121 protein-coding genes, 1 tRNA gene, 1 pseudogene and 2 riboswitches (2 of these 125 cut by a window edge) are annotated in these 115,343 nt (G+C 43.4%); of the genes and pseudogenes, 98 read left to right on the top strand and 25 right to left on the bottom strand.

Translation table 11 applies throughout. The features are described 5' to 3' along the window. Positions 1-1,074, top strand: partial view of a rhomboid family intramembrane serine protease gene (locus CRO17_RS09120; protein ID WP_097041439.1) — the 3' portion only. The gene continues 468 nt to the left of window position 1, outside the view; the window shows 1,074 of its 1,542 coding nt (coding positions 469-1,542); its start codon lies beyond the left edge, outside the window; it ends in the stop codon at positions 1,072-1,074. Here the strand turns inward: CRO17_RS09120 and CRO17_RS09115 are convergent. Then, a complete protein-coding gene (locus CRO17_RS09115) occupies positions 1,068-1,895 on the bottom strand; it encodes a hypothetical protein (RefSeq protein WP_097041437.1) in 828 nt (275 codons plus the stop codon). The genes CRO17_RS09120 and CRO17_RS09115 overlap by 7 nt on opposite strands. 82 nt (positions 1,896-1,977) lie before the next feature. Here CRO17_RS09115 and CRO17_RS09110 point away from each other — a divergent pair, with 82 nt between their 5' ends. From CRO17_RS09110 to CRO17_RS09090, 5 genes are all read left to right on the top strand, one after another. Continuing rightward, entirely contained in the window at positions 1,978-3,012 is a 1,035-nt protein-coding gene (locus tag CRO17_RS09110; protein WP_097041996.1) for a M42 family metallopeptidase, read from the top strand. 142 nt (positions 3,013-3,154) lie between these two features. Next, positions 3,155-3,376 (top strand): YqgQ family protein, encoded by a 222-nt coding sequence (locus CRO17_RS09105; protein WP_097041435.1) that lies wholly within the window; start codon positions 3,155-3,157, stop codon positions 3,374-3,376. Then, complete coding sequence (locus CRO17_RS09100) at positions 3,369-4,352, top strand: ROK family glucokinase (protein WP_097041433.1); 984 nt, start codon at positions 3,369-3,371, stop codon at positions 4,350-4,352. Before CRO17_RS09105 ends, CRO17_RS09100 begins: the two co-directional genes overlap by 8 nt. Positions 4,353-4,434: 82 nt before the next feature. Continuing rightward, positions 4,435-6,366 carry an LTA synthase family protein gene (locus CRO17_RS09095; RefSeq protein WP_245864739.1) on the top strand — a complete coding sequence of 644 codons (1,932 nt, stop codon included), beginning with the start codon at positions 4,435-4,437 and terminating at the stop codon, positions 6,364-6,366. Positions 6,367-6,688: 322 nt separating this feature from the next. Continuing rightward, a complete protein-coding gene (locus CRO17_RS09090; protein WP_097041431.1) occupies positions 6,689-7,309 on the top strand; it encodes an MBL fold metallo-hydrolase in 621 nt (206 codons plus the stop codon). Between the two features lie 38 nt (positions 7,310-7,347). On the opposite strand, the gene CRO17_RS09085 is transcribed toward CRO17_RS09090, so the two are convergent. From CRO17_RS09085 to comGA, 8 genes are all read right to left on the bottom strand, one after another. Next, positions 7,348-7,418, bottom strand: a tRNA-Gln gene (locus CRO17_RS09085). A gap of 36 nt (positions 7,419-7,454) precedes the next feature. Continuing rightward, complete coding sequence (locus CRO17_RS09080) at positions 7,455-7,823, bottom strand: hypothetical protein (RefSeq protein ID WP_097041429.1); 369 nt, start codon at positions 7,821-7,823, stop codon at positions 7,455-7,457. Then, positions 7,798-8,208 (bottom strand): competence type IV pilus minor pilin ComGF, encoded by a 411-nt coding sequence (gene comGF / locus CRO17_RS09075; protein WP_179636932.1) that lies wholly within the window; start codon positions 8,206-8,208, stop codon positions 7,798-7,800. The genes CRO17_RS09080 and comGF overlap by 26 nt, the downstream gene beginning before the upstream one ends. Beyond that, on the bottom strand, positions 8,189-8,482 hold the full coding sequence (locus CRO17_RS09070) for a hypothetical protein (RefSeq protein WP_097041425.1): 294 nt from the start codon (positions 8,480-8,482) through the stop codon (positions 8,189-8,191). The genes comGF and CRO17_RS09070 overlap by 20 nt, the downstream gene beginning before the upstream one ends. Before the next feature lie 16 nt (positions 8,483-8,498). Next, on the bottom strand, positions 8,499-8,936 hold the full coding sequence (locus CRO17_RS09065) for a type II secretion system protein (protein ID WP_097041422.1): 438 nt from the start codon (positions 8,934-8,936) through the stop codon (positions 8,499-8,501). Then, the gene (comGC, locus tag CRO17_RS09060) at positions 8,920-9,231 is read right to left on the bottom strand and encodes a competence type IV pilus major pilin ComGC (protein WP_097041420.1); all 312 of its coding nucleotides are present in this window, start codon (positions 9,229-9,231) and stop codon (positions 8,920-8,922) included. Before comGC ends, CRO17_RS09065 begins: the two co-directional genes overlap by 17 nt. Before the next feature lie 15 nt (positions 9,232-9,246). Beyond that, complete coding sequence (locus CRO17_RS09055) at positions 9,247-10,311, bottom strand: type II secretion system F family protein (RefSeq protein ID WP_097041417.1); 1,065 nt, start codon at positions 10,309-10,311, stop codon at positions 9,247-9,249. Beyond that, positions 10,211-11,266, bottom strand: a complete 1,056-nt coding sequence (gene comGA, locus CRO17_RS09050) for a competence type IV pilus ATPase ComGA (protein WP_097041415.1) — start codon at positions 11,264-11,266, stop codon at positions 10,211-10,213. Before comGA ends, CRO17_RS09055 begins: the two co-directional genes overlap by 101 nt. Positions 11,267-11,457: 191 nt before the next feature. Here comGA and CRO17_RS09045 point away from each other — a divergent pair, with 191 nt between their 5' ends. Continuing rightward, a complete protein-coding gene (locus CRO17_RS09045; RefSeq protein WP_077308704.1) occupies positions 11,458-11,625 on the top strand; it encodes a YqzE family protein in 168 nt (55 codons plus the stop codon). An 18-nt stretch (positions 11,626-11,643) separates the two neighbouring features. Here the strand turns inward: CRO17_RS09045 and CRO17_RS09040 are convergent, their stop codons facing one another. Beyond that, positions 11,644-12,483 carry a YqhG family protein gene (locus tag CRO17_RS09040; protein ID WP_097041414.1) on the bottom strand — a complete coding sequence of 280 codons (840 nt, stop codon included), beginning with the start codon at positions 12,481-12,483 and terminating at the stop codon, positions 11,644-11,646. Next, entirely contained in the window at positions 12,476-14,131 is a 1,656-nt protein-coding gene (locus CRO17_RS09035) for a DEAD/DEAH box helicase (protein WP_097041412.1), read from the bottom strand. Before CRO17_RS09035 ends, CRO17_RS09040 begins: the two co-directional genes overlap by 8 nt. Before the next feature lie 198 nt (positions 14,132-14,329). Then, positions 14,330-14,418: riboswitch (glycine riboswitch) on the top strand. Between the two features lie 156 nt (positions 14,419-14,574). Between CRO17_RS09035 and gcvT the strand changes: the two genes are divergently transcribed. Genes gcvT through gcvPB form a run of 3 tightly spaced genes read left to right on the top strand, consistent with a single transcriptional unit; the run spans position 14,575 to position 18,494 of the window. After that, a complete protein-coding gene (gcvT, locus tag CRO17_RS09030; protein ID WP_097041410.1) occupies positions 14,575-15,675 on the top strand; it encodes a glycine cleavage system aminomethyltransferase GcvT in 1,101 nt (366 codons plus the stop codon). A gap of 13 nt (positions 15,676-15,688) precedes the next feature. After that, positions 15,689-17,041: an aminomethyl-transferring glycine dehydrogenase subunit GcvPA gene (gene gcvPA / locus CRO17_RS09025; protein ID WP_097041409.1), complete on the top strand. Its 1,353-nt coding sequence runs from the start codon at positions 15,689-15,691 to the stop codon at positions 17,039-17,041. Next, a complete protein-coding gene (gene gcvPB, locus CRO17_RS09020) occupies positions 17,031-18,494 on the top strand; it encodes an aminomethyl-transferring glycine dehydrogenase subunit GcvPB (protein ID WP_097041407.1) in 1,464 nt (487 codons plus the stop codon). Before gcvPA ends, gcvPB begins: the two co-directional genes overlap by 11 nt. Positions 18,495-18,530: 36 nt before the next feature. On the opposite strand, the gene CRO17_RS09015 is transcribed toward gcvPB, so the two are convergent. Further along, positions 18,531-18,917 carry a rhodanese-like domain-containing protein gene (locus CRO17_RS09015; protein ID WP_097041405.1) on the bottom strand — a complete coding sequence of 129 codons (387 nt, stop codon included), beginning with the start codon at positions 18,915-18,917 and terminating at the stop codon, positions 18,531-18,533. A gap of 193 nt (positions 18,918-19,110) precedes the next feature. Here CRO17_RS09015 and mntR point away from each other — a divergent pair, with 193 nt between their 5' ends. Then, positions 19,111-19,530 carry a transcriptional regulator MntR gene (gene mntR, locus CRO17_RS09010; protein WP_097041402.1) on the top strand — a complete coding sequence of 140 codons (420 nt, stop codon included), beginning with the start codon at positions 19,111-19,113 and terminating at the stop codon, positions 19,528-19,530. 88 nt (positions 19,531-19,618) lie between these two features. Beyond that, positions 19,619-20,506 carry a patatin-like phospholipase family protein gene (locus tag CRO17_RS09005; RefSeq protein WP_097041400.1) on the top strand — a complete coding sequence of 296 codons (888 nt, stop codon included), beginning with the start codon at positions 19,619-19,621 and terminating at the stop codon, positions 20,504-20,506. A 13-nt stretch (positions 20,507-20,519) separates the two neighbouring features. On the opposite strand, the gene CRO17_RS09000 is transcribed toward CRO17_RS09005, so the two are convergent. After that, positions 20,520-20,936, bottom strand: coding sequence for an SA1362 family protein (locus CRO17_RS09000; RefSeq protein ID WP_097041397.1), 417 nt, complete (start codon positions 20,934-20,936; stop codon positions 20,520-20,522). A 43-nt stretch (positions 20,937-20,979) separates the two neighbouring features. Then, positions 20,980-21,924 (bottom strand): DUF1385 domain-containing protein, encoded by a 945-nt coding sequence (locus tag CRO17_RS08995; protein WP_097041395.1) that lies wholly within the window; start codon positions 21,922-21,924, stop codon positions 20,980-20,982. Positions 21,925-22,038: 114 nt separating this feature from the next. Here CRO17_RS08995 and CRO17_RS08990 point away from each other — a divergent pair, with 114 nt between their 5' ends. The 32 genes from CRO17_RS08990 to CRO17_RS08835 all read left to right on the top strand — a co-directional run bounded on the left by CRO17_RS08990 (position 22,039) and on the right by CRO17_RS08835 (position 50,593). Continuing rightward, on the top strand, positions 22,039-22,518 hold the full coding sequence (locus tag CRO17_RS08990) for a YqhR family membrane protein (protein ID WP_097041393.1): 480 nt from the start codon (positions 22,039-22,041) through the stop codon (positions 22,516-22,518). 84 nt (positions 22,519-22,602) lie between these two features. Beyond that, on the top strand, positions 22,603-23,031 hold the full coding sequence (gene aroQ / locus CRO17_RS08985) for a type II 3-dehydroquinate dehydratase (protein WP_097041391.1): 429 nt from the start codon (positions 22,603-22,605) through the stop codon (positions 23,029-23,031). Positions 23,032-23,049: 18 nt separating this feature from the next. After that, positions 23,050-24,111, top strand: coding sequence for a M24 family metallopeptidase (locus CRO17_RS08980; protein WP_097041389.1), 1,062 nt, complete (start codon positions 23,050-23,052; stop codon positions 24,109-24,111). A 25-nt stretch (positions 24,112-24,136) separates the two neighbouring features. Further along, a complete protein-coding gene (gene efp, locus CRO17_RS08975) occupies positions 24,137-24,694 on the top strand; it encodes an elongation factor P (RefSeq protein ID WP_077308733.1) in 558 nt (185 codons plus the stop codon). Between the two features lie 116 nt (positions 24,695-24,810). Beyond that, a complete protein-coding gene (gene spoIIIAA, locus CRO17_RS08970) occupies positions 24,811-25,725 on the top strand; it encodes a stage III sporulation protein AA (RefSeq protein ID WP_097041386.1) in 915 nt (304 codons plus the stop codon). Continuing rightward, entirely contained in the window at positions 25,722-26,234 is a 513-nt protein-coding gene (gene spoIIIAB / locus CRO17_RS08965; RefSeq protein WP_097041384.1) for a stage III sporulation protein SpoIIIAB, read from the top strand. Before spoIIIAA ends, spoIIIAB begins: the two co-directional genes overlap by 4 nt. Before the next feature lie 22 nt (positions 26,235-26,256). Beyond that, complete coding sequence (gene spoIIIAC, locus CRO17_RS08960; RefSeq protein ID WP_038561221.1) at positions 26,257-26,463, top strand: stage III sporulation protein AC; 207 nt, start codon at positions 26,257-26,259, stop codon at positions 26,461-26,463. Positions 26,464-26,473: 10 nt separating this feature from the next. After that, the gene (gene spoIIIAD, locus CRO17_RS08955) at positions 26,474-26,866 is read left to right on the top strand and encodes a stage III sporulation protein AD (RefSeq protein WP_097041382.1); all 393 of its coding nucleotides are present in this window, start codon (positions 26,474-26,476) and stop codon (positions 26,864-26,866) included. Between the two features lie 13 nt (positions 26,867-26,879). Then, positions 26,880-28,055: a stage III sporulation protein AE gene (gene spoIIIAE / locus CRO17_RS08950; RefSeq protein ID WP_245864737.1), complete on the top strand. Its 1,176-nt coding sequence runs from the start codon at positions 26,880-26,882 to the stop codon at positions 28,053-28,055. A gap of 11 nt (positions 28,056-28,066) precedes the next feature. Continuing rightward, positions 28,067-28,687: a stage III sporulation protein AF gene (spoIIIAF, locus tag CRO17_RS08945; protein ID WP_097041380.1), complete on the top strand. Its 621-nt coding sequence runs from the start codon at positions 28,067-28,069 to the stop codon at positions 28,685-28,687. Continuing rightward, positions 28,684-29,325 (top strand): stage III sporulation protein AG, encoded by a 642-nt coding sequence (gene spoIIIAG / locus CRO17_RS08940; protein WP_097041378.1) that lies wholly within the window; start codon positions 28,684-28,686, stop codon positions 29,323-29,325. Before spoIIIAF ends, spoIIIAG begins: the two co-directional genes overlap by 4 nt. Before the next feature lie 12 nt (positions 29,326-29,337). Then, complete coding sequence (locus CRO17_RS08935) at positions 29,338-29,904, top strand: SpoIIIAH-like family protein (RefSeq protein ID WP_097041377.1); 567 nt, start codon at positions 29,338-29,340, stop codon at positions 29,902-29,904. Positions 29,905-30,121: 217 nt separating this feature from the next. Next, the gene (locus CRO17_RS08930; protein WP_097041375.1) at positions 30,122-31,825 is read left to right on the top strand and encodes an ABC transporter ATP-binding protein; all 1,704 of its coding nucleotides are present in this window, start codon (positions 30,122-30,124) and stop codon (positions 31,823-31,825) included. After that, positions 31,819-33,645 (top strand): ABC transporter ATP-binding protein, encoded by a 1,827-nt coding sequence (locus tag CRO17_RS08925; RefSeq protein ID WP_097041373.1) that lies wholly within the window; start codon positions 31,819-31,821, stop codon positions 33,643-33,645. The genes CRO17_RS08930 and CRO17_RS08925 overlap by 7 nt, the downstream gene beginning before the upstream one ends. 97 nt (positions 33,646-33,742) lie before the next feature. After that, a complete protein-coding gene (accB, locus tag CRO17_RS08920) occupies positions 33,743-34,222 on the top strand; it encodes an acetyl-CoA carboxylase biotin carboxyl carrier protein (protein ID WP_097041371.1) in 480 nt (159 codons plus the stop codon). A gap of 14 nt (positions 34,223-34,236) precedes the next feature. After that, positions 34,237-35,586, top strand: coding sequence for an acetyl-CoA carboxylase biotin carboxylase subunit (gene accC, locus CRO17_RS08915; RefSeq protein ID WP_097041370.1), 1,350 nt, complete (start codon positions 34,237-34,239; stop codon positions 35,584-35,586). A gap of 15 nt (positions 35,587-35,601) precedes the next feature. Beyond that, a complete protein-coding gene (locus CRO17_RS08910; RefSeq protein ID WP_425444414.1) occupies positions 35,602-36,000 on the top strand; it encodes an Asp23/Gls24 family envelope stress response protein in 399 nt (132 codons plus the stop codon). A 121-nt stretch (positions 36,001-36,121) separates the two neighbouring features. Next, complete coding sequence (gene nusB / locus CRO17_RS08905) at positions 36,122-36,505, top strand: transcription antitermination factor NusB (RefSeq protein WP_097041368.1); 384 nt, start codon at positions 36,122-36,124, stop codon at positions 36,503-36,505. Between the two features lie 16 nt (positions 36,506-36,521). Continuing rightward, entirely contained in the window at positions 36,522-37,382 is an 861-nt protein-coding gene (gene folD / locus CRO17_RS08900; RefSeq protein WP_097041367.1) for a bifunctional methylenetetrahydrofolate dehydrogenase/methenyltetrahydrofolate cyclohydrolase FolD, read from the top strand. Between the two features lie 11 nt (positions 37,383-37,393). After that, positions 37,394-38,740, top strand: coding sequence for an exodeoxyribonuclease VII large subunit (gene xseA, locus CRO17_RS08895; protein WP_097041365.1), 1,347 nt, complete (start codon positions 37,394-37,396; stop codon positions 38,738-38,740). Further along, the gene (locus CRO17_RS08890) at positions 38,733-38,966 is read left to right on the top strand and encodes an exodeoxyribonuclease VII small subunit (RefSeq protein WP_077308763.1); all 234 of its coding nucleotides are present in this window, start codon (positions 38,733-38,735) and stop codon (positions 38,964-38,966) included. The genes xseA and CRO17_RS08890 overlap by 8 nt, the downstream gene beginning before the upstream one ends. Then, positions 38,967-39,854 carry a polyprenyl synthetase family protein gene (locus tag CRO17_RS08885; protein WP_245864735.1) on the top strand — a complete coding sequence of 296 codons (888 nt, stop codon included), beginning with the start codon at positions 38,967-38,969 and terminating at the stop codon, positions 39,852-39,854. Between the two features lie 291 nt (positions 39,855-40,145). Then, complete coding sequence (dxs, locus tag CRO17_RS08880) at positions 40,146-42,041, top strand: 1-deoxy-D-xylulose-5-phosphate synthase (protein WP_097041985.1); 1,896 nt, start codon at positions 40,146-40,148, stop codon at positions 42,039-42,041. Between the two features lie 4 nt (positions 42,042-42,045). Continuing rightward, positions 42,046-42,906 (top strand): TlyA family RNA methyltransferase, encoded by an 861-nt coding sequence (locus tag CRO17_RS08875; protein WP_097041363.1) that lies wholly within the window; start codon positions 42,046-42,048, stop codon positions 42,904-42,906. Then, the gene (gene ahrC / locus CRO17_RS08870) at positions 42,899-43,348 is read left to right on the top strand and encodes a transcriptional regulator AhrC/ArgR (protein ID WP_097041361.1); all 450 of its coding nucleotides are present in this window, start codon (positions 42,899-42,901) and stop codon (positions 43,346-43,348) included. The genes CRO17_RS08875 and ahrC overlap by 8 nt, the downstream gene beginning before the upstream one ends. A 24-nt stretch (positions 43,349-43,372) precedes the next feature. After that, a complete protein-coding gene (gene recN, locus CRO17_RS08865; RefSeq protein WP_097041359.1) occupies positions 43,373-45,097 on the top strand; it encodes a DNA repair protein RecN in 1,725 nt (574 codons plus the stop codon). A gap of 155 nt (positions 45,098-45,252) precedes the next feature. Next, positions 45,253-46,518: a SpoIVB peptidase gene (gene spoIVB / locus CRO17_RS08860; protein WP_097041357.1), complete on the top strand. Its 1,266-nt coding sequence runs from the start codon at positions 45,253-45,255 to the stop codon at positions 46,516-46,518. A gap of 241 nt (positions 46,519-46,759) precedes the next feature. Next, the gene (gene spo0A / locus CRO17_RS08855; protein ID WP_097041355.1) at positions 46,760-47,548 is read left to right on the top strand and encodes a sporulation transcription factor Spo0A; all 789 of its coding nucleotides are present in this window, start codon (positions 46,760-46,762) and stop codon (positions 47,546-47,548) included. Positions 47,549-47,687: 139 nt separating this feature from the next. Then, on the top strand, positions 47,688-48,659 hold the full coding sequence (locus CRO17_RS08850) for a tyrosine-type recombinase/integrase (protein WP_245864733.1): 972 nt from the start codon (positions 47,688-47,690) through the stop codon (positions 48,657-48,659). A 247-nt stretch (positions 48,660-48,906) separates the two neighbouring features. Continuing rightward, positions 48,907-49,404 carry a peptidoglycan-binding domain-containing protein gene (locus tag CRO17_RS08845; protein WP_097041353.1) on the top strand — a complete coding sequence of 166 codons (498 nt, stop codon included), beginning with the start codon at positions 48,907-48,909 and terminating at the stop codon, positions 49,402-49,404. A 115-nt stretch (positions 49,405-49,519) separates the two neighbouring features. After that, the gene (locus CRO17_RS08840) at positions 49,520-50,128 is read left to right on the top strand and encodes a hypothetical protein (RefSeq protein ID WP_097041352.1); all 609 of its coding nucleotides are present in this window, start codon (positions 49,520-49,522) and stop codon (positions 50,126-50,128) included. Positions 50,129-50,260: 132 nt separating this feature from the next. Further along, the gene (locus tag CRO17_RS08835; protein ID WP_097041350.1) at positions 50,261-50,593 is read left to right on the top strand and encodes a hypothetical protein; all 333 of its coding nucleotides are present in this window, start codon (positions 50,261-50,263) and stop codon (positions 50,591-50,593) included. 45 nt (positions 50,594-50,638) lie between these two features. On the opposite strand, the gene CRO17_RS08830 is transcribed toward CRO17_RS08835, so the two are convergent. After that, positions 50,639-51,310: a hypothetical protein gene (locus CRO17_RS08830; protein ID WP_097041348.1), complete on the bottom strand. Its 672-nt coding sequence runs from the start codon at positions 51,308-51,310 to the stop codon at positions 50,639-50,641. Positions 51,311-51,623: 313 nt separating this feature from the next. Between CRO17_RS08830 and CRO17_RS08825 the strand changes: the two genes are divergently transcribed. The 3 genes and pseudogenes from CRO17_RS08825 to CRO17_RS08815 all read left to right on the top strand — a co-directional run bounded on the left by CRO17_RS08825 (position 51,624) and on the right by CRO17_RS08815 (position 53,182). Continuing rightward, positions 51,624-51,902 (top strand): hypothetical protein, encoded by a 279-nt coding sequence (locus CRO17_RS08825; RefSeq protein WP_097041346.1) that lies wholly within the window; start codon positions 51,624-51,626, stop codon positions 51,900-51,902. A gap of 88 nt (positions 51,903-51,990) precedes the next feature. Continuing rightward, positions 51,991-52,086 (top strand): annotated as a pseudogene (locus CRO17_RS08820) (sporulation transcription factor Spo0A); the annotation flags it as partial. 499 nt (positions 52,087-52,585) lie between these two features. Next, a complete protein-coding gene (locus CRO17_RS08815) occupies positions 52,586-53,182 on the top strand; it encodes a hypothetical protein (RefSeq protein WP_097041344.1) in 597 nt (198 codons plus the stop codon). 199 nt (positions 53,183-53,381) lie between these two features. Here the strand turns inward: CRO17_RS08815 and CRO17_RS08810 are convergent, their stop codons facing one another. Continuing rightward, on the bottom strand, positions 53,382-54,017 hold the full coding sequence (locus CRO17_RS08810; RefSeq protein WP_097041979.1) for a DUF1349 domain-containing protein: 636 nt from the start codon (positions 54,015-54,017) through the stop codon (positions 53,382-53,384). Positions 54,018-54,301: 284 nt separating this feature from the next. Between CRO17_RS08810 and CRO17_RS08805 the strand changes: the two genes are divergently transcribed. The 17 genes from CRO17_RS08805 (at position 54,302) to CRO17_RS08725 (ending at position 76,595) form a co-directional block, all read left to right on the top strand. Continuing rightward, entirely contained in the window at positions 54,302-55,309 is a 1,008-nt protein-coding gene (locus CRO17_RS08805; protein ID WP_097041342.1) for an NAD(P)-dependent alcohol dehydrogenase, read from the top strand. Between the two features lie 289 nt (positions 55,310-55,598). Beyond that, positions 55,599-56,531 carry a DMT family transporter gene (locus CRO17_RS08800; protein ID WP_097041340.1) on the top strand — a complete coding sequence of 311 codons (933 nt, stop codon included), beginning with the start codon at positions 55,599-55,601 and terminating at the stop codon, positions 56,529-56,531. A gap of 293 nt (positions 56,532-56,824) precedes the next feature. Further along, positions 56,825-58,075 carry an MFS transporter gene (locus CRO17_RS08795; RefSeq protein WP_179636967.1) on the top strand — a complete coding sequence of 417 codons (1,251 nt, stop codon included), beginning with the start codon at positions 56,825-56,827 and terminating at the stop codon, positions 58,073-58,075. A 126-nt stretch (positions 58,076-58,201) separates the two neighbouring features. Continuing rightward, positions 58,202-60,268: a bifunctional aldolase/short-chain dehydrogenase gene (locus CRO17_RS08790; protein WP_097041336.1), complete on the top strand. Its 2,067-nt coding sequence runs from the start codon at positions 58,202-58,204 to the stop codon at positions 60,266-60,268. A 12-nt stretch (positions 60,269-60,280) separates the two neighbouring features. Then, positions 60,281-61,714 carry a rhamnulokinase gene (gene rhaB / locus CRO17_RS08785; RefSeq protein ID WP_097041334.1) on the top strand — a complete coding sequence of 478 codons (1,434 nt, stop codon included), beginning with the start codon at positions 60,281-60,283 and terminating at the stop codon, positions 61,712-61,714. Next, positions 61,698-62,012 (top strand): L-rhamnose mutarotase, encoded by a 315-nt coding sequence (gene rhaM, locus CRO17_RS08780; protein WP_097041332.1) that lies wholly within the window; start codon positions 61,698-61,700, stop codon positions 62,010-62,012. The genes rhaB and rhaM overlap by 17 nt, the downstream gene beginning before the upstream one ends. Positions 62,013-62,024: 12 nt before the next feature. Next, on the top strand, positions 62,025-63,278 hold the full coding sequence (gene rhaA, locus CRO17_RS08775) for an L-rhamnose isomerase (RefSeq protein WP_097041330.1): 1,254 nt from the start codon (positions 62,025-62,027) through the stop codon (positions 63,276-63,278). Positions 63,279-63,331: 53 nt separating this feature from the next. Continuing rightward, positions 63,332-64,093, top strand: a complete 762-nt coding sequence (locus tag CRO17_RS08770) for a DeoR/GlpR family DNA-binding transcription regulator (protein ID WP_097041327.1) — start codon at positions 63,332-63,334, stop codon at positions 64,091-64,093. A 45-nt stretch (positions 64,094-64,138) separates the two neighbouring features. Beyond that, complete coding sequence (locus CRO17_RS08765; protein ID WP_097041325.1) at positions 64,139-65,158, top strand: autoinducer 2 ABC transporter substrate-binding protein; 1,020 nt, start codon at positions 64,139-64,141, stop codon at positions 65,156-65,158. After that, complete coding sequence (locus tag CRO17_RS08760; RefSeq protein WP_179636929.1) at positions 65,148-66,917, top strand: cache domain-containing sensor histidine kinase; 1,770 nt, start codon at positions 65,148-65,150, stop codon at positions 66,915-66,917. Before CRO17_RS08765 ends, CRO17_RS08760 begins: the two co-directional genes overlap by 11 nt. After that, on the top strand, positions 66,917-68,446 hold the full coding sequence (locus CRO17_RS08755) for a response regulator transcription factor (RefSeq protein ID WP_097041321.1): 1,530 nt from the start codon (positions 66,917-66,919) through the stop codon (positions 68,444-68,446). The genes CRO17_RS08760 and CRO17_RS08755 overlap by 1 nt, the downstream gene beginning before the upstream one ends. A gap of 107 nt (positions 68,447-68,553) precedes the next feature. Next, positions 68,554-70,071 (top strand): sugar ABC transporter ATP-binding protein, encoded by a 1,518-nt coding sequence (locus tag CRO17_RS08750; RefSeq protein ID WP_245864730.1) that lies wholly within the window; start codon positions 68,554-68,556, stop codon positions 70,069-70,071. 14 nt (positions 70,072-70,085) lie between these two features. After that, positions 70,086-71,105, top strand: a complete 1,020-nt coding sequence (locus tag CRO17_RS08745) for an ABC transporter permease (protein ID WP_245864729.1) — start codon at positions 70,086-70,088, stop codon at positions 71,103-71,105. Continuing rightward, the gene (locus CRO17_RS08740) at positions 71,105-72,109 is read left to right on the top strand and encodes an ABC transporter permease (RefSeq protein WP_097041317.1); all 1,005 of its coding nucleotides are present in this window, start codon (positions 71,105-71,107) and stop codon (positions 72,107-72,109) included. The genes CRO17_RS08745 and CRO17_RS08740 overlap by 1 nt, the downstream gene beginning before the upstream one ends. A 44-nt stretch (positions 72,110-72,153) precedes the next feature. Next, positions 72,154-73,194, top strand: a complete 1,041-nt coding sequence (gene rhaS, locus CRO17_RS08735; protein WP_097041315.1) for a rhamnose ABC transporter substrate-binding protein — start codon at positions 72,154-72,156, stop codon at positions 73,192-73,194. A 315-nt stretch (positions 73,195-73,509) separates the two neighbouring features. Then, a riboswitch (SAM riboswitch) is annotated at positions 73,510-73,617 on the top strand. Between the two features lie 105 nt (positions 73,618-73,722). Further along, the gene (locus tag CRO17_RS08730) at positions 73,723-75,003 is read left to right on the top strand and encodes a Na+/H+ antiporter NhaC family protein (RefSeq protein ID WP_097041313.1); all 1,281 of its coding nucleotides are present in this window, start codon (positions 73,723-73,725) and stop codon (positions 75,001-75,003) included. A gap of 245 nt (positions 75,004-75,248) precedes the next feature. Continuing rightward, on the top strand, positions 75,249-76,595 hold the full coding sequence (locus CRO17_RS08725) for an aspartate kinase (RefSeq protein WP_097041311.1): 1,347 nt from the start codon (positions 75,249-75,251) through the stop codon (positions 76,593-76,595). 19 nt (positions 76,596-76,614) lie between these two features. Here CRO17_RS08725 and CRO17_RS08720 read toward each other — a convergent pair whose 3' ends face one another. Then, the gene (locus CRO17_RS08720; RefSeq protein WP_097041309.1) at positions 76,615-77,364 is read right to left on the bottom strand and encodes a 3'-5' exonuclease; all 750 of its coding nucleotides are present in this window, start codon (positions 77,362-77,364) and stop codon (positions 76,615-76,617) included. Next, complete coding sequence (locus CRO17_RS08715) at positions 77,361-79,274, bottom strand: DUF294 nucleotidyltransferase-like domain-containing protein (protein WP_097041307.1); 1,914 nt, start codon at positions 79,272-79,274, stop codon at positions 77,361-77,363. Before CRO17_RS08715 ends, CRO17_RS08720 begins: the two co-directional genes overlap by 4 nt. A gap of 100 nt (positions 79,275-79,374) precedes the next feature. Here CRO17_RS08715 and CRO17_RS08710 point away from each other — a divergent pair, with 100 nt between their 5' ends. The 11 genes from CRO17_RS08710 (at position 79,375) to CRO17_RS08660 (ending at position 91,390) form a co-directional block, all read left to right on the top strand. Beyond that, a complete protein-coding gene (locus tag CRO17_RS08710) occupies positions 79,375-81,393 on the top strand; it encodes a sigma 54-interacting transcriptional regulator (protein ID WP_097041305.1) in 2,019 nt (672 codons plus the stop codon). An 18-nt stretch (positions 81,394-81,411) separates the two neighbouring features. Continuing rightward, the gene (locus tag CRO17_RS08705; protein WP_097041303.1) at positions 81,412-82,314 is read left to right on the top strand and encodes a phosphate acyltransferase; all 903 of its coding nucleotides are present in this window, start codon (positions 81,412-81,414) and stop codon (positions 82,312-82,314) included. A gap of 11 nt (positions 82,315-82,325) precedes the next feature. Further along, positions 82,326-83,420 (top strand): Glu/Leu/Phe/Val family dehydrogenase, encoded by a 1,095-nt coding sequence (locus CRO17_RS08700; protein ID WP_097041300.1) that lies wholly within the window; start codon positions 82,326-82,328, stop codon positions 83,418-83,420. A gap of 18 nt (positions 83,421-83,438) precedes the next feature. Continuing rightward, positions 83,439-84,521, top strand: coding sequence for a butyrate kinase (buk, locus tag CRO17_RS08695; RefSeq protein ID WP_097041298.1), 1,083 nt, complete (start codon positions 83,439-83,441; stop codon positions 84,519-84,521). Positions 84,522-84,533: 12 nt separating this feature from the next. Next, entirely contained in the window at positions 84,534-85,955 is a 1,422-nt protein-coding gene (gene lpdA / locus CRO17_RS08690) for a dihydrolipoyl dehydrogenase (protein WP_097041296.1), read from the top strand. A 4-nt stretch (positions 85,956-85,959) separates the two neighbouring features. Beyond that, positions 85,960-86,973, top strand: a complete 1,014-nt coding sequence (locus CRO17_RS08685) for a thiamine pyrophosphate-dependent dehydrogenase E1 component subunit alpha (RefSeq protein WP_425444434.1) — start codon at positions 85,960-85,962, stop codon at positions 86,971-86,973. A 12-nt stretch (positions 86,974-86,985) separates the two neighbouring features. Next, positions 86,986-87,969: an alpha-ketoacid dehydrogenase subunit beta gene (locus CRO17_RS08680; RefSeq protein ID WP_097041292.1), complete on the top strand. Its 984-nt coding sequence runs from the start codon at positions 86,986-86,988 to the stop codon at positions 87,967-87,969. Positions 87,970-87,982: 13 nt separating this feature from the next. Beyond that, positions 87,983-89,257: a dihydrolipoamide acetyltransferase family protein gene (locus tag CRO17_RS08675; RefSeq protein WP_097041289.1), complete on the top strand. Its 1,275-nt coding sequence runs from the start codon at positions 87,983-87,985 to the stop codon at positions 89,255-89,257. 73 nt (positions 89,258-89,330) lie between these two features. Next, positions 89,331-89,765: a BrxA/BrxB family bacilliredoxin gene (locus tag CRO17_RS08670; protein WP_097041288.1), complete on the top strand. Its 435-nt coding sequence runs from the start codon at positions 89,331-89,333 to the stop codon at positions 89,763-89,765. A 69-nt stretch (positions 89,766-89,834) separates the two neighbouring features. Beyond that, on the top strand, positions 89,835-90,818 hold the full coding sequence (locus tag CRO17_RS08665; protein WP_097041286.1) for an aromatic acid exporter family protein: 984 nt from the start codon (positions 89,835-89,837) through the stop codon (positions 90,816-90,818). Positions 90,819-90,850: 32 nt separating this feature from the next. Then, positions 90,851-91,390 (top strand): L,D-transpeptidase, encoded by a 540-nt coding sequence (locus CRO17_RS08660; protein ID WP_097041284.1) that lies wholly within the window; start codon positions 90,851-90,853, stop codon positions 91,388-91,390. Here CRO17_RS08660 and prli42 read toward each other — a convergent pair. Then, entirely contained in the window at positions 91,365-91,487 is a 123-nt protein-coding gene (gene prli42, locus CRO17_RS08655) for a stressosome-associated protein Prli42 (protein ID WP_097041281.1), read from the bottom strand. The two genes, CRO17_RS08660 and prli42, sit on opposite strands and share 26 nt — an antisense overlap. 94 nt (positions 91,488-91,581) lie before the next feature. On the opposite strand from prli42, the gene CRO17_RS08650 reads away from it, so the two are divergent. Then, the gene (locus CRO17_RS08650) at positions 91,582-92,709 is read left to right on the top strand and encodes a M20/M25/M40 family metallo-hydrolase (RefSeq protein ID WP_097041279.1); all 1,128 of its coding nucleotides are present in this window, start codon (positions 91,582-91,584) and stop codon (positions 92,707-92,709) included. An 83-nt stretch (positions 92,710-92,792) separates the two neighbouring features. Then, positions 92,793-94,025, top strand: a complete 1,233-nt coding sequence (locus tag CRO17_RS08645) for a DNA polymerase IV (protein ID WP_097041277.1) — start codon at positions 92,793-92,795, stop codon at positions 94,023-94,025. Between the two features lie 202 nt (positions 94,026-94,227). Here the strand turns inward: CRO17_RS08645 and CRO17_RS08640 are convergent, their stop codons facing one another. From CRO17_RS08640 to CRO17_RS08620, 5 genes are all read right to left on the bottom strand, one after another. Then, positions 94,228-94,800 (bottom strand): DUF2812 domain-containing protein, encoded by a 573-nt coding sequence (locus tag CRO17_RS08640; protein WP_097041275.1) that lies wholly within the window; start codon positions 94,798-94,800, stop codon positions 94,228-94,230. Further along, positions 94,787-95,104: a PadR family transcriptional regulator gene (locus CRO17_RS08635; RefSeq protein WP_097041273.1), complete on the bottom strand. Its 318-nt coding sequence runs from the start codon at positions 95,102-95,104 to the stop codon at positions 94,787-94,789. Before CRO17_RS08635 ends, CRO17_RS08640 begins: the two co-directional genes overlap by 14 nt. Before the next feature lie 450 nt (positions 95,105-95,554). Then, entirely contained in the window at positions 95,555-96,478 is a 924-nt protein-coding gene (rnz, locus tag CRO17_RS08630) for a ribonuclease Z (RefSeq protein WP_097041271.1), read from the bottom strand. A gap of 19 nt (positions 96,479-96,497) precedes the next feature. Beyond that, entirely contained in the window at positions 96,498-97,520 is a 1,023-nt protein-coding gene (gene namA, locus CRO17_RS08625; protein ID WP_097041269.1) for an NADPH dehydrogenase NamA, read from the bottom strand. A 22-nt stretch (positions 97,521-97,542) separates the two neighbouring features. Then, positions 97,543-98,280, bottom strand: coding sequence for a glycerophosphodiester phosphodiesterase (locus CRO17_RS08620; protein WP_097041267.1), 738 nt, complete (start codon positions 98,278-98,280; stop codon positions 97,543-97,545). An 80-nt stretch (positions 98,281-98,360) separates the two neighbouring features. Between CRO17_RS08620 and CRO17_RS08615 the strand changes: the two genes are divergently transcribed. The 3 genes from CRO17_RS08615 to CRO17_RS08605 are packed head-to-tail and all read left to right on the top strand — an operon-like array spanning position 98,361 to position 101,191. Beyond that, positions 98,361-99,980, top strand: coding sequence for a M20/M25/M40 family metallo-hydrolase (locus CRO17_RS08615; RefSeq protein WP_097041265.1), 1,620 nt, complete (start codon positions 98,361-98,363; stop codon positions 99,978-99,980). A 39-nt stretch (positions 99,981-100,019) separates the two neighbouring features. Next, entirely contained in the window at positions 100,020-100,808 is a 789-nt protein-coding gene (locus tag CRO17_RS08610; RefSeq protein WP_097041263.1) for an SDR family NAD(P)-dependent oxidoreductase, read from the top strand. A gap of 14 nt (positions 100,809-100,822) precedes the next feature. Continuing rightward, positions 100,823-101,191 (top strand): iron-sulfur cluster biosynthesis family protein, encoded by a 369-nt coding sequence (locus tag CRO17_RS08605; protein ID WP_097041261.1) that lies wholly within the window; start codon positions 100,823-100,825, stop codon positions 101,189-101,191. 14 nt (positions 101,192-101,205) lie between these two features. On the opposite strand, the gene CRO17_RS08600 is transcribed toward CRO17_RS08605, so the two are convergent. Next, complete coding sequence (locus CRO17_RS08600) at positions 101,206-102,126, bottom strand: aldo/keto reductase (protein ID WP_097041258.1); 921 nt, start codon at positions 102,124-102,126, stop codon at positions 101,206-101,208. Between the two features lie 151 nt (positions 102,127-102,277). Here CRO17_RS08600 and CRO17_RS08595 point away from each other — a divergent pair, with 151 nt between their 5' ends. The 18 genes from CRO17_RS08595 to spoVAEA all read left to right on the top strand — a co-directional run. Then, positions 102,278-102,826 (top strand): NUDIX hydrolase, encoded by a 549-nt coding sequence (locus tag CRO17_RS08595; protein ID WP_097041256.1) that lies wholly within the window; start codon positions 102,278-102,280, stop codon positions 102,824-102,826. A gap of 67 nt (positions 102,827-102,893) precedes the next feature. Beyond that, positions 102,894-103,529: a stage II sporulation protein M gene (gene spoIIM / locus CRO17_RS08590; protein WP_097041253.1), complete on the top strand. Its 636-nt coding sequence runs from the start codon at positions 102,894-102,896 to the stop codon at positions 103,527-103,529. 107 nt (positions 103,530-103,636) lie between these two features. Beyond that, positions 103,637-104,128 (top strand): ferric iron uptake transcriptional regulator, encoded by a 492-nt coding sequence (gene fur, locus CRO17_RS08585; RefSeq protein ID WP_077308856.1) that lies wholly within the window; start codon positions 103,637-103,639, stop codon positions 104,126-104,128. Positions 104,129-104,289: 161 nt separating this feature from the next. After that, positions 104,290-104,502 carry a DUF4227 family protein gene (locus tag CRO17_RS08580; protein WP_097041252.1) on the top strand — a complete coding sequence of 71 codons (213 nt, stop codon included), beginning with the start codon at positions 104,290-104,292 and terminating at the stop codon, positions 104,500-104,502. 4 nt (positions 104,503-104,506) lie between these two features. Further along, positions 104,507-105,391: a site-specific tyrosine recombinase XerD gene (gene xerD / locus CRO17_RS08575; protein WP_097041250.1), complete on the top strand. Its 885-nt coding sequence runs from the start codon at positions 104,507-104,509 to the stop codon at positions 105,389-105,391. 25 nt (positions 105,392-105,416) lie between these two features. Then, positions 105,417-106,601 (top strand): phosphopentomutase, encoded by a 1,185-nt coding sequence (deoB, locus tag CRO17_RS08570; RefSeq protein WP_425444411.1) that lies wholly within the window; start codon positions 105,417-105,419, stop codon positions 106,599-106,601. A gap of 2 nt (positions 106,602-106,603) precedes the next feature. Beyond that, entirely contained in the window at positions 106,604-107,428 is an 825-nt protein-coding gene (locus CRO17_RS08565) for a purine-nucleoside phosphorylase (RefSeq protein WP_097041246.1), read from the top strand. Positions 107,429-107,443: 15 nt separating this feature from the next. Further along, complete coding sequence (locus CRO17_RS08560; RefSeq protein WP_097041244.1) at positions 107,444-108,745, top strand: pyrimidine-nucleoside phosphorylase; 1,302 nt, start codon at positions 107,444-107,446, stop codon at positions 108,743-108,745. A 108-nt stretch (positions 108,746-108,853) separates the two neighbouring features. Continuing rightward, positions 108,854-110,014 carry a D-alanyl-D-alanine carboxypeptidase family protein gene (locus CRO17_RS08555; protein ID WP_097041242.1) on the top strand — a complete coding sequence of 387 codons (1,161 nt, stop codon included), beginning with the start codon at positions 108,854-108,856 and terminating at the stop codon, positions 110,012-110,014. 99 nt (positions 110,015-110,113) lie between these two features. Further along, positions 110,114-110,470, top strand: coding sequence for an anti-sigma F factor antagonist (spoIIAA, locus tag CRO17_RS08550; RefSeq protein ID WP_077308870.1), 357 nt, complete (start codon positions 110,114-110,116; stop codon positions 110,468-110,470). A gap of 8 nt (positions 110,471-110,478) precedes the next feature. Beyond that, positions 110,479-110,910, top strand: a complete 432-nt coding sequence (spoIIAB, locus tag CRO17_RS08545) for an anti-sigma F factor (RefSeq protein WP_097041974.1) — start codon at positions 110,479-110,481, stop codon at positions 110,908-110,910. 9 nt (positions 110,911-110,919) lie between these two features. After that, the gene (gene sigF / locus CRO17_RS08540; RefSeq protein WP_097041240.1) at positions 110,920-111,675 is read left to right on the top strand and encodes an RNA polymerase sporulation sigma factor SigF; all 756 of its coding nucleotides are present in this window, start codon (positions 110,920-110,922) and stop codon (positions 111,673-111,675) included. Between the two features lie 370 nt (positions 111,676-112,045). Continuing rightward, positions 112,046-112,669 carry a stage V sporulation protein AA gene (locus tag CRO17_RS08535; RefSeq protein WP_097041238.1) on the top strand — a complete coding sequence of 208 codons (624 nt, stop codon included), beginning with the start codon at positions 112,046-112,048 and terminating at the stop codon, positions 112,667-112,669. Next, complete coding sequence (locus tag CRO17_RS08530) at positions 112,650-113,066, top strand: stage V sporulation protein AB (RefSeq protein ID WP_097041236.1); 417 nt, start codon at positions 112,650-112,652, stop codon at positions 113,064-113,066. The genes CRO17_RS08535 and CRO17_RS08530 overlap by 20 nt, the downstream gene beginning before the upstream one ends. A gap of 16 nt (positions 113,067-113,082) precedes the next feature. Next, on the top strand, positions 113,083-113,544 hold the full coding sequence (spoVAC, locus tag CRO17_RS08525) for a stage V sporulation protein AC (RefSeq protein ID WP_097041234.1): 462 nt from the start codon (positions 113,083-113,085) through the stop codon (positions 113,542-113,544). Positions 113,545-113,548: 4 nt separating this feature from the next. After that, entirely contained in the window at positions 113,549-114,559 is a 1,011-nt protein-coding gene (gene spoVAD, locus CRO17_RS08520; protein WP_097041232.1) for a stage V sporulation protein AD, read from the top strand. Between the two features lie 2 nt (positions 114,560-114,561). After that, on the top strand, positions 114,562-114,912 hold the full coding sequence (gene spoVAE, locus CRO17_RS08515; protein WP_097041230.1) for a stage V sporulation protein AE: 351 nt from the start codon (positions 114,562-114,564) through the stop codon (positions 114,910-114,912). 5 nt (positions 114,913-114,917) lie between these two features. Beyond that, positions 114,918-115,343 carry the 5' portion of a stage V sporulation protein SpoVABEA gene (gene spoVAEA, locus CRO17_RS08510; protein ID WP_245864727.1) on the top strand. It continues 138 nt past the right edge of the window, so the window shows 426 of its 564 coding nt (coding positions 1-426); the start codon lies at positions 114,918-114,920; its stop codon lies off the right edge, out of view.

Raw genomic sequence — 115,343 nt, 5'->3', positions numbered from 1 at the left:
GAAATGGAGAAAAGCAGGCTTCGGAGTTTGCTTGTACAGCAGCAGCAGGCAGACCAAGCTGTATTTCACCGCAAGAAGCCATTGCTTGTATACGTTTTTATCGGCATTAGTTTACTTCTGTTTCTTATAGAGGTGCTTCTTGGAGGCTCGACTAATTCTGCTGTACTCATTGATCTTGGAGCAAAATATAACCCGTTAATTTTAGCGGAGAATCAATGGTGGCGGATTATCACCTCGATGTTTTTGCATATCGGCGCTTTGCACTTGATGACGAATATGCTTTCTTTGTATTATCTGGGAACATTAACTGAGCAAGTATTCGGCCATCGGCGGTTCTTCTTCGTCTATTTGCTAGGCGGAATTATAGGCGGTTTAGCCAGTTTTGCTTTTTCTCAGAACTTAAGTGCAGGCGCATCCGGAGCTATTTTTGGTTTGTTCGGAGCATTGCTCTATTTTGGGACCGTCTATCCGAAGTTATTTTGGAGGACTATTGGAAACGGATTAATTGTCATATTGCTGATCAATCTAGTGATTAGCTTTGCTGCTAGTCATGTAATTGATGTTTATGCTCATTTAGGCGGGTTAATTGGCGGCTTTGCCAGTGCGATGCTGGTTGGTATGCCAGGTAAAAAGTCGTTAACAGCACGAGTCGGCGGGGCTTTATTAAGCCTTGTGTTAATAGCCGGCTTGCTTGTTTATGGTCTCCTGGGACCAGTCAATACAGCATTACATGAAGGTTTGAAAGCAGAAGCTGCCTACAAGCAAGATGATTATCAAATGGTCATACAGCACGCTACAGGTGCTTTGGATAAAGGAGGCAGTGATGCTGCCCGGCTGCCATTGTTTTATCGAGGTTTGGCTTATTCTCAAACTGGAGAATTAGAGAAAGCGATTCAGGATTATGACAGGCTTGTCCGTTTAACGCCAGAAGATCCTGCTGTTCATTATAATCTTGCCCGCATTCTCCAGATAAACGGGCAAGAAGAGGAGAGCTTGCGTCATGCGAAGCGTGCAGCAGAGCTTGATTCCAGCAACAAACAGTATCAGCAGCTCGTACAAGAGCTTTCTCAGTAATATTGCAGAAGCTCTGCGTGTTTACCGGTTTCGTCCTGGTAAATGACGCGTAAGTGCTTGCCATTTTTATCAAACAGGAGCAGTGGAATATACGTCTTCACTGTTCCTTTTTCTACTGCAGGACCGATTGGCACAAGATAGTTTCGGTAGAGCCCTTCCCAAAGTCTGCTGATGATCTCCTGCCTTTTTTTATCGTCTGAAAGTCCGTTTATGGCTGCTAAGTCAGCGGTCGGGAGTGCTGTGAGTGGCACCTCGATATAGTTAGCAGCTGGAATGGACAGCTGCTGTTTGGCCTCTGTCCATACGTACTGAAGGGTGCTGTTCGTTTGCGACTCTGCAAGATACTGCGCATTCGTTTCTGAATCGCTTTTGGGGAAGGAAAATAACTCAAACTTATTTGCTGTGTACGTACGAATACCAGTCATCTTTGATGTACTAGTAATATCGTTGTGATGAAGTTCCGCAAAGTGATAAGAGATAGCATCCAGCTGTTTGTTTGGATGCAGAGTATGGGTTGTCTGCTGCTGCAGTGCACGTGCTGGCTGCTGCCATTTGTTCAATACGCCGACTAATTCGCCATTCTCATACAAAAGACCAATATCCTGTCGTAAATACGCATCTTGATTGAGTGTACTTTGGATATGCCAACGGATACGCCGGAAGTCGATTTTTTTCAGAGAAGTGGCTGCATTTGTAAATGCTGCGGACGTATTCAGCGGGAAGTGCTGAATTACCGGCTGCGGCTGCTGAAGTCGTATAAAATAAAGTGAGCAGAGGACAAACGAGAAGAAAACACAACTACTAATAAGCCATTTACGCATTTTTGCTCGCCTCCTAAGTGGACAAACTGTAGCTTATTGATACTATGTAAGAGAGCGATATTTTATGAAAGTAGGGGATTTTATGCAGCATATTGATCGCATTGCAAGCACGTTAGAGAAATTAGTACATATACCTAGTCCATCCGGCTATACAGATCAGGCTATTGCATTTTGTAAAGATTTTGCCGATTCACTTCGTCTTACCTCCCGTGTCACAAATAAAGGCAGTTTGCTCATTACGGTTCCGGGAACAGACGAGTTGCAGCACCGCCTGTTAACGGCGCATGTGGATACACTAGGAGCGATGGTGAAAGAAATCAACGCAGACGGGACACTTTCGTTAGCAATGATTGGCGGTTTTCGCTGGAATAGCGTGGAAGGCGAATATTGCACCATACACAGTAAAAATAAAACTTACTCTGGCACCATTCTTATGCATCAGACATCTGTACATGTGTATCGGGATGCTGGGGAAGCCGAGCGGGATGAAAACAATATGGAAGTTCGCATCGACGAACAAACGGATACTGGGGAAGAGACAGAAGCACTTGGAATCCGTGTCGGCGATTTTGTATCCTTCGATCCGCGATTCAAACGCACGTCTGCCGGTTTTATTAAATCAAGGCACTTAGATGATAAAGCAAGTGTAGCTATTCTGCTGGAGCTGCTTCGTGAGTTAAAGGAAACGGAAACCCAGCTGCCGTATACGACGCATATCCTTATCTCCAATAATGAGGAAATCGGGTATGGCGGGAATTCCAGCATCCCAGCTGAAGTAGCAGAATACCTTGCAGTTGATATGGGAGCGATTGGTGATGGCCAGGCGACTACGGAATATGATGTATCCATCTGTGTCAAAGACTCTAGCGGACCCTATCATTTTGCTTTGAGAGAAAAGCTTGCTGAACTGGCTGAAACAAACAGCCTTTCCTACAAACTGGATATTTATCCATACTACGGTTCGGACGCATCGGCAGCAATACGAGCCGGCTACGATATCCGACACGGACTAGTGGGGCCGGGCATTGCTGCTTCTCATGCTTATGAAAGAACACATGAGCAAGCTTTAACAGCTACGTATAAGCTATTGAACGCTTATCTCAAGAGCAGCATGTAAACATTCTAAAGATGTGACCTGAAGTTTATAAACTTCAGGTCATTTTTTTTACAACAAAGCATAATGTTAAAAAGGTGTAAACGCAGTCTTAAAACATTTTCAATTTTAAGTGAAGGTTGTTATAATATGTTAGGTGATATAAATGAAAACGGTTTATGATGTCATGCAGCTTTTAAAGACATTCGGAATTTTTGTATATATAGGAGATCGTAATCTGGATTTGCTGATGATGCAGTCCGAACTGCGAGAGCTGTATACCAATAATCTGCTGTCCTTGGAAGAATATGGACAAGCGAATATGATTTTAACAAAAGAGATAAGTGCTTTATCGGATAGTCATGAAGGAGCGGGAAACAATGAGTAAGGAAGCAGAGCGTATTTTAGTCGGTGTTGATATCGGCGGAACAACAATCAAACTTGCTCTTATTAATGAGGCAAGCGATATCGTGGAAAAATGGGAAATTAAAACCGACAAGCAAGAACAAGGTTTACACATTCCAAAACAGATTTGGAAAACCGTTCAGTCCAAGCTGACTGAACTTGGAATTGATAAGGATCGTGTAAGAGGGATTGGTGTTGGAGCGCCAGGTTTTATTGTGCCGCGCAACGGTGTTATTGCAGAAGCGGTTAACGTAGGCTGGCGCAATTTTCCTCTTTCCGCTGAGCTGGGTGTTTTGTCAGGCTTGCCAGTTTACATTGATAACGATGCGAACTTAGCAGCACTTGGGGAAGTGTGGAAAGGTGCTGGCGCCATGAAAGGAGATATTATCGCCATTACGCTCGGTACGGGAGTAGGCGCTGGTATTATTTCGAATGGACATATTGTAAATGGCATTAATGGTACTGCTGGTGAAATAGGACACATTACAGTAGAAGAAAATGGAGCACCGTGCAATTGTGGGCGAAAAGGCTGTTTGGAGACAGTATCTTCTGCAACTGGCATCAGCCGCTTGGCGTTAGTGGCCGCGCAGGAACACCCTGAAAGCGAACTTGGAAAACGTCTGGCTGAGAACGGAGATGTATCTGCTAAAGACGTATTCGAGCTGGCTGCGGCTGAGGATGATAGTGCAAAAGCGGTTGTAAACAAAGCTACAACTGTTCTGGCAAAGGTTTTAGCAAGTGCCGCTATCCTTACGAACCCAGCTCGTATCATCATCGGGGGCGGCGTTTCAAGAGCGGGAGATGCTTTATTAGATCCTATTAAAGCGGCTTTTAAACAAGCTGCTTTACCTAGAACAACGTATGAATGTGAAATTGTACCGGCACAGCTTGGCAATGATGCGGGCGTTTACGGGGCCGCTTATCTTGTTAAACAACATCTGGATGAAATAGCGCAATAAAAAAGAGACGCATGCATGACAGCAGCGCAAGCTGCTGTCATTTGTTTACGCTCTGTTCTACTATGAGGAGGCTTTTAATTCTGTGAAACGATCTGCTGCACCATTATATATTTTGGCGACAGTTTTGTTTGGCTTAAAGACGTACATTGTTTATCGTTTCTTATTTAACATCAGTTTAGATAATGCTATGCAGGAATTTATTCTGTTCCTAAACCCGTTTGTCAGTGCGTTTTTTGCTTTTGGGCTTAGCGTATTGATTTCCCGGAAGTGGCAGATGCATTACATTCGATTCATCAGTTTAGCAGGCTCCATCATCTTGTACATCAACTTAATTTTTTACCGTCACTTTAGTGATTTCTTAACAGTGCCGGTCCTCATGCAAGGAAGTAATGCCGCAGATCTTGGCGGCAGTATACTGAATCTTATTTATCCACAAGATATTTTGCTGTTGCTTGATGTTGCTATCATCTGGTTCCTGAGCTTCCGTTATAAGGAAAAAATGACGGTTGACTACCTTAGAAGAAAGAAAATATCTACCATGGCAGCAATCGCTGCACTTATCGTCGTAAATGTAGGACTTGCCGAAGCAGAACGGCCGCAGCTGTTTACGCGCGGCTTTGACAGAGAATACCTTGTAAAAAACATTGGCGTATATAATTTCCATGCTTATGATGCAGTTATGCAATCCAAAACAGAAGCGCAGCGTGTTTTTGCTGATGGAAATGAGCTCCCGGAAATTCTTTCCTATGTAAATGAAGAAGTCGAAACGGAAAAGTCTGCAAAGTTCGGGCAAGCAGAAGGAAAAAATGTAATATTCATTTCCTTAGAATCCATGCAAAGCTTTTTGATTCACAACACGCTCAACGGCGAAGAAGTGACACCTTTCCTTAACAGTTTGACAAAAGACAAAGATACGTATTATTTCGAGAATTTCTATCACCAGACAGAACAAGGGAAAACATCTGACTCGGAGTTCTTGGTGGAGAATTCGATCTATCCGCTGCCTCGTGGGGCTGTATTTTTCACCCATGGCCAGAATGAATATAATGGCACACCAGAAATCCTGGGTCAGGAAGGCTACAAAACAGCGGTATTCCACTCTAATAATTCTAGTTTCTGGAACCGTGATGTTATGTACGACAGCTTAGGTTACGATAAATTTTATGACGAAAACAGCTATAACGTCATTTCAGAGGGTGAAGACAAAAATACCGTAGGCTGGGGACTGTTGGATAAGCCTTTCTTTGAGCAGTCCATTCCATACTTGCAGGAGATGGATAAGCCTTATTACTCAAAATTTATCACGTTAACAAATCACCATCCATTTGATTTGCCGGAAGAAGATGCGTCCATTGATCAATTTGATTCTAACTCCCAGACATTAAACAAGTATTTCCAAACAGCCAGGTATACAGACGAGGCTGTGGAACAATTTTTCGATCAGCTGAAAGAAGCTGGAGAGTATGAAGATTCCATTATCGTGATGATGGGCGATCATTATGGCATTAGTGAATACCATAATAAAGCCATGAGTCAGTACTTGGGCAAAGATATTACACCTTACCAGCAGGTGCAAAATCAGCGGGTGCCTTTCTTTATCCATATCCCTGGAGATAACAATGGGCAGGTCATGGAACAAGTAGCCGGACAAATTGATGTAAAGCCAACAATCCTCAGCTTGTTAGGAGTTGAAGCAGATCATGATATCCAGTTCGGAAATGATTTGTTCGCAGAAAATCGAAAAGATTACACTGCGCTGCGAAATGGCGACTTTATTAGTGAAGACTACGTGTACACTAATGATATGTGCTACGACAGACAAACTGGTGAACCAGCAGATGAACTAGAGGGGGAAGAAGCTGAGCTTTCTGGAGAAACTGGTGAACAGATAGAAAGTGTCTGTGAACCAATTCAGGAACAGGTGACAAAAGAGCTTAATTACTCTGATCGAATTATCTATGGAGATTTGCTGCGCTTTTATGACTTTGAAAAAGGAAAAGAGAAAACAAACTAAAAGGATCGCTGCCTCATGCAGCGGTCCTTTTAGTTTGTTGAAAGTGAACAGTGTAAAAAAATACAGCCGCTGACAATAAAGAAAAATGAATTGTTTAAAATGGTTTTTTTGCATTCTGCCTTTAAAATACAACACCTATATATGCAACAAAGATCAAGTTTTTTTGTTACTATCAGTTTCAGTTTCACTATGGGCAAATTTGCTGATTTCCTGCTATACTGATAGGGAAAAGCTTGGCAAATGCCATCACCAGCAGCAGACACATACTAACTTGTCGAGCCTTTTCAGAAGAAATCCAATTGGAAAGGAGCTGGCGAAGAATATGCAAATACATACATTAGGTCTGGGACCAATGGGGACGAATTGTTACATAGTAGAAGCAAAAAATGACTGCCTTATCGTTGATCCAGGTGGAGACAGCGTGAAATTAATCGAGTGGATTAAGCAAAAGGAACTGCGTCCGCAGGCAATTTTGCTGACACATGCTCACTTTGATCATATTGGTGCAGTGGATGATGTCCGAGATGTTTATCATATCCCGGTATATCTGCATGAGGAAGAAGCGGATTGGCTTGGGGATCCCGGTAAAAACGGATCGAAAATGTTTCCAGTTAAGCAAATTACGGCAAGAGACTGTGATGAAACATGGAAGCTTGGCGATATGCAGCTAGAGCATTTTCATTTTGAAGTTCGGCATACGCCCGGACATTCACCTGGCAGTATCTCTCTCGTATTCCATAAGGAAGGCTGTGCAATCGTGGGGGATGCATTATTCCAACGCGGGATAGGGCGTACCGATTTGTATCGCGGTGATTTACCTACACTAATGAGCAGCATTACAGAACAGCTTTTGACGCTGCCGGAAGATACTGTCGTCTACCCAGGTCATGGGCCGACAACAACAATAGGTGAAGAAAAAGCAAAGAATCCATTTTTGACATAAGAAAAGATCCTGCACATAACTCGTGCAGGATCTTTTTACTGGGCTAGCTGGATTCGAACCAACGATAACGAGACCAAAACCCGCTGCCTTACCACTTGGCTATAGCCCATCGGTACATCCATTATTGTGTACAGTGCTTGACGAATTATACATCAGCTGGATATATTTTTGTAAATTCCAGGGGTTCGGCATTTTTATCTGCTTGTACAACATACATGACGAGTATTTGCTGTTCACTTTTGTTGATGGTAATGGATGCAGTCACAGCTTGATTATTAATCATCCATTTTTCTTCATCTGAATCCAGCTGAGGGAGATAGTGCTGTTCAACGGTTTGTACTGCAATGGAGATGGCCTGCTCCAATCTGTATTGTTCAAATAGCAAGTCGGTTGATTTGACGTTGGTTTGGAGCAGCAAGCTGCCTGAAGTAAGCAGCAAAAGAAAGAACGCAGTAACAAATAGCAGAAATGGATGCAGAAACCCTCTTTCATTGAATAGAAAGTCGTTTTTCATATAATTCATCCTTGTTTGCTTTAATGGTTATGACAATAGTGTCGCCATACTGTATGACCTTCCAATCCTGTATACGATGCAAATATACTTCGTGTCCTTTGCCATTCACCTGCCTGCGAATCATATTTTTATATTTCTCGAATACGGCTGTTTGACCTTGCTGGTTTTGAACATATAATTTACCATCTGCTGCTTTTATGTTATTTCCTTTATAAATCTCCAGGGAGATAAAGTACAGGCCTTGCCTTATTGATACAGCTTCTGCGTTGGCTTCATGCTGTAAAGGAGTCAATAGGAGCGGAAGTGTGGAAACAATTAAAACAAGAATCCCTAAGCTAATCAATGCTTCTAACAACGTAAACCCTTTATCCTTCGAGATACCCATATAAGCATCGCCTCTCATTACGTCCTTTTGCTGTTATCTCCATACAACCTTTTTTTAAGCCATCATCGTTTGTAAAGCGGAAGGTAATAGTGAAATTATCTTCAATTACTTCATGATTGTTTGGATTGCTTCTTGCTAATTCATTTTGAAGCAAGCTGTAATAGTAGGAACGCTTCTCCTGTATATGCAGTTCTTTTTTATAATCCAACAGTAAAGGCAGCAGAAGGGTGCATAAAACGAAGAACATTGCGAACGCAATCAAACTCTCCAACATAAGGAAGCCTGCTTGGTTAAATTTCCTCATAATAGCCTCGCGCTTTCCCGAGCGGAAAAATAAGCAGTTCTGTTCCGTTTGGTGTATCAATAAAAAAACTTCCTGCTGAAAGTATGGAACCATATTTACTGAATGAAAAATTACCAGCGTGTGTATAGGTGCGAATTCGAATGCTATCAGGTATAGGATGTACCAGAATATTTTTCTCGTCCCGAGCAGAGTAGATTTCATATCTGTCTTTTTCCAAGTAAAGTTTAGCGGAGTGATCGAACTGGTTATATTGCTGTAGAAACAATAGATCTTGTTCAAACTGTTTTTTGAATTGCTTCGCTTCTGCCTCTTTAAGCAGATGTTGCTGGACACCTGCTCCAATTCCGATCAAAAGAGAAGCAAGTCCAAGGACAATGGTTAATTCAAGTAAACTGAATCCTCGTTCTTTAGGAACTTGGTACATCAATTAAAGAAACCTCACCGGCAGAGCTGATTGCGAGCTGACGCTTCCCGCCTTGACAAGTGCTTTCAGTCAAGTAACCGTCTTCGAGCTGTGCTATAGTTGTCGGTGCTGTGCCATGGTCAATCCGATATGTTTCAACTTGGCTTTCTGCTAATTTCACAAGAGCTTCACAGCCTTCTGATTGAACATGTTCATTTTTATCCGCTAAATTGGGTACAATCAGAATCATCAGCACAGAAATGACCAGCAGGACAATAAGCATTTCAATTAAAGTAAAACCTTTTTCATTTTTCATGGGTTTCCCTCGCTTTTATAATGTATGAACCATTTGAAACATCGGAAGCAGCAGTGACAAGTAAACAATAATAATACATAAAGCCATAATACAAAGCAGTGCAGGTTGGAGGAGCTGAAGGACAGTTTTCATTTTTTCTTCCATTTTAGAAGTCGTAATCTCGGCATACATAAGTAAATCTTTTGCTTGGGAATCAGCATCTTCTTCCGTGCGCAATATATTCTGAAGCTGTGCATCCAGAAGCGGATATGCAGAGAGGCATTCGGTTAGTGTATGACCGGAGGCGAGCTGATGAAGTAAGGAGCTGCAATATAATTGGAGAATATCATGATAATGCTGCTTACTAAGCAGCTGCAGACTTTCGTAAAAAGATAGACCTGCGGTGAGCAGGTTGCCTAGCTGAATAGCAAATTGAAAACTAGTTTGTGTGCGAAATATCCGGCTGACCAGAGGAAGCTTTTCCAAATACGGACGTTTCTTTGCAGCCGTCCAGTTTCTTCGGATGTACCTTTGAAATACGAAGAAACAAGCAGCAGCAATTGCGAGAAGAATACTTCCCATGAGCAGCATATTGACAAGACCGGAGAAGAAACGCAGAAGATCTGCTGACTCAGCAGAGTAAGTAAAGAGGTTAAGAAAAGAAGGGTAAACATATAGCTTTACAAATAACAGCAGCATAAAAATACTGAACAGTAAAAACAGCGGATAGCGGGTGACCTTCTTAAACTTGTTCAGCTGCTGCATTTGTTTCTGTAAGGTACCATAGCTTCTGGCAAGAGCTTCTTCCAGATTGCCATCGTGATGTGCAACGTAAAGATGAATGACAATGACTTCCGAGAAGCGGGCAAAAGAAAAAGCTTCATCCAGTCTCATCCCTTGCTGTAATCCAGATTGCAGCTTGTTGGTAACAGCTCGCCATTGCGGCTGCCAGTGGAGAAAATCCAGCGAACGGGCCATATCATATCCTCGTGTTCGAAGCCTATGGAGCTGCTTCAGAAACTGTATTTGCTGCTCCGTAGACAACAGCATGTCTGTTTTTCTGATTGTAATCCATTTCTTCTTTAACAAAACCGTATGCATAGGCTTTCCTCCTAAGTTCAGCAAAAGTCAGGAAAGACGACTTTGAATTGTGGAGCAGATGATGTATGTGATGGGCATTTGCAAGTTCCATAATAGCGGCACGAGATGGATACGGCTGCTGAATCGGAAGTAACTCCAGCGAGGCGACACCGATTAACGTGTGCTGGAGGTCTGCGATCGGAATCCCCATTTCCTGCAACCGGTGAATAGCGCCTGCTGCATTTCTGGCATGTAGGGTGCTGATGACGAGATGGCCGGTACGTGCTGTTTCAAAAGCAAAACTGGCGGTAGATTCATCTCTTATTTCTCCAATCATTAACACATCTGGGTCATGGCGAAGTGCTGCTTTCAAACCTGCTTGGTACGTAAGCCCGGCTTTTTCGTTCACTTGTACTTGCAATAAATTGTCCATTTTTTTCTCTATAGGGTCCTCTAACGTTATTGCTTGGCATGCTTTGCTGCGAAGCAGATCTTGGAGAATAGCATACATCATTGTTGTTTTACCGCTGCCAGTTGGGCCAGTAAACAAAATAATGCCTGTTTGCTCCGTTAACAGCTGCCGCAGTAACTGCAATTGAAATGGAAAAAGGAAAAGTTTTTCTAACATGGGGGCATCACTTTGGGGCAGAATGCGGATAGCTAAGCTTTCTAACTGTTTCAGCGGCAATGTCGATAACCGAAGGGAATAGTGCTGCTGTCCTTTATACGTAAATGGCATCGCTCCATCCTGAGGTTTTTGCATTTCTCCAATATCCATGCCGCTAATAAACTTATAATAAGCAATCAGTTTTCGGAATGATAACGTAGAGATGCGGTTTGCAAGAACTCTTTTTCCATGAATTCGCATGTAGACATTTGTTTCATTGGTATCTGGTGTGAAATGGATATCAGATGCATGCTGCTCAATTGCTTTTTCCAACAAGCTTTCTGCAATAACGGAAGGACTTTCCTGCATGTGCATTACCTCCTTTGAGCATACAATACCCGAAGAAAAATAGCTTGTCACCTTATGGAATGAACAGTTTCCATGGTTCTAGCACGGAGAAAATGTTGATTTTACTAACAAAACATGCAGTTTTACCATTCTGGTATAGAGAAGAACGAATTTGGTTACCATACAAGTAAAAGTAAGAAGGGGTATTGTTTATGTCTTCTAATGATTACTTCCGATTCGTTACCCAGGAGCTGGTGAAAAAAATGGATACACCAAAACCTGAAAAGAAGCTGAAAGAAAAGGAAAAACATCAGCTGCACGGAAAGTGGTTCGGTGTCTTGCCGTTCGCTTTTAAACTATTATTCCGCCGCAAAAAGTAAGAGGCCCGAACGCTATGTTCAGGCCTCTTTTTTTTGAAGCAGCTGCCGCGATGTTTTTTCTGATAAGTAAAAGATGCCGGCATTAATCGTTTCAATGTGGATAGAAGGTGTTAATCGGCGGTTCAAGGCAGCTAGCTCGTTATCGTATAAAGCTGCTCGTTCTTGCCGAAGCTCCTCATCCTGTTCTTCTTGGCTGTTTGGATCAAAAAAGTGGGCTAATAAGCTTTTTTCCTGTTCGAGTACGCTCGTCGTTTCTGTCACCCAGCCGGTATCAAGTGTATCCAAATACGCTAGCATGTAGCTGCTGATCCGCTGGTAGCCGCTAGGGTAGCGGATAACAGGGGATAGGCAGTAACAATGATCACTAATTTGCTGCTTGAAATCTAAATTAGTGAAGTTTTCCATTGCATTTGTCATGAATTGCCCGTTTAAGAGCTGCAAACCGACAGAGTGCGTTTCCGTTCGTTTGCGCTTACCGGAAAAATGCACACTCATGTTGCGGATCAGCCATGGATACAAAGCTGTCCTGGAATTGGTGTCTAGTTTCTCATAAAGTCGGGCCACTTGAGCAGATGAACGAATAAGACGAAATATTTGATGCAGACGCGGGCTGCCAAAATGAATATGCTCTGCTTTTTCTGCTGTCTGTTCTGGGTCCGTTAGCAGGGTGAGCTCCATTGGTTCGCCTTCTTGGCCGAGCTTCTTTTTATAACGCCAATAAAAGGGGCGATTCATCAATTCTTCATCCAGTGCAGGTGTAAGCTGAATGCGGAGCAGACCGTCGTTTTCCTCTAGCAGCTGACAGCCATTTGAGATAAAGAATTTGCGCAGGAATTGATGCAGTATGTGTCTATCCATGCATTTTACTCCTTTCGATCTGCTCACCAGTTTCGCTGATTACGGCAGTCAGATTATCGAGCTTCACTTTGATTTCGCCGTCTGACCTGGAATCAGCGAAAATACGTTTGATTTCTTTTTCCATATCCGGCACTTGCAGTTCGGCAAGAATGTGGTCTAGATTACCAATAACCCGTTCGAATAGATTGATCTTCTTATATAACAATTCAAGAATATGTGCCTCTAATGTATCTCGTACAGCAAAGTTATAGATTTGAACGTCGTTTTCCTGACCAAAACGGTGGATTCGACCAATTCGCTGTTCCAGCCGCATCGGATTCCATGGCAAATCGTAATTGATCATATTGCTGCAAAATTGCAAGTTGATTCCTTCGCCGCCAGCTTCAGTAGCAATTAATACTTGGGCATGCTTTTCGAATAATTCGCGCATCCAATCTTTTTTACCGGCTTTAAAACCGCCGCGGAACGGAACGGAAGAGATGTCATGCTGCTTCAACATCCATTGCAGATAAAACTGCGAGGCGCGATATTCGGTGAAGATAATAAACTTTTCCCCCGCTGGTGCTGCTTTAATGAGTTCAATCACTTTCAATGCCTTGCTGTGATGAGGCAGTTTTTCAATGGCTTGCATGAGCGGAAGATACACGTCGCTTGACTGCGGATTCTCCTCGACCATTTTCTTCATCGACAAATAGGCTGCTTCCCTGGAACTGCATAGCTCACGAAGCAAGGTAATTCTAGCGAATGTTGCAGCAGCGCTAGTAGAGTCTTGCATCGTATCGTAAACGTCTCTTTCTGCATCCTCAAAATCAATCCAAACGGTTTCTACTTTCCGTTTCGTCCACTGCAGCCCCGTGTCATCGCGACGGTTGCGGACCATCACTTTGCGAATCAGTTCTTTTAAATAATGATGCTGCTCTAAATCATTTCGATCGTCTCCATATGTATCTTTGAATTGTTTGTAACTGCCTAAGTAACCAGGCTTCAAAAGAGATACAAGGTTATAAATATCGCTAAGCTTATTTTGCACAGGAGTAGCGGTCAGAAGCAGGCAATATTTCTTTTTTAGCGATTGAATAAAGCTATAATTCTTTGTTCGGCTGTTCTTCAATTTATGCGCTTCATCAATCAGCACAAAATCATAATCTTGTTCCAGAATGATTTCCCTGTGCGGCGTACGTTTTGCTAAATCAATGGATGAGACGATTACATCATAATGTTCCCATACGTATTGCTTACGCTGTGAAGCAGCTGGAATATGGAATTTACTGTTCAGCTCATTTACCCACTGATTAACAAGTGATGCAGGTACGAGTAAAAGAACCTTCTTTACCAAACCGCGGATCATCAATTCTTTTAACACAAGTCCTGCTTCAATTGTTTTTCCGAGACCCACTTCGTCCGCCAATATTGCGCGTCCGTTCATCTCTTCTACAACACGCCGGCTTGCTTCCAGCTGATGGGGGTGAAAGGTCATATGCGGAAGATAACCAGGTGCGACTAAACCGGTAAACGTATCAATATTCGTTGCTTTAGCAGCTGTGTAAGCCATTTGGAAATGTTCCCATGACACTGTTTCTGCTTCTTGCTGTACAATATCATGCATCTTTTCGATGAACAATTGATCATCTTTTACATGCGCCTGCATAATGGTTTCATCTCCTTATTCTTCGGAGTTTCAGAGAAAAAGCTATAAAAAGATCGACACTTTTTAAAAATGTTATGTTATAATGATGCTGAAACCAAACATTATCCAATAATTTTATTAGAATGTTTGGATTTTGCTTTTTTAATAAGTTGATTGTCTGTTAGTATGCCCGCGTTTTCCTAATTTCATAAATCGCGAGTGAATGTTGGAGGAGAGACCGCGTTTATGCGGCGCCGAAGGAGCAAATATTGAGTGAATCTCTCAGGCAAAAGAACTCCAGCACGACGCAACTCTGGAGAGTGCTTCCGCGGAAGCCACCCAAGAAGCAATTATCGTCCTTCGACGACTAAGAAACTTTCTGGTAAATGGACAGAGCCCCTCAAGCAGTATTTGAGATGGGCTCTGTTTTTATGTTGCGAGGTACATAAGAGAGGAGAAGGATGATGAGTGAGTTGAAAAGAACACCAATTTATCCTGCCTATCAGGCAAACAGCAAGACAATTGATTTCGGCGGTTGGGATCTGCCTGTTCAGTTCAGCGGCATCCAAGAAGAGCACCATGCAGTTCGCAAAACAGCTGGCTTATTCGATGTATCTCATATGGGGGAGATTCTTGTTCATGGTCCGAAAAGCAAGGACTTCTTGCAGTATGTCTTGACGAATAATATCGAACTGCTCGTTCCAAATAAAGCACAATACAGTATTATGTGCTATGAAAATGGCGGTACGGTGGATGATCTGATTGTTTATATGCTGGAAGAAAATCGATATTTGTTAGTGGTGAATGCTTCCAACACAGAAAAGGATTTCCAATGGCTGCTTTCGCATAAACGTGATGGCGTGAAAATTGAAAACCTGTCAGAAGCTTATATGCAAGTAGCTTTACAAGGACCGCTTGCGGAGAAAATCCTGCAGCAGCTCACGGATGAGAAATTATCGGAAATTTCATTTTTCCGATTTGCTTATCCGGTTCAGCTCACTGGTGTCGAGGGAGAATTTCTAATTTCCCGTACCGGTTACACAGGCGAAGATGGCTTTGAAATTTATGGTCCGGCAGCTAGCGGCCAGGCTGTCTGGGAAACCATACTGGTTGCAGGAACTGCGTTTGGTCTCAATCCAGTAGGGTTAGGAGCAAGGGATACACTTCGCTTTGAAGCAAATTTACCTTTATATGGAAATGAACTGACAAAAGATATTTCGCCAATTGAAGCAGGTATCGGGTTTGCTGTGAAAACGAACATCGCTGCTGATTTTATTGGCAAAGCAGTCTTAAAAGAGCAAAAAGAGAACGGAACAGCTAGAAAGCTTGTTGGTATTGAGATGCTGGATAAGGGAATACCTCGCCATGGCTATCCGGTTTATTCTGGCGAGGAACAAATAGGTGCCGTAACAACAGGAACCAAGTCACCAACGCTGGATAAATCGATCGGATTAGCGCTATTGCGTACAGATGCAGCCAAGGAAGGTGACATCGTCGACGTGCAGATTAGAAAGAAACGGCTGCAAGCCAAGGTTGTCACACTACCATTCTATAAGCGGACATAGGGGGATATTAGCCATGGATTTCAGATACTTACCGATGACAGAGCAAGATAAGAAAGACATGCTGCAAACGATAGGTGTAAAGGATACCGAAGCGCTTTTCGCAGATATTCCAGATGCAGTACGGCTTAAGAAGCCGCTTCAGATTAAGGAACCAAGAAGTGAAGGCGAATTGAAAGCAGAACTTGCCGCACTGGCCAATCAAAATGTGACGATGAAAACACATGCATCCTTCTTAGGTGCAGGTGTGTATGACCACTATATTCCTTCCATCGTCGATCACGTAATTTCCCGATCTGAGTTTTACACAGCTTATACGCCGTATCAGCCAGAAATATCGCAAGGCGAACTTCAAGCTATCTTTGAGTTCCAAACGATGATTGCCGAACTGACGGGAATGGATGTGGCGAACAGCTCTATGTATGATGGCGGAACGGCGCTTGCAGAAGCTGCAACATTAAGTGCCGGTCATACCAAAAAGAAAAAGATTATTGTATCAGAAGCTGTCCACCCGGAATCGCGTCAGGTGATTGATTCCTATTGCAGAGGACAGCGATTGGAAGTAGTAACGATTCCGCATAAAGACGGTGTGACAGATTTAGAAGCACTGCAAGAAGCTATTGATGAAGAAACTGCGAGTGTCATCGTGCAGTATCCGAACTTCTTCGGCCAAGTAGAAGCACTAGCTGACATTCGTACAATCCTTCATACACAGCCGAAAGCAATGATGGTTGTTTCCAGCAATCCGCTAGCATTGGGCTTTTTGACACCACCAGGAAATTTCGGAGCTGATATCGTTGTGGGCGATACACAGGTGTTCGGTATACCAGCACAATTTGGCGGCCCGCATTGCGGCTATTTTGCCAGCTCATCCAAATTGATGCGAAAGCTGCCGGGACGACTGATCGGACAAACAAAGGATGAAGAAGGAAGGCGCGGTTTCGTCTTGACGCTGCAAGCACGTGAACAGCATATCCGTCGAGACAAGGCAACATCAAATATTTGCTCCAACCAAGCGCTGAATGCTTTGGCTTCTTCTGTGGCAATGAGCGCATTGGGGAAACAGGGCTTAGCTGAAATGGCTTACTTAAATGTACAAAAAGCGCAATACATGAAAAAACAGCTCGAAGCACACGGGCTGGAAGTTATGTTTCAACATAGCTTTTTTAACGAAATTGTTATCAAAGTAAATGGTGATATACAAGCTTTGCAAGATCATCTATTGGCACAAGGGTTTATCGGGGGATATCACTTGGGACGGACGGATGATCGATTAAAAAACCATATGCTGGTCGCTGTGACGGAGCAGCGTACGAAAGAACAGATTGACATATTCGTAAGAGAGGTGGCGGCTTTCCATGCAAAATAATACAGATTTCCCGTTGCTGTTCGAACTTTCTCAAACTGGCAGAACAGGATATAGCTTGCCGCCGCTTGATGTACCGGAAACGGACACAGCAGAAGCATTCGATTCGGCATATATCCGCACCGAGCCTGCAGCATTGCCTGAGCTGAGTGAATTGCAAATAATACGGCATTATACAGCATTATCACGAAGAAATTACGGTGTCGATTCTGGTTTCTACCCGCTTGGTTCTTGTACGATGAAGTACAACCCGAAAATTAACGAAGATATTATTCGGATGGACGGTTTCAGTCACATACATCCGTATCAAGATCCAAAAACGGCGCAAGGTGCGCTGGAAGTAATGTTTGATTTGCAGGAACAGCTGAAGGAAATTACCGGTATGCATGATGTGTCCCTGCAACCAGCAGCTGGTGCACATGGGGAATGGGCTGGCTTGATGATGATCCGAGCGCTTCATGAGAAGAACGGGGAGACCCAGAGGACGAAGGTAATTGTTCCGGATACCGCGCACGGTACGAATCCAGCTTCTGCTACTGTAGCAGGTTTCGAAGCTGTCACAGTAAAATCAAATGAACAGGGACTTGTAGACTTGGATGATTTAAGACGTCTGGTTGGAGAAGATACAGCTGCATTGATGCTGACAAATCCAAATACACTCGGACTGTTTGAGAAAGATATCTTGGAAATGGCTGAAATTGTACATGAAGCTGGCGGAAAACTTTATTATGACGGTGCCAACTTGAACGCCATCATGGGTTATACCCGCCCTGGCGATATGGGCTTTGATGTGGTGCATTTGAACTTGCATAAAACATTCACTGGACCACATGGAGGCGGCGGCCCAGGTTCCGGCCCAGTCGGTGTTTCTGAAGAGCTTGCCGCTTTCCTGCCAAAACCTGTTGTCCGCAAACTAGACGGAATCGTCATTCTTGATGAAGATCGTCCCGAATCAATCGGACGGGTGAAGCCGTATTACGGAAACTTTGGTATCAATGTACGGGCTTATACGTATATTCGTACGATGGGGCCAGAGGGGCTGAAGCGTGTGAGTGAATATGCGGTTTTGAACGCAAATTATATGATGCGCCGTCTTAGTGAAGTATTTGAATTGCCTTACACACAGCATTGTAAGCATGAGTTCGTGCTGTCAGGGCGCAAACAGAAAAAACTTGGTGTGCGTACACTCGACATTGCCAAACGATTGCTTGACTTCGGGTATCATCCGCCGACCATTTACTTCCCGCTGAATGTAGAAGAGGCATTGATGATTGAACCGACAGAAACAGAAGCTAAAGAAACACTAGACAGCTTTATAGATACGATGCTGGAAATTGCAAAAGACGCAGAAGAGAATCCAGAAATTGTCCAAGAAGCACCATATACAACGATTGTCAGCAGAATGGACGAAACAACAGCGGCTAGAAAGCCTATTCTGCGGTATATTCCAGAATAAAAAAAGAAGCTTTGCACTAGCGTGCAAAGCTTCTTTTTAGTCGCCTTTTCGTTTGATCTTACCGCCCCAGGCTTTGAATCCGCCTTTTAGCTGATTAAGATCTTGATATCCTTTTTTTCGCAGAAGCGCTGCAGTACGAACAGTACGGGTACCATTCTGGTCATACATGTAAACAGGCTTGTCCTTGCGAATCTCCGCTAAGCGATGACGAAGCTGTGTGAGCGGGATGTTCCGGGCACCGAGAATGTGTCCGCCGTCGAACTCTTTCGGCTCACGAACATCAATCAATTGTGCTTTCCGATAACCTGCTCTGAACTCTTCTTCTGTAAGAGTTTTCAAATGTCTCTTTTGAATAAAGTAGCGGATTACACTAAACGCGATGAATACGACCAGTGCAATGCCGATAACTAGTACTGCTTCCATGTCATTTCCCCCATCTGCTGATACTCCAACTTCCATTATAGCAAGCAGGCGCATAATTTCAAAGATTTTTTCATCACGCCGATGGAGAAGTAACTTTTTTGTTCGCGGTCAACATTGTTGGCTTGTTTGTCCAATGGAAAAGGTGTATCATGTAAAGATGTAGAATGGCAGTGGATTCGAATGGAGGAGTTTTATGCCTACCCCAAGTATGGAAGATTATATCGAGCAAATTTACATATTAATGGAACAAAAGGGATACGCCCGTGTGTCCGATATTGCGGAGAATTTACAAGTTCACCCATCCTCTGTTACGAAGATGGTCCAGAAGCTGGACAAGGATGAATACTTAAAATATGAGAAATACCGCGGTTTGATATTGACCGAAAAAGGAGAACAAGTCGGTAAACGGCTTGTGTACCGTCATAAACTGCTGGAGGACTTCCTGCGTATTATTGGCGTGGAAGAAAAAAATATTTACCAAGATGTTGAGGGAATCGAACATCATATGAGCTGGAATTCTATTGATCGCATCGGTAATTTGGTTCAATATTTCCAAGAAGATCAGGATCGAAAAGAAGCACTCATAAAAATTCAGCAGCAAACAAAGTCTTAAGCAAAGCCATCCATTAGGGATGGTTTTTTTGTTCTAATTAACCAGCTCCTTGATTACGTATAATAAAAAGTCATCTTGGAGTGTGCTTATGAAAATAGACGGTGTTTTCTCGGGCGGCGGCGTAAAGGCATTTGCTTTCATTGGAGCGGTGCAAGCGGTAGAAGAAGAGAACTATGTATTTGAGAACATTGCTGGCACATCTGCTGGTGCCATTGTTGCCGGTTTGCTGGCAGCAGGCTATAGCGGAAAGGAAATGGAACAGCTGCTGCAGGAAACGGATATCAGCAAGTTCACTGATCCAATTAATCTGACAAAGTATGTTCCTTTTGCCAATTGGCTGACGCTCTATTTTAAAATGGGGCTGTACAAAGGAAATGCATTGGAACGATGGCTTTATGAAGCATTAGCTAAAAAACAGATCTATACGTTTCACGATGTAAAGCCGAGGGCGTTAAAGGTCATTGCAGCGGATGTTACACTAGGGAGACTGATCGTATTTCCTGATGACCTAGCCGAAACATACGGGATTGATGGGGATAGTTTTCCGGTAGCGCGAGCGATACGTATGAGTGCCGGTATCCCGTACATTTTTATGCCTAGCAAGCTGCTGTATAAAAACAAAAAGCGCAGTTTGCTGCTTGATGGAGGACTGCTCAGTAACTTCCCGCTTTGGACGTTAGAAGGAGAGGAACGAATGCGCAGGCGGCCGATTCTTGGAATGAAACTGAGTGAATCAGTACAAAAGTACCCAATTCAGAAAGTGCATCAATCACTGGATTTGTTTTATGCGTTGTTCAGGACGATGAAGGTAGCGCATGATATGCGCCATATCAATCAGAACACTGCAAAAGATATTATTTTCATTCCAGTAGAAGGTGTGGGAATGGCAGACTTTGCAATCTCATCACTAGAAAAACAAAAATTAATAGCAGGGGGTCGGCAGAAAGCAGAACAATTTCTAAAACGCTGGCCATAAAAAAAGTCGGGCATCAGATGCTCGACTTTTTCCGTTTATGCTTATTGCCTTCAATAACACGCAGCTGCGGCGCACGAGAACGATCTTTAATGGAACGTTTCTTCCGGGCTGCAGATGCTTTCGTAATAGAAGCAGCTGATTTGGTTGTTTTTTTGGCAGGGGCGGCTTTCGGCTGCTTGTATTTCTGCTTTGATTGCTTCACTGCTTGCTTATATTTTTGCATATCGCTGCTGCTGCCGCCACCTGTAGAACGGCCGCGCAAGCGTGTAAGGATGAAATAGAGCAAGGCACCGAAAAGTACTGCACCTCCAACCCAAACGAGTACATTCTGGAAGAATGCAGCTGGATTTGTTACGAGCTGCATGCCGATTCCGATGACAGCAAAACCGACTAGTACAAAAACAATAATGGAAGACCCAGATTTACGCAACCCATTTTCCTCCTTTCCGTGTCTGACTGCCAACACGGTTTCGTTATCTTACTATCTTTATACCACTATTCATCTGTAAAGAATCATTTTCGAGCACTTTTTTAAAAGAAGCTAATGCAACTTCCACTTGATCATCTTTTGGTTCTTTTGTTGTAACCATCTGCAGCCAAAGACCTGGATAGCCAAGAAATCGCAGTACTGGTATACCGCGCACTTTGTTTGTCAGCTGCAGCACTTCAAATGAGAGTCCGATTACCAGTGGCAGCAGCAGAATACGGTTAACCATGCGCCACCATAATGGATCTGTCGCAACAAACATGTACACAATAACACCGACAATTACGGTAAACAGCATAAAGCTTGATCCGCATCGGTAGTGCAGGCGTGACTGTTTCTGTACATTCTCCACCGTTAGCGGAAGTCCGTTTTCGTAACAGTTGATTACCTTATGCTCTGCACCATGATATTGAAATACACGTTTTATCAAAGGTGTAAGCGATACGAGATACACGTATGCAAGCAGCAGGATAAGCTTTAATAACCCTTCTAAAGCAACCTGCTCAAACCGAGAAGGCAGCCACTTATCGAAAAAGTCAGCTACAAGCGCCGGTGTGAGCGTGAAAATTAATTTTCCAAAAATAAAGGAAAGCACGCCTACTGCTCCAATGCCAATAACCATTGCGAGCTTGGATTTCTTCTCTTCAGGTACAATTTTTTCATCGTCTGCCGGATCAACACCATAGCGTTCCGATGAGAAATTTAAATGCTTTGTGCCATTAGCGCTGGCATGGATTATTGCTGCGATGCCCCGTATAATCGGTATCTTTTTCCATTTGGTCCATTTCGAATTGTCTTTTCGTTCGACGGTTAGATAATCAATACTGTCGTCATTTCTGCGAACGGCTGTTACGAAGCTGTTTTTTCCCGCAAACATGACACCTTCGATGACGGCTTGCCCGCCATACGTATTGGTTTGTTCATCTGACATAATTTCACCAGCCTCGTTTTGATTTCCTTCTATTTTACTAAAAAAATACAGATAACACTAGGTGGCCTGATAAAAAACGCTCAACTTAGGCAAACTACCTACCGAGGTGAGATTATGCAGCAAAATCGAAAAGCAGCATCACGTTTTAATTTAAGCGATATGGTAACAGGGTTTATTGGCGGTGTGCTATGGTCAACAATAGCATGGCTGGCTTATTTCTTTCACTTTACCAATTTATCGGCAGCAGACTTTGTTTTGCGTTCGTGGATTTGGATGCCTTGGGCTGATTCGTGGGCAGGAGAGCTGATCGGTATTTTGCTTGTCGGAATTTTATCCGTACTAGTCGCTTTTCTTTATTACGTGTTCCTGAAAAAATCGCAAGGCATCATTCCTAGTATTCTTTTCGGTGTCGCACTTTGGGTTCTTGTCCAAATTGTACTTGCTCCAATCATCTATGGAGTGGAGAGCGCATTTCAAGCAGACCGAAATGCAAATATCACGACAATGTGCTTGTATTTGCTATATGCTGTATTTATCGGTTACAGCGTCAGCTATGAATACCAGCAAAGCCAAGCCTACCAGGACAAGACTTAAGCATTTCGAATTTTCAATCACAAAGCTATCTTCTTGTGTTACACTATGTGAAAGTTAAAATAATGTAACCAAAGGATGAAGAACGTGAATCGCTTAATGTTGATTAATGGACCAAATTTGAACTTGCTCGGCACAAGGGAGCCTGGCATCTATGGAAGTCATACACTTCAAGATGTAGTAGCTGAAGTAAAACATGTGACGGACGACTTTGGATATGACCTGGAAGATTATCAGTCCAATCACGAAGGCGCAATGGTTGATAAAATTCAAGAAGCTGGCCGTACGTGCAGCGGAATCATCTTAAATGCAGCTGCTTACACACATACGAGTATCGCTATTCGAGATGCGATTGCAAGCATTCCGGTACCAGTAATTGAAGTGCATATATCCAATATTCATACCCGCGAGGAGTTTCGTCACCATTCTATGCTGGCATCTGTATGCAAGGCACAAATCGTCGGTCTCGGCATTAAAGGCTATCGGTATGCAGCCTTAGCATTGCTGGAGAAATAAAGGGAGAGGAAGAAACAGATGGAGAAATTGGGGAAACTGCGAGCTTTAATGGAAAAGAAAAACGTAGATGCGCTCATCGTAACGAGTGCCCAGAACCGCCGATACATATCAGGCTTTACCGGAAGTGCTGGGCTGCTAGTCATTACAAAAGCAAAACAGCTGTTTATTACAGATTTCCGTTATATGGAGCAGGCAGCGGAACAGGCGCCGGATTTTGAACTTATTGAACACAAACAATCAATTGTGCAAGAAGCAGCTGACCAGCTGCAGCAAGCCGGCGTACAGCAAGTGGGCTTCGAACACGAAGACGTTACCTTCGCTTTATATCAGCAGTTCCAGCATGCAGTGAAAGCTGAACTGGTTCCGGCATCCGGATTAATTGAAGAATTACGCTTGATCAAGTCAGAATCAGAACTTGCTATTATGAAGACAGCAGCAGAAATTGCTGATGCCGCTTATACGCACATTCTAACCTTCGTCAAACCAGGGATGAAGGAAATTGACGTTTCCAATGAACTTGAGTTCTTTATGCGTAAGCAAGGTGCAACAGAGTCCAGTTTTGATACAATTGTTGCTTCCGGCTATCGCTCTGCGCTGCCGCATGGCGTGGCGTCCGGCAAAGAGATTCAAAAGGGTGAATTGGTAACACTGGATTATGGCGCTTTATATAATGGTTATTGCTCCGACATTACGCGAACTTTCGCTGTAGGCGAGATAAGTGAGAAATTACGCGAGATTTATGATATAGTACTAGAGGCGAATCTTCGAGGAGTAGCAGGCGTGAAACCGGGTATAACCGGTAAAGAAGCCGATGCGCTGACACGAGATTATATTACGGAGAAAGGCTATGGCCAATACTTCGGGCATTCTACTGGGCACGGTCTTGGGATGGATGTGCATGAATCGCCGGCGTTGTCCTTCCGTTCTGACACTGTATTAAAGCCGGGTATGGTCGTTACAGTTGAACCTGGTATATACATACCGGAAGTTGGCGGCTGCCGGATTGAGGATGATCTCGTGCTGACTGCAGATGGCAGCGAGCGTCTGACGTTCTCCACTAAAGATTTAATCACTTTGTAATTGCCGTTTTTGAAGGAGGAAAACAATGATTTCAGTAAACGATTTTCGTACGGGCCTTACTATCGAAGTAGATAACGGTCTTTGGCAGGTACTCGAATTCCAGCACGTAAAACCTGGTAAAGGTGCAGCTTTCGTACGTTCCAAATTGCGTAACTTGCGTAATGGTAACATTCAAGAAAAAACTTTCCGTGCCGGAGAGAAAGTATCTCGTGCTCATATCGAACATAAGAATATGCAGTATCTCTATTCTTCTGGAGATACACATACCTTCATGGATACAGAAACATTTGATCAGCTGGAGCTTCAAACAGCTCAAATCGAGTATGAATTGAAGTTCTTGAAAGAGAACATGGAGATCAGCGTCATGACATTCGGCGGCGAAACACTTGGTGTTGACCTTCCGAATAACGTAGAGTTGAAAGTTGTAGAAACAGAGCCAGGTATCAAAGGTGATACAGCAAGCGGCGGTACAAAACCAGCCATCGTTGAAACTGGTTTAAGTGTTCAAGTACCATTCTTCGTTAACGAAGGTGATGTACTGATTATTAACACATCTGACGGTAAATATGTATCTCGCGGATAATAGCGAGCAAGCCTCTTCCCACCCAAAGGAAGAGGCTTTTTTTGTGCATAAACAGCTATGCAGCACATACATTACAGTATGGGCAACTTGTCCAATCAAAGCTGAGGTGAGCAGCAATGAAAGAAATCCAGAAACTGTTTCGGCCGCCTATTCAATCCGTGCTGTCGGAAAGAATTGGGAGTCGCTGGGAAACGCTGCAAGAGATACGATGCCGAACTGGTCAGCAGCTTGAGTTATGCTTCGACGATAAGACCGAGTGGGTAGAAGCGCCGATTATGGATGCGGCAGATGCACGATATTTGCTGAACCAATTGAGCGACTTTTCTTTATATGCATTAGAAAATGAACTGCGAGAAGGGTACATCACCATTGCAGGCGGTCACCGAATTGGACTGAGCGGGCAAGTGAATACCGAAAGAGGTACGGTAAAGGCTTTAAAGCATATCTCTTCTTTTAATATTCGAATCGCCAAAGCGAAACCAGGGGCGGCCAGAACAATCATGCCAGCGCTTTACGATACAGCAGGCAATTGCCGTCATACCCTTCTCATCGGACCGCCGAAATCCGGTAAAACGACAATTCTTCGGGATATCGTGCGTTCATTATCCACCGGCTGGCAGCATTACCCTGCTTTGAAGACAGCTGTCGTAGATGAGCGCTCCGAAATAGGAGGCAGTATCAATGGCGTCCCGCAGCATGATTTAGGCAAAAGAACGGACATTATGGATGCTTGTCCGAAAGCAGTAGGGTTGATGATGCTTATTCGCTCCATGTCACCGGATGTTATTATAGCAGACGAAATTGGCAGTGAACGAGATGTACAAGCTTTACTGGAGGCGCTGAATGCTGGTGTGAAAATCGTCTGCAGTGTACATGGTGATAGCTTGGAAGCAATTCGAAGCCGGCCTTCGCTGCGGCCATTATTTGAGCAAGGAGTTTTCGAAAGAATCGTTATTTTAAAAAAAGATCGGACTCCTGGTGTCGTACAAGCAATTTTACGCACAGCAGAATTGGAAGGTGCAGGCAGATGAAAGTAATCGGTGCGCTATTAATATTAGTTGCTGCCACGTGGACTGGTTTTGAATTATCCAGGAAGCTGCAGCAGCGGCCAAAACAAATACGTCAGCTGGTTAGCAGTTTGCAAGTACTTGAAGCAGAAATACTTTATAGCCAGACGAGTATCATTGAAGCAAGCGATAAATTGTCCGGTCAGCTTCCGAACCCTATAGGAACTTTTTTTCGGCTGCTTGCTGACAATTTGCAGCTGCATCCCGCCAGGCTCTATGACTGCTGGGAAGAGACAACAGAAAGCTGGATCAATAACACGGCATTGAAACCTGCTGAAAAAGACATCTGGCTGCAATTCGGACAGACATTAGGGCAGCATGATTTTGAGCAGCAGCAAAAACATATCCAGCTGGCAAAAACACATTTGGAACGGGAGCTGCTTGAATCAGAGGAAGTGAACCAGCGTTATGGAAAGATGGTGCGAAATCTTGGCTTCCTGACAGGACTGCTGATTGTGCTGCTGCTTATCTGAACAAGAGGAGGATATGGCCGTTATGCTCGGAGAAGCAATGATTTTATTTCAAATAGCCGGTATTGGTATGATCGTTGCCATCATCCATACGGTGCTAAAGCAAATGGGGAAGGAAGAAATTGCGCAATTCACGACTCTGATGGGATTTATCCTGGTTCTGCTCATCGTATTAGGTAAATTATCAGAACTATTCCAGCAAATCAAGTCGGTGTTCTTATTCCAGGGATGAGGCGATCGGAATGGATATTATTATAGTCGTATCCATCGGCATTGTCGCAAGCTTGCTTGCGCTTATTGTCAAAGAACAAAATTCATCAATTGCTTTCTTTGTCGTCGTAGTTACGGGAATCATTATTTTCTTGTTCGTCCTGCAAAAGATTACCGGCATTCTGCTGTTAATTGAACAGCTGGGCGAACGGGCAAATGTGGAAGGTCTTTATATCAAAACAATATTAAAAATAATCGGCATTGCCTACATCACGGAATTCGGAGCACATTTAATACGAGATGCCGGATTGTCGGCGATTGCTGCCAAAATAGAGCTTGCCGGAAAAATTATTATTATTACGGTGGCCATACCGATTCTGACAGCAGTCATTGAGACGATCCTGCATTTTATGCCGGGCGGATAAGGAGCTGGATACGTTGAAACGCTGCTTGGTAGTCTTTTTCGTTATGCTGACCTTATTTTTTTTTCCGGCTTCCGTTGTTGCCCAAACGAATCAGCCGGAAGAGGAACAGGCTGCCATTACCGCATTTGAAAACCTTCCAACAGAGGAGCTGACTGGTTACTGGGAGATGCTGTCAGATAAGTATGGCGATTATATTCCGGAATTGGAAAAAGGGTCATTGCTCGAATTCATCCGGAACCAGGGAGACTTGTCCATTGAATCTTGGCTGAAAGGGCTTTTCGAATACCTTTTATATGAATTACTGCTCAATGGTAAACTGTTAGGCACTTTAATTCTGCTTTCTTTGTTCAGCAGTATCCTGCAAACCATACAAACAGCTTTTAATAAAGGATCTATCAGTAAGGTCGCGTATCTGATTGTGAGCATGGTCTTGCTGACGCTTTTACTGAATAGCTTCCGTTTATCGGTAAATTACGCCATGGAAGCAATCAATGGAATGAGCGACTTTATGCTTGCGCTTATCCCATTGCTGCTCGGATTAATGGCATCCTTTGGCAGCTTAACAGCTGTGGCCTTTTTTCATCCCATCATTGTTTTTCTCATCCACGCAAGCGGTCTGTTGATTGCCAAAGTCGTCATTCCGCTGTTCCTCATGAGCGCACTCTTACATCTAGTGAGTACCATTAACAAAGAATACCCAGTTACCCAGCTGGCTGATTTACTGAAGAACATTGCGCTTTGGCTGCTGGGCATCTTTTTCTCCGTCTTTCTTGGCGTCATCTCCGTGCAAGGAGCGGTAACAGCTGTTCAGGACGGCGTTGCCATGAAGACTGCTAAATTTGTGACAGGGAATTTTATTCCTGTCATTGGCCGGATGTTCACAGACGCAACAGATACGGTACTTAGTGCGTCGCTGCTTTTAAAGAATGCGATTGGCATCGTTGGTGTGTTGATAGTCTTGGCTATCGCATTATTTCCGGCTATTAAAATACTCGCCATTGCATTGATTTATAAGATTGCGGCCGCTTTGCTGCAGCCGCTCGGTGACGGGCCAATTATCAAATCAATGCAGGTGATGAGTAAATTTATTCTTTACATTTTCGCTTGCCTGCTCGTCGTTGCTTTTATGTTTTTCATCGCGATTGTCATCATCGTTGCTTCAAGCAATGTCACATTAATGCTGAGATAGGAGCTGGTCACTTGGAAGCTTTACAATCCTGGGTGATGCAGATCATCCTGTTCATCCTCCTTGCAATTGTGCTGGACATGATTATGCCAGATACCGATATACGAAAGTACACAAAGCTAGTAATGGGGCTTATTTTGCTCCTAATCTTCATGAAGCCTGTTTTCGCTATCTTCCAGGTGGATTCTACGAAGGCTGTGCAAGAGGCGATGTCTGGGTTTGCTGCATTAACAGAGGCGCCTTCCTTAGAAAATTCGATTGAAGAAAAGAAAAGTGAAATAGATTCTGCACAGCGTGCATATATTGAAGAACAGATGGCTGTCCAATTAAAGGACCAAGCAAATCAAACACTGCAAGAAAAATTCCAAATGCAAATTACAGACATCGCAGTTGCCTTTAAGGAGGGGGAGAATGAAGAAACGGCTGAAGCAATTGAATCTATCACAGTAACGGTGCAGGATTCCGGTCAGGAGATGCCAGAGGGGGACATTCGTGACGTCGTCATCGACAGTTCCAGCCCGATTGAGGATGACAAACAAACAGAGGATATGGAAAGACTGAAATCTTATTTATCTGAACTCTGGGAGCTTGAGAATCTGCCGCTTGAGGTCACCCAAAAAGGGGGGACAGGATGAAAAAACTACTAGACAAGCTATCTGATCAATGGAAACTGAAGGATTCCCAGAATAAGAAACCGACCAAACTTGGCTATCTCGTAATTGTTGCACTTCTTGGTGCATTGCTTCTGTTAGTTAGCGGATTATTCACCGAACAGAAGAGCCAGACTGGACCAGCAGCCCAGCAGCAAACACCAGCAGCACCAGCTGAGTCAGAAGAAACGTTTGCCAAGAAAGAAAAAAAATCTTCTGGTTCCGCATCTGACTTGGAGGCTGCTTACGAGCAAGATTTAGTCGGTTTACTGGAAAAAATAAAAGGGGTTTCCGAAGTGGAAGTGATGGTGAACTTGAACAGCACCCATAAGAAAGTGTACGAAAAGAATTTAATTATTGGTCAGCAGACTTCTGAAGAAACCGATCAGAATGGCGGAGAGCGTGTAGTTGAGGATGAAAATGAAGAGCAGCAAGTTGTCCTCGTCAGACAAGGAGACCAAGAGGTGCCGCTGCTCGTAGAAACAAGAAAACCTGAAGTAAGAGGTGTGCTTGTTGTCGCGAAAGGCGCTGAGCAATCGACTGTACAAGAATGGGTAATCGAGGCAGTATCGCGCGTGCTGGATGTACCAACACATCGAATTTCGGTAATGCCGAAAAATTAAGGGGGAATTGGGATGTTGAAAAAACAAACAGTGTGGCTATTGACAATGCTGAGTTTGCTAATCGTATTGAGTGTTTATTACATGACTTCACCAAACGGGGATGAGCTTGCTTTTATCAATGACAGTACAGAAGAAAATGGGACAAGCACCACTTCAGGTGATTCAGAGGAAAAACCTGATACAGGTGAAAAGAGCGAAGCAGATGTAACAACAGAGCCTGCCAATGTGGATGAACTATTTGCCAGCATCCGAATGGAAACAATGGATCAGCGAAGTGAAGCGAAAACCAGACTCGAAGAAATCGTAGCCAGCTCCTCTACTAGTACAGAAGAAAAGAATGAAGCAGTCAGCCAGATTGAGCTGATGGAACAATTCGCATCAAAAGAATCGATTTTGGAAGAGTCAATCATAGCTGAAAAAGGATTTGAGGAAGTTTTAGTTCGTGCACAAGAAGATCACGTGCAAATCACAGTAAAGGCTGACAAACTTTCCGCACAGGAAGCTAACAGCATCATGCAAATGGCTGCAGATGAATTTAACGGCGCGCAAGTGGACGTAAAGTATATCCCGCAAAAGTAAGCAGGAAAAGGCTGGGCTGAATTAGTTTCAGCTGCAGAAGACCCGAACGCTATGTGATTCTTTACTAGAATCTGCATAAGTTCGGGTTTTTTGGTTGTATTTCCGCCTTAGGAGCATATCTCACTCAAGAGTCTGTTTAGTACGATTTTGTTTAAAGTGGTGGTATGCTAGGCTATGAATAGCAGCAGGTTATACATAAGCAGGGAGAAGGAAAGCAGTGAAGACAGTTTTTAGTTATCTTAGACCTTATTGGCTTCTTATTAGTATATCGTTGTTCTTTATTCTCATCGAGCTGTCTGTTGAGCTCTTGCAGCCGTTTTTACTGCAATTGCTTATTGATGACGGGATTACTGCTGGAGATAATCAGCTTGTCATCGAGCTTGGTTTGGGGATGGTAGCAATAGCTATAATCGGCTTTGGAGCAGGCATTGTAAATATATTTCTGGCCGATCACCTGGGTCAAAGCTTTGGCAAAAACTTGCGCGATGAGATGTATAAAAAAGTGCAGCAAGCGGAGCTGCAGGAAACACAGCGCTTTGGTACAAGTACACTTTTGACGAGACTGACGAATGATGTTAATCAAATACAGCTGACACTGGTCATGTTCTTCCGATTTATGATCAGAGCTCCATTTCTGATTGTTGGCGGAACCATTATGGCTTTGGTTGTGAATGCTCGCATTGCGCTCATTTTACTGATTGCGATTCCAACTCTGCTCGTTTTTCTCCGCTTTATTATGAAAAAAAGTATTCGCTATTTTGGTATTGTCCAGCGAGGCGTAGACCAGGTCAATCACGTGATGCGTGAAAACTTAGCAGGGCTGCGGCTTATTCGGATTTTTGTACGGGAAGAGCATGAGCAAAAACGTTTTGAAGCTGCCAGTAATCAGCTGCGGCAGAACATGCTTCGGGCTTTTCGTTATACGCAGTTGTCCGTACCGCTGCTGACATTGGTCATGAATATAGCCATTCTTGCTATTTTATATATTGGCGGTATTCGCCAGCAGACAGATGTTGGGGATATTGTCGCTGTTGTGAACTATGCAACACGAATTACTGGTGCTCTAAGTGTCGTCGGGATGCTGATTACGTTTTATGCGAGAGCAAAGGCATCGACTTCCCGTATTAGTGAAGTTCTGACACTGCAGTCGCAAGAAGAAAACATTACTGAAAAGCCGCCTTTCCGCGGCGAAATAGCACTTGATCAAGTAACATACACGTACCCGAATGGGAAACAGCCGATTATCGATGATTTTACACTCCATATCTGTGCGGGTGAGCGTATTGCCATACTCGGAGAAACCGGCTCTGGAAAGTCGACACTTTTGCATTTGCTCATTGGGTTGTATGAACCAGATCAAGGTCAGGTACTGGCAGATGGAAAGCCGGTACGAAGTGAGGATATGAGAAGTCTGCGCCAGCAAATCGGCTTTGTATCACAGGATGTACAGCTCTTTTCCGGGACTATCCGGGAGAATATTACGTGGGGTATTGAAACTGCCAGCGATGAAGCAATTATTTCTGCTGCCAAAAATGCGCAGCTTTATGAAACGATTGAAAAACTGCCAGACAAGCTGGATACGAGGCTGGGTCAGAATGGCATCAATCTATCTGGCGGGCAGAAACAGCGATTGACAATTGCCAGAGCACTTGTCTTGCAGCCGTCGCTGTTGCTGCTGGATGACAGCACAAGTGCACTTGATCTGGAAACGGAGCGCAAATTACTCCAGTCACTAAAGCAGTATAATTGTACAACAGTGCTTGTCACGCAAAAACTAAGCACAGCGATGCAGTGTGACCGTATTTTGCTCGTGGAGGATGGCAAAAAGACCGCATTCGGAACAGCAGATGAATTGATGGAACAATCTGCGCTGTTTCGTGCAATTCATGCTTCTCAGCAGCAAAGGGAGGCGAAATCGTGAAAAATATTTTAGCTGCGTTTCGGTATAAACGACCAACTTATACCGAAAGTAAACAAAAACAAAGAGCGAAGGTAGAGAATCCAAAAGAAACGCTGTTTCGAATATGGCGTTATATGCTGATAGAAAAAAAGCTGCTTATTGCTACACTTTGTATGATTCTTTTGACCTCTGTGCTGACATTAGTTGGCCCGGTTATTCTTGGCCATATTATCGATCAGTTTGTCAGCGGAGATTATACGATTCGTTATCTTTTGCAGCAATTAGGGTGGCTGCTTGTCATTTACACAGCAGTGGCAGTGATGACTTTCCTGCAAGGTTATTGGATGATTACCATATCCCAGACAGCCGTTTTCTCAATCCGAAAAGATTTATTCATACATTTGCAGAAGCTGAAACTGGCTTTCTTTGATAAAAGGCAGCATGGCGAATTAATGAGTCGAATGACCAATGATGTTGATAATATATCCACAACACTCAATACCTCGATGGTGCAGATTGTGTCCAGTGTGATTACATTTGTTGGTATTCTATCCGTTATGCTCGTTCTCAGCCCGATTTTAACGATTGTGACATTATTAGTAGTGCCAATTATGTTTGTCGGAATCAGGTGGATTACAAACAGAACGCGGCACGCTTTCCGCGCGCAGCAGCAGGCAGTCAGCAGCGTGAATGGATTTGCGGAAGAAAGCTTATCCGGACAGGCAGTTATAAAGGCATATGCACAGGAACGGCAGATGATTGACAGTTTTAAGCAGAAAACCGAAAACCTCCAGCAGGCCGGTTTTTGGGCGCAGACATTTTCTGGCTTTATACCAAAATGGATGAACATGCTGAATAACATCAGCTTTGCCGTTATTGCCGGTATTGGTGCACTTCTGGTTGGATACGGCCAAGTGGGCATAACAGTTGGAACGATAGTCATTTTTCTGGAATATTCCAGACAGTTCACTCGTCCGTTAAATGAGCTTGCTAACCAATTCAATTCGCTGTTTTCAGCACTTGCTGGTGCGGAGCGCGTATTCGGTATCTTGGATGAGCAGGAAGAACATCAGGACATGTCGAAACAAACAATAACCAAGCTGCGAGGAAATATCAGCTTTGATCATGTTACATTTGCCTATGAAGGCGAACCGGCATTAGAAGATGTCAGTTTTACTATTCGACCAGGAGAAATGGCTGCTTTTGTCGGTCCCACTGGTTCCGGAAAAACGACAATTATGAATTTGATAGCAGGTTTCTATCAGCCGGATAACGGCCAAGTAATAATCGATGGAAAAGTGTTATCGACTATTGATTTAAACAGCTACCGTCATCATATTGGCGTGGTGCTGCAGCAGGATTTCTTGTTTAAGGGAACAATTATGGAAAATATCCGCTATGGCAAATTAGAAGCAACAGACGAAGAAGTAATCCAGGCTGCTGAGCAGGCAAATGCCCATCGATTTATCTCCCGGCTCCCGGATGGTTATCAAACACTGATAGGGCAGGATGGCGGCGGTCTCAGCCAAGGACAGCGTCAGCTGCTTTCCATTGCCAAAGCGCTGCTCAGAGACCCGGATATACTATTGCTGGACGAAGCGACATCCAGTATTGATACGATTACCGAGTTACGAATTCAGCAAGCGATGAGGACCTTGATGAAGGGACGGACAAGTATTGTTGTCGCCCATCGTCTTAATACAATTGAACAGGCTGATACAATTTTTGTACTCAAAGATGGTAAGATTAAAGAACGCGGAAATCACGCGCAGCTGCTGAAGGAAAAAGGTTTTTACGCTGCTCTCCAGAATCAAAAGAATCACCCTATTTCCTCCGGCTAAAAGCGTTAGGTGTTGCGCTTTTTTAGACGTTTGCGTAAAATATGTTAGTGATTAACTTGCAGACTTATCTGAAGGACTATTGTAAAGGAGTGCCAAAATGCTTAAATTAGAAGAACTAAAAGAACTTATTACGTTAATTGACCAATCTTCCATAGATGAATTCGATTATGAAACAGAAGGGGAAAAGGTCTCCCTTCGCAAACTGAAAGAAGAAGTTGTGCAGGTAACACAGCAAGCGCCGCAGCAAGTAATGAACGCGCCGCAGGCTCCAGCTGCGCCAGCACAGCAAGAGCAGCCAGCAGTACCAGCTCCGGCACCGGAAGCAGCAAAAAATTACGATTCCGAAATCACATCTTTGATGGTAGGAACATTCTACAGCAAACCAAATCCTGACTCTGAGGACTTTATTAAAGTCGGTGACCGAGTGGAAAAAGATACGGTTGTTTGTATCGTAGAAGCAATGAAACTATTCAATGAAATCACAGCGGATGTAACAGGTGAGATCGTTGAAGTACTAGTAGAGAATGGAGAGCTTGTTGAGTATGGACAACCTCTGTTCAGAGTGAAGGCTAACTAAGGGGTTGACTTGTTTTGATTAAGAAACTACTGATTGCTAACCGTGGAGAAATTGCTGTTCGAATCATTCGTGCCTGCAAGGAAATGGGCATTGAGACCGTGGCAATCTTCTCGGAGGCAGATAAAGAAGCATTACATGTACAGCTGGCGGATGAAGCATTTTGTGTAGGGCCAGCACCTAGTAAAGACAGTTACTTAAACTTTTCCAATATCATCAGCGTGGCGACATTGACTGGCGTAGATGCCATCCATCCCGGTTATGGCTTCTTAGCAGAGAATCCAGATTTCGCTGAGCTTTGTGCGGAATGTAATATTACATTCGTTGGTCCAAGTGCATATGCTATTAACAAGATGGGGACGAAAGACGTGGCGCGTGAAACAATGCGTGCGGCGGGCGTGCCGATTGTGCCAGGATCAAATGGTATAGTAGAAGATGCTGAAGAAGGCAAACAAGTTGCTGAAGAGATCGGCTATCCTGTTATCATTAAAGCAACAGCAGGCGGCGGCGGTAAAGGTATCCGCATTGCTCGTACTGAAGAAGAACTGGTAAAAGGGATAAGTGTTACACAGCAAGAAGCTGCTACAGCTTTTGGTAATCCTGGAGTCTACTTGGAGAAGTACATAGAAGATTTCCGCCATGTAGAGATTCAAGTGCTTGCTGATAACCACGGGAATGCGATTCATTTAGGTGAGCGTGACTGTACAATTCAGCGCCGTATGCAGAAGCTGATTGAAGAATCACCGTCTCCTGCAGTAACAGAAGATATTCGCGCGAAAATGGGGGAAGCTGCTGTGAAAGCTGCCCTTGCCGTGGATTACTCTGGAGCAGGTACGATTGAATTCATCTTTGATCGTAAAGAGCGTACATTCTACTTCATGGAAATGAATACACGTATACAAGTAGAGCACCCAGTTACAGAGCTTGTAACAGGAGTGGATTTGATCAAGGAACAAATTCATATTGCAAATAACGAACCACTTCGCTATGCGCAAGAAGATATTACGTTTGAGGGCTGGGCAATTGAATGCCGTATAAATGCAGAGAATCCTTTCAAGAATTTCATGCCTTCACCAGGTAAAATCGATCTTTATCTTGCACCAGGCGGTTTCGGCGTTCGTGTAGATGGTGCAGCGTATCCTGGATACTCTATCCCGCCATTCTATGACAGTATGGTAGCAAAACTGATTACTTACGGAAAAACAAGAGAAGAAGCCGTCGCGCGTATGAAACGTGCGTTAGGCGAGTTTGTGGTGGAAGGTGTACATACCACTATTCCATTCCACTCTCGTATGATGGAGCATCCTGTTTTCGTCGAGGGCGACTTCAACACGAATTTCCTTGAGAACTATACAATTATAGAATAATAAAACCTAAAGGATGTGAGATCTTTGCAAGAGCATTCCTTCGTATCAATCGGACATAAGGGTCAGCTCGGAAATGTCATGCTTTCACCTGCAGTTGTCGAGGTGATTGCAAGTATTGCGGCGAGTGAAGTGAAGGGTGTCAGTTCCATGCGCGGAGGATTTGCCACTGGTGTGGCAGAGAAGCTCGGCCGAAAGACACATGGCAAAGGAATTAAAGTTGAACTCACAGAACAAGGCGTGCTGATAGACGTCTATGTTGCCGTTAGTGCTGACAGCAAAATGCCGGAAGTCGCCAAAAAAATCCAGCAGCATATCCGACAAGCATTGGAGACAATGACATCGCTTGCGACGAAAGAGATCAACGTCCATATTGTAGGTATACAACTTGAACAAAAGGCGGACACTGTCGAATAGACTGAAATCGCTGGGAAAGACCTTAGCTGGCTATGCTTAGGTCTTTTCTTTTGTTCAAGGATAGATTTTAAGATATGTGTCATGTTATGATTTGATGAGATGAGTTAAAAGGAGATAGATTATGAAACGACGTATGGCACGTGAAACTGCCTTTCAAGTCCTTTTTCAAATGGACATGAATGATATTCAGCCGGATGAGGCAGTGGAAAATGTGATGGGAGAGCCGTTAAAGGATGCTTTCCTGACAAATTTAATTAATGGTGTAATGAAGCATCAAACAGAAATCGACACGAAAATCAGCGAACATTTGCAGAATTGGTCTTTCGATCGGCTTGCCAGTGTCGAAAAGACATCTTTGCGAATTGCGGTGTATGAGCTAATGCATCATGAAGATGTCCCGCAAGGTGTCGTCATTAATGAAGCAATCGAAGTTACGAATTTATTCGGCGATGAAAAGTCCGGAAAATTCGTTAATGGTGTATTATCCAGAATCATTAAAAGCTAAAGGGAGCGGATACATAATGACAGCAGAATTGATCTATGGAAAAGAACTTGCAGCAACGATTCGGAGAGAATTGAAACAAGACGCGGCAGCACTAAGAGAACAAGATATTCTGCCTCATTTAACCGTAGTTTTAGTTGGAGACGATCCTGCCTCCAGATCTTACGTAAGAGGAAAAGAGAAAGCATCAGCAGAGATCGGTATTAGTTCTGATTTAATTGAGCTGCCCAGCTCAACGACGCAGACGGAGCTATTGGATCTGATTCAGCGTTTAAATCTTGATGCGAAGGTGAATGGTATCCTTGTCCAGCTGCCGCTTCCTGCACATATTGACGAGCAAGCAGTTATTAACAGCATTGATCCTGAAAAAGATGTGGATGGTTTTCATCCTGCGAATGTTGGAAAGATGATGCTGGGAGAAGATACATACTATCCTTGTACGCCGTATGGTATCATACAGATGCTAAAATCGAAGGATGTCGAAATTGCCGGCAAAACAGCTGTCATCGTTGGGCGCAGCAATATTGTCGGCAAGCCAATTGGCCAGCTGCTGCTGAATGAACATGCAACTGTGATTCATACGCACTCTCGAACACCTGATCTTAGACATTTTACCAAGCAGGCAGACATTCTTATTGTCGCTGTCGGCCGTGAGCATATGATTAAAGCGGAAGATATCAGGGAAGGCGCTATCGTTATTGATGTAGGCGTTAACCGTAATGCAGCAGGAAAGCTGACAGGAGATGTCGACTTTGAAAATACCAAGGAAGTTGCTTCTATTATCACACCTGTTCCTGGCGGTGTAGGTCCTATGACGATTACTATGCTGATGCTTAATACAATTAAAGCGGCTAGACGCCAAGCAGCAGCAGTCGTATAAGGAGCCAAAGTATGAGTGACGACCGTTATTTGACCGTAACTGCGCTAACCCGCTATATGAAGCGGAAGCTGGAAACGGACAAGCATTTAAAGGACATTTGGCTGCGTGCTGAGATATCTAACTTTAAGCATCACAGTCGCGGGCATATGTATATGACTTTAAAAGACGATGGAGCTCGAATTCAGTCTGTTATGTTTGCTGGCCAAAATAAAGGACTTAAATTTACTCCAGAAAACGGTATGACCGTATTGATTCGTGCTGAGATAGGGCTGTATGAACCGCAAGGACAATATCAGCTGTATATTCAGCATATGGAACCTGATGGAGTAGGAGCATTGTATCAAGCATATGAGCAGCTGAAAGAAAAGCTTGATAAGGAAGGCTTGTTTTCTGCTGTACATAAAAAGCCGCTGCCAGCTTATCCGGAGCACATTGGGGTTATTACTTCTCCAACAGGTGCGGCGGTCCGAGATATTTTAACTACGATCAGACGGCGCTATCCGATAGTAAAAGTGACGGTGCTGCCAGTAGCTGTACAAGGGGAGCGTTCGGCGCCTTCTCTTGTACAAGCCCTATCTTACGCGGAAAACCATAACTTCGATGTTCTGATTATAGGCAGAGGCGGCGGTTCGATTGAAGAACTATGGAGCTTTAATGAAGAAAGCGTAGCACGTGCCATACATAAAGTCAGCATTCCAGTCATTTCAGCCGTAGGGCATGAGACAGATTTTACTATTAGTGATTTTGTCGCCGATGTTCGGGCAGCTACACCGACTGGTGCAGCTGAAATGGCAGTGCCGGCTCGTGAAGAGCTGCTGCATCGTTTAACGCAGCTGAGAAACAGAATGCAGTATGTTGTGCGGCAATCATACAGACAGGAAGCAAACAGGCTGGCTAAACTAAAGGCATCGTATGCTTTCCGTTATCCAGAACAAATGCTCAGACAGAAGGAAATCGAACTGGACAAGCTGTCTGATCGCTTAAGCAGATCTGGAATGGCAGCAGTAACTGCTGGGAAGCAGCGTTTTACCACTTTGGCAAATCGACTCAGTCTCGTTCATCCTGGCAGACAGGCTGAACGGTACAGACAGCAGCTGGATGCTCTTGAGCATCGACTGCGTCAAGCAATGGGAAAACAGCATGAGCGTAAACAGCAGAAGTTTGTTCATCAGCTAAATAAGCTTTCTTTACTAAATCCGCTTGAGACAATGAAACGCGGGTATAGTATTTCCTATAAGCAGGATACGATTTTAAAAAGTGTAGCGCAGGTTACGACAGGCGATGATGTGCAAATCCATCTTGCTGATGGCACGATAGATTGTATCGTCAAGGATGTAAAGGAGGATACAAATGGCTGAGGAGAAAAAACAGAGCTTTGAAGAAGCAATGGAACAACTGGAGGAAATTGTAGGCAAGCTGGAGCAGGGAGATGTGCCGCTTGAGCAAGCAATCGGTTTCTACCAGGAAGGCATGAAATTATCCAAAATTTGCGGTGATAAGCTAGAGCAAGTAGAAAAGCAGATGGTCGAAATTGTGAACAACAGCGGCGAAACGGAGCCTTTCACGGTACAGGAGGAAGAATAAGTGGTTGAATCGTTGCAGGATTACCTAACATCAGAACAGCAGCGTGTGAATAGCTATGTCCTGGAATTACTCGAAAAGGACGCTATGCTTCCGCCGTCGCTTTCGGAGTCTGTACTTTACAGCATGCGTGCTGGCGGCAAACGTCTGCGTCCGATTTTAATGCAGGCAGCATATGAATCTTTTGGCGGCCAAGGCGAAAAGGCGCTTCCTGTTGCTGCTGCTTTAGAAATGGTGCACACTTATTCGTTAATTCACGATGATTTGCCGGCAATGGATAATGATGATTACCGTCGCGGGCAGCCGACCAATCATAAAAAATTCGGTGAAGCGACAGCCATTCTTGCAGGTGATGCATTGCTTACAAGAAGTTTCTCTGTTATTGGTCAAGCAAAGGAATTGCAGCCTGAAGAGAAGGTTTACCTTATGACTTATTTGTCGGAAGCCGCTGGTTCTGCCGGCATGATTGCTGGTCAGTCACTTGACATGGAAGCAGAGGATAAAGAAAGCACATTGCAGGAATTAGAGCAAATACATAATCTGAAAACGGGAAAGTTATTAACATATGCGATTGTTGCCGGAGCTTATTGTGCTGGCGCTGGAGACGAAACATTGGAGCTAATGAAAAAGTTCGGCAAGTACATCGGCCTAATATTCCAAGTGCAAGATGATATTTTGGATGTGACAGGCGATGCTGCTGTTATCGGCAAGCCTGTCGGCAGTGATGAAGGAAACAACAAAAGCACTTATCCAAAATTGCTTGGACTGGATGGAGCGAAGACACAGATGAACAAATACGTTGAGCTTGCACATCAATGCCTGCTGGAAGCAAACATTGAGGCGTCCAGACTGCAGGAGCTGACTGTTTACCTCAGCAAAAGGACGAGCTGACTGTTATTGATTGTAAGCCACTAGCATACTGTGATATATTTCTACTAGGAATATAGGACAAAACTGATACGAACGAACATAGAAAACGCCGTTATCACACATGTGCTAGCGGCTTCTTTTTGATAAGCTCCCGTACGGCAAAAAGTGCAGAAATTGTCTGAAAATGAAGTAGGGAAGATAGAAACAGGGTATAGACCTACAGGAATGATTTCTTCATCCGGCGAGAGAAATGCACCTATTTATACTATGCTGTCAGGGCTGATCTGGCCGGTGACAAAAGGGGAAGGTAATATGGATTTAACAGCAATTAAAAATCCGGCGTTTTTAAAGGAAATGTCGAATGAAGAGCTTAAGGACCTTGCAGCTTCTATCCGGAAGTTCCTGATTGAAAAGCTGTCAATTACAGGAGGCCATCTCGGAGCGAACCTTGGGGTAGTGGAACTTACGCTCGCATTGCATAAAGCATACAACAGCCCGCAAGATAAATTTATTTGGGATGTAGGACATCAAGCATATATCCATAAGATTTTGACAGGCAGAACGGCTGACTTTGATACGCTTCGCCAATATAAAGGAATGTGCGGTTTTCCAAAACGAATTGAGAGCGAACACGATGTTTGGGAAACTGGTCACAGCTCCACTTCGCTTTCTGCTGCAATGGGAATGGCTGTCGCTCGAGACATGATGAACGAAAGTTATGAAGTGGTACCGGTTATTGGAGACGGCGCCTTGACAGGTGGTATGGCACTGGAAGCGTTAAACAATATCGGCGATGAGAAAAAGAATATCACCGTTATCTTAAACGACAATGAAATGTCGATTGCGAATAATGTTGGTGCGCTGCATCATGTACTTGGAAGAATGCGCAGTGCAGGTAAATATAATCGAGCAAAAGACGAAATGGAGACATTGCTGAAGCGCATTCCTGCGGTTGGAGGCAAACTCGCAACTGCAGCAGAACGAATGAAGGACAGCATGAAATACTTTATGGTTCCTGGCATGTTCTTTGAGGAACTCGGCTTTACTTATTTCGGACCGGTCGACGGGCATGATTTGCGCGACTTAGAAGAAACAATTAACTACGCAAAAAAAACGAACGGTCCGAAAATTATTCATGTTGTAACCCAAAAAGGAAAAGGGTACCAGCCAGCTGAATTGGACACAACTGACAATTGGCATGGTGTAGGTCCTTACAAAATTGAATCTGGCGAGAAAATAAAAAGCAGCGGCGCAGCTCCGGCGTGGAGTAAAATCATTAGCGATGCTGTATTGGAAAAAGCGCGAAAAGACAAGCGGATTGCCGTCATCACACCAGCAATGATCCTCGGATCGAAACTGGACAATTTTAAGCGTGAAATGCCGGAACGTTTATTTGATGTCGGAATTGCGGAGCAGCACGCCACAACGATGGCAGCTGGTATGGCTACTCAAGGAGTTAAACCTTTCCTTGCCATTTATTCCACCTTCCTGCAGCGGGCATATGACCAGCTGCTGCATGATATTGCCAGACAAAATCTTAATGTATTTGTTGGGATTGACAGAGCTGGCTTTGTAGGAGCAGATGGGGAAACGCATCAGGGTGTATATGATATTTCCTTCCTTCGCGCAATGCCGAACTTTACAATTATGATGCCGAAAGACGAAAATGAAGCGCAGCATATGGTGCATACCGCACTAAGTCATGAAGATGGACCGATTGCTTTGCGTTACCCTAGAGGCAATGGTCTTGGTGTCGAGATGGACGAAGAAACACATAGTTTGCCAATTGGAAGCTGGGAAGTGCTGCAAGAAGGAACAGATGCAGTTATTCTAACTTTCGGAACAACTATTCCGCTTGCACAGGAAGCGAGTGCATCACTAGCTGAAGATAATATCTCTGTACGTGTAGTGAATGCGCGGTTTATTAAACCGATGGACGTAGCTATGCTGCATGAGATTTTCGCATCTGGCTTACCAGTTTTAACGATTGAAGAAGCTGTCTTAAAAGGCGGATTCGGCAGCGGTGTCATGGAATTTGCAGAAGAAAACGGTTATAATACCGCTTCTGTGAGAAGAATGGGAGTACCGGACTATTTTGTAGAGCATGGCAGCGTGCCAGAGCAAATGGCGGAAATTGGTCTGACTAAAGAAGGCGTAACGGACAAAGTGCGTCAAATGATACGATTGAATGAACAGCAAAGGGCTTGAGTGAATGGCAAAAGTGAGATTGGATGTACTTCTCGTCGAGAGAGGACTTATTGAAACAAGAGAAAAAGCAAAACGAACGATTATGGCCGGACTCGTTTATTCCGGTCAAGTTCGTCTAGATAAACCTGGCGTGAAAGTGGACGATACGGCGGAGCTGACTGTTAAGGGCAAAGTTATTCCTTACGTTGGCCGAGGCGGACTGAAGCTTGAGAAAGCATTAGATTATTTCAGTATTAATGTGGAAGACCGGACTATGGTTGACATCGGATCTTCGACAGGCGGGTTTACTGATTGTGCTTTGCAGCGAGGTGCAAAGCGCAGTTATGCAATTGATGTCGGCTACAACCAGCTTGATTGGAAACTCCGAAATGATCCGCGAGTTGTGGTTATGGAACGGACGAACTTTCGTTATGTGACACCTGACATGCTGACTGAAGGGCTCCCGAATTTTGCTTCGATAGATGTATCATTTATTTCGTTGCGCTTAATTTTGCCTGCTTTAAAAGAAATTCTTGCTCCTGCAAGTGATATTGTTGCGCTAATCAAACCGCAATTTGAAGCAGGACGCGACCAAGTAGGCCGAAAAGGAATTGTACGGGATCGCAATGTTCATTTGGACGTATTGGAAGATACATTGAAATTCTGTGAATCGCTCGGATTCCAGTATAAAGATCTTACCTTTTCACCGATAACTGGAGGAGACGGGAATATCGAATTCCTTGCCCACTTGGCTTGGCATAATGAGGATGCTGCCAGTCATTATCCTGACTCACATGCAATCAAAGCAGTCGTCGATGATGCGCATCAGCAATTGTCCGCAAGAAAGGGCGCATCTGAAGAAACGATGGAGGAAGACAATGAGTAAAATTCAACGGCATATTAAAATTCGTGAATTAATTACAAATTATGATATTGAAACACAAGATGATCTAGTTGATCAATTAAAAGATTTAGGATTCAATGTAACGCAAGCTACCGTTTCTCGAGATATTAAAGAACTGCACCTCGTGAAGGTGCCAACATTTGAGGGAGCCTATAAATACAGTCTCCCAGCTGACAATCGCTTTAATCCGCTGGAGAAATTAAAACGCCTTATTATGGACGCGTTTGTCAGTATTGATACGACGAGTCATTTTATCGTGTTAAAAACGCTTCCTGGCAACGGTAACGCGCTTGCTGTATTATTGGATAATCTTGATTGGGAAGAGATTCTTGGCACAATCAGCGGCGATGATACAATTTTAATTATCTGTCGAACGGAAGATGATACGGAATTTGTAAAAGATAAACTGCTGGCTATGTTGTAATTGGAAGTGAAATGAGGGGATACAATGCTTACAGAGCTTTCCATTAAGGATTTTGCGATTATTGACCACATCCGAATCCATTTCAAGGAAGGACTTACGGTGCTGACTGGGGAAACAGGAGCAGGTAAGTCTATTGTCATTGATGCCGTTCAGCTGTTAAGCGGCGGCAGAGGTTCCGTTGAATTTATCCGTCATGGCCAGAAAAAAGCCGAACTCGAAGGTCTTTTTATTATTGATTCCGAAAACCATCCCATTTACGCTGTAGGCGCCCAATTCGGTGTCGACATTGACGATGGGATGATTGTGCTGGAAAGAACCATGACTGCGAGCGGAAAAAGTATTTGTCGTGTAAATGGCAAGCTTGTGACCTTGGCAATTTTGCGTGAGTTTGGAAAATCATTGATTGATATTCATACACAGCATGAAACGCAGTCACTGATGGACGCTGACAGACATATCGAATTGCTTGACTTATACAACGCTGAGGCAATTGGCAAGGCGAAGGAAGCATATTCGCTTCAATTCAAAGAACTTCAAAAATTGAAGAAACGTTTTAAAGAATGGAACACCAACGAACAGGAAATAGCACAGCGTCAAGACTTGCTTCAGTTTCAATACAATGAATTGAAGGAGGCTGCGCTTCAGCCTGGTGAAGATGATCAGCTGACCGAAGAGCGGACCAAGCTGATGAATTACGAACGCATTTATCAATCACTTCATGATGCATATAATGCGCTGTACGGTGAACAAAAGGGATTAGATTGGGTAGGACACGCTTTAGCAAGCTTAGAATCAGCAAGTGCCTATGATGAAGAGATTCAAAAGCATCATCAATCTGTGAGTGAGCAGTATTATATGCTCGAGGATTTAACTTTTCAGCTGAGCAGTCAGCTCGACAGTTTGTCTTACGATCCGGAGCGATTGAACGAGATTGAAATGCGATTGAATGAAATTAATCGATTGAAGAAGAAATACGGATCCTCTGTTGAAGAAATTTTAGAGTACGCATCTCGTATTGAAGAGGAAATTGATCAAATTCAAAATCGTGATTCCCATGTGCATCAGCTGGAGCATCAAATTACCGAGATGAGTGAGGATGCCTTGCTTGAAGCAAAACAGCTGCATGACTTACGCGTGCAAGCAGCTTCGCAATTAACAGAAGCAATTCATGAAGAGCTAAAGGATTTGTATCTCGAAAAAGCGCGTTTCCATGTAGATGTAAAGATGAAGTCGGGCTCTGCCGGTGATCCTGAGATTGACGGAAAGCCTGTTCAGTTGACAGCAGATGGTTTTGATTCGATTGTCTTTCATATATCCACCAACCCTGGTGAGCCTCTTAAAGAGCTGCACAAAGTCGCCTCAGGCGGAGAGTTATCACGAATCATGCTTGCATTAAAACGAATCTTCTCACGCCACCAAGGTGTAACAAGTGTTATTTTTGACGAAGTAGACACAGGTGTAAGCGGCAGGGTCGCACAAGCAATTGGGGAGAAGATATACGGCATTTCTGTTGGTTCTCAAGTGCTTTGTATTACACATTTGCCGCAAGTGGCTTCTATGGCTGATTCTCACTTGCTGATTGAAAAGCATGTAGAAAATAATAGTACGCATACATCTGTTACAGAACTCGTGCAGGATGCGGCTGTTGAGGAAATCAGCAGAATGATGACAGGAACGGTACTGACAGAAAAAACAAAAGAACATGCAAAAGAACTGATTACGCTAGCCGATCAGTTCAAACATTCCTAATCCTGCCCAAAAAGGGCAGGATTTTGCTTTTACATAGGAAAAGATAGCCGCTATTTCTCATGTTTTCTGGGTTTAAAAAGCGCTTGTGAAACTCAAACTAGAAGTACATATAAAGTATGAACTGCTGTGGGGTTGGACTTCTAGGAGATGAGAAAATGAAGAAAAAGATATCAGCTTTACGCATCGCCATTGGTCTCTGTCTGCTGGCAGTATTAGTGGTAGCACCGTTGACAGCGCCAGTACAGTCATTTTTGAGCATACCAAACACAATGACGTTGTTTTCAAATAACGATCCAGCTGATGCACTTCCTGCATTTGGGGATGGCCAAGCTGTTAAAGCAATCGATCAAGATGCTTTTCGCGGGCAATCAGCTGACAAGCAGGAACTAATTTACACGGTAGGAAGCATACCAATCAAAAAAGTCTCCGTTGATGTACTTCCCGACCTTCGCATTGTCCCAGGCGGCCATTCTGTTGGCGTAAAGCTTCACACATTAGGTGTTCTTGTTGTCGGACATCATCAAGTTCGTACACCTGATGCGACCGTATCGCCAGGAGAAGAAGCAGCTATTCACACGGGTGATGTACTGTTGGAGATTAATGATCAAGAAATACGAAAAATGGAAGAAGTTGCACCGCTGATTGAGCAAGCAGGAAAAGATGGTAAGTCTGTGCGTATCAAAGTCAAACGCGGCAGCGAAACCATGACAACAAAGTTGAGTCCAGCACTGGATGCAAAAGACAAGCAATATCGAATGGGTCTTTACATCCGAGATTCAGCAGCTGGTATCGGTACGATGACGTTTTATGATCCAGTATCGAAAAACTATGGAGCGTTAGGGCATGTCATTTCGGATATGGATACACAAAAGCCAATTGAAATTCATGATGGCACCATCGTCCGCTCGAATGTGACAAGTATTCAAAAAGGAAACAATGGTCAACCAGGCGAGAAGCTCGCCGAATTCAGCATGAATCGCAATCATATTGGAACCATCACGAAAAACAGTCCCTTTGGTATTTTTGGCAAATTAGAAAGCGATATGCGTCAAACGGAAGAAACAAAAGCATTGCCAATCGCACTAAGCGATGAAGTGAAGAAAGGGCCGGCAGTTATCCGGACTGTGTTAGAAGGAGAAAAGATTGAGGAATTTGATGTAGAAATTGTCAACAGTGTACCACAGGACCATCCAGCAACTAAAGGAATGATCATTAAAGTGACAGATAAAAGGCTGCTGGCTAAGACAGGCGGCATCGTTCAGGGAATGAGCGGAAGTCCGATCATTCAAGACGGTAAATTAATTGGCGCTGTAACACATGTATTTGTGAATGACTCCACCTCTGGTTATGGTGTGCACATCGAATGGATGCTGCAGGAAGCGGGCATCGATATTTACAAATCAGATAAAAAAGCTAGCTAAAAAAGACATTTCCTATTCGATAACGAATGGGAGTGTCTTTTTCTTTTTCAAGTCATACGTTATAATGAAAAGACAAGAAACATCTGTTCGGAGGATTCCGCGTCATATGCTGTCGAATGGCGGGCGAAATTTCATGCAATGGAAATAAAAGCGAGGTTTTTTTCAATTTGGCAGGAATTGACCTTGATATGTCGAAACTGTAACGTGGAATCATAAGGGATATTAAGGGAGGAAGCAGGTAATGGAAAAGATAAAAGCAGTTTTGGTCGATGACAATCGAGAACTTGTGCAGCTTATGGAGGAATACTTTGAAGACCAATCCGATATAGAGGTAATTGGTACAGCTTATAATGGAAAAGATTGTTTAGATATGCTGGAAGATCTCCAGCCGGATGTTGTCGTACTTGATATCATCATGCCGCATGTCGATGGTTTGGCAGTTCTTCGCACATTAAGAGAAAGAACGTCAGCTCCAATGCCGCATGTGATTATGCTGACAGCTTTCGGTCAAGAAGAAGTGACGAAAAAAGCAGTCGACCTTGGTGCTGCTTACTTCATACTTAAACCGTTCGACTTGGAAAACTTAGCAGCGCAAATTCGCCAAGTCAGCGGACATGGCAGCAGCTACGAATCCTCTAACCCAATTCGTGTTACAAGAGAGAAAAAACACAAAAAACCGAATTTGGAAGCAAGCATTACGAACATTATCCATGAAATCGGCGTTCCTGCTCATATTAAAGGCTATATGTATTTGCGTGAGGCAATCACGATGGTCTACAACGATATCGACCTGCTTGGATCCATTACGAAAGTGTTGTATCCGGATATCGCCAAAACATATAACACAACTGCTTCCCGTGTGGAAAGGGCAATTCGCCATGCAATTGAAGTAGCCTGGAACCGCGGTAACATGGATTCCATCTCCTCCCTTTTCGGATATACTGTCAGTGTTTCAAAAGCAAAACCGACTAACTCCGAATTTATCGCAATGGTAGCAGACCGTCTGCGGCTTGAACATCGCGCTTCCTAAGCCCGGTCTTATGCGATTATTTGAGTAATTTTCACACAGAAAAACCAACAAACTTGGTTAATGTAGCTATAAATTAATATTTGTATAAGTGTTTACGTCTCTATTTATTGGGTGACCAATTTAGGAGGCGTTTTTTGTTGTGGATATTTTTATGATTGAGTTAGACAGGTACATGATGGAGTGTACCAGCAGAGGTTTATCACAGACGACAATGAGAAGTTACGATCAAACACTTCGTTTATTTCAAAGATACTTGAGAGAAATATACGACGTGAGGGATCCAGCTAAGGTTAAGAAGGAACATGTAAGTGAGTATTTTACTTACGTTCGCTCAAGGGGGAAGTATGGGGCGTTATCAAATGACGATACAGCTAAAATTAATAAGCTTTATAAAAGAAATGATTACGGTATTAAAGTGAGTGAAACAACAATCGCCAATTATCAACGCAATATCAATGCTTTCTTCAATTACCTCTACACAAACAAAGTTATAAAGAAAAATCCATGTGTGGATGTAAAAAAGATAAAGCCAGTCAGGAAGATGAAGCGTTTAATTCCAGAGAATGAATTAAAGTTATTTTTCAGCTCTTTCGATGTATCAAAGTTTCATGAATTTAGGAATTGGATGATTGCGCGACTGATATTGGACACGGGTGCAAGAATAGGGGAGTTGTTGGAGACAACACCAACAGATGTAGATATAAGGAGTAATGCGTTACTACTTAGAAAGACAAAGAATGGCAAAGAACGAATTGTTTACTTTTCTCCTAAAACTGGTAGGAATTTTAGTTCGTGGTTAGAGTATAGGGATCGTTATACCGGCAGCCAATATAATTTCCCTTCAACAAGAGGAGCAAAGATGGACATTCGGAACATAGAGACTGCATTTCGGAAACATTCAAAAATAGTTGGTGTGGAAGTCCAAGCTCATCAGCTTAGAGATAACTTTGCAAAGTATTACTTACTTAATGGTGGGGATCTAGCAACTTTATCAAGAATTTTAGGTCATGCAAGTCCATTGGTTACTCAACAAATATACTTGGATTTTGACACACAAGAAGTTGGTCTTAAATATCAACAGCATTCACCAATCAACAAATTAAATATATAAGATAAAAAACAAAAGAAAAAGCCGAGCAAATGGGACGGTAATCCCTGCTCGACTGTGGCGTACTAGGCCATTAAGTTATGTACCTTTACTATAACCATTTTCAAAAAGTTGGCAAGTAGTAGGCTTATTTAAGTGCGCCCTTTTCTAAATAAAGGGAGAGACAATAAATGTTACAGGGAAGCCTTGAACAATTCCGATAGTATAGTCAATTCAACAGTCTGAAGGACCTTAATAACAATATGGAACAATGGTTATACTACATTTAGAAAGAAAAGCTACTCACATCTTCTCAGGTAATTGCAAATTAAAGCTTTATCTAAATGGTGTGCCAGAATCCTGGTATTTCAAACGCGCGCTATGCAAAATTGTGGCCAGTACGTGGGTTAATGATAAGGTGGGCATTAGTCGCAATCCAAGAAAAGCATCTGCTAAACCTAAAGCTACTGGTTCTGCAATTGTTCCTTATCCTGGACACTACATTAAAGTTGGTTCTAGAGGCAAAGATGTTCAGCGTGTGCAACGTGCTGTCGGTGTAAATCCAGATGGCATTTTTGGGAATAACACAAAGAAAGCTGTAATGGCGTATCAGAAGCGTCATGGACTTTGTGTAGATGGAATTGTAGGCAAGGAAACATGGAAGGATCAAAACATAAAAAGAATTGAAAGCTCTTGGAACGAGTTAAATGATATAAACCAACGCTTCTTTGAAGCATCTTATGAAGTTAACAAAATGAGAGCTTTGTAATTAATCTACCCCTATTCCAATTAAGGATTAGGGGTTCTTTTTTTGTTATAAAAGTAAATTATTGTCTTATTTACACGTAATGATATATAATCAGTATGAATTAGGGAGGTGTATCATGGGTAGTATATTTTCAATAGCACCGTTTCCAACAGAGAGAGTAAAGCTTAATAAGAAAAGCGGGGAAATAATTAAAGATATTGAAGCTCTCGTACAATCCAACGATATATTTATTGAAGATATCTCATTACCAATTGAAGAAGGGGATTCTTTAATTAGAGAATTAAAAAATGGACTAAAAGAAAGTTACATAGTAATTGACAGAGGCTTTGTTACAGACTCCTTTGATTTAGATGCTCATTATCAAGTTGAAGTAGAAAAAATTTCTTCTAGGGAAATACGACAACAAAATCAAGTCTCTAACAAAATAGTATACAATTTAAACGGCGCTAACAGCCGAGTAAATAATAACTCAACTGATAACTCATTGAATATTGTAAATAGCAGCCCTGATGAATTGTTTGATAAGTTAAGGGAACAAGTGAGTCAGCATATTGAAGACCCTGAAATAAAACGATCACTTCGTCAGCACATCAGCGAAATGGAAGCGAATCAAGATAGTCCTAACTTCACAGTTGCATACACAAAATTTATAAATAGTATTGCTAGCCACATGACTATATTCTCTCCGTTTATTCCAGCACTTACCCAAATGCTTTCTAACTGAAGAAAAATACCCCTTCTCATTAATTTGAGGAGGGGATTTTTTTCGTTACACGGTAAGTAATTTGAAATGTGTAAAAATGCCGATTGTCAAAGGTTGCTCCATCTTTTACCATAAAATAAAGGAGTGATATTATTGCATTTTACTCAAGTAAAATTTACCTTTCCAATGGTAGTCACTGTATTAGCGTTTTTCTTTTTTGTGTATCAGAGTTTTTGGTTTCCTTTTCTACTTGTTGTCGCAATGGTTGCTACAACTGGGTTAATGGATAAGATACATGGTGATAGCGGTAGATATAGAAAATTTGAAATATTATTTAGAGGTTCTTTATCTGTTGGAGTGGTGGTGGCATTATTGGATACATTCTTTTTTAATATTGTAGGTTCAAATATTATATATGCCATACTACTTGTAATATTAACTGCAAGAATAGTGCTTGAATATATTTTTTATAATTCGAAAAAGTAAAGAAAAGCGATAGCTATACAAGCTATCGCTTAATTATGATCTATGTTACTGAGGGAAAGTTCCTGTATATATAACGTGCGCAGGCACTATACCTGTAAATCTTAAATATACGCCTTTCCCTTTGTTTTGTGTTAATAATATTGTCGCACTACCACCAAGCACTAGAGCGGCTGAAGCAGCTACAGCTTTCAAAACTGCTGTTGGAATAGAGAACCATGGAGCCCAAATGCCAACTAAGGTAGCAGCTCCTCCACCGGCAGCAAGCGCCTGAGCCGTAGTTGAAGTAAGATTGTCATTTAAATAAACTTTATACCCCCACCAATGAGTTGTGATGGCATTTCTGCCTTTACTTGCTGCTACTTGGAATTTAGCATCAGTCTTTCCCTCGAAAGTGATGGTATTTCCCACGATTTGCATATTATTTTTCTCTTCTGTGGAAATTTGACTAAGTACATTATTTTTATCATTAACCTCATTTATTATTTTGTTGTACTTTTCTTCCCCGACTTTTTTCTTTAACTCTTTTTCGTTTGAAATTTCAAATTTACCGTTTATTACATCAATATAAGAATCTGCTAAATCAATAGTCTTTTGGTCAAGAACTGGTTCACTAGACTCCTTTGCACTTACAGAGTTGAGCAATGGTGTAAAAGCTCCAAATATTAGCAAACAAGACATAAATACAATGGACACCTTGGACTTAAGGGATAAATACAAAATAAACTCCTCCTTAAATTAATTCAGGTTTTAGAATAACCTGTAGGTGCTATCTTACAAGTTTGGTAGAGATTGTGAAATGGGTTTCCAGTAAAATGGTATTAATGACACCGACTAATTTTAAAAAGTATCTAATAATACCACTTACTGACTAGTAGTAAAGGTATAAAACTAGGAGTCTAGTTAAGATCCCCCTCCTCATAAGAGAAGGGGGATTTTTGGTTTCCTATAAATGGTATATAATTTAGAGTGAAAGAACCTGATTATATTACGCTAATGGTAGATAAGTAATTATTTTTAGTGAGGTGAGATTATGAATGAAACACCGACAGAACTGATCAATAGAATAGCTGCCAAAGTAAGAAGCTATCAACAAATGATTAATCCAATAACAGAAGCAGCAAATGCATTTCAAGAGTTAAAGAGTAGACTTGCGGCTCCTGCTGATGGTTTGAAAATTATAATTGAACAATTACCTGAATATATTAGAAATGCTGAAAAAGCTGAGGAGTTAACAATATCTCTTATTAAGGTTACAGCACAAAAAGGATGGACTCTTACTGGTATTATACCAGCCTCAGAGGGGCTATAAACTAGGGTGTACGTATCACCAACAAATTAACATTTAAAGCTACATGAAAATCTGTGAGAATCGCTTAATACCAACGCTTTGAACCGCCGGATATACTGTCAGTGTTTCAAAAGCAAAACCGACTAACTCCGAATTTATCACAATGGTAGCCGACCGTCTGCGGCTTGAACATCGCGCCAGTTGATACTGAATAAAAGTGATTCTTAAGCTTCACTTGCACAAATAAGCTGACAAGCGGTATCGGAAATAATAAATACTATTCGGAATCGTATGAGCGTCCTAATTTATCGGGTCTGTCCGGTAAGGAGGACGTTTTTTGTTTTGAGCATAAATTGATGGGAATCTGCATATGGCAGTAACCGGATTTTTTATTTATTCCAAAATAGAAAAGAATACGTCGGCCTTTCAGTACATTTTGGTAAGATAGTTAGTGAAAAGACTTATATAATTTTCAACACAACGTCAATGCGCTTTTCAATTATCTTAACTGGTAAAGAAATTTTGCGAAGGTATAGTCTGTAAATGAGAGGGGAAGCATTACACTTCTAAATTACAAATAAATGTATGCACATTTAAAAATGCACCACATTATATGTTTTTTGTATGATTATGCAAAGAACTTCTAAGCAGTGCGCGTTACAATTCTATGCAAAGTGTAAATTCCATAACAAGGAAGGGGAATTATGATGAACAAAGGCCTTAAGTGGTTAACATACATACTCGGTGGAATCATTGTAATTTTCCTGCTAATAGCTGGAGCTTTTAAAATTATTGCAATTCTTAATGAAAAAGAGCAAGAGGAAGCGGTCAGAAAGACACAAGAGTATCTAGCTAACAGCTATCCAGACTTGAATTATAAGATACAAAATATTTCATCGTCCACTGACTTTAAGCACTATGGGTATTTTGAATATGGCGTTACAGTGAAAAACATGAATTCTGATGAAATTTTCACAGTATTTTATGATGAAAAAATGAATCGGATGGAAGACTCAATCTCCTTGGAAAAACAAGAGAAACACGCAGAACGTGACATAACACCTAAAGTGGAAAAGTATATAAAGAAGCGTTTTGGAGATACAAGATATATTGATGTTAGTTACGACATAGCCGAAGGAAAACCAATGATTGTGATTACGTTTAATAACCATCATGAGGAAATAACGCAAACTGATTTTGATTTATTTATTGCGTATTTAAAAGGAACGATTGGACTCGAACACGCAAATGTAAATGTGTATTACTGGCATGGAGATTTATCCTTTGATTTAGAATTTTAACTTTTATATAGCTTACTGGATTTGATCAGTTAGAAGGGGCAGATTTGGCTTGTATGTACGATAATAGTTGAATCCTCTCGGACCGTATACGGCGAAAACATGCTTTATTAGCACAGCTTGTTCTTAATGGTTGGAGTGCTCGGCTCAAACAAATTATCTGCAGAAAACGAAAAAAGCTGCCCTTTGGCAGCACGTTGGATTATAAGTAAGCTTCATTTGGATCAGAAGAAAGTTCAGCTATCGTAAGAAAATCAAAGTGCACAGATTGGCCTTTGCCCTGCGGACTGCATGCAAACAATCCGGCTGAAATGCAAGCATCATCGGGAATGTCCAAATGAGCGATGCGCATTTGCATCCATTCCTCGCCATCCCAGGAAAAGTCGATATAACAATTCTGAGCAATTCTGGATATCCGGAAGTATAACTCGATATCTTTATCTTTTACATATTGTGTGGACCAATCTGAGTAGCCTTGATTTGTAACCACTGCGCCCAATTTGCTCAAGTTATATGTTATATATTCTAAAGAAGTTTTAACCCAGACGTCTTTTGAATAGCGAATCATTAATCCGGCATGGTCATACTTTGAATTTGGCAAGGCTTTCACCTTGGTAGTCATTCGAAAATTCTTATCTGTTTTCATATACAGAAAATGCCCATTGTCATTTTCAAAACCATAATGCGTTTTTTGCCAGAAATCAGTTTTGGGATCAGTTTTTAGAATTAATTGAGAAGTTTGTTTATCAATTAACCAATGATGAGGCTCAAAACGCCATTGCAGTAAGTTACTTAATTTTACATCTCCAAATCGTTCTTCTAACAGAACTTGTTTCATCACCTGAATCCCTCCGATTTCTGTAGATAAATCCAATTATACGTTTTCTTCCATACACCAAGAATAGGGATATATACTTCTTTTATGAGTTATCAGATACCATTCTAAATAATTCGATATAATATTAAAAAAGAACTGCAAGTAATAAGCTGCACCTAAGATTTCATGTAAGATTTTAGGGGCAACTTATGTTTTCGGGAAAGGAATAAAGCGAATATGCTTAGGATTATCGAATAAAGTTAGTGAGAAGCTTTAATAAGGCTACAATCCGATGAGGTGAAGAAATGAGAGCTGTTATTCAGACAAAATATGGCTTACCTGATGTACTGCAGCTTATGGATATTGAAAAGCCGGTTCCGGGGAATATAGAAGTACTAGTGAAAATACACGCCTCCTCGTTAAATCAAGGGAACCTTGTGTTATTAAAAGGTAAACCTTTCGCAGCTCGTTTTGCATTTGGATTATCTAAGCCAAAATACGCTGTTCCCGGTGGGGATTTTGCAGGTCGAATTGAAGCAATCGGGAAGGATGTTACTCAATTTAAAACAGGAGATGAGGTTTTTGGGGACTTATCGAGCAGTGGGTGGGGAGCTTTCTCAGAATATGCGGCTGTTCCTGAACATGCACTTGCTTTAAAGCCAGCTAATTTATCATATGAAGAAGCTGCTGCATTACCAATGGCTGGAGTGACAGCATTGCAAGCGTTACGTGATAAAGGCAACATAAAGCTGGGGCAAAAAGTATTGATATATGGTGCCTCGGGCGGTGTTGGAACTTTCTTCATTCAGCTTGCCAAGCATTATGGAGCAGAAGTAACAGCGGTTTGCAGTCAGAAACATAAACATAGCATAGAACAGCATGGAGCTGATTACATTATTGACTATCAAGGCGCAGATTTTTCACTGGCTCCGAGGCATTATGATGTCATTATTGGGGTGAATGGCTTTCAGCCTCTTTCTATATACAAACAGGCATTAAAATCAGGCGGAGTATTCGTTCATGTAGGTGGTTCCGGAGCTCAGTTATCACGTGTTTTGCTTTTTGGTCCATTAATTTCAAAGATGAGCAGCAAGAGATTCAGCAGCTTTTTACATAGACCAAAACAAGAAGATCTTGTTTTATTAAAAGAAATAGCTGAAGAAGGCGGCATAAAACCAGTAATTGTCCGCAATTTTATGCTTGAAGATATTCAAGAAGCTTTTCACTATTTCAATAAGGGGCATATCGGCGGGAAAGTAATTATACAAATCTCTGCATTGGATGAGAACGATTTACATGAAAGAACGCCGTAGCAGAAGCGATAACGAGACAAATAGCATACAAATTTAAAATAAGCCGACAAACGGTTTTTTTTCTGGCATAATAGTAAAAGGAAAGGTACTAACGCTTCTGTTTATCGATCGCCGATAAAGAGAGGCGTTTTTATCTTAAATGAAACTAGATACAGCAAGCAACAGGTAAAGAGTAACTGGCTAGAGAGGAAGATACATACGAAAGATATATGGTACAACGCACTATCGCCTCCGTAACTTTATCATTAAACAGGCAAAAAACGATAAAAATATTAGGGAGTTCTTGTTTATGATTGCTGCGTTATTAGGTGTACTGATTGGTTCAGGTTTGTCATTTCAAACAGCTGTAAATTCCCAGCTGCGAAAGTTTGTTATTTCCCCTTATTTAGCTTCTATGATTTCCTTTACAATAGGAGCTGTTTTCTTATTTGTTACTACATTGGTGTCCGGCGCACCGCTCGGAATTTCATGGGACCTTATTTCGAATCAGCCAATCTGGATTTGGCTGGGCGGGATGCTTGGTGTTATTTTTCTTACGGTTAACATTTTATTGTTTCCGAAGCTTGGCAGTGTTCAAACAGCAATTATGCCTATTCTCGGGCAAATCATTATGGGGATGCTGATTGATAACTTCGGATGGTTTTCTTCAATGAAAGTTCCATTTGGTGTTAATAGAGTCTTCGGGATTGCTTTATTGTTAGTCGGCGTCTTCCTGGCAATTGCCATTCAGGAAGTAAGATCACGCAAAGAAGTTAAGAGCAATCGTAACCTCATGCAATGGGTTTGGCGTCTTATCGGAGTGATTTCAGGTATGCTGGCGTCTACACAAGTAGCAATTAACGGCCAGCTTGGAGTAGTGTTAAATTCATCTGTTCAAGCAGCGTTTATATCCTTCTTTGTTGGAGCAGTAACGCTGATTATAGTAGTTGCTGTAAAGGAGCGCTCTTTTACAGGAGTAAAAGCGCCTATTAAACAAAAAGCACCCTGGATTGTATGGATCGGCGGGCTTATAGGTGCGGTATACGTTTTAGTTAACGTTTATTTAGTCGGACAAATAGGAACCGGCCAAACGGTTATCTTAGTTTTATTCGGTCAGATAGCCGGAAGCTTGCTGATTCAGCGTTTTGGTTTGATCAACTCGCCGAAAATGCGAATTGACTGGATTCAAATTGTTGGGTTGGTGCTGATTTTAGGTGGAGTTATTCTGATAAAATTATTTTAAGTAGGGCGAATTGTGTTCATTAGGGAAGTAAATATAAAGGCTTGCATTGTCATGCAGATGATGCAAGTCTTTTTTTGTTTATCATAATATAATTATGTTAACTGAAGTAACGCTTATTAAAACCGTCAAGATTTAAACAAAAGTAATTAAATACAAATCAACACAAATAAAATAAAATAGTGTATAATCCAAAACGTCAAGTAAAATGAAAGCGCTTTATGTATTATTAACGCAGAGGAGGATGAACATTGGCGGAAAAACAGGGGAGTTTAAAGGCTACCATCACGGTAGCGATGTCCAACTATCTGGAAGCAGGTTCAATTGTAGCAGGTGCTGGCGGTTTGACTTTGTGGATGGAGTATTTGAATTTAAATGATGCAAAGCTAGGTTTGCTTGGTGCATTAAGTGCTAATGGTTTTGGTTCAGCGATTGGTGCTTTTCTGGGCGGTATTTTAGTGGACAAGTTTGGCAGGAAGTTCATATATAAATATGATTTGCTTGTGTACATGCTAGGGATTCTGCTCATTACATTTTCATTTAATTTCCCAATGCTTCTAGTCGGGTATGTGGTTACCGGAATTGCTGTTGGAGCAGCTATTCCAGCTGCATGGACTTATATTGCGGAAGAAGCACCAAAAGGAGAAAGAGCCGCTCGCGTTGGCTGGGGGCAGCTGGCTTGGTCAATTGGACCGGCAATTACTTTATTTTTATCGGTAATGCTAGCGCCATTAGGTCTGCTTGGCAGCCGGATTATTTTTGCACAACTCTTTGTTGTCGCTTTAATTACATGGATATTGCAGCAGCAAATAGGTGAATCAAAAATTTGGACAGAAGAAAAAGCGAAAGAAAAAAGCCGCAAAGCTATTGGATCACAAGATGTATCATGGAAGCAATTATTTACGGTTAAAGCAAACCTGCAGGCAATTGTTCTGCTTGTTGGTATTTATGTTTTTTGGAATCTTGTAGCAGGTGTAATGGGTTATTTCATGCCGTATATTTACGAGACAGTGGGCGGTTTATCTGCATCACAGGCGAATTTACTGCAAGGCTTCCTCTGGACATTGACAGTTGCAGCTACTTACTTTGTCTTCATTAAACTTGGTGATCGTGTAAACCGGAAACTGCTCTACGGAATAGGTGCAGGTATGGGGATTGCTGCATGGCTAGTGCTTACTTTTGGCGGGATGGGAATGTTTGAGCTGTTTACATTCGTAGTCTTATGGGGGATTGCTGCAGGATTTGGTGCGCAGGCGTTTTATGGCTTATGGGCTGGTGAACTGTTTCATACGCGTTACCGGGCCAAAGCACAAGGATTTATTTTTGCTCTGGCGAGAGTGGCAGTTGGTTTGATTTCGCTAGTCGTTCCGCTGATGATTAGCTCCTTTGGTTTCCAGGCAGCTGGTATGGTTATGATTGGTTTCTTGCTGATTGCGGCTGTGGCAGGGTTGATCATGGCACCAGAGACGAGAGGAAAGTCATTAGAACAAATTCAAGAAGAACGATACGGAAGTATTCCTGTAAACAGAAAACAAGCAAAAAGTTAACAAAACAAAAATAAACAAATAAAAATAAAGAAAAACACACAAAAGCGCTTCTGCATCATGTATAATGAAATCAGTTATTGAAAGCGCTTTATAAATAGCGTACATTCAAGAAGAGGAGTGTTGGAATTGGTACAAAACAAATGGGATGACAAAGAAGCGAATCTGCAAGAAGGTTTAGGAGTACTAGTGTATCGGTCCAATTTAATCGGAAGTGACCGCTCGGTTTGTAACTGGGGCGGCGGCAACACATCTATGAAGACGACAGTAGAAGACTTCCGCGGACGGCCTGTAGAAGTCATGTATGTAAAAGGAAGCGGTTCTGATTTGGCGACGATGGGAGCGCATAATTTTACCGGTCTTCGTATGGAAGATATACGTCCGTTAATGGAAAGAGAAGCAATGCCGGATGAAGAAATGGTTGCTTATTTGACAAACTGTATGATTGACGCGAGTCATCCGCGTGCCTCCATCGAAACGCTGCTGCATGCTTTTCTTCCTTTCAAGCATGTTGATCATACGCACCCTGATAGCATTATCAGCATTTGCTGTGCAGATAACGGGCAAGACATTGCCAAAGAAATTTTCGGAGACCGATATGTCTGGGTTCCTTATATCCGTCCTGGATTTACACTATCTAAGATGATTGCAGAAGCAGTCGCGGCGAATCCGCAAGCAGAGTTAGTTCTTATGGAGAAGCATGGATTAGTCGTATGGGGAGACACGGCTAAGGAAAGTTATGACCGAACAATTGCGGTGATTAGCGAAGCAGAAGCATATATAAAAGAAAAACAATTTAATACTGCACCTTTCGGCGGCGAGAAAGTTGCTAGTCTGGATAAAGATGCTCGGAATGCGCTAATTACGAAGGTTATGCCAATCATCAGAGGGGCCGTTAGTGAAGAGAAGAAAATGATTTTAAGCTTTGATGATAGTGAAGATGTTTTGGAATTTGTAAATAGTGAACAAGCAGAGCAGCTAAGTCAGGTAGGTGCTGCATGTCCGGATCATCTCGTACATACGAAGCGCACGCCTTTATACGTCGCGTTTGATCCAGCATCTGACAGTGCGGAGGATTTACAGCAGAAAGTTCGAGCTGGTATTAAAGCTTTTGCGAAGGATTACAAGGATTATTTCCAGCGTAACGCTTCTGAAGGCGACGTTATGTTCGAACCAGTACCAAGAGTCGTCCTTATTCCAGGCGTAGGTATGGTTACAACTGGGAAGGACAAAAAAGCGGCGAATATTAGCTCGGCTTTGTATCATCGCGCTATTTCTGTGATGAAAGGAGCAACTGCACTAGGAGAATTTGTATCACTATCTGAATCGGAATCATTTTCCGTGGAATATTGGCCGCTGGAACTGTATAAGCTGTCTTTGGCTCCGCCTGAAGCTAGGTTCAGCCGTTCTGTTGTTCTCGTTACTGGCGGAGCAGGCGGTATTGGAAGCGAGACACTGCGTGTATTTCTGAAAGATGGTGCGCATGCTGTTGTAACCGATATCAACATGGAAGGCGCAGAAAGGATTGCGTCCGAGTTGAACGAGAAATATGGCGAAGGCCGTGCGGTTGCAGTCAAAATGGATGTAACATCTGAAGAAGCCATTGCAAAAGCGTTTGAGACTGCTGTTAGACAGTATGGCGGCGTTGATCATATTGTAAACAACGCAGGTTTGGCAACAAGCAGTCCTTTCGATGAAACAACATTAAAAGAATGGCAGCTTAATATGGACGTATTAGGTACAGGGTATTTCCTTGTCGCCCGTGAAGCCTTCCGACTAATGAAACAGCAGGGAATTGGCGGCAGCATGGTGTTTGTCGGTTCGAAAAACTCTGTCTACGCTGGCAAAAATGCAGCTGCTTACAGCTCCGTAAAAGCAATGGAAATGCACTTGGCTAGATGCATTGCGGCAGAGGGTGGCAGCTATGGTATCCGCGTGAACGGTGTCTTGCCTGATGCGGTGCTGCAAGGATCAGCAATATGGGGCTCAAAATGGCGGGAAGAACGCGCGGCAGCTTACAATATTTCACCAGATGAGCTGGAAGAGCATTACCGGAAACGAACAACATTAGGAGTGAACATATTTCCAAGAGATATTGCCGAATCAATTGCATTCTTCGCCTCAGACGCTGCCCTTAAAACAACAGGATGCATGATTACAGTAGACGGCGGCGTTCCGGCTGCCTTTACAAGATAAGGGGGATATCATATGCATATAGCGGTTGATATCGGAGCGTCAAGCGGTCGTCTTATTACTGGGGAACTGAAAGAAGGGAAGCTTGTTATACAGGAGATCCATCGTTTCGCTAATGGCTATCAAAAACAAGGAGAATTCAACTGCTGGGATATTGACCATTTGGAAGAACAAATCCTTCGCGGTTTGCAAATTGCGAAGCAGCAGGGGATTACTGCGTGTACACTTGGAATAGATACGTGGGCAGTTGATTATGCACTGCTTGGGAAGGATGGTGAGCGATTACGCAATGTGATTGCTTACCGCGATTCCCGGACAGATGGCGTAATGGAGCAAGTGTGGGAGACGATGCCGAAGAGTGACATCTATCGTAAAACAGGTATTCAGTTCCAGCCGTTCAATAGCCTATACCAATTTATTTCAGAAAAAGAGGAGGTTATCCGGCAAACGGAAACGGTCCTGCTTGTTCCAGACTATCTTAACTACCGGCTGACTGGAAAGAAAGTGATGGAAGCAACAAATGCTTCTACCATGCAGCTTCTGAATCCTGTGAGCCGTACATTTGATGAAGAGCTTCTAAATCTGGCAGGTGTTCATGCCAGTCAATTTGCGGAGCTGGTCGAACCAGGCACCGTGATCGGCAGCATTACAGAAAAGCTGCAGGATGCCTATGACTTGCCAGATTGTAGGGTTATTGCAGTAGGTTCACATGACACGGCATCTGCCATTGCCGGTGTGCCAGCAAGCGGTGAAAATTGGGCTTATTTGAGCAGTGGTACGTGGTCCCTGCTTGGGACAGAGCGCAGGCAGCCGATACTGAATGACAGCAGTCTGGAGTTGAATTTTACGAATGAGTGGGGAGTTGACCAAACATACCGCTATTTAAAAAATATTATTGGAATGTGGATCATCCAGGAGATTAGAAGTTTATATCCAGTAGATTATAATTACGCAGAAATGGTCGAAGAGGCGATGAAGGCCGATGTAAAGCGGCCGCCGGCTGTTCATTTGAATGATGTCCGTTTTTTGAAGCCGGATAATATGATTGAAGAATTACAGGATTATTGCCGGGAAACAGACCAGTACGTGCCGAAGACGATTGGAGAGCTGAGTTATACAGTCTTTCATAATTTGGCAGTCATCTACAGTGAAGCATTGATAGAATTGGAAAGGCTTACAGGTGAAGAACTGCAGACACTTCACATCGTAGGCGGCGGCGCACAAAATCAAATCCTAAATCAGCTGACTGCTGACTACAGCGGTTTACAAGTAATAGCAGGGCCTACAGAAGCAACTGCGCTTGGTAACCTGATTGTACAGATGATAGCAGCGGGTGAGCTTGCTTCCTTGGATGCCGGAAGACAGCTAATACGGTCGTCTTTCCCCTTGCGAACCTTTGTTCCGGCTGGTGCAGAGAAAGGAAGAACAGTTTATGATTCGAAAAGCTAGTGTTATGTACGTGTACCGCGATAAATTCGAGGAGTATAAAAAGCGTCACGACCAGCTTTGGCCGGAGATGAAGCAAGTGCTGAAAGAACATGGTGTCAGCAACTATGGTATCTTCCTGCACGAACCTACAGCAATGTTATTTGCTTACTTAGAAGTTGAATCAGAAGAATTACACGCGCATATCGCAGAAACAGAAATATGTCAGCGCTGGTGGGTGTATATGCAGGATATCATGCAGACAAATCCGGATCATAGTCCAGTTAGCGAATCGTTAACAGAAGTATTTCATTTAGCTTAAGGAGGATAAAAAATGACAGTAATCAAAGCGTATGAAATGGCGAAATCGATGTACGAGACACTAGGAGTGGACGTAGAAGCTGCATTGGAAAAATTGAAAACGATACCAATCAGTATTCACTGCTGGCAAGGTGATGACATTGGCGGGTTTGAGGTGCAGCAGAACGAACTATCAGGCGGCATTGATGTGACCGGTAATTATCCTGGAAAAGCAACAACACCAGAAGAGCTGCGTTCCGACTTGGAAATGGCGCTCCGTTTGATACCGGGGAAACACCGAATTAATTTGCACGCCATTTATGCCGAAACGGATGGTCAGCATGTTGAACGCAATGAAATAAAGCCCGAGCATTTCCGCAATTGGGTTGAATGGGCGAAGCAGCACAATCTTGGTCTCGACTTTAATCCAACTGTTTTTTCCCATTCAAAAGCAGCGGATGGACTGACACTCGCCCATCCTGACGAGGAAATTCGCCAATTCTGGATCGAACATTGCATTGCCTCCCGTAAAATTGGCGAGTACTTCGGCAAAGAGCTTGGCACACCGAGTTTAACGAATATTTGGATTCCGGATGGTTATAAAGACGTTCCGAGTGACCGATTAACGCCGCGAGAAAGACTGAAGCGTTCGCTTGATCAAGTATTCGCAGTAGAAATTGATGAAAAGTACAATATAGATGCTGTGGAAAGCAAGCTATTCGGATTAGGCTCTGAATCCTATGTTGTCGGTTCTCATGAATTTTATATGGGTTACGCTTTGACACGCGGCAAATATTTGCTTATGGACACAGGTCATTATCATCCGACAGAAATGGTATCAAATAAAATTAGCGGTATGCAAGTATTTACAGATAAGATTGCACTGCACGTCTCCCGTCCTGTGCGCTGGGACAGTGATCATGTGGTCACGTTTGATGACGAGCTAAAGGAAATCGCTAACGAGCTTGTCCGCAATGATGCATTAGATACAATTCGAATCGGTCTGGATTTCTTTGATGCCAGCATTAACCGAGTGGCGGCCTGGGTAATCGGTACTCGCAATATGCAAAAAGCGCTTCTTTATGCTTTATTAACTCCGCATGCAGAATTGAAAAACTATCAAGAAAAAGGACAGTTCACAGAAAGATTGATGTTAATGGAAGAATTGAAAAGTTATCCATTCGGTGCCATATGGGATTATTTCTGCCAGGAGATGCAAGTTCCGCGCGGCATGGCTTGGCTGCAGCATGTTCAAGAATATGAAAGAAGCGAATTGGCTCGCCGGTAACACAGAAGATTATGCTACACTATAATCAAAACGTGGCAAAGGCAGGAAAAGGTATGTTAGTTGCAGAAAGACAAAGGAAGATCGTGGATGTTGTAAATGAGCGGGCTAGTGTTCGAGTGTCCGAGTTAAGTGCGCTCTTTCATGTTACCGAAGAAACAATCCGGCGCGACTTGGAAAAATTGGAGAAGGAACAGCAGCTTCATCGGAGTCACGGCGGAGCAGTCCGGATCGAAGAAGGTGCATCTGAGATCGCGTATGAGGCTCGGGAAGTCATGCACATGGAAGCGAAACAGGCAATTGCAAAGGCTGCTGTTGCAGAAATTCACACTGGCGAACGGATTATTCTTGATGCTAGCACGACAGCGTGGTACATGGCCAAGGAATTGCCCAATATGCCGCTAACCATTATCACCAATAGTATTAAGGTTGCACTTGCCTGCAGTAGCAAGGACCAAATCCGTGTTATATCACTCGGCGGTCAGCTGCTGGCTAAATCGTTATCATTCGTCGGTCCGCTGGCGGAGAGATCATTGACGACATATTATGTCGATAAAACCTTCCTTTCTTGTAAAAGCGTACATGTAGAGCATGGTTTGAGTGACTCCAATGAACAACAAGCGATTATCAAGAAGCAAATGATCGACATAGCAGGTCAAACTATTTTGCTTGCTGATTCAAGTAAATTCGGTAAGCGCGCATTCGCAACCATCACCGAGCTAAATCGAATTCAGAAGGTATACACCGATACAGACATAGATACGGGTACAAAAACGTATTTGGAAAAACAGAATATAGAGTTCCAAGCTGTGAACTAAAAATCGACCCCGCAGGTATACTGCGGGGTTGCTAAGGATGGTTTTATGCGCAAGTTACTCATAATCTTGTTATTCTTGTTGATTTTTGTAAGCGCTTGCAATAAAAGTCATGTCCTTTATGTCCAAAATACAGCATCCTCCGACAAACAAATTGTAGCCAAAGAGCAGATTGATATTGCGATTGTCCCGAAAGTCATGGAAATACCGTACTTTCAAGCGGTACAAGAGGGGGTAGCAGAGGCAGCAAAACACACTGGAGCAACTGTACATTTTGAAGGTCCGACAACAGCAAATGCAGCACAGCAAGAGGAAATCATTCGTCGTTTTATCAGCCAAAAAGTGGACGTACTTGCTGTAAGTGTTATTGACCCTGACCGTCTGACGCCAGTTCTCAAAGAAGCTAAAAAGCAAGGAATAACTGTCCTGACATGGGATGCAGATGCGCACCCAGAAGCTAGAGACTATTTTATAAATATGGTAGATGCAGAAAGGCTAGGGCAGCACTTACTGGATAGTTTAGTAAGACAAATCGGCGAAAAGGGGACGTATGTTATCTTGTCTGGGTCTGCATCATCGTTGAATCAAGAAGAATGGCTGCATTGGATCAAGCAGCACAATCGAACATATTATCCGCGTTTAGTTCTTCGCGAAGTAGCTTATACAGATGACAGTTCCGTTACAGCTTATCAAGAAGCAAAACGAGTTACCACTGCATATCCAGAACTCAAAGGCATAATCGGTATTGCCTCGCTTGGTCCGCCAGCAGCGGCTTCTGTTTTGAAAGAAAAAGGATTAACAGAGACTATTGCTGTTGTAGGTTTGGCCTCACCTCGTGACATGAATACACATTTAAAGGAAGGAAATGTGCGTACTGTTACATTATGGAGCCCAAAAAGATTAGGGTACTTGACGGTTATGGTTGCAAAACTTTTACGTGATGGAACCGTTATAGATGATGGGATGCTGATTGATGGAGTCGGCAGAATACAAGTAAATGGAGATCAAATCATTATGGATGAGCCAATTGATTTTACGGTAGAAAATGTGGATCAATATGATTTCTAAGCGAAAATACCATCATCTGCCTTTGATGCATAAGCTGCTGTTCTCTTATACGTTACTGACAATCATCCCTGTTTCCCTGTTAGGATTCTTTATATATGCAGCCTACATGAATGCCGCAGAGGAACAAATAGGTGCACTAGTTCCACAAATGCTCGAACAGGCAAGTCAGCAAATCGACCGAAATGTGCAAGATGTCACCATGATGCCGGAAAGAATTTATCAGTCACAGCAGACGATTGAGATATTGCGGACGGATGCATTTCAATCACACGCTGAATCTATGCAGCAGCAATATGAGATGGAGCGCTACTTGTCCAATAGCTTCCTTCACTCCAGCTCTTCCGATTTACTCGGTGTATTTGTTTTTTCTAAAAATCGGATATTTGCCGCAACAACGGAGAACTATAGCGGTTTTTCTAAAACAGAAGCTGCCGTTTACGGACAAAGCCTGGAATTGGAAAAAGGAAGTATTCTCTTGCTTCCGCATGAGACGAACCTGGTATTCGACAGCGGTGCTGATTATCTATTAATCGGCGTACCGATTCAAGACCGTGACAATCAAACCTATCTTGGAACAATGTTTCTTGCGTTAGACGTTTCGTTTGTGGATCGTATTACAGCTTCGATGAAAGACCATCGTGCTGCTCGCATTATGCTTGCAGACAAGATGTCAGGAAGACTTGCTTATGACTCTAGCGGCAGAGACAAAGCATCAGTCAACCTTCGGGCATACCCGATTGAAAATGGCAGTTTCCTGCAAGATAGAAAGCTTATTGGCATTACACCAGTGATGCAGCAAACCTATGCCTTAATCTACGAAATACCGACCGAGATACTATTTGCTAAACAATACCAAACGCGTACGATATCTATCGTTTTATTTCTAGTATTTATTTGCTTCAGCCTTTTTTTCTATAGTATTGCTGCCTATAATGTCTCCCATCCGATCAAGCGCCTCATGCAAAATATGCGCAGCGCCCAGCAAGGTGAGTTTCAACATACATTGCCGGTAACAAAGCAGGATGAAGTCGGCAGGCTGACAGAGAGTTATAACATGATGATTGAAGAGATTCGCGATCTAATACAAAAAAATTATATGATTAAATTAAAACAGCAGGAAGCCGAATTATATGCCCTGCAGACACAAATCAACCCGCATTTTATTTTTAACACATTAGAAACAATCAACTATGCAGTAGAAGCAGGGGAGCAGGAGGAAGTGATGCGTATAATTACGACTCTCGGCAGAATGCTGCGCTATTCCTTAGATAATGGTGTTAAATTTGTATCGCTTGCTGAGGAAATAAGACATGTCGAAAATTTTCTCTCTGTTCAGCAATTTCGCTTTTTTGACAGACTTACGTGGTCGACAGATTATCCCGATGAAGCAGGGAGCTTGCAAGTACCAAAATTCATCCTTCAGCCTATTGTAGAAAATAGCATTAAGTATGGCCTTGAAGTCCAAACTGCCATTCATATTGGCATCAAGATTCAGCAAACCCAAGGCTTACTTGTACTGACAATTAAGGATGACGGACCAGGATTTGATCCAGCCGTAAGAGAAGCACTGGAGAGGGAGCTGGCATTAGAGCCTGGCATAACTTCCAAATCAGCTCATTATGGTTTAAGTAATGTTGCAAATAGAATTAAGATGCTGTATGGCGCTGACTATGGTGTGTCGCTGGAAAATAATCGTCAAGGAGCGACTGTATTGCTTTATTTGCCATCTCAGCAAATATCGCGTTTGGGGGGATCTTGATGGAGGATTTACGCGTAATCATTGTGGAAGACGAATACCGAATTCGTCAAGGACTGGAGCGTCTGATTACCAGCCATCCGCATTGTACGGTGAATGGGGTATATAGCAACGGACAAGAAGCGATAGATGGCTGGGAACGCACGAAGGCAGCGGATGTAGTCCTCACGGATATAAAAATGCCGGTGATGGATGGTTTAACATTGATCCAATCTCTCAAATCGGCAGGTTATACAGGTGATTATCTTGTATTGAGCGGATTTGATGACTTTGAATATGTCCAACAGGCATTGCGGAATAAAGTAAACGATTATTTGCTAAAACCGATCGATCGGAAGCAGCTGCAAAAGCGTCTGCTGGAATTGTATGAAAAGAAGCAAGAACAGCAGAAGCAGCTCATATCCGAAAAGCAGAAGCAGGAACAGCTGCATGTACTGCGAGCGATATCTGGGGAAAGCAGTCTCGCGGGTCAGCAGTGGACTGAGATGTTTCCGGAAGGTATGTATTTCACTTGTCAGCTATTTGTTCTGGACTTTTATCAGCAAAAATCCAAGCGTGATTTAGTCCGATTCCATCAGGAGCTGAGCAATGTTATTCGCTTGTTGGAAACGGAACTGTCTGCGCAATGGTCAGATCAAGATTTTTGGTGGTGGTGGGATCAGGAACGAAGCTTCGGGCTGCTTGTTCACACGGATAATGCAAATTCATCTGAACTATTTGAGGAGCTCGCAAAAACACTGTCACACCGCACGTTTTTCCAGTTGATTGCTTCTGCCGGTCAAGTGCTGCAGGATTTGGAGCTGCTGCCTTCTGCACTGGAAACAGAGCATATCGAGATGAAGCTGCGGCCCAAAATCGCAGAAATCGGAAGCACAGAAGCATACAGTCGAAGCGTGCAAGATGATTTGAGTACACTGCGCTTTGCTTTCAAGCAATTGTTATTTGAAAAGCTGGATAGTGCTTTGACAAGCTTGCAAAAAGAGCTCTCATCATTACAGCAGGTTGAACGGACTGCAGCACTGCTGCAGTCAACCGGCATTGAGATGCTGCATGATGTCAGCAGGCGTCTGCCAGTCACAGAGGTAAATAACATGCTGCAGCGATTAGGCAAGCACACCAGCCGATCACTTTCCGAGACAGAGTTGGTGCAGGCATTTGAAAACTGGACGAGAACGCTGGCCAATTTGTGCATACGGTCTCAAAAGCAGTCAGACCAAACGGCAGTGGAACGGGCTAAAGTATTCATACAGAATCACTTGCAGGATAGTATAACAATTGAACAAGTAGCTGGGCATGTGTATATGAATCCAACATATTTCTGTGCTTATTTTAAAAAACACACAAATGAAACGGTGCTGCACTATGTAACGAAGCAAAGACTGGAACTTGCGAAGCAGCTGTTAGAAGATACCGATGAGAAAGTGGCGGAGGTCTCAGAAGCGGTTGGCTATCAGGACCAGAAATACTTTACAAAGATTTTTAAGAAACATACTGGTTTTTCTCCCTCCGAATACAGGCGTACACGTCGTTAGCTAAAGCAGCAGAAGAATAGACACCATTTCAGAAAGACGTCCCCTTTTCGAAGCGGGACTTTTTTCATACTCTTTATGTAAGCGCTTTAATTATGGGGGGTGGACTTTTGCTAAATGAATTTGTCTTAGAATTGGAAGGCATAACCAAAGCATTTCCAGGTGTGAAGGCGCTGGATAATATGCAATTTCAGCTGAAAAAAGGAGAAATCCATGCGTTAATGGGGGAGAATGGCGCGGGTAAATCAACCTTCATCAAAATTATTACTGGCGTGCACGAGCCTACTGAAGGAGATATGTACCTTTTCGGTGAAAAGATAAGCTTCAAAAATCCAAATGATGCAGAAAAGATGGGCATTGCAGCAATCTATCAGCATGTTACCAGTTATCCGGATTTATCTGTCACCGAGAACATTTTTATGAATCATGAAATCAGGCATCCCACTTGGAAGACGCTGAATTGGAGGGAGATGCATAAACAGGCACGCGAACTTTTGTGCGAATTGGGCAGCAGCATCGACCCTAAAGCCCAAATGAATACATTGAGTGTTGCCCAGCAGCAAATTATCGAAATTGCGAAGGCGATCAGTACGAAAGCTAAAATTATCATAATGGATGAACCGACCGCAGCTTTAACTGCGAGAGAAAGTGAAGAGTTGTACCGCATTACCGAGAAATTACGTGATGAAGGAACGTCTATTATCTTTATCTCGCACCGCTTTGAAGATATGTACCGTCTGGCAAGCCGGGTAACTGTACTTCGGGACAGCAAAAATATTGGCACTTGGAATGTTGATGAAATTTCGAATGATAAATTGATTGTGGCGATGGTCGGAAGAGAGATTAATCAAATCTTTCCTGACAAGAAAATGTCGGCAGGAGACACTGTTTTGGAAGTGAAAAGCTTATCTAATCTGGGCGATTTTGAAGATATCAGCTTTTCGGTTAAAAGCGGCGAAATTCTCGGCATGACTGGACTAGTGGGCGCTGGGAGAACAGAGGTATGCCAGGCTATTTTCGGGATTACGCGCTTTGAGAAAGGTGAGATCTTGCTTGATGGCAGTCCAGTTAAAAGTCGCAGCCCGCAAGAAGCGATGCAGAATGGAATCGGATATCTGGCAGAAGACAGGCTGGAACAAGGCTTGGTAGTGAATTGGAGTATTGAGAAAAATATAACACTTGCCAATTTGTCTGAGTTGTCTTCGTACACTTGGCTGCATCGAGCGAAGGAAAAAGAGCAGGCGAAAACATTCGGAGAAAAGGTGCAGATTAAGGCAACGAGCATTTTTGACACCGTTCACTCTCTTTCTGGCGGTAATCAGCAGAAAGTGGCTGTTGCAAAGCTGCTGACAAAGGATTTGAAAGTAATCTTGCTGGATGAACCGACTAAAGGAGTGGATATCGGAGCGAAGGCAGCAATTTATGAGATTGTTCGGCAGCTGGCAGAAGCAGGCTATGCGGTCTTGTTTGTATCATCCGAAATGCCGGAAATCCTCGGTATGAGTGATCGGATTCTCGTTATGAAGGAAGGCAGGATTGCTGCTGAATTTGTAAATAGGGGAGTAACACAAGAGATGATCCTAGAAGCCGCCATGGGGGAAGAACCGGTGCAGAAGAAGAGCGGCTAAAGGAGGAGATATTAGTGGAAATCAAAGTAGCGCATACAGAAAATCCGAAAAAAAATATGCTCACGTTGTTTTATCAATTTCGTGAGTTAGGCTTGTTATTCTTTATTATCCTTTTGTGTATCGGCGTACAGATGCGAAATCCCTCTTTTTTAACGGGCGAAAATATTCTTGATTTGGCTACGAATACGTCAATCTTGGTAATCCTCTCTTTAGGAATGATGATTGTTCTTATTACAAGAGGAATTGACTTGTCAATAGGAGCGGTCATAGCGCTGTCAGGTATGCTGACGGCACAGCTGGTCGCAGCCAATCCGTCCATCAACCCGCTTCTATGTTTATTATTTGGGACGATAATCGGTTCTGTATGCGGTATCGTCATTGGCTTGCTGATTGCAAGGGTAGGTTTACTGCCGATTATAGCGACACTGGCATTGATGAATATATTCCGCGGTCTTACATTTTTGGTCAGTGACGGAGAATGGGTCAGTTCTTATCAAATGTCAAAAGGTTTCGTTGCATTAGCGGGAGGATCTTTCTTAGGAATAAATCATCTGATCTGGGTTGCGGTCTTTTTCTGTCTCGTATTCTTTTACTTTTTGAATTACACGCGCACCGGCCGCCAAATTTATGCTGTCGGCAGTAATCCGCAATCTGCAGCAGTGAGCGGTATTAAACAGAGTCGGATTTTGTTACTGGTTTATACAATTATGGGTGGATTATCAGGCTTATGCGGCGTTCTGTGGGTGTCTAAATTTGCCTCTGCTCAAGGTGATACGGCATCTGGATATGAATTGACGGTTATTGCTGCTTGTATACTTGGCGGTGTCAGTATTGCGGGCGGTTCCGGTAAGCTTGGGGGCGTTTTGTTAGGTGCCATCTTACTTGGAATTTTAAATAATGCACTGCCGCTTTTGAATGTATCACCATTCTGGCAAAACGGCATTCAAGGATTTATAATTTTGCTTGCCGTTATCGTAAATAGTATCGTAAAACGGCGTGTTGATCGTACACACTCGCTAAGGAGGGCAGGCTGATGGAACAAGAAAAACAAACCTATCAACCTCGTACGTTGGAAACACAGCTGCCGTTCTCCTGGAAACGCTTGTTTTTTCAATGGGAATGGATGCTTCTGCTCATTTTAGTAGCAGTTCTGCTGTTTGGCAGTTATGTGTCGCCATACTTTCTCAATTATCCGAGTTTGCGGGATGGAACGATGGTGTTCTTGGATAAAGCCATAATCGTTTTTCCGATGGCGATGATTATGATCATGCGGGATATCGATATTTCGGTAGGATCTACAGTAGCATTGTCTTCCGTGGTTATGGCGTCTCTATATACAACTGCCGGACTGCCAATGGAAGTAGCGATTGTTGCTTGTCTTGTCACGGGAGCTGTTTGCGGTTTAATCAATGGTCTGTTAATCGTTAAATTTAAAGAGCTGTCAGCCGTCATTGTTACACTCGGCACAATGATTCTTTACCGAGGAATTGCTTACATTATATTGGAAGATCAAGCTGCAGGAGGCTTTCCAGAATGGTTTGGCTTCTTCGGATGGGGGTATGTATTTGGCATCCCATTTCTGCTGATTGTTTTTGCAGCTTTGGCTATCGTCTTCGGAATTCTCATGCATCAGACAACTTTCGGCAGAAAGGTGTTTGCTATCGGTAACAATCCGACTGCAAGTCGATTCTCTGGTGTGCGAGTTGATCGTATAAAAGTAATTGTCTTTATGCTGGCAGGACTATTGGCTGCTATTACAGCTATTTTCCTAACTTCCAGAATGGGCAGTACAAGACCAAATATTGCCACAATGTATGAATTGGACATTATTGCCATGGCTGCACTGGGTGGTGTGAGCACCGCTGGCGGTAAAGGACGTATTCTCGGTGTTGTAATAGCTGTCTTTATTATCGGCTATCTGCAATACGGGCTTGGGTTAATCAATATGCCGAGCCAGCTGTTCTTAATCATTGTCGGCGCATTGCTCATACTGTCTGTTGCCATTCCAAAGTTAGGCAGCATGATAAAAAGAAAATGAGTACTCCAGCTTAGCTGATACAAATAGAAAAAGGGGAGAACATGATGAAGAAATTTACGAAATGGGTGGGATTGTTAGTATTAGTATGTATGCTGGCTGCTTGCAGCCAAGGAGCACCAGAATCCAACGGTGCATCTGGTAACACAGACGATGGGCCAAAGAAATATGCTTTTGTGTTTAAGAACACAGGAAATCCTTATGGAGAAAAGATGCAGGAAGGTTTTGAGAGCGCAGTGAAAGAATTGGGCGGTGAAGTGATTCTGAGATCGCCGGACCAGCCAACTGCAGAAGGCCAAATTCAAATTATTGAACAGTTAATCACACAAAAAGTAGATGTAATTGCAGTTGCCGGCAATGATCCGGATGCCCTTGAGCCTGCACTGAAAAAGGCGAGAGATCAAGGAATCAAAGTATTGTCTGTCGATTCAGCAGTCAATGCAGACAGCCGTGATATTCATGTGAACCAAGCCAACCCAGAACGAATCGGTCGCGTTCAAATTGAAGCAGTATCTGAAATGATCGGCGGAGAAGGTCAAATTGCAGTATTGAGTGCAACGAGTCAAGCGACGAATCAAAATGAGTGGATAGAATGGATGAAAAAGGAATTAGAAAAAGAGGAATACAAAAACATCGAACTTGTAAAGGTAGCTTATGGCGACGATTTACGTGATAAAAGTGTATCTGAAACAGAAGCACTGCTAAAGTCATATCCAGATTTGAAAGCGATTATTGCCCCAACCACAGTCGGTATTGCAGCAGCGGGTAAGGTTCTTACGGATAAAGGGTTAGAAGGAGAAGTGGCGCTGACAGGTCTAGGTCTTCCGAGTGAAATGGCAACATATATTGAAAGCGGCGTCAGTCCTTGGATGTACCTATGGAACCCAATTGATGTTGGTAAGGCTGCTGCCTATACAGCATATGAGTTAGGAGAGGGCAATATAAGCGGCGAACTTGAAGAAAAAGTTGATCTGCGCGACCTCGGAGAAGTAGAAGTGGTCGAAGATGGGGAAGGGGCGCAGATTATGTTAGGCGATCCGTTTAAGTTTGATAAAGAAAATATCGATGAGTGGAAAGACGTATATTGAGATTCTTCAAGCCGGGGTGCTTCATCCTCGGTTTTTTTGTTTTTACAGGCCGGTAAACGTAGAATATCCCATTATTGTGTGTATCCTACCTGCATTAGATTTTGGAATTGCTCATATGGGAATGTGAAACGCGTCGACAGAGTTTGCAGTATTACTACGAATGTAAAAGTACATTACCTCTATCTTAATTGCCCGTTCAGGATTATTTTTCCTAAGACATCTACAAATGCCATGTATATCCATTAAATTTCTGTTGATAAAGAAACTCAAATCATGTATCCTCTTATTTACTGCGACAAATAATTTAATATTTTTTTCTTATTAAGAGAGATGGAGGGACTGGCCCGATGAGATCTCGGCAGCGGAACTTATAACTAAGTTGCTGTGCCAAATCCAGCAAGCAAGAGCTTGTAAAAATAAGAGAAGTGTTTTATAGCTATAAGGCCTCTTCTTGTTATTTGAGAAGGGGTCTTTCTTTGTTTGCAAGTTGGAAAGTGACTTGTCGTATTTATTTTTGGAGGTGGAACAATGAAGAGAGGAAATCCATGGGCGCTCATCCCATTTCTTGTTTTTTTGATTTTATTTATTGGTTCAGGCATTATTATGGGTGATTTTTATGCATTTCCTGTTATCGTAGCTATTGCTATTGCAGGTGCTGTAGCATTGGCGATGAATCGAAAAGAAACATTTGCGCGAAAGGTTGATATTTTTTGTCAAGGCGCAGGTAATTTAAATGTCATGATGATGGTTGTAATTTTTCTTTTAGCTGGTGCATTTTCAGCAACTGCAAAAGGTATGGGAGCTGTGGACGCTACAGTTAACTTCGCACTATCGTTTGTGCCGCAAAACCTGCTTATTGTAGGTCTGTTCATCATTGCCTGCTTTATCTCACTGGCTATGGGTACATCAGTAGGCACGATTGCGGCGTTAGCGCCAATTGGTGTTGGGATAAGTGAACAAACCGAACTTTCTGTAGCTTTCGTCACAGCGGCAATAATTGGCGGAGCAATGTTTGGCGATAATTTATCCTTTATTTCAGATACCACTATCACCGCCGTCCGTTCGCAAGGTGTGAAAATGAAGGATAAATTTAAAGTGAATTTCTGGATTGTGCTGCCAGCAGCTATCGTAACCAGCATTGTTTTAGGGATAATGACCATAGGTGAAACAGCACAAGTTGACCATGTTAGTTATAATTGGATAAAAATTCTGCCTTACATTTCCGTAATTGTCTTTGCTTTAGCCGGAATGAATGTTTTCCTTGTGCTAGCATTAGGTATTGTTTTTTCTGGTGTTATTGGCTTGGTCGATGGCAGCTATCAAGTAATGACGCTTTTCCAAACGATAGGAGACGGAATCGCAGGTATGTATGAAATCGCCTTTCTCGCTATCTTAATAGCTGGAATGGTAGCAATTATTAAGCATAATGGCGGGATTGACTTTCTGCTTCACCTCTCCACACGAAAAATCAAGTCCCAAAAAGGTGCTGAATTTAGTGTGGCAGGGCTTGTGGGACTCACGAACTTATCGACGGCTAATAATACGATTTCAATTTTAATTGCCGGTCCGCTTGCAAAGAATATTTCTGATAAATATGGAATTGATCCGCGAAAAACTGCAAGTATCTTAGATATCTTTTCTTGTACCATTCAAGGGTTGATTCCATATGGTGCGCAATTACTGACCGCTGCTAGTATAGCTGGTATTTCGCCAGTAAGCATCTTGCAATATTCCTTCTACCCAATTCTTATTGGAATTTGCGGAAGCATTGCTATTCTTCTCGGATATCCGAGAAAGAAGAAAGACTAAAAGAGCGATAATAAGATGATAAAATAAAGAAGAAAGGACATTACCTTTTGTAGGATACAATGGTTGTAATGTCCTTCTTTCTTTCTCTAGATAAGTAAATCAACAAAGTCAATTAACCATAATAATATTATGTAAACTATCATCGTCACTTTTTTCTCAAAATTATGTCTTTCATCTAGTCAGCGGCTGAAAACCTGTGATACTATTTTATCTATGTATAGAAAAAGCGTAATGGAGAGAGAGATATGAAGGTAGCTAAATTTGGTGGTAGTTCAGTAGCAAGTGCGGATCAGCTCCGCAAAGTAGCACAAATTGTAAAAGAAGATACAGAACGGAAATTTATTGTCGTTTCTGCACCGGGGAAACGTGATAAGGCAGATACGAAGGTAACAGATTTGCTGATTGCAATCGGCGAGGCACATCGCAAAGGAGAAGACGTCAGCAAACAAGTGGAGAAAGTACTAGCGCGTTTTCGCTCCATCGTTAGTGACTTGGAGCTGGATAACATTCTAATTGAGCAAATAGCTGATCATTTAGAAGGAATACTAGCTGATACTATTCCTGTTTTGGATAAAATGGACGCTTTGAAAGCTACGGGAGAAGATTCGCTGGCGAAAGTATTCAGTGCTTATCTTAACAAGTTAGGCGTGAAAGCAGCTTATGTTAATCCGCAGGAAGCGGGTCTTCTTGTCAGAGAGGAACTAGGCGGCGCCCGTATACTTGATGAAAGCTTCGATCATTTGTACAAGCTTCGTGAACGTGAAGAGGTGCAAGTCATTCCAGGTTTCTTTGGCTATACAAAAGAAGGGAAACTGGCAACATTTCCGCGGGGCGGATCTGATATTACTGGTTCGATTGTAAGTGCAGGTGTAAAAGCTTCTTTATACGAAAATTTCACCGATGTAGATAGTGTGTACAGTGTGAACCCAAACATCGTGGATAATCCGAAAGAAATCCATACACTGACGTATCGGGAAATGCGGGAATTATCTTATGCTGGTTTTTCTGTGTTTCATGATGAAGCTTTAATTCCGGCGTTCCAGGCAAAGATTCCAGTGTGTGTGAAAAACACCAATAATCCGTCTGCGCCAGGTACGATGATAGTAGCGGAGAGGGAAGTGACGGGCAACCCGGTCATCGGTATTGCAAGTGATGCAGGTTTCCTGAGTATTTATATTAGCAAATACTTAATGAACCGGGAGCTCGGTTTTGGACGGAAGCTTCTGCAGATTCTCGAAGAAGAGAACATTTCCTTTGAACATGCGCCATCAGGAATTGATGACATGAGTGTTATTATTCGGGAGAGTCAGCTTCCTGCAGACAAAGAAGCGATTGTAGTACGCCGGCTGAAAGAGGAGCTCCAAGCAGATCATGTATCGATTGACCGAGATCTTTCCATGATTATGATTGTGGGAGAAGGAATGATTGAGTCTATCGGAGTATCCAGCACCGCTACAAAAGCATTCACAGACGCAAATGTGAATATCGAAATGATCAACCAAGGTTCCTCCGAAGTTTCCTTGATGTTCGGTGTTAAAACGACACAGCTTCATGATGCGGTGAAATCTTTATATCAAGCATTTTTCCAGTAATTAAAAATCAGGACAGCGCCTAAAGATGCGCTGTCCTGATTTTCTTTTTAATCTTGCTTAAGGGCAGCTGGAGGCTGGCATAATCACGGATGCCTCGGTCAGCTGCCATGTCCAGCAGATGAACGAACACGTTTGCTGTCATTTTCGCATCCCCCAGTGCGTGGTGCCGATCGAGCTGCGGAACCCCGAAGCGGCTGATTAAGCTGTCAAGACGGCACTGCCTTTTTTTGAAAAACATCCTCGCCATTATTTGTGAATCTAACGTATAGCAGGAGAGGGGAGGCAGTTTATACATTTTCAGCATCGTCTGGATAAACCGAATATCGAATGATGCTGGATGGGCAACGAGAATGGTATCTTTACTGTATGCCAAAAAACGTTCCATCACTTCGGTGAATGCGGGCGCGTTCTCTATTTCATCAGGATCCATTTTGGTTAATTTGATTATCTTCTTTGGTGTTTTCAGCATTGGTTTTGCAACTTCATAAAATGTCTTATCAGATAGTATGCGGTTTCCTTGTACTTGGACCGCTCCGATTGAGATAATCTCATGTCCGAAGTCGGGGAAGAAGCCAGTCGTTTCTAAATCAAAAACCGTAAATATCTGATCTTCGAATGGCACCTCCCGCAGCGAACGGGCTGGCCGGTAATTGGTAAGTGCTTCTTGCAGCCGTTCATATGCTGGTGCTTTCATCAGCGCTTTTCGCTTTATATACTGTGTCAATTTCCCATAAAGCATATAACGGAAAAGCTGAAAATCGATTATCATCCGTTCACCTTGTTTCTATTCTGTCTTAGTTCAAGGCCTTGCTGCATTCCTTTTGCAGCAGCAAGTGCATTTTTCAGTGTCTGTTTTTCGACTTTGTCCAGTTCTTTTACAGAAATTTGCGTTGTTAATGGTTCACCAGCATCCAATTGCTGCAGATTAAGCTTAAGACGGAAGAGCAGCAGTTCATGCAATGCTTGGATAGCCATTTCACTGTCACTTTTAGACATGTAGTTATTGTCTAGAAGAGAGCGAAGGCGCCGGACAGTATGGACGTTTTCAATACCATAGCCGACGGCGTAAATACGTACGGCATTAACAATTTGCATCATAGCTGACTGCTTTAGATTTAGGTGCTTTTCCTTTGAACTTGTAGAGATGCGGCCAAATGCTTGCAGCGGTACACGTATCTGCAGCGTGTCGCGAATCAGCATTGGCTGCAGTTTTGGTGCGTGCTGCATAGCATGTGTAAGTTTTTCCCGGAGCTTGTGAGCAAGATCAAAATCTCCATACACAGGGCGAAAATCAATAAAAATAGTAAAATCTCTTACTTCTTGTGCATCCAAATTCCGCAGCCATTGATCAATGGTATGAGACCATTGGGACAGGGAGTGGCGCCATTTCTTTTCCTTCGCCATAATGCCGCCGGTACAAAGCGGGAACCCGCAGGCATCGAGCTTAGTATTGATCTTTTCTGTCAATCTTTCGAAGTAGGTTTCTATTTCTTCTTTATAGTTCAATTCATCGTAGTCCGCAAGAATGATCCCGTTATCTTGGTCTGTACTGAATCCCTGTTCTTTCCTGCCTTCACTTCCCATTACGATAAAGCAGTAATTAATCTTTGGTCTGCCGTATCCCTCTTGTACCATTTCCCGTTCTGACAGTTCGATAATCTGCCTGTGCATTCGATCATTGTAGCTTGAGATCAATTCAACAATGTCGTAGCCATACATGCGCTCGTCGATCAGCTGCTGGATGAACAACTGAAATTGCCTGTTGTGCACCGGACTGAGACTAGCCAGTGTTTCAATTGAATCGGCATTGGCAATTCTGTAAGTGAGCTCAAAGTAAACGCTGTTCGATACACTTAGGAAAGAGGACTGGCGGATAAAACCGACCGCTCTGCTTCCGTGGAGCACAGGTATGACAGCCGCTGGGTGATGCTTAAGGAAGGAAAGGGCATCATAAATAAAATCATGCTCCTGCACAAAATAATAATCTTTGTTCATAATCTGTTCTGCTGGGGCGTCCAATCTGCCTTCCTTTAGAGCATCAAATATTTGCCGATATCCAATCATCCCTTCAATATCTTGTTTGTTCGCACTGACAGCTACGCCTTCCGTTTCTGCAGTTTGCAGCAGTTCGGCTGCTGCATAAACGGATTCGTCGGGATGAATGAAAGTAGGTCGCTCCATAAAACTGGATACGCGCTTCTTATAGAGGGCCGGTTCCGTTTGGTCAGATAGATCGCTTGTTTTATATTTTACTTCTTCATACAAGCTTTTCATCATCTGGCTGACTCGCTCGAGAATCGCCTGCGAAAACTGTGCATTTTGCTGCATGGCTTGCTGGAAGGAAGCCTTCGGGAAAACAATCGATTTTGCTTTTTCTGCCGCTTGAACAGCTATTTGCATGTCGCCATTTGCTACCAGCGTTAATAAACCGGCAAAATCTCCAGGATAGTCATAACGAACAGCAACTTGCTTGCCGTTGGCCTGGTAAATAATATCTTTTGCAACACCTGAGACAAAATAATGCACATGGGCATCTTCATCTTTCTCTTCGGCTGAAACAATGTACTCATTTTCTAAAAATTCCTCGATTTCTGCTTGCTCAAACAACGCATTGCGCTCTTTGTCTTGCAGCAGGGAGAAAGGCATTGTGTTTTCATATAATTCGGCTAATTGTGTCATCGTTAAGTCGCTCCTTGCATGTCAAAAATCTTATTATTGCTAATTTCTGCAGACTAGTATACCCTATAAGTGTGCAAAACTTTGCAGGATGTGATCAAAAATGAAAAATCTACTCATAATCGGTGCTGGCGATGAGGCCGTCTTATTTATTAAGCAGCTGCAGCAGATCAAGGGATTTCGCGTCGCTGGGATGCTAGTGAAAAGCCCAAGTGCCATCGTAAAATACCAAGCAGAACGACTGGATATCCCGCTTTGGAAAGAAGTGACCGCTGAATCATTAGAGCAGGTCGATTTTGTGCTGGAAATCTCAGGCGAATTGGCAGATTTTCTTGATCCTTCGCTCTGCAAGGCGGAGATTATATCCGGACAAAGTGCACAAATGATGCTTGCATTCGCATCACCAGAAGATACAGAGAAAACTTCTACATATAATAGTCAGCAGTTTCGCAGTAAAACGCTGGAATACTTGCATGAGGGGATCCTGTGCATCAATAGTCAGGATGAAATTATGTATATGAACGAAGCAGCAGAAATGCTGCTTGGCAGCCGCAAGCACACAGTAATCGGGAAACCCATAAATATCGTACTACCCGGTTCAAGGCTATCTGAAACCATTCGAAAAAGAGAACGCTTTACCGATGAACAACTAAAACTCCCGAATGGGGAAGGTGTCGTGTACACATGCGCGCCAATTGAGGATGACCAAGAACGTGTGACAGGTGCATTTGCAGTATTAAAAAAGACAATTGATATTGTAGCGCTGGCAGAAGAACTGACAGACGTTCGGGAAGTAAAATCGATGCTTGCAGCCATTATTGATTCATCACAGGAAGCCATCAGTGTTGTAGATGAAAACGGTATTGGCTTGATTGTTAATCCAGCTTACACGCGCCTGACTGGCTATGAAGCTGATCAGATAGTCGGGAAACCGGCGATAACGGATATTATGGAAGGAGAAAGCCTGCATATGCAGGTGCTGCGTACACGCAGACCGGCCACAGGAGCTCGTATGCGAGTCGGGAAGCATGGGAAGGAAATGATGGTCAATGCCGCTCCTATTATCGTTGATGGGAAGCTGCGCGGCAGTGTCGGTGTGCTGCATGATATATCCGAACTGCATGAACTCCAAGATGAGGTGCAGCGCGCCCGGAAGATAATCCGCAGTCTGGAAAATAAATATACGTTAAAAGATGTTATTGCAGACTCTGACACGATGCAAGTAACGCTTGAACAAGTGAAATTTGCAGTGCTTGCAGATGCGCCGTGTCTTTTACGCGGAGATGCGGGTGTCGGTAAAGGGATGTTTGCTGCGATTATTCATAATGAAAGTAAACGGCGTCATCATCCGTTTATCCGTGTTGATTGTGCCGCAAATGATGAGGAAACGTTAGAAAATCAATTGTTTGGCTCCGTTCGCCAGCAGCATGCTGGCGGTTTGATTGAAAGAAGTAATGGAGGCACCTTGTTTTTGGATGATGTAGACTTCTTGCCGCTTCGGTTGCAGGAGAAGCTTACAGACTTCATGACAACAGGCAAACTCCGGCTTCATGCCGGCAAGTCAAAGCAGATAGATGTGCGAGTTGTTGTCAGTGCGCGTCACCCGCTGGAACGGGCTGTTTTTGAGAATCGATTTCATGAGCCTTTATTTGAGAAACTAAAGCGAATTACAATTTATATCCCAGACTTGGCGGCGCGACTGGATGATTTTGAAGGGCTGCTATCCACAATTATCCACAAGCAACGGCAGCTGCTGCAAACATCGGTTCAATCCATTTCTGAATCGTCAATTGATGTATTGAAAGCAAAGAAGTGGTCCCATAATGTTAAAGAGCTGGAAACTGCTATCGCTCAGGTTATGACATTTATGGAGAAACATGAGCGTGTTATCCAGCCGAAGCATATACAGCTGCAAAGCGCCGATCCAGAACTGTCTGTATCAAATGGGACGCTGCAGGAGCAAGTAGAGCTCGTGGAAAAACAGTTGATTGAGGCTGCTTTGCAAGCCAATGATTACAATAAGAAAGCAGCAGCAGATCAGCTTGGTGTATCCATCCGTAACCTTTACTATAAAATGGATAAATATAATTTTGATAGAAGTGGCATGCAAGATTTTTCATAACGGGGAAGGAAGAATACGATGCATAAGTTTACCGCTCTTGAAAAAATGTCTGCTGCCAAGCAAGGGTTTACCATTGCCATTGCAGCCGCAGACGATCCGTCCATTGTGCAAGCTGTTAAAAAAGCAGCCGATCAGCAGATGGCTTCCTTTTTACTATTTGGCGATAGTGATCGGCTGAAGCAGTTCATGCAAGAAGAGCAGCTAGGAGAGGAAAGCATAACCTGCGTCCATGCAGAAACAGCAGACAGGGCGGCAGATATGGCGATTGAATCCTGGAAGGCAGGAAAAGCGGATTTGCTGATGAAAGGGATTGTTAGTACAGATGTACTGGCAGGCAAGCTTTTGAAAGACAAATCGATGCTAAAACCCGACCATCTTTTGTCGCAGCTGGCAATCTTCGACGTCCCATCTTATCATAAGCTCCTTTTTTTGACGGATGCGGGCATTAATATCGCTCCGTCGTTAGAGGTGAAAAAGAAGATTCTTGCAAATGCTGTGAATGTTTATACGCAAATGCTGCACCAAGAACCGAAAGTAGCAGCTCTCGCCGCAACCGAAAAAGTGAATCCGGCGATGCCTGCTACGACGGATGCTGCGCTGCTTCGTGTGATGCAGGAGCGGGGCCAGCTGGCTGCTTGTGAGCTTGATGGTCCGATTGCGCTGGACAGTGCGCTGTCAGCACAATCTGCTGCTATTAAGAAAATCGACTCACCCGTCGCGGGAGATGCAGATATTTTATTGGTTCCTGACATTGAAAGCGGCAATATGTTATATAAATCGTTTACCTATGCAGCAGGAGCCGTCAGTGCTTCGCTGCTCGTTGGTACTAAAGCGCCCGTCATTCTCACATCGCGTGCAGATGACAGTACAAGTAAATATTATGCAATATGCTTCGCCATTGCGGCGGCATCTGTTGCTTAGGAGGAAGAAAAATGAAAATTTTCGAGACGTTAGAACAATATGATTACGAACAGCTTGTCCTTTGCCAGGACAAAGAATCCGGCTTGAAAGCGATCATTGCTATTCACGATACAACACTGGGACCTGCACTAGGCGGTACTAGAATGTGGACATATGCGTCAGAAGAGGATGCCATTGTCGATGCGCTTCGTCTGGCAAAAGGGATGACATATAAAAATGCAGCGGCTGGTCTGAATCTGGGCGGCGGTAAAACCGTCATTATCGGAGATCCGAAAAAAGATAAAAACGAAGCGATGTTCCGTGCATTTGGACGTTACGTACAATCATTAAATGGCCGTTATATTACGGCAGAAGACGTAGGAACAACGGTAGAAGATATGGAACTTATCCATACAGAAACTGATTTTGTAACAGGAATCTCTGCAGAATCCGGTTCATCAGGAAATCCGTCTCCTGTCACAGCTTATGGTGTGTACAAAGGAATCAAAGCAAGTGCGAAGGAAGCATTCGGTGATGACAGCCTGGAAGGCAAGACGATTGCCGTACAAGGTATTGGGAACGTTGCTTATGCTTTATGTGAACACCTTCATGCAGAAGGTGCCAAACTGATCGTAACAGATATTAATAAGGAAGCTGTACAAAAAGCGGTCGAGGCATTCGGTGCTACAGCTGTCGATCCAGAGGATATTTACAGCGTTGACTGTGATATCTTCGCGCCTTGTGCACTTGGAGCAGTTATCAATGACGACACATTGCGTGTGCTGAAAGCAAAAGTAGTTGCTGGAGCAGCTAACAATCAGCTGAAAGAAGAACAGCACGGACAAATTCTATATGAACGCGGCATTGTTTATGCGCCAGACTATGTAATCAACTCAGGCGGTGTTATTAACGTTGAGGACGAACTGCATGGCTACAATCGCGAACGTGCGCTTCGTAAAGTAGAGACGATTTATGACAGCTTGCAGCGTGTGTTCGAAATTGCGAAACGTGACAACATCCCGACAAGTATTGCAGCAGATCGAATGGCAGAAGAGAGAATTGAAACAATGCGCCGATCCAGAAGCCAGTTTTTACGTAACGGCCACCATACATTAAGCAGAAGATAATATCAAGGGGGAAACCGCGTGCATACTGTTGAAAACCGTATTTTAGCGATAAATCCAGGTTCTACTTCCACTAAAATTGGTGTGTTTGATGATGAGCATAACATTTTTGAACGAGTAATCCGCCATGATTTGGAAGATATCGGCGGATACGAAAAAGTAATGGATCAATATCCTTTTCGGAAACAAATTATCTTGGATGCATTGGATTTTGAAGGCATCAATGTTTCCAAGCTAACTGCAGTCTGTGCACGCGGCGGACTGCTCAGACCGCTTGAAGGCGGAACGTATCAAGTAAATGAAGCGATGCTTGCGGACCTAAAGGCAGGTTATAATGGCGAGCATGCCTCGAACCTTGGCGGGCTGATTGCTTATGAGATTGCCAGCAGTCTCGGAATTCCAGCATTCATCACCGACCCTGTTGTTGTGGATGAATTGGATCCGCTGGCCCGCTTATCTGGTTTGCCGGGTGTGGAACGGAAGAGTATTTTTCATGCTTTGAACCATAAAGCGATTGCCCGCAAAGCTGCTGCAGCGAAAGAGAAGCCATACGAGGAAGCGAATATAATCGTTGTTCATCTCGGAGGCGGAATTACTGTCGGTGCTCATCGGCAAGGATTCGTAATTGATGTGAATAATGGATTGAATGGGGAAGGCCCGTACACACCGGAAAGAGCGGGAACCGTACCAGCTGGTGATTTAATTGAACTAGCATTAAGCGGTGAATACACGAAGGATCAGCTGATGCGTATGCTGACGACAAAAGGCGGATTCATGGGATATCTCGGAACAAATGACGGACGGCTTGTCGCCGACCGAATCAAAAAAGGCGACGAAAAGGCAAAATTTATTTTTGAAGGGATGGTTTATCAGACTGCCAAAGAAATCGGTGCGATGAGTGTCGTTCTGACGGGTGAGGTGGATGCGATTGCGGTCACCGGCGGACTGGCGCATGATGAACTGTTCATTTCCATGCTGAAAGACAGGGTAAGCTGGATAGCAGACGTGCTTGTTTATCCAGGTGAAAATGAGCTTCGTGCCCTGACAGAAGGTGCGCTCCGCGTAATGCGTAAAGAAGAAGCGGCGAAAGTTTATGCCGTATAGGAGGCAATAACAATGGTTAGAGAATACGACATTGTCATCTTAGGAGGCGGTACGGGCGGTTACGTGGCCGCCATCCGTGCTTCCCAGCTAGGATTGAAAACGGCAATTGTAGAAAAAGCAGAACTTGGCGGAACGTGTCTGCATCGCGGATGCATTCCATCGAAGGCATTGCTGCGTTCAGCAGAAGTTTACCGGCAAACAAAGGAAGCGGCAGCTTTCGGTATACATACAACAAATGTGCGCCTTGATTTTGAAGGTGTACAAAAGCGAAAAACGGCAATCATTGACCAGCTGCATCGCGGTGTGCAGCACTTAATGAAAAAAGGAAAGATTGATGTTTTTCAAGGATTTGGCCGTATTTTAGGACCATCCATCTTTTCTCCTACAGCGGGAACGATATCGGTTGAATTTGCCGACGGCAGTGAAAATGAAATTTTGCTGCCGAAGAACGTCATCGTAGCAACCGGTTCTACTCCGCGTTCACTTCCGGGAATCGAGTTTGATGAAAACAGAATTCTAAGTTCAGAGGGTGCTTTAGCGCTAACAGAGCTGCCGGAAACGATGACAATTATCGGCGGCGGAGTGATTGGGATTGAGTGGGCATCCATGCTCCATGACCTTGGTACAAAAGTAACTGTTCTTGAATACCGAAATCGCATTCTACCTACTGAGGATGAACAAATCAGTAAGGAAATGGAAAAACAGCTCAAAAAACGCGGCATCACCATCCATACAAATGTGAAAGTGGAGAGTGCTGCTGCAGATGACAGTCAAGTAACGGTAACAGCGCAGATGGATGGCGACAAACAAGTATTTGTTTCCGATAAGATTCTCCTGTCTGTCGGGCGTTCTGCTAATGCAGCAGATATTGGCTTGAAAAATACGGAGATCCAGCTCACCGAGCAAGGCTATATCGCGACAAATGCATACTATCAAACAAACGAATCACACATCTATGCAATTGGCGATGTAATCGGCGGCATGCAGCTTGCCCACGTTGCGTCCCGAGAAGGGATTGTGGCAGTTGAGCATATTGCAGGCGTGGAAACAGAAGCGCTGGACTACAGCACTGTGCCAGCTTGTGTATACAGCTACCCGGAGACAGCCAGTGTCGGAATGACAGAAGCTCAAGCCAAGGCAGAAGGCTATACGGTTAAATCAGGTAAGATGAGCTTTCAGGCGGTTGGAAAAGCGTTAGTTTACGGAGAAACAGAAGGATTCGTCAAAATAATTGCTGATGAAAAGACAAATGACTTACTAGGTGTTCATATGATTGGTCCGCATGTGACAGATATGATCTCTGAAGCAGCGCTTGCGAAGCTGCTTGACGCAACACCGTGGGAAATTGGACAATCCATCCACCCGCATCCGACCTTATCGGAAATTATCGGGGAAGCTGCTTTAGCGGTTGATGGAAAGCAAATACATGGCTGAGACAATGAAGAAAGGGGGAGCGGCGATGTCAGAATCAAGACATGCTTCTCTTGGAATATCAGATGAAAAAGTAATAGAAATGTACAGGTGGATGCTGTTGGCTAGAAGAGTGGATGAACGGATGTGGTTATTGAACCGCGCAGGTAAAATTCCGTTTGTAGTTTCTTGTCAAGGGCAAGAGGCAGCGCAGGTTGGCGCTGCGATGGCTTTGGATAAGGACATTGATTATTTGCTGCCATATTATCGTGATTTAGGCATGGTGCTTCCTTTCGGGATGACAGCGAAGGATTTAATGCTGTCTGCATACGCTAAAGCGGAAGATCCAAACTCTGGCGCAAGACAAATGCCGGGACACTTTGGCAAAAAGTCTTCCCGCATTGTTACGGGCTCTTCGCCTGTAACAACGCAAGTGCCGCATGCAGTCGGCTTCGCGCTTGCTGCTAAAATGGAGAAAAAACAGCTCGTCAGCTTTGTAACACTTGGGGAAGGTTCTTCTAACCAAGGTGATTTTCATGAAGGCTTGAACTTTGCTGGCGTTCATAACCTGCCAGTAATCACAATGGTACAAAACAATAAATATGCCATCAGCATACCGCAGGAAAAACAGCTCGGCTGTGTGAATGTATCTGACCGGGCGCAAGGCTATGGGATGCCTGGCTTCACAGTTGACGGAAATGATCCGCTGGCTGTGTATCAAACGGTAAAAGATGCACGTCAGCGTGCGCTGAATGGAGACGGTCCAACACTAATTGAAGCAGTATCTTACCGTTTAACGCCGCACTCCAGTGATGATGATGATATGACATACCGAGAAAAGCAAGAAGTCGAAGAAGCACGCAAAAAAGACGGCGTGCTGACATTCGCTGCGTATCTTCGTGAAGCAGGTGTGCTGACAGAAGAAACAGAAAAACAATTAGAAGAAGAAATCAAGCAAATCGTAGATGAAGCAACAGACTATGCTGAGCATGCTGAAGACCCGGAACCGGAATCCGCATTGCTTCATGTGTATGCCGATTAAGGAGGAAAAACAATGCCAGTAATGTCTTATATCCAAGCAATCACGCAAGCAATGCGCGAAGAGATGGAAGCAGATGAAAAAGTATTTGTATTAGGAGAAGATGTCGGAAAGCGAGGCGGCGTATTCCGTGCTACCGACGGATTATATGATCAATTCGGGGCAGAGCGCACCTTGGATGCACCACTGGCTGAATCAGCTATCGCTGGTGTAGCAATTGGCGCGGCAATGTACGGTTTGAAGCCTATTGCGGAAATGCAATTTGCTGATTTTATTATGCCGGCAGTAAACCAGATCGTCTCGGAAGCAGCTAAAATCCGCTACCGTTCCAATAACGACTGGACTTGCCCGGTAACCATTCGTGCGCCGTATGGCGGCGGTGTACACGGCGCGTTGTATCATTCTCAATCTGTAGAGGCGGTATTTGCCAACCAGCCAGGCTTGAAAATTGTTATGCCTTCTACACCTTATGATGCAAAAGGACTTCTAAAAGCAGCGATTCAAGATCCCGATCCGGTCTTATTCTTTGAGCATAAAAGAGCTTACCGCCTCATTAAAGGGGAAGTACCGGCAGAATCCTACACGCTGCCAATCGGAAAAGCTGATGTAAAACGAGAAGGTTCTGATATTACGGTCATCACCTACGGATTATGTGTTCATTTTGCGCTGCAGGCAGCCGAAAAACTGGCAGCTGAAGGTATTGAAGCACATATTCTTGATTTGCGGACTGTTTATCCACTTGATAAAGAAGCGATTATCGAGGCTGCTTCTAAAACAGGAAAAGTGCTGCTAATCACAGAGGATAATAAAGAAGGCTCCATTATCGGAGAAGTTGCAGCAATTATTGGGGAAAATTGCCTCTTCGACTTGGATGCACCAATACAGCGGCTGGCTGCACCAGACGTTCCTGCTATGCCATATGCGCCTAGTACGGAAAAATACTTTATGGTAAATCCCGCCAAAGTAGAAGCTAGCATGCGAGAACTAGCGGAATATTAAACGAGGTGTAATGATGACGATAGAAAAGATATTGATGCCAAAACTTGGCGAGAGTGTAACGGAAGGCACAATCAGCACATGGCTCGTCAAACCTGGTGACAAAGTGAGTAAATATGATGCCATTGCAGAAGTGATGACGGACAAGGTAAACGCGGAAATTCCCAGCTCTTATACAGGTGTCATCAAGGAATTAACAGTAGCAGAAGGTGACACAGTAGAAGTAGGCGCTCTCATTTGTTCCATTGAGACAGAGGATGCAGGAGAAGCACCGCAGCAGGAAACTGCTTCTGCTTCATCTGGCAGCGCTGCCCCTGCTGATGAGCCTGCGAAGCAAACAGCTGGAGAAACAGCGATGAAAGCACGGTATTCACCTGCTGTTATGCGACTCGCACAAGAGCATGACTTGGACCTTTCTGCTATAAACGGCAGCGGAAAAGGCGGCCGCATCACGAGGAAAGACGTGGAAGCAATTATTGCCTCCGGTGAAAAGCCCCAAGCGCAAACGAAATCACAGCCAGAAACGCAAACTGCTGCTCCAGCAGCTGCAGAACAGCAAGCAGCTCCAGCTCCAGCGAGGGAAGCAGCTGCTTCAGGTGCGGCGATTCCAGTTACAGGTGTCCGCAAAGCGATTGCTGCTAATATGGTTAAAGCTGCTACGGAAATACCGCATGCATGGATGATGGTAGAAGTTGACGTAACGGAATTGGTTACCTATCGTAACAAAGTTAAAGATGCATTCAAAGCAAAAGAAGGCTATTCGCTTACGTTTTTCTCCTTCTTCGTCAAAGCTGTAGCACAAGCGTTAAAAGAATTCCCGCAGCTGAATAGCTCTTGGGCAGGAGATAAAATTATTCAGCATGATGAAGTAAACATTTCTATCGCTGTTGCAAAAGAGCAGGAGCTGTTCGTACCAGTCATTCAATCAGCAGACGATTTGAGTGTAAAAGGGATAGCGAAACAGATTACTTCTCTTGCAGGAAAAGCACGAACTGGCAAGCTGACTGCAGCTGACATGCAGGGCGGTACATTTACGGTTAATAATACGGGCTCCTTTGGTTCTGTCCAGAGCATGGGTATTATTAATCATCCGCAAGCGGCAATTCTGCAAGTAGAGTCAATCGTAAAACGCCCGGTAATTATTAATGATATGTTTGCAGCGCGCGATATGGTGAATTTATGTTTGAGTCTTGATCACCGTGTGTTAGACGGACTCGTTTGCGGTCAATTTATGGCGAGGGTGAAAGAGATTCTCGAGAACATATCAGAATCGACAATGCCAGTCTATTAAGTGAGTCTTTAGAAATTGAAAGAAGCTAAAATTGCTGATACACTTGAACTAGTGTAAAAGGGGAGGAATAGCGATGGCTGATTTCAGAATGTTTATGAATGATATCGTAACAACAGCGAGAAAAGACCTGACAGATGCAGGCTATGTCGAATTGACGACACCGGAAGAAGTGGACAGTACCTTGAAGAAAGAAGGTACAACTCTCGTTATGATCAATAGTGTCTGCGGCTGTGCTGGCGGCATTGCTCGTCCTGCAGCAGCGCATAGTCTTCACTATGATAAACGGCCGGATCAGCTTGTGACTGTGTTTGCAGGTCAAGACAAAGATGCGACAGCAAAAGCGCGTGAATATTTCACAGGATTCCCGCCAAGCTCTCCATCCTTTGCTTTCATGAAAGACGGCGAAATCGTCACGATGATTGAGCGTCATGATATCGAAGGTCATGAACCGATGGAAGTTGTCAATAAACTGCAGTCATTGTTCGACGAGCACTGCAAAGAAGTATGAGCAGTAGTCCCCATCCTCAGGATGCGGGACTATTCTGCTTTTGATCATTTTTAAACGAGGAGCACCAATGTGAAAATAGGCTATCGTACAATTAAAACTGCGGTAGGAACACCCCTTGCGATTTGGATAGCAGAACTATTGCAGCTGGATAACAGTGTATCGGCGGGCATACTGACCATACTCTGCACACAAATCACAAGAAAGAAATCTTTCCTTGCCGCTTGGCATCGCATAGCGGCCTGTCTGCTGGCAATTGTGCTTTCCTTCCTGCTATTCGAGACAATCGGGTTCTATCCATTGAGTATTGGCATCTTGCTGCTTTTGTTTATTCCGATAACAGTTTCGCTGCGCGTTTCACCTGGTATTGTATCCAGTTCCGTTATTATTCTGCATTTATACAGTGCCGGTAATATTACTGTTGATTTGGTTATAAATGAACTTATTTTAATAGCAGTAGGAATCGGGATTGCGCTACTTGTAAACCTTTATATGCCAAGCTTAGAGGCGACCATCCGGCGAAAACAAATTGCTCTGGAACGTAATTTCGCGAAGATACTGAAAGAGATTGCAACGTATTTAAAAGAAGGAGACCAAGCGTGGTCTGGCGAAGAGATTGCCAAGACAGAGAAAATCCTCAAGGAAGCAAATCAGCTTGTAGGACGTGATGTTGAAAATCATGTACTGCGGTCGGAGCATCCATATTATGATTATTTTGAGATGCGTACAAACCAATTTGCCATTTTAAAACGGATTCTGCCGCTAGTCAGCCGGCTTCCAGAAACGTCTTATTCACAATGCGACCGATTAGCTCATTTTTATTTTGGGCTGGCAGACTCTGTTCATCCGGGCAATACAGCAGTTCTGTTTCTAGAGGAATTAGAATCGTTGCGACAATCTTTTGATAAAGATCCGCTTCCAAAATCAAGAGAAGAATTTGAGACAAGAGCACATCTTTTTCAGCTGCTGTATGAAATGGAAAATTATTTAAAATTAAAGCAAGCATTCAAAGAAAGCGATCTGCAACATAGAAATAGACAGATAGAGCAACAATAAAAGCATCATCACCTAGAAGGGATTGTGCTTTTATGCGTGCGCTTCTGCTGGCTTTTACTTGTGTATCAATCTTGTCTCCGTTATGGCCGTTTGGTGAAAATCCAATGCCAGGCAGGCCGCTTATCATTGTAAACAAGACGACGAACCAGCTTGCACTTGTAGACAATGGTGCGGTTGTGAAAATTTATCCAGTGGCTACTGGCAAAACAGCGGAGTCAACCCCAGAAGGATTATTCATGACTTTGTTCAAGACAAAATACCCTTCGTATACGAAAAAAGGGATAGCTGGCGGTGACGAAGACAATCCGCTCGGAAGCAGATGGATCGGTTTTAATGCAAAAGACACACAAGGCCGGACTTACGGTATTCATGGAACGAACAGGCCGGAGTCAATTGGAAGAAGTGTGTCGGCCGGCTGCATCCGGATGCAAAATAAAGATGTGGAAGAATTGTACGAACAAATACCCGTCGGCACAAAGGTACACATCGTTACAGATGGAAAATCATTTGAGGAGATTGGAAGAGAAGATGGAGCTATTTTGTCTCCTAGAAGACAAAATAGCTCATTGTGATTGCTAACGTGGAGATAAGCATCGTGAATATCATCAAGTAAACCATGAATTTCATGGCGATACTTTGCTTGGATCTTTTTTTCTTCTGATTAGCCATTGCTGTGAAGCCCCCTTATCTGTTTATGTACATTGTACAGGGAAGCGGGTAAGGGGACAAGGAGAAACCAATAGACAGATAGGAGTACATAATTATGATAAAAGTAAACGAAGATCGTTTAATTGAAACATTCTTAGAACTCGTTCAAGTGGATTCCGAAACGGGCGAAGAACAAGAGATCGCGAATGTCTTGAAAAAGAAATTCACGGATCTAGGTGTTCACGTTCAAGAAGATAATTCCATGGAGAAGACCGGTCACGGAGCTAACAATCTGATTTGCACATGGGAAGGTACAATGGAAGAAAAAGAAAACATCTACTTTACCTCTCACATGGACACCGTTGTTCCTGGCAAAGGAATTAAACCGCAGATCAAAGACGGCTATATTACGAGTGACGGTTCTACGATTTTAGGGGCGGATGACAAAGCTGGTCTTGCAGCAATTCTTGAAACAGTGCAAGTGTATAACGAACAAGAGCTGCCGCATGGCACTGTTCAATTTATTATTACAGCAGGTGAGGAGTCAGGTCTTGTCGGCAGCCGTGCGCTTGATTCATCATTGGTGAAGGCATCATTCGGTTACGCGATCGATAGTGACGGTTCGGTTGGAGATATTGTCGTGGCAGCACCAACGCAAGCGAAGCTGCTTGCAAAGATCCATGGTAAAACCGCGCATGCAGGAGTAGCGCCTGAAAAAGGCATTTCTGCAATCACATTGGCAGCCAAAGCAATCTCAAAAATGCCGCTCGGCCGCATTGATGAAGAAACGACAGCAAATATCGGCAGCTTTGCAGGCGGGAAGCAAACGAATATCGTATGCGATTATGTGGAAATTTTAGCAGAAGCCAGATCATTAGAAACGAGCAAGATGGAAGCACAGGTACAAAAAATGAAGCAAGCATTTGAACAAACAGCTGAAGAGTTTGGCGGCCGCGCAGATGTAGACGTCAAAATTATGTACCCAGGCTACAAGCAGCAAGCAGGTGACCGCGTTGTCGAAGTTGCGCGCAGTGCAGCCAAAACAATTGGCCGGGAAAGTAAGCTGACGCAAAGCGGCGGTGGAAGTGATGCCAATGTTATTGCTGGATTTGGCATTCCAACAGTAAACTTGTCTGTCGGTTACGAAGACATCCACACGACAAATGAACGGATACCAGTAACGGAGTTGGTTAAGACCGCAGAAATGGTTGCAGCAATCATTCAGGAAGTTGCCAACAGCTAATGAAGATAGGAGGCCCATGCCTCCTATTTATTTTGCAAACATGCTATAATAGAACGACAGTTCGCATCGAGAGGAGGAGCAGCATGCAGAGTAAAGGAAGGGCGATTTTCCATGTAGATATGAATAGCTTTTACGCTTCGGTTGAGATGGCTTTTGACCCATCGCTTCGCGGCAAGCCGTTAGCTATTTGCGGTAATCCAGCTGAACGGAAAGGCATTGTCGTTACAAGCAGTTACGAAGCAAGGAAAAAAGGCGTACGCACGACAATGCCGCTGTGGGAAGCTCGTCGCTTATGCCCAGATTTACTTGTCATGCGTCCAAATTTCGATCGCTATCGGAAAGCTTCCAGTGAAATGTTTAAACTCCTGCAAGAGGTAACACCAATTATACAGCCAGTTTCTATTGATGAAGGATATATGGATGTAACGGATTGTTCTCATTTGGGCTCCACGCTAGAGATTGCTCAAACGCTTCAGGAACGTATTTTGAAAGAATTGGATCTTCCTTGCAGCATAGGGATAGCGCCTAACAAGTTTTTGGCTAAGATGGCATCGGATATGAAGAAACCACTTGGCATTACTGTTTTAAGAAAAAGAGATATTTCTTCTATACTGTGGCCGCTTCCGATAGAGGAAATGTACGGAGTCGGAGCAAAGACAGCAGAGAAGATGCGGACACTTGGGATTCAGACAATTGGAGAATTAGCACATAAAGATAAATACCAATTAAAACGAATCTTCGGCGTGAACGGCGAACGGCTGGCCAATCGGGCAAATGGAATAGATGATAGACCAGTTGATCCCGAAGCTGTGCACAGTTTTAAAAGTATCGGCAGTTCCCAAACACTGCCGCATGATACAACAGATGATAAAGAGCTGGATAAACTGTTAAGCCAATTGAGCAAAAGTGTAGAAAAACGGATGCAACGTAAAGAAGCCATCGCAAAAGGTATACAGCTGATGATTCGTTATCATGACCGCAAGACCATTACTAGAAGCATGAAGCTGCAGCATTTTCTTGAGTCGGCAGATGAAGTATTCCAGCATGCCCAAACGCTCCTGCAGAAGCATTGGAACGGGGAGCCAATCCGGCTGCTCGGAGTCAGTGTTTTCGATGTGGCAGAGAAAAAGGAAGTCGGTAAACAGCTGGATCTGTTCACGTATGAAAAAGAAGCTGAAAAAGAGGGGTTATACAAAGCAATAGATGACTTAACCTCCAAATTCGGCAAAAATCCATTTCGCCGTGTGCAAGCTAGTACATCTGATGAGGTGCGTACAAGTTTTCAGAAGGATTTTTTGGATGATTATAAAAAGTAAAGTATCTTTTTTGTGAATTCATTGTGTTCTACATCTTGCTTTCGTTATTAAAAAATCCAAACAACGCTGCTATTAACCGCAGTATTATTTGGATTCTTATATAGCTAAAACACTTGTGTCCCCAGAGCGTCTCTTTTATTAATTACAAATACTGGGTCCGTGTAAACGCAATTTTAGAACGTACGCATTTTATTTTTCCATGTTATGCTTCTTTTAACATCCAGTAATTTCGATAGGCTTTATAGAAACTGATACTAGAGAAAGCACATATTATGAGGGGGAGGTTGCTTAAAAGCAGAAATGGAATTTCTAAAATAAACCCTATCCAAAATAAAGAACCACTTAAGCCTGAAAGACCTTCAGCAAAATAGAAACCTGTATCTTGGTAAATTAAATATGAAATAAATAGCAACATTACGCTAACAACAGCTGAAAAATACATCAATTTTCTATAATAATTACGTTTTGATTGGCGATCTGAGAAGATTACATTTTTGTTATCACCTTCTTTTTGCCAGTATCGAGTTCCACCAAGCCAGCAGGGGCTATTTATATAGCTCCAGCCAAAATCTTCATAAGTCTCTTTATAATGTTTAAATCTTTCCTTTGATAAATAATCTTGGTAATCCAATCGCAACACATAACTCTTATCGGTTTTTTCGAAAGTGTATATTCCTAATGCACTAATATTTGTACAACGGTATCCTTTCTGCAATTGGTCGTTTAGCCACTGCTCTTCTTTTTCAAAATCAAAAAATATATTAAACTTCTTCATTTGATTCACTTCCTTCGTAAAGTGATAGAATGTGCAATAACCTGGCTTGTTCCAGTTTTAAGATTGAACTTCCTTCTTCAGTTAACATATATACTTTTCTTCGGCCCGACTCTCCAACAGGTTCAATCCAACCATGCTTATTTAAGTTATCAATCGCACCGTATAATGTACCAGCTGCTAACTTAACAGCACCGTTACTTAACTTTTCAACCTTCTGCATGACAGCATAGCCATGGAGCGGTTCACGCAGAGCCAATAAGATGTAATGCATTGTTTCCGACAACGGTAACAATTTGTGTTTCATATGCTCACCCTTTATTCAGTTCGACTATATAGTTCAACTTAATAAAAAGATAATACAGTTCAACTGAATAGTCAATACTTTTTCAAATTTATCTAGAACGCCGATATTATCTACTTATGAAAGAAATAGCAGAAAAAGATTTGGCTTAAAATTATACTAAAAGCAGCAGTAATAGCCTGCGGACAGGTAGATTTATTAGTTATATATTAAGTTAGGGATATTATTGAGAAAATGGTGTTTTCCATTATTTTAATTGGAACGCCTGTTGAAAGTGGTTTGCTAGGGCTAAGAAAGAGGGCTTGGAGTTAAAAAGGAGATTTTAAAGCTTTTAACTGAATAGGTATATCAGCACATTGTCGGCGATTATCTACACAGTTTTTCAAAATAAAAACCCAAACTATGCCAGTCCATAAAAGACTTCGCTATAGCTTGGGTTATGTACTTGCCATATTATTTTTTCATCACTTCAAAAACGCTCATATCTTCGGCCAGTTCAGTTGCTGGGAAGATCGTTTGTGCTTGTTCTGCTAGGATTTCTGCTTCTTCTTTGTGGTAGCGGGCAGAGATGTGGGTCAGAACCAGTTTTTGTACGTTTGCTGCTTTTGCCAATGTGGCGGCTTGCAGGGCAGTGGAGTGGCCGTATGCTTTGGCCATTTCCGGTTCGTCTGCCGAGAAAGTCGCCTCATGCACAAGAATATCGGCATCTTGCAGCACTTCTTTTAACGTTGGTAAATAGGTTGTATCGCCGAGTATTGCCAGTTTGCGGCCAGGTTTATCAGGTCCGAGAAAGTCTGCTCGTCTGATTTGCTGCCCATCAGGCAATTCTGTTACTTCCTGGGTTTTGATTGACCGGTAAATTGGGCCTGGCGTGATACCCAATTCTCTAAGCTTATCTACTCGCAATTCTCCAAGTGTGTCTTTTTCTTTGACAATATAACCAAAGCAGGGGATTCCATGCGACAGCTCAATCGCATCTACTGTCCAGCCTTCGTCTTCAAAAATACGGCCGGGTTCAATTTCATGTATGATCAAGCTGTTCGCTGTGCTGCTTCCGCTTATATTCAATGACACTTCAATATATTCCTTAATGCCGCGAGGACCGTAGATTTCGAGCTGTAAGTCAGATTGCTGAAAAGAACGTGTCGATAATAAACCAGGCAATCCGTAAATATGGTCACCGTGAAGATGTGTGATGAATATCTTTTCTATTTTGCCAGCTTTCAGCGGGGAATACAGCATTTGATGCTGTGTAGCTTCCCCGCAGTCAAACATCCATACAGCTTGCCTTTCTTGCGGCATTGAAAGGCAAATGCTCGTTACATTGCGATCCTTTGAGGGGAGACCGGCACCGGTCCCGAGAAAATGTAATTCCATAGTAAAAAGCCTCCTGCTATTACCAGCCGCGCTTATAAGGGGCTGGTGCTTCCAAACTATAATGCAGCTGTTCTGCTGCTTCGAGCGGCCAATACGGATTACGCAGCATGGCCCGGGCAACAAAAACAAGATCCGCACGTCCATTCTGGAGAATTTCTTCGGCTAATGGACCGTTCGTGATCAAACCAACCGCTGCCGTGTCGACAAGCGCATGCTTGCGAATGCGTTCAGCATGAACCACTTGATAACCAGGATAAACAATGTCCGGACCCTGAGCGACAACGCCGCCAGTACTGCAATCAATTAAATCAACGCCTTGTCGTTTCATTTCAATGCTATAGTAAATGAAAGCATTCATATCATTGCCATCTTCGACGTATTCATCTGCCGATATACGGACAAACAAAGGGCCATCCCAAACTTGCCTTACAGCGTCGATTACTTCCCGAAGAAGACGATAACGGTTCTCACGGGCGCCTCCGTACATATCAATTCGCTTGTTCGTAAGCGGTGAGAGGAATTGATTGATCAAATAACCATGCGCAGCATGAATTTCAATCACATCAAATCCTGCTTCTTTCGCACGAAGCGCTGCTTGGCGGTACGCCTCGACTAATTCTTTTATTTTGTCTATCGTTAACGGAGTTGGTTCAGGTGATTCTCCGTCCCATGGGACATTGCTTGGCGCTGCAATTGGGTCGCTGGCTCTGGATTTCCTGCCTGCATGTCCTAGCTGAATACCGCTTTTGGCACCGTGTGCTTGAATGCGGCTGCTGATTGTGCGAAGACCTTCCACATGTTCATCAGACCAAATACCAAGATCGTTATTGGATATTCTTCCTTCTGGTGTAACGGCGGTTGATTCCACGAATACAAGGCCTGCTTGGCCGATTGCTCTGCTTTCATAGTGAGAGACATGGAAAGTTGTTGCTTTCCCATCTTCCTCTTCCACGGCATACATGCACATTGGAGATACAACAATACGGTTTTTTAACGTACAATTTCTGTAAGTAATAGGTTGAAATAATTTAGGTGTAGCCATTGTAGGACCTCCGTTAGTTTGATTAACTAGTTATATAGCTTTTACGCAAATCCAGTGCTCTGTCTGGTACGTCACTGATGATTGTATCGCATGCTGCTTCAAGCGCTTTTAAGATGTACACCGGCTGATTGACAGTGTATACCCGAATTGGGATATTCCGCTGCTGGCATTCAACAAGCAGCTTTTTATTCAGCAAGCGAAACTTTGGATGCATTGCTTTAGCACCGATTTCCTCCATAAGGGAGAACAACTGCTTTGGACGTTTCGACGTCAGAAATCCTGTATCAATAGCAGAATCAAGTACAGCCGTTCTGCGGATGCTGTCTGGATTAAAGCTGGAAATCGTTGTCCTGTCTGTCATGTGATGCTCCTGAAGTCGCTGGAGGACAATCTCCTCGATGCCTGGATAAGGAAACTTGTTTGTTTTCAGCTCTACATTTAAAAGCAGTGATGTTTGTTTGATCCAGGAAAGGAAATAATCAAGCGAAATAATGCTTTCGCCCGCGTAATCACGATGAAACCAACTGCCTGCATCTAACTGTTGTAATTGTTCGTATGTAAGATTGCGAACCAATCCGCGTTTGTTCGTCGTACGATTAATGCTTTCATCATGAATCAGTACAGGAACTTGGTCTTTCGTCAGTTGTACATCTGTTTCAATTCCGTCCGCCTGCATTCTTTCAGCCATTTGAAAAGCAGCCATTGTATTTTCCGGTGCATAGTTACTTGCACCGCGATGTGCAAATATTTTGGTAGACATGTTTTCACCCCGAACTTATACGTATAGTAGAATTGTGCGAGAAAAACCGGCAAAAGTCAATTTGAAAAGGAGTGCTAAGAATGAAACAGTGGCAAACGGTTGAAGAATTGGTCGCGTTACTGGCAGAACTGGTGGAAATCGAGAGCATTACAGGTTCGGCCGAGGAAATACGTTTCCCAGAACATGTGTACAGTTTATTAGAACAAAAGCCATACTTTCAGCAGCACCCTGATTATATAGCACTGCATCCTCTGCAAGACGGAAGACAGCTGCTCACTGCATTGGTAAAGAAAGCTGATAAAAAAGACACAATCATCCTTCTCAGTCATTTTGATGTAGTAGGAACAGAGGATTTCGGCACGTTTCAGCATTTGGCCTGCAAGGTAAGCGATTTGACAGCTGCTTATCAAAACGGGGATGTCAAGCTGCCGCAAGCGATCAAAACAGAAATACAGCATGGCGAATGGCTGTTTGGCCGTGGAACGATGGATATGAAAGCGGGATTAGCTGTTCATCTATCTATGATGGAACGGGCCATGGAAGGAGTTTTTGACGGTAATATTCTGTTATTGTCAGTTCCGGATGAGGAAGTAAACTCAGCGGGTATGCTGTGTGCTTTAGAAGTGCTGCAGCAGCTGCAGGAAAAGGAAGGGTTGCATTATAAGCTATGCTTGAACGGAGAGCCTGTTTTCAGTAAGTACCCTGGGGATACCGGCAACTATATGTACACTGGTTCCATTGGTAAAGTACTTCCCGGTTTTTTCTGCTACGGAAAAGAAACGCATGTAGGAGAGCCGTTTGGCGGGCTTAATGCTAATTTGATGATCAGCTATTTGTCGCAGGAACTTGAGCTGCAGGAAGCATTCATCGAAGAAGTGGACGGAGAGGTGACGCCTCCGCCAGTCAGTTTGATGCTGCGTGACTTAAAAGAAGCATATTCCGTTCAAACGCCTGTTTCCGCAGTAGCGATGTACAATGTTCTGTTCTTAGAGCAATCCATCCAAACGATCAATGATAAATTGAAGGTCGCTATGAATCAGGCAGCTAGCAGAATAGAAGCACATTACCAGGAAAAAGCGAAAGCGTCGGCTGCAAAGTCTCGTGCATTCCAGCCAATTGGCTTCCAAGTAAAAACGCTTCTATATGAAGAGCTTTATGACTATGCAGTTAACCGGTTTGGCAGAGCAGAAGTAGAAAGAAGGCAAAACTGGCTGGTAACGACAAGAAAAGAAGGAGACAGAGACTTCACGACAAAGCTTGTGAAAGAGTTAGTGAGTATGTGCCATGAGCTGGCACCTGTTATCGTTCTTTTTTACAGCCCGCCCTTTTATCCTGCGGTTTCTTCTAAGAAAGATCCGTATGTACAGAAGCTAGTTAAGGAGATTCAAACGGAAGCTAAAAAGCATTTCGCTGCAGATTTGACGGAAGTGCAGTTTTTCCCGGGTTTGTCTGATTCGAGTTTTATCGGCAAACCAACGTCACCGACTGCTATTCAAGACTTAATATCTAATATGCCGCTGCAGAAGAAAGGATTTACACTTCCAGCAGACTTGATGGAAGGGCTGCAGATGCCGGTTTTGCATTTAGGTCCCTATGGCAAGGATGCACATCAATGGACAGAGCGTCTGGAAATAACCTATAGTTTTGGCAAACTTCCTGATCTGATGGAACAGGCAATCCAGTACGCATTTCGTACATAACCAGGGGATTAGTTGGGTAAACAGAAAGAGGTACGTCACATGAAATTAGCTAAAAAGAATGTCTTAATTACCGGTGCATCCAGCGGCCTTGGCCGGGCGCTTGCGATGGAAGCAGCTGCAGCCGGGCACAAATTGGTGCTGGTCGCTCGGTCACTGGATAAACTGCAGCAGCTTGCTGCAGAGTTAGCGGAGCGTTTTAATACAGATGTTTCTGTCTACCGTGCAGATTTGAATGCATCAGCAGAGTGGCGTGCCGTGCTGGAAGAAATGCTGCAGCAAGAGCAGCGGATCGATGTGCTGATCAACAATGCTGGCGTTGGTTATTTTCGTTATTTTACCGAAACAGAACCTGGTCAGCTCGATACAACAATGCGTGTTAATGCGCTAGCTGGGATGGAAGCCGCTGCGGCTGTACTGCCAAGCATGTTAAAGCAGCAGAGCGGACATATTATGATGATCGGTTCAATGGCTGGTAAGGTGGCCACACCGAAAGCCGCTGTATACGCAGCTAGTAAGCATGCTGTTATTGGATTTAGCAACGGATTGCGCCAGGAGCTGAAACCTTATGGCATCTGCGTAACAACTGTTAACTTAGGGCCAATGGATACGAACTTTTTCGATACAGCTGACCCGAGCGGACGTTATCGTGAAGCAAGTTCCCGTTATATGCTGGCGCCTGAGCAAGTTGCACGGAAAGTCGTGGCAAGCATCGGCAAGCCAAAGCGTGAAATCAATCTGCCAGCCTGGATGGGCAGTGGCAGTAAACTATTCCAGCTCCTCCCCGGATTCATGGAGAAGCTGCTCGGCAGCCAGCTTAGTAAGAAATAAAGGAGGAATAGGTTATGAAATTAACCGTTACTGAAACAGCATTAGAAAAAATGAAAGCACTGCAGGATGAGACACATCGTTATCTGGTTTTATATTACGATACGGAAGGAATTGGCTGCAAAGTGAATGGCATTCCAACAGTGCGATTGGCGGAAGAACCACGCGCAAAGGATGTAGAGGTAGAAAGCGATGCTATCCCTGCTGTCATTGACGCGCACCAAGAAGTGTTTTTTGCAGATGAAGTGAAGCTGGACTTTAGCAATAATGTCTTTCGTTTATCCAGCAAAGAAGGCTATTTGAATGCCTTAATTCCGCAGACGCATTTGACACAAACAGATTATCGGGAGAAAAAAACGGAACCTAGCAGGGGAGATGCCTGCTAGGTTCCGGGTTTACGTTACCGATGATTGTCATAGGTTATCGGCTTGGTGATTTGCTGCAGCTGTGCATATAAGTCATCTGGCAGCCGATCAGTTGTTAAAGCGGCGTTTTGCTTCACTTGCTCCAAGGAGCTAGCGCCCATTACTGCACTTGCTAAAGCAGGGTGCTGCAAGATATAGCGAACTGCTAAATCCGTGACAGATGTTTGTTCGTTTTTCGCGAGCAGCCGCAGTTTTTCACTTGCCGCCAGCAACTCTTCGTAAGTGTAAGTCAAATGACCGTCGCTGCCTTTTTGCTTCACTTTTTCAGTCGTCTTGTCACTCAGCATGCCTTTTGCCACACTTCCGCGTGCAAACACGCTGATCTGGTTTTCGGCAAGCAAATCAAGTGTTTGTTCTTCTGGTCTGCGGTCTAATAAACTGTACTGCATCATAACGCTGACAATATTTGACCGCTTCACATACTCACGGATGACATTCGGGCGAATAGAAGAGATACCGTAATAACGGATCAGCCCTTCTTTTTTTAATGTTTCAAATGCATCAATCGTTTCGTCAATATTATCTTCCATTGTACCGCCGTGCAGCTGGTAGAGATCAAGATAATCTGTCTGCAGCCGCTGCAGGCTCGTTTTTATTTGCGAAATAATATAGTCTTTGCTGGCATCCCAATGCCATCCGTGTCCGTCTGCGTTCAACCGGTTGCCGACTTTACTTGCTAAAATGATGTTGTCCCGACGGCCTTTGAAGGCTTTTCCGACAATTTCTTCATTCCGGCCTTGATCATACAAATCAGCCGTATCAAAATAATTAATTCCAAGATCCTGTGCTTCATGAAGCAGTTTAATAGCTTGCTGTTCATCTGTACCGATGCTCATCGTTCCAAAAGAAATTTCAGAAACGTGAAGATCAGAAGTACCAACACGTCTTGTCCGCATATTATCCCACCTTCTTTTTTTATCCTGCAATTTCAGTGTAAAGGGAAAGGAGCTGTCGGACAACTTATGTGTCCTAATGAAGGAAGCAAAATGACATGTTTCATCCAATAGCTGTGTTAAGCTAGAGAAACGAAATAAAGGAGTGTACATAATGAAGAAATTTGAAGAAAAAACAATTGAAACAAAACCTGTATATGATGGAAAAGTAATTTCCTTGCGTGTGGACACGGTGAAGCTGCCGGATGGCAATACCTCAAAGCGCGAATTAATTAAACATCCAGGTGCTGTTGCAATTATACCGATAACAAAAGAAGGTAAAATTATCTTTGTTGAGCAGTACCGAAAAGCATTAGAAAAATCAATTGTCGAAATTCCTGCTGGAAAGCTTGAGCTCGGAGAAGCGCCGGAAGTGACAGCGGTTAGAGAACTGGAAGAAGAGACAGGCTATACAGCGAAACAGCTGAATAAGTTAGGGTCGTTTTATACCTCACCAGGATTTGCAGACGAATTGCTCCATTTATATGAAGCAGTTGAGCTTGAGCTTTTGACAGAGACCGTTGCAGGAGATGATGATGAATTCGTTGAGCTCATGGAGCTGACCCTTGAGGAAGCAGAGGCTTTAGTAAAGGAGGAGCGCATTCATGATGCGAAAACGATGTATGCACTGCTGTATCTTCGTTTGAAACACGCATCCAACTAATGGTTCTAGCAGACAAGCTTTCTTCATAGATTCTAGTAACTAGACTAGAATGTGGAGGAAGATATAAATGAAGCAGCGGGAATTTATTCTCTTGTCGCACGTCAGACAGCATGCGACAAGTTACTTGTTTATGCTTGTTTTATTTTTGATCGGAATTGTTTTTGGAGCAATCGTGGTCAACAGTATGAACTTTACGCAAAAAGAAGACCTGTTTTATTATTTGGAACGTTTCTTTTCACAGCTACAGCAAGGTCAAACGATGAGCAAGCAGGAGATTTTGCAATCCAGCTTTCTGTCACATGTGAAATTTTTGCTGTTTTTATATGTGCTAGGTCTCTCTATTATCGGTATTCCGATTATATGGATGCTTTTGTTTAGTAAAGGCTTGATGATGGGATTTAGTGTGGGTTTTCTAGTCAATCAGCTTGGCTGGAAAGGACTGATGCTTGCAGCAGCGGCAGTCGCTCCGCAAAACCTGATTGTTATTCCGCTGTACTTGGTTGCGGGTACAAGCGCCATGCTGTTTTCGGTGACGCTGCTGCGCAAGTTAATAGCTAATCGATCTCCATTATCATTGAGACGCTATTTTATTCAATACAGCGTCATTTTTCTCATCTTGCTAGGCAGTTCTTTTGCTGCTTCTATGCTGGAGACTTTTCTGTCGAATCCGCTCCTTTCCTTACTTGTGAACGAATTATTGTGAGCTGAGTGTTAAGAATTATTATAATCAACTATTTATAATAATTATAATTTGACACTTTTTTTGCTGTCGGTATATAATAAGTGTGGGATTACGAGGGAGGAATTCACTTGGAACACCGCATTGAACGCATAAAAAAGCAATTACATGCGCAGAGCTACAAGCTGACACCGCAGCGAGAAGCAACGGTACGTGTGCTGCTGGAGCGAGAAGAGGATCATTTAAGCGCTGAAGACGTCTACCTCCTCGTAAAGGAAAAAGCACCGGAAATCGGCTTGGCTACTGTTTACCGAACGCTGGAATTATTATCTGAACTGAAAATCGTTGATAAAATAAACTTTGGGGACGGTGTATCCCGTTATGACCTTCGCAAAGAGGGCGCCACGCACTTCCACCATCATCTTGTTTGTATGGAGTGCGGGTCTGTTGAGGAGATTGACGAAGATTTGCTGGAGGACGTTGAGAAAATTGTCCAAACCGACTGGGGATTCAAAGTAAAAGATCACCGTCTCACTTTCCATGGTATTTGCCGTGTCTGTCAGGCGGCCGAGAAGGAAGAAGATTTAGAAGCAGCTGCAGTTCAAGTAAACCGAACATCTTAAACATCGGAGGCCTTTCCTAGCAAATGGATAAGGCTTTCTTTCGTTTTACTAACTGATTTACAAAATGAGAGGAATAGGGTAACGTTAACCTTGTACGTATAATTTCCGCTTTCTTTGGCATAGTCTGTACAAAGACGATGTCAGGGAAAGGAGAAGTGTATATGAAGCGATTCATTTTTGATACAGGCAAGCTTCTGCTCGTATTTGTTGCATGCTCCGCATTTTTCTATTTTGGACTGCGTTTTATCCATAGTGAATATGAGAGCTATCATCGCTATGATCCCCCCGAGGGAAATGCGGTGAAAGTGGCGTCAATGGAGCAGGAGAATAGTTTAGTAGACAGAATGACGTTATTTTTCCGGTTAGGAGAGTAGCTATATGCAAGAAGCTTTGGATGATTTTATCCATTATCTGCAGATTGAGCGAGGTTTATCGGAAAATACATTGCAGTCCTACGCCCGTGATCTGCGTACTTATTCTAAGTATCTGCAGGCAAACGAGGTGCAGGAATGGGCATTTGTCACCCGGGCTAAACTGACCGCTTATCTTCGCTGGCTGCATGATAATGGGAAGTCGGCAGCGACGATTGCGAGAACATTATCCAGCATCAGACTCTTTCATCAGTTCTTGCTTCGGGAATATGGTCTGAAGGAAGATCCAAGTATACATATTGACACACCAAAAAAAGAACGCAAGCTTCCGAAGATACTATCTTCGGACGAAGTGGACCAGCTTTTGTCTTGCCCTGGAACAGACATATTAACCATTCGCAACCGCGCCATGCTGGAAACGCTGTATGCAACGGGCCTGCGCGTATCAGAACTTTTGGCTTTGGAACTTGATGATCTGCACTTGGAAATGGGCTTTGTCCGCTGTTTTGGGAAGGGATCAAAGGAACGGATAGTCCCGCTGGGGGATATGGCCAAGGCAAGATTGGAAGACTATTTGAATCGGTCGCGAAAAGTGCTGCTCAAGGCTAAATCGAGTGATATTTTATTTGTGAACCATCATGGTAATTCTTTGTCCCGCCAAGGTTTCTGGAAAGTATTAAAACAAATCGGCCGCGATGCTGGCATACAAAAAGAGATTACCCCACACACGCTGCGTCATTCTTTTGCAACGCATCTGCTGGAGAATGGGGCTGATTTGCGTGCTGTTCAAGAAATGCTCGGACATGCGGATATAAGCACGACGCAGATATACACACATGTGACAAAAACGAGACTGAAGGATATTTACAAAACCCACCATCCTCGGGCTTAAGCTATACATACAGGAGGCAATAACATTGGATTTTAAACGCGCATTTCTTATCGTAATGGATTCTGTCGGGATTGGAGAAGCGCCGGATGCAGAAGCTTTCGGTGATAAAGGAGCAGATACACTCGGTCATATTGCTTCTCATATGAACGGGCTGCAAATGCCGAATATGGCAGCTCTAGGTCTTGGCAATATTAGAGAAGTAGAAGGCATTAAAGCTGCCGACCAGCCAAAAGCGTATTATACAAAAATGCAGGAAGCATCAAATGGTAAAGATACCATGACAGGACACTGGGAAATCATGGGTCTTCGCATCGACCAGCCATTTCGTACATTCCCGGATGGATTTCCGGATGCTTTATTAAATGAATTGAAAGAACGTACCGGCCGCGGCATTATTGGCAACAAGCCAGCTTCTGGAACAGAAATTCTGGACGAACTTGGCGAGCAGCATATGGAAACTGGCGATATGATTGTTTATACATCTGCTGATTCTGTACTGCAGATTGCAGCGCACGAGGATATTATTCCGCTGAATGAACTGTATCGTATTTGCGAAATTGCCCGGGAGCTTACACTTGATGATCCTTATATGCTTGGCCGCATCATCGCACGTCCATTCGTTGGGAAGCCGGGTGCATTTGAGCGGACATCGAACCGCCATGATTATGCGCTGAAGCCTTTTGGCAGAACGACGATGAACAGTTTGCAAGATGCAAACTATGATGTGATTGCTTTAGGAAAAATCTCTGATATTTATGATGGAGAAGGCGTGACAAAGTCTGTCCGTACAAAGGATAATGACGACGGTATGACAAAGCTAGTGGAAAGCATGGACGAAGACTTTACTGGCATCAGCTTCCTCAACTTAGTTGACTTTGATGCGAAATACGGTCATCGCCGCGATCCAGAGGGCTACGGAAAAGCACTGGAAGATTTCGACAAACGCTTGCCGGAAGTACTAAACAAGCTGAAAGAAGATGATTTGCTGCTGATTACTGCTGATCACGGAAATGACCCGGTTCATCACGGCACAGACCATACAAGAGAGTACGTGCCTTTGATTGCTTACCATACGGGGGCAGCACAAGGGGAAGAACTTCCGCTTCGAAATACGTTCGCGGATATTGCGGCGACAATCGCAGAAAACTTTAACATTGACATGCCAGAACACGGAACAAGCTTTTTACAAGCGTTGAAAAAGGGGAAATAAACATGCAGACAGAAGCGATTAAACAAGCAGCCGATTATATAAAAAATAAATTAACTGCTGCACCGGAAGTAGGTCTCGTTCTTGGATCTGGGTTAGGTGTTCTTGCTGATGAAATTACCGATACAACTGTCGTTCCTTATGGTGAGATACCTGGATTCCCGGTTTCTACCGTAAGCGGACATAAGGGACAGCTCGTAATTGGTAAACTGGAAGGCCAGCATGTAATTGCGATGCAAGGTCGCTTCCATTTCTATGAAGGTTATCCGATGGAATTGGTCACGCTGCCAATTCGCGTGATGAAAGCGCTAGGTGTAGAAACGCTGATAGTGACGAACGCAGCTGGCGGTATCAATGAGAGCTTCGAGCCAGGCAACTTGATGTTAATTACGGACCATATTAACAATATGGGAACAAATCCCTTGATTGGACAGAACGACGAAGAACTCGGTGCACGATTCCCGGATATGTCTGCTGCTTACAGCAAAGAACTTCTAAAGCACGCCCGTGCAGTTGCTGAAGAAATTAATCTGGAAGTGCAAGAAGGCGTTTATGTGGGCAATACAGGTCCTTCTTATGAGACAGGTGCCGAAGTACGGATGCTCCGCACGTGGGGCGGAGACGCAGTCGGTATGTCGACAGTTCCGGAAGTGATCGTTGCCAGTCATGCTAAAATGGACGTTCTTGGCATTTCCTGTATTTCTAATATGGCAGCAGGCATTCTGGATCAGCCGCTGACACATGATGAAGTAATGGAAACAACAGGCCAGGTTCGTGAAGACTTCCTGCGATTCGTAAAACAAATCGTCAAACAGCTTCCAAATAAATAAAGCAGGTGATCGAGTATGAGAATGGTTGATTTAATTACAAAAAAACGCGATGGCGGCAAACTTTCGAAAGAAGAAGTTAGCTTCTTTGTCCAAGGCTACACGCGCGGAGATATCCCAGACTATCAGGCTTCTGCCTTTTTAATGACTGTGTATTTTAATGGGATGACAGAAGAAGAAACAGCTTGGCTTACAGAAGAAATGGCCAATTCTGGCGAGACTTTTGACTTGAGCAGCATCGCAGGTAAAAAGGTCGATAAACACAGCACAGGCGGCGTAGGAGATAAGATTACGTTGATTACAGGACCGCTTGTCGCATCTATTGGTATTCCGGTTGCAAAAATGTCAGGGCGCGGTCTGGGACATACTGGCGGAACTTTAGATAAGCTGGAGTCGTTTAAAGGCTTTTCCATCGACTTGAGCCGTGAGCAGTTCATGGGCTTAGTTAATGAAAACAAATTAGCTGTTGCTGGGCAGACAGGCAACTTGGCACCTGCTGACAAGAAGCTATACGCATTGCGCGACGTTACGGGAACTGTTAATACAATCCCGCTAATTGCAAGCTCGATTATGAGTAAAAAACTGGCTTCTGGTGCAGAAGCAATTGTTTTAGATGTTAAAACTGGTTCTGGGGCTTTCATGAAATCACTTGATGAGTCCCGCCAATTAGCAGAAACAATGGTCAAAATCGGCAATAACTTAGGCCGTCAAACAGTTGCCGTTATTACCGACATGAACCAGCCGCTCGGATTTGAAATTGGCAACAGTAATGAAGTCAAAGAAGCAATTCAAGTGCTAAGCGGAGAAAAGATCACCGATTTGCGTGAGATTTCCGTGGAGCTTGCGACACATATGGCGCTGCTTGCTGGTAAGTTTGCTACATACGAGGAAGCACGTGCTCATTTAGAAGCATGCTTAGATGATGGTACTGCGCTTGCAGCTTTCCGGACATTCATCGGTGCACAAGGCGGAGACACAGCACTTGTCGATAATCCAGAGCTCTTCCCGCAAGCAGATTATCATATTGAAGTGAAAGCGCCGGCTGCTGGATTTGTCCACAGCATCGACGCGGAAGGAATTGGTACAGCCGCAATGTATCTTGGAGCAGGACGTGCGACTAAAGATGACGACATTGATCATGCTGTTGGCATTACATTGATGAAAAAGCAAGGCGATGCCGTACAAGAAGGCGAGACAATAGCCGTTTTACATGCGCGTGATGCAGAAGCAGCAGATTCTCGCAACAAAGTGTTAGAGTCGTATACGATTAACGAAGAACATATAGAGAAAATGACGTTGATTTACGACGTAATTTCTTAATGCAAAAGCAGTCCTGTAAAGGGCTGCTTTTTTTGTATGCAAAAACAACTCATAAATCAATTCGTTTGGGAGATTCTAACTGTATTACCGTAAACGGAGGAACCCGATATGAAAAAAATGAGTCTAGTCAGTATGCTGCTAGCTTTTGTTATCAGTATTGCAGCGGTACCACCGCACGTTTTTGCTGAAAAGGAAAAAGAAGAAACGGTCAGATCATCCATTTTGATTGAGCGTGACACAGGTCAAGTGCTGTCAGGTGAAAATATGGAAAAAGAACTGCCGCCTGCTAGTATGACAAAAATTATGACGATGCTTTTGATCATGGAAGAAATCGAAGCTGGAAAGCTGCACTATGAAGACAAAGTTAGAGCAAGCGAATACGCAGCAAGTATGGGCGGATCGCAGATTTTCCTCGAAGCTGGAGAAGAGATGACTGTTAAAGACCTGCTTAAAGGAATAGCGGTTGCTTCCGGAAATGATGCAAGTGTGGCAATGGCAGAGAAGATTGCAGGCACAGAAGATGCATTTGTGAAAAAAATGAATGAAAAAGCAAGAGAGCTTGGGCTATCGCATACGAAGTTTCAAAATGCAACGGGGCTTCCAGCAACTGATCACTATTCAACAGCCAAAGATATGGCAATGATGGCCAGAGCACTGCTTGGTCACGAAGAAATTACAGAATTCACTGGTATCTACGAAGATTATCTGAGACAGGATTCAGAAGACCCATTTTGGCTTGTAAACACAAACAAGCTCGTGAAATTTTATCCGGGTGTAGATGGTCTGAAAACTGGTTTTACTAAAGAAGCGAAATATTGTTTGACAGCAACTGCTAAGAAAGATGGAATGCGAGTAATCGCCGTTGTTATGGGTGCCGAAACGCCGAAACAGCGTAATAACGAAGTATCACGCATGCTGGATTACGGATTCAATCAATATGCGGTCAAACAGCTTTACAAAGAGAACCAAGTTGTTGCGAAGCTGGATAAGCTGAAGGCAGCGCGACAAGATGTTCCGATTATGACGGAGGAACCTGTATCATTGCTGCAAAAGAAAGGCGAAGAGCTGGGTGAATTAGAAACAAAGATTATCTATAAAAATGACATATCGCTTCCGCTTAAAACAGGAGAACAAGTAGGTATCCTCGAAGTGCGTAGTGGAGACAAGCTAATCTCTTCTACACCGCTTGTGATGAAAGAGGATGTTCCGACAGCTAGTTATTGGCTGTTAATGAAGCGCAGTTTTGATGATATGGTGAAATTCCGCTGATTATAGCAGATTGACTAAAGTTTTTTCTATTTTTGTCATCCAAAAGGTTTTCGCCTTTTTCTGCAGAAATGTATAAGCAGGATAAAGGAGGAGAGATTTATGGGGTTGACAGTAGAATACGAATTGAAGGAAAACATCTTGCTAGCCCGTCTCAGCGGGGAGCTCGATCATCACACGGCGAGAGAATTAAAAGAAAGCTGGCAGCTTGCTCTGCAGCAGCCAGGTATTAAGCATATGGTATTGAATTTGGAATTTCTCTCGTTTATGGACAGCTCCGGTCTTGGTGTCATCCTTGGCAGGTATAAAGAACTGAAAGCAGAAGGAAGAGAAATGGTGGTCTGCAGTCTAACACCGGCTGTGGACAGGCTCTTCCAGCTGTCTGGTTTGTTCAAGATTATCAGATTTGAAGAAAATGAGCGCTTTGCGCTGGAAACATTTGGGGTGGTGCTATCGTGAATACAAATATGATGCGGTTTTCTTTCTCTAGCCAAAGCAGGAACGAAGCTTTCGCTCGTGTAACTGTCGCTTCCTTTGTCTCACAGCTTGATCCGACAATGGATGAGCTTACAGAGATCAAAACAGTCGTCTCCGAGGCTGTTACAAATGCGATTATACATGGGTATAATTCGGACCCTGATCAGATGATTACAATTATCTGTACATTGGAAGACGGAGACGTGGAATTGATTATTCGGGATGAAGGAGTAGGTATTTCAGATGTGGAACAGGCAATGGAGCCTTTGTATACATCAAAGCCGGACTTAGAGCGTTCTGGAATGGGCTTCACGATCATGGAAAACTTCATGGACAATGTGTATGTGTTTTCGGCAGAAGGCGAAGGCACAACAGTCACGATGAATAAGCAGTTCAATCGAAGCAAAGCCATGAGTCAGTAGGTGGGGAAGATGGATGTATATTTGAAACAGCAGAAGGCAAAGGAACAATTGACCGATAAGCAAGTAAAAACATACATCCAGTTAAGTCAGAATGGTGATAAAGAAGCACGTGATATCCTTGTCGAACGAAATGTAAGACTCGTCTGGTCCGTCGTTCAGCGGTTCATTAACCGCGGTTACGAGCCGGATGATTTATTTCAGATCGGCTGTATCGGGCTGATCAAATCGATTGATAAATTCGACTTGGCTTATGACGTCCGATTCTCTACCTATGCTGTACCGATGATTATTGGCGAGATTCAGCGGTTTATCCGAGATGACGGCAGCTTAAAAGTGAGCCGGTCTTTAAAAGAGACCGCTAATAAAGTACGCAAGAAAAAAGAAGAAATGACGAAGACACTCAATCGGGCGCCAACCATCCAGGAGATTGCTACAGAACTTGAGCTTTCCCCAGAAGAAATCGTCCATGCGGAAGAGGCTGCTAAACTGCCGCACTCCATACATGAGACAGTGTTTGAAAATGATGGCGACCCAATTACTTTGTTAGACCAGATTGCAGAACAAGACAATAACTGGTTCGATAAGCTTGCTCTTCAAGAAGCGATCCAATCGCTTGGCGAGCGGGAAAGACTGATTGTCTATTTGCGTTTCTATAAGGACCAAACCCAATCAGAAGTATCGGAACGGCTTGGGATTTCACAAGTCCAGGTCTCCCGTTTGGAAAAAAAACTATTGGCTGCCATCAAGGAGCAGCTGGAAAAGTGAGTAGGACAAGAACAATAAATGAAACTTTCTTCGAGTAGTCCCTTCCACAGCCTGTTTTTGGCAGAACACTTTTTCTGCGACTCGAAGCATCCCCTCAGGAAATCACGACAGCGAAGACTTTGATTCGTTCAGTAGTCGTTGAAAAGCAAGACAACTAAGAAGAAAATTGCTTTTTGTTTATGAGGAGTCTGTATCAGCCTGTTCTAGTGGATGTTTCTCATATGTAGATAAATACTTTTCTTCCAGCCTTAAAAAGCTCCTGCACAGATTGTGCAGAAGCTTTTTTTATTGCCTGCAATTACCAGCATGTTTCCTAAGTGCTTATACCATACTAAGTACAGAAACCCTTCTTCATAGGGGAGGTGCTTTTATGCCAGCAATCGTATACATCCGGTTTATCCGGAAAATAACCGCTGCTCCAGAAGCAGTAATCAAATTAAAGGATATTGCCCATATTGCCAATGCCGGTGACCAAAAAGAACGCATGCTGGATACGGTCATTTACCGGATAACGGAAAAGGACAGCAATATTGTAGTGCTCGACTCCTTTCTTGTATTTCAGCAGCTTATGCGGATTTTTCCAGAGCATGAATTGCAGCTGATTGGATCAGAACAGACGATTGTGCGTGTGCAGCGTTCCAAGAAAAGAACGGTGTGGCCGCTCGTTATTCTCATATGGCTGCTTCTTTTTATCGGTTCTGCTATGACAATCATGAATTTTCATTTTGACGTTGCAATGGAGCCCGTTCAGCAGAAGATTCATTTTTTGCTTACTGGAGAGAAACTTATCCATCCGCTATGGATGCAAATTCCTTACAGCATTGGCATTGGTGTGGGGATGATCCTCTTTTTCAATCATGTGTTCAAGAAAAGACTGAATGAGGAGCCAAGTCCGCTCGAAGTGGAAATGCACAAATACCAGCGTGAAATGGATGTTTACGTGGCATATCACGAAAACAGTTTGGAGAAACAAAATGTGGATCGCCATAGCTGAAACAATCATCGGGCTCAGTGCCGGGCTTGCAACTGGTGCGGGTTTTGTAGCGTTTCTAACTGTTCTCGGTATCATCCCCAGATTGATACAGCTGAGCAAAACGCATCGGTTTATTATTACGTATGAAGCTGGGGTTACGGCGGGCGCTTTCGCTGGTACCATTCTTTCCTTTCACTATTTCCACTTCCATGCGCCGCTCTTGCTAATCAGCTTTTGGGGGTTATTACACGGCATTTTTGTCGGAATGCTGGCTGCGGCACTAACAGAGGTGCTTAATGTATTCCCTATTTTGACTAGAAGAATCGGCTTGGATGGAAGTCTGATTTGGTTCTTCATGGCCATCGTGTTAGGCAAGATTACAGGATCGTTATTTCAATGGCTTTTATTTTCCTATTAATTTAAGAGGTGACAGTATGGATTCCAAATTCAAGAAAGAAAATTACAATAAAACAGCAAAATCGTATTATCCGAAGGTCCCGTTATTCCGCAATTGCTTAAAAGCATTCTTTGTCGGCGGCTTCATTTGTCTTATCGGCGAACTGCTGACAAGATTTTATATGCAAGTATTCGATATGACGCAGCAAGAAGCTGGGACGCCGACCGTTACGACGCTTATCCTACTATCCGCTTTATTGACAGGGATCGGTGTTTATGACCGTATTGCTCAGTTTGCTGGTGCTGGTACTGCTGTACCGGTTACGGGATTTGCCAATTCCATTACAAGTGCTGCCTTAGAATTTAAATCAGAAGGCTATGTATTGGGTATTGGAGGAAATATGTTCAAATTGGCTGGCAGCGTTATCGTATTCGGAGTTACTTCAGCATATATCGTCGGTATTATCCGCTATGTATTTAATCAGCTGATTGGAGGATGAGAAAATGGCAAAATTGGGAAGACAATCCTGGACGCTGAACAATGCTGTTTATATTGAGGAAACAGGTACAAGTGTTGGACCTAAGGAAGGAAATGGACCGCTTGGCAGCTCCTTTGACAAATCTTATGAAAATCTCTATTGCGGCGAAGACAACTGGGAAATGGCAGAACGTAAACTGTTGCAGGATTCCATCCAAGTGACATTAGATAAAGCAGGCTTAAAACCGCAACATATCGATATGTTCATTGCAGGAGATTTACTGAATCAAAATGTTAGTGCTAACTATACGGCTCGTGACATGGATATGTCTTATCTTGGTATGTTTGGCGCATGTTCGACCAGCATGGAAACCTTGGCAATTGCTTCACAGCTCGTCGATGCAGGAGCCGCAAACCGTATTCTGACTGCTGTCTCCAGTCATAACGCAACAGCAGAACGGCAATTCCGATTCCCGACAGAATATGGCAATCAAAAGCCTGAGACAGCGACGAGCACGGCAACTGGAGCAGGCTGTGCGCTAGTGAGCCGGGAAAAAAGCAAAATACGTATTGAAGGGGCGACCATCGGTAAAGTTGTTGACTTCGGCGCTACCAATGCGTTTGATCTTGGCAGTGCAATGGTGCCAGCTGCTCACGATACGATAAAGAGACATTTGAGCGATTTCGGCCGGACACCAGCAGATTATGACTTAATCGTAACTGGCGATTTGTCGAGTGTAGGTTCTCCGATACTTAAAGATATGCTGCGCAGTGATGGTATCGACATTGATGCCGTTCACAAAGACTGCGGCAATTTGCTTTACACAAGTGATCAAGGCATGCTGGCTGGCGGAAGCGGGACTGCATGTTCCGCTATTGTGACATATGGACACTTATTGGATGAGATGAAAAAAGGGACGTACAAGCGGATTTTAATTACTGCAACCGGAGCTTTAATGAGTCCGACCGTAATTCGTCAGAAAGAATCCATTCCAGCCATTGCGCACAGTGTGGTACTCGTCAGAGAGGAGGGATAAGCATGGACTTTTTCTGGGCTTTTGTAATAGGAGGGCTGATCTGCGTTGTTGGACAGCTGCTCTTGGATGTGGCGAAAATGGATGCAGGACATGTAATGAGCACGTTTGTTGTGTCAGGATGTGTACTTGATGGTTTTGATTTGTACGATAATCTGATTTCGTTCGCTGGCGCTGGTGCTACCGTTCCAATTACGAGCTTTGGTCATTCCTTGCTGCATGGAGCGATGGAACAGGCGGATAAACATGGGTTCTGGGGCATTGCACTTGGAATGTTTCAGCTGACATCCGCCGGAATTGCTGCCGCTATCCTGTTTGGTTTTCTTGTCGCGGTGTTCTTTAAGCCGAAAGGATGAGCAAGATGAAAAGAGTTATTCTCATAACCGACGGAGACGCATATGCCAAACGTACCATTGATTATTTGGCACATAAGATTGGCGGTACCTCGCTCTCTTATTTGGCTGATAACCCGATGACAGCTGATGACAGCGCAATAAAAGCTGCCATTCAAGCCGCTCCTCAGGAACCAGTATATGTTCTGCTGGACGATGGAGGTGTTCCGGGAGTCGGCAGCGGAGAGAAGATTCTTCAAAGCCTTGCTGCCGATCCGGAAGTCAATATTATTGGCGCCCTGGCTGTGGCAGCTCATACCCAAAACAGGGAATGGAGCCGAGTCAGCTTTTCCATTGATCAGGATGGCGAACTGCAGCCCTTTGGAGTGGATAAAGAAGGTGTGGTTACGGATGAGCTTGGTCGTATTAATGGTGACACAATTTACTTACTCGAT

Origin of the sequence: Terribacillus aidingensis (assembly GCF_900215625.1) — a bacterium.
Classification (GTDB): Bacteria; Bacillota; Bacilli; order Bacillales; family Amphibacillaceae; genus Terribacillus; species Terribacillus aidingensis.
Note: the sequence above shows the minus strand (reverse complement) of the source record. Positions and strands in the feature narration are given on the sequence as shown.

Bases quoted from the DNA above. Each gene is read 5' to 3' on its own strand.
- CRO17_RS08875 (WP_097041363.1), top strand. From the start codon at position 42,046: ATGGCAAAAGTGAGATTGGATGTACTTCTCGTCGAGAGAGGACTTATT.
- CRO17_RS08650 (WP_097041279.1), top strand. From the start codon at position 91,582: ATGATAAAAGTAAACGAAGATCGTTTAATTGAAACATTCTTAGAACTC.
- spoIIAA (WP_077308870.1), top strand. From the start codon at position 110,114: ATGGGGTTGACAGTAGAATACGAATTGAAGGAAAACATCTTGCTAGCC.
- gcvPB (WP_097041407.1), top strand. From the start codon at position 17,031: ATGCAAAATAATACAGATTTCCCGTTGCTGTTCGAACTTTCTCAAACT.
- CRO17_RS08890 (WP_077308763.1), top strand. From the start codon at position 38,733: ATGGCTGAGGAGAAAAAACAGAGCTTTGAAGAAGCAATGGAACAACTG.
- rnz (WP_097041271.1), bottom strand. From the start codon at position 96,478: ATGGAATTACATTTTCTCGGGACCGGTGCCGGTCTCCCCTCAAAGGAT.
- mntR (WP_097041402.1), top strand. From the start codon at position 19,111: ATGCCTACCCCAAGTATGGAAGATTATATCGAGCAAATTTACATATTA.
- CRO17_RS08840 (WP_097041352.1), top strand. From the start codon at position 49,520: ATGGGTAGTATATTTTCAATAGCACCGTTTCCAACAGAGAGAGTAAAG.
- CRO17_RS08980 (WP_097041389.1), top strand. From the start codon at position 23,050: ATGGAGAAATTGGGGAAACTGCGAGCTTTAATGGAAAAGAAAAACGTA.
- CRO17_RS09090 (WP_097041431.1), top strand. From the start codon at position 6,689: ATGCAAATACATACATTAGGTCTGGGACCAATGGGGACGAATTGTTAC.
- CRO17_RS08560 (WP_097041244.1), top strand. From the start codon at position 107,444: ATGAGAATGGTTGATTTAATTACAAAAAAACGCGATGGCGGCAAACTT.
- CRO17_RS09005 (WP_097041400.1), top strand. From the start codon at position 19,619: ATGAAAATAGACGGTGTTTTCTCGGGCGGCGGCGTAAAGGCATTTGCT.
- CRO17_RS08565 (WP_097041246.1), top strand. From the start codon at position 106,604: ATGCAGACAGAAGCGATTAAACAAGCAGCCGATTATATAAAAAATAAA.
- CRO17_RS08795 (WP_179636967.1), top strand. From the start codon at position 56,825: ATGTCCAACTATCTGGAAGCAGGTTCAATTGTAGCAGGTGCTGGCGGT.
- CRO17_RS08710 (WP_097041305.1), top strand. From the start codon at position 79,375: ATGAAAAATCTACTCATAATCGGTGCTGGCGATGAGGCCGTCTTATTT.
- rhaA (WP_097041330.1), top strand. From the start codon at position 62,025: ATGACAGTAATCAAAGCGTATGAAATGGCGAAATCGATGTACGAGACA.
- spo0A (WP_097041355.1), top strand. From the start codon at position 46,760: ATGGAAAAGATAAAAGCAGTTTTGGTCGATGACAATCGAGAACTTGTG.
- rhaM (WP_097041332.1), top strand. From the start codon at position 61,698: ATGATTCGAAAAGCTAGTGTTATGTACGTGTACCGCGATAAATTCGAG.
- dxs (WP_097041985.1), top strand. From the start codon at position 40,146: ATGGATTTAACAGCAATTAAAAATCCGGCGTTTTTAAAGGAAATGTCG.
- spoIVB (WP_097041357.1), top strand. From the start codon at position 45,253: ATGAAGAAAAAGATATCAGCTTTACGCATCGCCATTGGTCTCTGTCTG.
- CRO17_RS08535 (WP_097041238.1), top strand. From the start codon at position 112,046: ATGCCAGCAATCGTATACATCCGGTTTATCCGGAAAATAACCGCTGCT.
- prli42 (WP_097041281.1), bottom strand. From the start codon at position 91,487: ATGGCTAATCAGAAGAAAAAAAGATCCAAGCAAAGTATCGCCATGAAA.
- CRO17_RS08645 (WP_097041277.1), top strand. From the start codon at position 92,793: ATGCAGAGTAAAGGAAGGGCGATTTTCCATGTAGATATGAATAGCTTT.
- lpdA (WP_097041296.1), top strand. From the start codon at position 84,534: ATGGTTAGAGAATACGACATTGTCATCTTAGGAGGCGGTACGGGCGGT.
- spoIIIAB (WP_097041384.1), top strand. From the start codon at position 25,722: ATGAAAGTAATCGGTGCGCTATTAATATTAGTTGCTGCCACGTGGACT.
- CRO17_RS09065 (WP_097041422.1), bottom strand. From the start codon at position 8,936: ATGTACCAAGTTCCTAAAGAACGAGGATTCAGTTTACTTGAATTAACC.
- CRO17_RS08680 (WP_097041292.1), top strand. From the start codon at position 86,986: ATGCCAGTAATGTCTTATATCCAAGCAATCACGCAAGCAATGCGCGAA.
- CRO17_RS08805 (WP_097041342.1), top strand. From the start codon at position 54,302: ATGAGAGCTGTTATTCAGACAAAATATGGCTTACCTGATGTACTGCAG.
- spoVAE (WP_097041230.1), top strand. From the start codon at position 114,562: ATGGACTTTTTCTGGGCTTTTGTAATAGGAGGGCTGATCTGCGTTGTT.
- CRO17_RS09015 (WP_097041405.1), bottom strand. From the start codon at position 18,917: ATGGAAGCAGTACTAGTTATCGGCATTGCACTGGTCGTATTCATCGCG.
- CRO17_RS08610 (WP_097041263.1), top strand. From the start codon at position 100,020: ATGAAATTAGCTAAAAAGAATGTCTTAATTACCGGTGCATCCAGCGGC.
- CRO17_RS08640 (WP_097041275.1), bottom strand. From the start codon at position 94,800: ATGAAGAAGTTTAATATATTTTTTGATTTTGAAAAAGAAGAGCAGTGG.
- CRO17_RS08615 (WP_097041265.1), top strand. From the start codon at position 98,361: ATGAAACAGTGGCAAACGGTTGAAGAATTGGTCGCGTTACTGGCAGAA.
- spoIIIAD (WP_097041382.1), top strand. From the start codon at position 26,474: ATGGATATTATTATAGTCGTATCCATCGGCATTGTCGCAAGCTTGCTT.
- CRO17_RS08660 (WP_097041284.1), top strand. From the start codon at position 90,851: ATGCGTGCGCTTCTGCTGGCTTTTACTTGTGTATCAATCTTGTCTCCG.
- CRO17_RS08605 (WP_097041261.1), top strand. From the start codon at position 100,823: ATGAAATTAACCGTTACTGAAACAGCATTAGAAAAAATGAAAGCACTG.
- xerD (WP_097041250.1), top strand. From the start codon at position 104,507: ATGCAAGAAGCTTTGGATGATTTTATCCATTATCTGCAGATTGAGCGA.
- CRO17_RS08755 (WP_097041321.1), top strand. From the start codon at position 66,917: ATGGAGGATTTACGCGTAATCATTGTGGAAGACGAATACCGAATTCGT.
- CRO17_RS08725 (WP_097041311.1), top strand. From the start codon at position 75,249: ATGAAGGTAGCTAAATTTGGTGGTAGTTCAGTAGCAAGTGCGGATCAG.
- CRO17_RS08675 (WP_097041289.1), top strand. From the start codon at position 87,983: ATGACGATAGAAAAGATATTGATGCCAAAACTTGGCGAGAGTGTAACG.
- CRO17_RS09035 (WP_097041412.1), bottom strand. From the start codon at position 14,131: ATGCAGGCGCATGTAAAAGATGATCAATTGTTCATCGAAAAGATGCAT.
- CRO17_RS09080 (WP_097041429.1), bottom strand. From the start codon at position 7,823: ATGAAAAACGACTTTCTATTCAATGAAAGAGGGTTTCTGCATCCATTT.
- spoIIIAA (WP_097041386.1), top strand. From the start codon at position 24,811: ATGAAAGAAATCCAGAAACTGTTTCGGCCGCCTATTCAATCCGTGCTG.
- recN (WP_097041359.1), top strand. From the start codon at position 43,373: ATGCTTACAGAGCTTTCCATTAAGGATTTTGCGATTATTGACCACATC.
- CRO17_RS08800 (WP_097041340.1), top strand. From the start codon at position 55,599: ATGATTGCTGCGTTATTAGGTGTACTGATTGGTTCAGGTTTGTCATTT.
- CRO17_RS08730 (WP_097041313.1), top strand. From the start codon at position 73,723: ATGAAGAGAGGAAATCCATGGGCGCTCATCCCATTTCTTGTTTTTTTG.
- gcvPA (WP_097041409.1), top strand. From the start codon at position 15,689: ATGGATTTCAGATACTTACCGATGACAGAGCAAGATAAGAAAGACATG.
- rhaB (WP_097041334.1), top strand. From the start codon at position 60,281: ATGCATATAGCGGTTGATATCGGAGCGTCAAGCGGTCGTCTTATTACT.
- spoIIIAG (WP_097041378.1), top strand. From the start codon at position 28,684: ATGAAAAAACTACTAGACAAGCTATCTGATCAATGGAAACTGAAGGAT.
- CRO17_RS08815 (WP_097041344.1), top strand. From the start codon at position 52,586: ATGATGAACAAAGGCCTTAAGTGGTTAACATACATACTCGGTGGAATC.
- comGC (WP_097041420.1), bottom strand. From the start codon at position 9,231: ATGAAAAATGAAAAAGGTTTTACTTTAATTGAAATGCTTATTGTCCTG.
- accB (WP_097041371.1), top strand. From the start codon at position 33,743: ATGCTTAAATTAGAAGAACTAAAAGAACTTATTACGTTAATTGACCAA.
- CRO17_RS08620 (WP_097041267.1), bottom strand. From the start codon at position 98,280: ATGTCTACCAAAATATTTGCACATCGCGGTGCAAGTAACTATGCACCG.
- CRO17_RS08580 (WP_097041252.1), top strand. From the start codon at position 104,290: ATGAAGCGATTCATTTTTGATACAGGCAAGCTTCTGCTCGTATTTGTT.
- CRO17_RS09115 (WP_097041437.1), bottom strand. From the start codon at position 1,895: ATGCGTAAATGGCTTATTAGTAGTTGTGTTTTCTTCTCGTTTGTCCTC.
- CRO17_RS09110 (WP_097041996.1), top strand. From the start codon at position 1,978: ATGCAGCATATTGATCGCATTGCAAGCACGTTAGAGAAATTAGTACAT.
- CRO17_RS08720 (WP_097041309.1), bottom strand. From the start codon at position 77,364: ATGATAATCGATTTTCAGCTTTTCCGTTATATGCTTTATGGGAAATTG.
- gcvT (WP_097041410.1), top strand. From the start codon at position 14,575: ATGAGTGAGTTGAAAAGAACACCAATTTATCCTGCCTATCAGGCAAAC.
- CRO17_RS08935 (WP_097041377.1), top strand. From the start codon at position 29,338: ATGTTGAAAAAACAAACAGTGTGGCTATTGACAATGCTGAGTTTGCTA.
- CRO17_RS09045 (WP_077308704.1), top strand. From the start codon at position 11,458: ATGTCTTCTAATGATTACTTCCGATTCGTTACCCAGGAGCTGGTGAAA.
- CRO17_RS09055 (WP_097041417.1), bottom strand. From the start codon at position 10,311: ATGCATACGGTTTTGTTAAAGAAGAAATGGATTACAATCAGAAAAACA.
- CRO17_RS08685 (WP_425444434.1), top strand. From the start codon at position 85,960: ATGAAGAAAGGGGGAGCGGCGATGTCAGAATCAAGACATGCTTCTCTT.
- spoIIIAC (WP_038561221.1), top strand. From the start codon at position 26,257: ATGCTCGGAGAAGCAATGATTTTATTTCAAATAGCCGGTATTGGTATG.
- namA (WP_097041269.1), bottom strand. From the start codon at position 97,520: ATGGCTACACCTAAATTATTTCAACCTATTACTTACAGAAATTGTACG.
- CRO17_RS09070 (WP_097041425.1), bottom strand. From the start codon at position 8,482: ATGTTGGAGAGTTTGATTGCGTTCGCAATGTTCTTCGTTTTATGCACC.
- nusB (WP_097041368.1), top strand. From the start codon at position 36,122: ATGAAACGACGTATGGCACGTGAAACTGCCTTTCAAGTCCTTTTTCAA.
- sigF (WP_097041240.1), top strand. From the start codon at position 110,920: ATGGATGTATATTTGAAACAGCAGAAGGCAAAGGAACAATTGACCGAT.
- CRO17_RS08705 (WP_097041303.1), top strand. From the start codon at position 81,412: ATGCATAAGTTTACCGCTCTTGAAAAAATGTCTGCTGCCAAGCAAGGG.
- CRO17_RS09100 (WP_097041433.1), top strand. From the start codon at position 3,369: ATGAGTAAGGAAGCAGAGCGTATTTTAGTCGGTGTTGATATCGGCGGA.
- comGA (WP_097041415.1), bottom strand. From the start codon at position 11,266: ATGCAGGAAAGTCCTTCCGTTATTGCAGAAAGCTTGTTGGAAAAAGCA.
- CRO17_RS08600 (WP_097041258.1), bottom strand. From the start codon at position 102,126: ATGCGGACAAGACGTGTTGGTACTTCTGATCTTCACGTTTCTGAAATT.
- CRO17_RS08700 (WP_097041300.1), top strand. From the start codon at position 82,326: ATGAAAATTTTCGAGACGTTAGAACAATATGATTACGAACAGCTTGTC.
- CRO17_RS08530 (WP_097041236.1), top strand. From the start codon at position 112,650: ATGTGGATCGCCATAGCTGAAACAATCATCGGGCTCAGTGCCGGGCTT.
- xseA (WP_097041365.1), top strand. From the start codon at position 37,394: ATGAGTGACGACCGTTATTTGACCGTAACTGCGCTAACCCGCTATATG.
- spoVAD (WP_097041232.1), top strand. From the start codon at position 113,549: ATGGCAAAATTGGGAAGACAATCCTGGACGCTGAACAATGCTGTTTAT.
- CRO17_RS08715 (WP_097041307.1), bottom strand. From the start codon at position 79,274: ATGACACAATTAGCCGAATTATATGAAAACACAATGCCTTTCTCCCTG.
- spoIIM (WP_097041253.1), top strand. From the start codon at position 102,894: ATGAAGCAGCGGGAATTTATTCTCTTGTCGCACGTCAGACAGCATGCG.
- comGF (WP_179636932.1), bottom strand. From the start codon at position 8,208: ATGGGTATCTCGAAGGATAAAGGGTTTACGTTGTTAGAAGCATTGATT.
- CRO17_RS09040 (WP_097041414.1), bottom strand. From the start codon at position 12,483: ATGGATAGACACATACTGCATCAATTCCTGCGCAAATTCTTTATCTCA.
- CRO17_RS08990 (WP_097041393.1), top strand. From the start codon at position 22,039: ATGCAGCAAAATCGAAAAGCAGCATCACGTTTTAATTTAAGCGATATG.
- CRO17_RS08995 (WP_097041395.1), bottom strand. From the start codon at position 21,924: ATGTCAGATGAACAAACCAATACGTATGGCGGGCAAGCCGTCATCGAA.
- CRO17_RS09105 (WP_097041435.1), top strand. From the start codon at position 3,155: ATGAAAACGGTTTATGATGTCATGCAGCTTTTAAAGACATTCGGAATT.
- CRO17_RS08770 (WP_097041327.1), top strand. From the start codon at position 63,332: ATGTTAGTTGCAGAAAGACAAAGGAAGATCGTGGATGTTGTAAATGAG.
- CRO17_RS08555 (WP_097041242.1), top strand. From the start codon at position 108,854: ATGAAAAAAATGAGTCTAGTCAGTATGCTGCTAGCTTTTGTTATCAGT.
- CRO17_RS08740 (WP_097041317.1), top strand. From the start codon at position 71,105: ATGGAACAAGAAAAACAAACCTATCAACCTCGTACGTTGGAAACACAG.
- spoVAC (WP_097041234.1), top strand. From the start codon at position 113,083: ATGGATTCCAAATTCAAGAAAGAAAATTACAATAAAACAGCAAAATCG.
- folD (WP_097041367.1), top strand. From the start codon at position 36,522: ATGACAGCAGAATTGATCTATGGAAAAGAACTTGCAGCAACGATTCGG.
- CRO17_RS08845 (WP_097041353.1), top strand. From the start codon at position 48,907: ATGGTTATACTACATTTAGAAAGAAAAGCTACTCACATCTTCTCAGGT.
- rhaS (WP_097041315.1), top strand. From the start codon at position 72,154: ATGAAGAAATTTACGAAATGGGTGGGATTGTTAGTATTAGTATGTATG.
- CRO17_RS08595 (WP_097041256.1), top strand. From the start codon at position 102,278: ATGAAGAAATTTGAAGAAAAAACAATTGAAACAAAACCTGTATATGAT.
- CRO17_RS08635 (WP_097041273.1), bottom strand. From the start codon at position 95,104: ATGAAACACAAATTGTTACCGTTGTCGGAAACAATGCATTACATCTTA.
- CRO17_RS08810 (WP_097041979.1), bottom strand. From the start codon at position 54,017: ATGAAACAAGTTCTGTTAGAAGAACGATTTGGAGATGTAAAATTAAGT.
- efp (WP_077308733.1), top strand. From the start codon at position 24,137: ATGATTTCAGTAAACGATTTTCGTACGGGCCTTACTATCGAAGTAGAT.
- CRO17_RS08825 (WP_097041346.1), top strand. From the start codon at position 51,624: ATGAATGAAACACCGACAGAACTGATCAATAGAATAGCTGCCAAAGTA.
- CRO17_RS08670 (WP_097041288.1), top strand. From the start codon at position 89,331: ATGGCTGATTTCAGAATGTTTATGAATGATATCGTAACAACAGCGAGA.
- ahrC (WP_097041361.1), top strand. From the start codon at position 42,899: ATGAGTAAAATTCAACGGCATATTAAAATTCGTGAATTAATTACAAAT.
- CRO17_RS08760 (WP_179636929.1), top strand. From the start codon at position 65,148: ATGATTTCTAAGCGAAAATACCATCATCTGCCTTTGATGCATAAGCTG.
- CRO17_RS08765 (WP_097041325.1), top strand. From the start codon at position 64,139: ATGCGCAAGTTACTCATAATCTTGTTATTCTTGTTGATTTTTGTAAGC.
- spoIIAB (WP_097041974.1), top strand. From the start codon at position 110,479: ATGATGCGGTTTTCTTTCTCTAGCCAAAGCAGGAACGAAGCTTTCGCT.